Origin of the sequence: Ditibartonella choladocola (assembly GCF_002007565.1) — a bacterium.
GTDB classification, from domain to species: Bacteria; Pseudomonadota; Alphaproteobacteria; order Rhizobiales; family Rhizobiaceae; genus Bartonella; species Bartonella choladocola.
Map to the genome: position 1 here is coordinate 1,384,113 of NZ_CP015625.1, position 115,343 is coordinate 1,499,455.

A 115,343-nucleotide genomic window follows, 5' to 3' on the forward strand; every position below is an offset into this window, starting at 1 on the left:
AGCGTCTTGCTTATGATGAATTTCTTGCCGGCCAATTGGCACTTGGGCTGGTTCGCCATAAAACAAAAAAACTCGCCGGAAAAGCCAATATTCTGAAGGGAACCTATACGCAAAAATTACGCGATGCCCTTCCCTTCACTTTGACCCAAGGCCAGAATCAAGCCTTTGCCGAAATATCGAAAGACCTCGCGTCGAATGAAGCGATGTTGCGGCTTTTACAAGGGGATGTCGGCTCCGGAAAAACCGTTGTTGCCTTTATGGCAATGGCTCAGGTTGCCGAAAACAATGGTCAATCGGCTTTGATGGCCCCTACTGAAGTTCTGGCCCAACAGCATTTTGCGACAATTGCGCCACTCGCAAAAATCATCGGCCTTAAGACGGTTTTACTCACCGGCCGCGAAAAAGGTAAACTGCGCCAGCAAGTTCTGGACGATATAAAAGACGGCAAAACCGACATTATAATCGGTACACATGCGCTTATTCAGGAAAGCGTCGATTATCATCATTTGTCACTCGCCATTATCGACGAACAACACCGTTTCGGCGTACACCAACGTTTAAACCTGCTCGCAAAAGGTGTGCATCCGGATATGCTCGTTATGACTGCGACCCCCATTCCTCGCACTTTGGTAATGACGGCATTCGGTGACATGGACGTTTCGATATTGAAGGAAAAACCGGCGGGACGAAAAAATGTAATCACCGCTATATTACCGGAGGAGCGATTGGGAGAACTTCTCGATCGGGTGAATGTCGCGCTCCAAAGAGGAGACAAGATTTATTGGATCTGTCCCTTGGTAGAAGAATCCGAAAGTCTGGAGCTGACATCGGTAGAAAAACGTTTTGAATTTCTCCACCAACGTTTCGGTGACATTGTCGGCATTGTACATGGGAAAATGACCGGTTCGGAAAAAGATCAGGCCATGCTAAACTTCAAGGAAGGAAAAACCCGTCTGCTTGTTGCCACAACTGTGGTTGAAGTGGGGGTAGACGTGCCGGATGCTTCAATCATTATCATAGAACATGCCGAAAGATTCGGTCTTTCCCAGCTCCATCAATTACGAGGACGCGTAGGCAGAGGAGACAAGCAATCTTCCTGCATTTTGCTATACAAGGCTCCGATTGGAAAAATTGCCGAGGCAAGATTGAATGTTATGCGCGAGACTCAAGACGGTTTCCGCATTGCTGAAGAAGATTTGCGGCTTCGCGGCGAAGGCGAGGTTCTCGGAACCCGCCAATCCGGACTTCCTGAATTTCATATGGCAGACCTTGAAGTTCATAGCGATTTACTGACTATTGCCAGAAAAGATGCGCAGTTGATATTGGAAAAAGACCCGCATTTGATTTCCGAACGCGGTCAAGCGTTACGCCTTTTGCTTTATCTTTTTAGAAAGGATGGAGCAATCAGACTTCTGCGAGCCGGATAAAATATGAAAAAAAACCACATCATTACACCATTGTTGATTGCTTTAACGGGAATATTGGTGACTGTTGGAGGCTTTCTCGTTTTTAGACAACCTCCTTTGGTCGAGAAACCCGCAACGCCCCCTGACAGTTCGAGCAAGTCATCAGTCGGTGGCGAGCAAAGCGAAAACAGAAATAAGACAGATGAAGACCGGCAGAATAGAACCCGACCGAATTTTTGTTTCCATCAAAAATTTGAAAACAAGTCCTATGTCGTATGTGAAGTCGATCCACGCAAAAACAACATTTCACTTTTTCTCAACAATCAGGATGGGCAACCATTCAAATATTTCCGCAACGTCGAAAAATACCTGAATGAACGCGGGCAAAGCATAGCTTTTGCGGTAAATGGCGGTATGTATCACAAAGATTTTTCGGCAGTCGGGTTATATATTGAAAATGGTAAAACACTTCAGTCCGTGTCAACCAGAGACGGGCCGGGAAATTTCCATATGAAGCCGAACGGAATTTTCTTTATTGCAAATAAAACCGCCGGCGTTATGGACACAGACAGTTTTTTGAAGTCAAAAATAAAACCCGATATTGCAACGCAATCGGGGCCTATGCTTGTTATAGAAAACAAAATCCATCCCCGTTTTATCGTAAACTCCCCCTATCTTGAGTATCGTAACGGCGTCGGTGTTAAAAAAGATGGAACTGTGGTCTTTGTCAATTCGGAAGGACGAGTGAATTTTGATGAATTCGCGCGTTTTTTTCGTGACGAAATGAAAACGCCGAACGCGCTTTTTCTCGATGGTTCGATTTCAAGCCTCTATGCACCGGAATTGAAGCGTTATGATTGGTGGTATGGACTGGGGCCGATCATCGCTGTCACGATCCCGCTTGAGCCGGAGAGAACCGTTCCAAAATCCGGTCAATGAGATCATTCCTGCTTTTTGCAGGCCGGAATGATCTCTACCCGTTACATCCTGTTGATTTATTCAACTGTTACCGATTTTGCGAGGTTTCTTGGTTGGTCGACATCTGTGCCCAGCAAGACAGCCGTATGATAGGCAATCAACTGAACCGGAACAGCATATACAATCGGTGCGATAAATTCGGGAACATCCGGCATAACAATTGTTGAGAGACTATTTATTCCGGCCGCGTTCGCTCCCTCTTTATCGGTAATGAGAATAATACGCCCACCACGTGCCGCCACTTCCTGAAGGTTGGAAACGGTCTTGTCAAACCATCTATCATGAGGGGCGACAACGATGACTGGCATGGTTTCATCTATCAGCGCAATCGGGCCGTGTTTCAGTTCTCCCGCCGCATAACCTTCCGCATGGATATAGGAAAGTTCCTTAAGCTTGAGTGCACCTTCCAATGCAATCGGATAAGATGTACCACGACCGATATAAAGAATATTTTTTACAGTCATTAGATCTCTGCAAATTTCTTCAATATCGCTATCGAGCTTCAACACATCGGTTATAATGCGTGGCAATTCGGCAAGTTGGCGAACCAGTTTCGTTTCCATTGCGCGATCGAGTGTCCCGCGATGTTTTGCTGCAGTCAAAACAACCGAAGCCAGTGCAGATAACTGGCAGGTAAAAGCCTTGGTCGAGGCAACGCCGATTTCCGGTCCCGCAAGCGTGGGAAGTACGAAGTCCGCCTCTCTTCCCATAGTCGATTCCAGAACATTGACAACTGTGGCGGTTTTCACCCCTTTTGCACGACAATATCTCAAGGAAGCAAGCGTATCGGCTGTTTCGCCGGATTGCGAAACAAACATTGCCAAAGTTTTGTCTGTCATAGGTGGCTCGCGATAGCGAAATTCCGAAGCAACGTCATTTTCGACGATCAAACCACATAATTTTTCAAACCAGTAACGTGCAACCAAAGTTGAATAATAGGCTGTACCGCAACTTGCAAAGCTTAAACGTTCAACGTTTTTCCAGTCGATAGGGTTTGCATTTTCATTTATTTTGTCATTACCCAAATCAAGATAATGCGCAAGCGTATGCGAAATCACTTCCGGCTGTTCAAACATTTCCTTGTGCATGAAATGGCGATGATTGCTTTTTGAAACGAGAAACTCGTTGCCCGACGAGGTAGAAATATCACGTTCGACGACGAGGTCATCGGAATTATAGATTGTCGCGCTATTATGGGTAAGTACCACCCAGTCGCCATCTTCGAGATAGCTTATTCTGTTGGTAAAAGGTGCAAGTGCTATCGCGTCTGATCCCACGAACATTTCACCTTTGCCATAGCCAATGGCAAGCGGCGGGCCGAAACGTGCGGCAATCATCAAATCTTCTTCACCTTCAAAAATCAGTGCAACAGCATATGCACCGCGCAACCGCTTCAAACTGACGCGCATTGCTTCAACCGGTGTCAACCCGCCCTTGATTTCTCTCGTGACGAGATGGGCAAGAACCTCGGTATCGGTATCCGATTCAAAAACACAACCGTCAGCGATCAATTCGTCACGTAATTCGGCAAAATTTTCAATAATACCATTGTGAACAACCGCGACTTTATCAGTCATCTGGGGATGGGCGTTGCGCTCGATCGGAGCACCATGGGTCGCCCAACGCGTGTGACCAATCCCGACATTGCCTTTTAACGGCGTTTTCGCCAATTTTTCTTCTAAATGGACGAGTTTTCCAGGAGCACGCAACCGGCCAAGATGTTTCTGATAGACTGTTGCAACCCCTGCCGAGTCATAACCGCGATATTCAAGTCTTTTTAATCCGTCAAGCAGAAGAGGTGCAACGTCTTGCTTGCCCAGGATTCCAATTATTCCGCACATATATAACTCCGCTCCGGATCAAAAAATAAACCAGTTTGACAAAAGCCACCCGATTAACTGTTTACCAGCTTCGTTTGTTCCGCGTGGCCTCTTTTAGAACATTTTTAACAAAGATAGAGAACCCCTCGAGGCTTTAAAACCTCAAAAATGGCATTTTTTCGCCATTAACCATCTTTATTCTTGATGGAAGAAAAACGCTCTCTCAATGTCGCGGCGTATCCTTCCTTGTTTGACTGACGTGCTCGGCCAAATGCCACACCATTAGCCGGTACCTTATCGGTTATCACACTGCCCGAAGCAACATAAGCACCGTCACCTATTTCAACCGGCGCAACCAAAGCGGAATTCGATCCTATGAATGCATTTTCGCCAATGATAGTCTTCCACTTGTTGAAACCGTCATAATTGCACGTGATTGTGCCTGCCCCGATATTGGTGTGTCGGCCAATTTCGGCATCACCGATATAGGTAAGGTGGTTGACTTTTGCACCCTCACCGATTTTTGCCTTTTTTATCTCGCAAAAATTGCCGACTTTGGCCGAATTTTCGACAATTGCACCCGGCCGCAAGCGCGCAAAAGGACCGATTTCTGCTTGCGCTTCGACAATTGCACCTTCCAAATGACTAAACGCATGAATGACTGCACCTGTTTCGACTTTTACGTTTTGGCCAAAATAGACATTCGGCTCGATGACAACATCGTTGGCGATTTCGGTATCATATGAAAAATAAACAGTCTCCGGCCGCAACAGTGTTACGCCCGACAACATAAGTTCATCGGCTTTACGTTTTTGCCAGAGGGCTTCTGCTTGTGCCAGTTCAACGCGCGTATTAACACCGATGACATTTTCAAACGGTATAGAAATTGCTGTGACATCAAGCCCTTGAGCAACACCAATCGAAACAATATCGGTGAGATAATATTCTTTCTTGGCATTATCGTTTTTTACTTGTTCAAGCAACGATAGCGCATATTTGCCGTTGATTGCCATAATGCCACCGTTACAGAATTTTATCTTTTTCTGGTCGGCTGTTGCATCTTTTTCTTCAACAATCGCTTTAAGTTTTCCACCTTCCTGGATTAAACGCCCATAGCCGGTAGGATTTTCCGTTTCAAATCCCAGAACAACAATATCGGCACCATCTTCCAGTTCTTGTCTGGCGCGTTTGAGAGAAGCAGTTTGAACAAGCGGCGTATCTCCGAAAACGACAAGCACATCATCATAATCTTTTTTCAATAATTCACGCGCTTCCAAGGCAGCATGCGCAGTACCGAGCCGAAGATTTTGCGTAAAAAATTGCGCCCGCGCCGATACGTTTTTGACAGCGGAGGAAACTTCATCGGCACCGCGTCCGACAACAATTGCGATTTCGTCAACCCCTGCCGACTGCACTTGTCGGACAACATGACAAACAAGGGGTAAACCGGCGATTTTATGCAACACTTTCGGCAATGCCGATTTCATTCGCGTGCCTTCACCGGCTGCTAAAATAATTGCAAGACAGCTTCGGTTCATTATTTTCCTCACGACCAATCAAAAAAGAGTCCGAAAAAATTCGACAATATCTGACCAGCTTAACCCTTCTATAGCGCTCAATGCCGGATATTTCTCAAGCAACCAGAACGATACGTTTTGCATATAACCTGTTAAAAAAAGGATACCAGCGACAATGAGCAATATACCGATAATTTTTTCCACTTTCCCCAAATGCATTTTGAACGAGCTCAAAAACCACATAAAGAAGTTGGAAAATAGTGCCGCGAGAACGAAGGGAATCGCCAATCCCAATGAGTAGATGCCGAGCAAAAATGCGCCTTCACCAACTGATTCTTTAGTACCTGCAAAAGTAAGGATCGGTCCAAGAACCGGCCCCACACAAGGGGTCCAACCGAAAGCAAAGGCAAGGCCTATAATGTAGGCTCCCAAAGGTCCTGCCGGTGTTTTTCTTGTCTGGAAGCGAACTTCACGCGCAAGAATACCAATTCTGAAAACGCCTAAAAAATTAAGCCCGAAGATGATGATAATAACTCCGGCAATCATTGCCAATATATCGCGATATTGACCTATAATATGACCGATTGTACTGGCCGTTGCACCGAGAGCGATAAAAACTGTTGAAAAACCTAACGAAAAGGCAATGGCCGCAATGAATAAAGGTAAACGGACGGGCTGTTTATCCTGCGCGCCACTGTGACGAAAATCTTCAACGCTGACGCCGGCCATATAGCAAAGATAAGGAGGAACGAGCGGCAACACACAAGGTGAGAGAAAAGATAATGCTCCGCCTAAAAACACTCCGAATGTGGATAATTCTGAAAACAAATGTCTCGTTCCATAAAGTTTGCAATAGTTCTATCTTATATTAACCTGTATGAAAACCTTCAACCTTGCGAAAACTCCCGTTTAAAAAAAATGTTCCTTCATATAAGGATGTCAAATAAAATTCATATAATTCTACGATAAGTGCCTGAACAAGTCCGCTATCGCAAACGAGACCACGGTCTAAAAGGAATCACATGACAAGCGAGAATAAACTGGATGAAGACGCCGTTGGCAATGCCGCTTCCAAGCAGCCATCACGCCTTTTACATCTGGCAAAAACATCTATTGTTCCTTTATTGGGCCTGACGATTGCGGCCATTTCCTTTTTCGTACTTTGGGAGCTTTTAAAGACAACCTCAAGACACGACACAATTGAAGCGTTCAAAAGCTATACAACGCCCACTCTGTTATTGGCACTTTTTTTCACAATTTTGAGTTTTTGCGGTATCGCGCTTTATGACGTTGTGGCAGCCCGAACGATTGCGCCCGGAAAAATCACAATGCCTGTAGCGGCATTGGCGGGATCTGCCGGTTATGCGGTATCGAATGCTTTAGGTTTTTCGTTTCTTACAGGCGGCGCACTGCGCTACCGTGTCTATGCGGGCGAAGGTGTCGGTCTTGCCGATATCGGGCGCATTATCAGCATGTCGTGGTTCTCGATGTGGTTTGCGTTGCTCACGGTTATCGGTTTTGCGCTGGCTTTTGAACCTGAAAACCTTCCGCTTCTTGGAACATTCAATCTCGTAGGCGACCGGATAGCCGGCATTGCCATCATCCTTGTTCTTGTTGCTCTTATCTTATGGCTTTATGGCGGAGCAAGGGAGCTTAAAATCGGCCCGTTATCGCTAAAACTTCCAGGCTCTCGCGGCGCATTGATGCAAATATTTGCGGGGCTTGTCGATATTACCTCGGCTTCTGCAACTCTCTATGTGCTTATGCCGTCGGATTTGCAAACCGGCTTTCTGGCTTTCAATCTGGTTTTTGCGGTAGCGATTGTCGTTGGCGTGGTGAGCCATTCACCTGGCGGACTGGGTGCGTTTGAAGCGATTCTTATCGGTGGGCTCGGTCTTGCAGGTAATGCCGAAGGCGTTGCCGCTCTCCTCACCTATCGCCTGATTTACACAATTCTCCCACTTCTTGTGGCAATCGTCGGCATTGCGTTTTGGGAAATGTTCAGGCAACGCAAGCGTGTTTCGGCAAAAGCCGCTCAGGTATCCCGCATTATCGAACCGATGATACCTTCTATTTCAGCCGGACTGACATTTCTTGCCGGTGTTGTGATGTTAATATCGGTTGTCACACCGGGGCGGCGAATACGGCTTGACGTATTGTCGGATATTTTGCCTCTGATTTTTATTGAAACCTCAAATCTTGCAGCAAGTCTTATAGGTGTTACGTTACTCGTTATTTCCTATGGGCTGGCGCGCCGTCTGGTCAATGCCTGGTTTGTCACGATTTTCCTTTTGCTTGCAGGAGCGGTTTTTTGTCTCACCAAAGGACTTGATTGGGAAGAGGCAACCATTCTATGCGTATTTGCTTTGATTTTATGGGGGTTCAAACGCTCCTTTTATCGCCGCCCTTTGAACAATGGTTTAACAATCAGTTGGGGGTGGCTCGCGAGTATTGCAGCCTTCGTTTGTGCTGTTATCTGGCTCGGATTTTTTGTTTACCGGCACGTCGAATATTCCAATGAATTGTGGTGGAGTTTCGCATGGAACGCCAACGCTCCACGTTTTTTAAGAGCAAGCGTTGTAATATTTTCTGTCGTCTTTATTGCTGCACTCTACAATATTATCCATAGACCGTTGCGCAAACGTGCAAAACAAGAGGCAATAATACCCGATTGTATTCCCCGACTTGTTGCCCAATCCCCTTTATCAGACACGGCTTTGGCACTTTTGGGCGACAAACAGTTTCTGATTTCACCGAATGAAGACGGTTTCATCATGTATAGCAAGTCGGGCGGCAGCCTGATAGCGCTGGGTGAACCGGTAAGCAATGACGAGAAAGTCTTTAATGATTTGGCTTGGGAATTCCGTAAACATGCGGATGATGCAGCTTTGCGCACCGTATTTTATGGTGTCGGCCCCCGCCACTTGCCGCTTTATCTCGATATGGGGCTAAGCGCTATCAAACTGGGTGAGGTTGCAAAAGTCTATCTTCCCGATTTTTCGTTGGACGGGCCAAAGCGCCAACCGTTCCGCTATGCCGAGCGTAAGGCGGCTCGTGAGGGGTTGGAATTTTCGATTATACCGGCAAACGAGGTTGAAAATCACCTTCTTGCACTTCGCCATGTTTCGGATACGTGGCTTGCGTCGAAAGCGGGAGCGGAAAAACGTTTTTCGATCGGTTATTTCAACGAGGATTTTCTGAAGCGTTATGACGTCGCTGTCATGACAAAAGACAGCCAGATTGTGGCTTTCGCAAATGTTTGGAAAAGCGGCAATCAAAATGAAATTACTGTCGATATGATGCGCTATCTGCCGAACGTATCCAAAGTCATGATGGATGCTTTGTTCGCCCATTTGCTGCTTTACGGGAAAGAGCAAGGCTTCCAGTGGTTCAATCTCGGAGCTGCGCCCCTCGCCGGTCTTTCAACAAACCGTCTGGCTGCACGTTGGCAACGGATAGGCTCGTTCATTTACCATCGTGGTCGTGATCTCTATCATTTTGACGGCTTGAAAGCATTCAAGGATAAATTTGATCCTGTCTGGTCACCCCACTATCTTATCTGTCCGGGCGGTCTTGAAACTGCCAAAGTTCTTTTTGATGTCACAACACTTATTAACGGCAATCCACTGGAGTTTCTACGTAAATGAAGATCAGACGTATAATTTTATTCGTGGTCGCCGTTCTTGTTATTGTGGCGGTGGTATACGGTGTTCTCCATCGCGGGAAAATCAATCGTTTATGGGCCGGTTTTATTGGCTCCACCTCTCCTGTTGTTTATGCCGAGGGGGAACGTTTCAGCGATATTCCTGTTTATTTGCCTCAAGGGGATATCAGAGGTCTTGTAATTCTTGTTTCAGATGCCGGTGGCCCGAAAACCCGGGAAACAGATATAATGGCGGCATTGTTGAAACGCAACCTTATCGTTGCAACTGTCAATTATGATAACTGGCGGGAAGAACTTGATAAGGAAGATGGTGATTGCGTCTATCTCGATTCCGATTTGGAAGCGCTATCGAAAGATATTCTGCGTCGGCTCGATCTTGACGTTTACTTTCATCCGGTTGTCGTCGGCATTGGAGAAGGTGGAACTATTTCTTATGCAGCCGCAGCCGATTCTCCTGAAAATACTTTGGCTGGTACTGTCGTCATTGACCCTGCCCAATCCTCACACACCAAACTTCCATCCTGCACAGAAGCTGCGGATGCAATAAAAACCCCTGATGGCGGTTATAGTTACGAGATTGGAGCCAAGGTTCCTTCGCCGGTCACAATCATATCGAACAGACTTGAAGGAAATGACGTCAAACAGGCTATGCGAGATAAAACTGCCGCAGTTATCCATGACCCTGCAATTGAATCTAGGTTGAAGACAGCAGTCGATACTGCACTTGATTACGCTATTCGTGATGCCGCCGACGCCGACTTGCCAATCGTTGATATGCCTTCCAAAAATCCAGCAAAAGCTCTTGTTATCTTTTTCTCCGGCGATGGCGGTTGGCGTGACATTGATATGGAAATAGGTGATCTCCTGCAAAGTCAGGATGTTCATGTCATTGGCATTGATTCACTGCGTTATTTCTGGAGCACACGCACGCCGGAAGAAATAGCCAAAGATATTGAACAGCTTGTTCAGGAGGCTGATCCTCAACAACGCCTGCCCGTTGCACTTTTCGGCTATTCATTTGGTGCGGATGTGTTACCTTTTGCCTGGCAGGTTCTTGATGATAGCGTTAAAAATCAAACAGTCATGATAGCCCTTATGGGATTATCCAAAACGGCTGATTTCCAAATCTCGATTGATGGTTGGCTTGGTGGTTCCGGCGACACTCCCGTCCTTGACCAAATGCAATATATGCCGACGGATAAAACTGTTTGCATTTATGGCGAAGATGAGGACGACACTGCCTGTCCGGATCCCGAACTGAATGGAATGCAACGTATCAAGCTTCCAGGCGGGCATCATTTTGATGAAGATTATAAAAGCCTCGCCAAATCGCTTCATGCAATCCTGTTGGAGAAAGCCAAACTTGACAAAAAACAAAATCAGGATTGAAAACCTGTTAAGCTAGACAGTGTTCCACATGCAGGAATAAATAATTGAACTTTCGGGGCACTGTTTATCTTGTTTTCGATTATCAATGTGTCAACAAAATCGAGATGCCCGGTTATGAGCCGCATTTGCGCACATATCGGGCTATATCATTCGCACCAAGCGTTAAATCGCGTTTAAAACTTCCCCGACAGAAGCCATAAAAAAGAAGGTTATATGTCTAACATAGCAGCAGTTCTTCAAAGGCGTGAACGGTACGTGACTTTTGGAACGTAAACGGTATGTGACTTTTGGAACGTGAACGGTCTGTGACCTTTGGAATAGGCTGGCTGGCAGCACACTTATATCAGTTCTCGTGAATATTTTTGAAAAATGCGGCACAATAGGTCAAAGCCCATTTCTAGCGGGTGCAAATATACCGCACTATCCATTTGGTCGAAAAATTTCAAATTCACCAATCCGCTTTTCTTAAATAATTGATTGTACAAAATGGAATAATCAAAAATCCGGAAGGATTTTTCCTGATTGAATAATCGGGTCATTTCTCTTCAAGGGAATTTTTAAAAACAGCGTTTTTCTTGCGCCCCCAAAGCTGTGTTTTTCTTGCGCCCCATGGAACGTAATTGAACACGGCCAATTACAAATCTTCGCATTCTATCTATGGCTTTTAATACAGACCTTCGCCCTAATATCGATCATGCATGTTATTTGATAATTATTTTTCGTTATGTGACATGTAGACCACCCGAACGAACCGGATAATAGATATAAATATCTCGTGTATAAAAAACCGGTTTAAAAATACCGTTCTCTTGTTTTGTCACGTCTCCTGCCACCTATTCGATTGTTGTGCTGTTTGTAGGCAGTTATATCAACGCCTCCATAGAAGAGGACAGACATTTTCTCGACACAAAACAGATTTGGCAGGCCAGCATATTCATGTCGAACGTCCCTTGCGGACGGGAGGCAAACCGGCACTTACTAACTATGACGCGCTAACTATGACGCGAAGCCATCTTCATCGATCTTGTGAAGTCCGATGTCACCTAACGCGTGAAGTTTCTTGTCATCTACCGAGCGAAATCACTTGTCATCCATCGCGCGAAGGTACAAGTCTAACAACATTTGAAGCCGCCTTTACCACCATATCGCGCTTCCTGACGTTCACGGAAAAATTCGTTATAGGACATAGGCTGCTCGTCGGGATGAACACGTTTCATATGAGCAACATAGTTGTCATAATCGGGAACACCGATCATGAGCTTTGCTGTCTGGCCTAAAAACTTCCCCATACCAAGAAAATTCAAGCACATATTTATATCCTCCATCAATGGCATATAGCATTGCTATAAAACAATGCTATATGCTGTTCGGCTATCAGCCTTATACTCCGGTTGAACTATTTGATTTCAATCGGATTGGCGGGAAATGGTTCATAGGGTATTTCTTGAACCGTCGGCTTATCACTCTTCATAGCTTTAATGGCAGACCTGATAGCAAATAACGTCAAAGCCAGAACCACTAACATAAACAATGCCGTCAAAATGCCATTGATGTAATTGCCCAAAGCCAATTGTTTGTTTGTGGCTTTCGCTGCCGCAACAAAGAAACTGAGCTTGGCGTCAAATACCTTTTGCCAACCGGCTGTCATGGTACAAATGAAAAGCCATGTTGCAGGAAGAATTGCAACCCACGCATAGCGCTGCTGCTTCATTTTGAACAGTACAACTGCACACAAGAGCAGTGCTACCGCTGCAAGCATCTGATTGGCTATGCCGAATAATGGCCAAAGAGAATAAATTCCGCCCTTGGGGTCAACCGCTCCCTGATAGACAAAATATCCCCACATAAGTACGACGAGCGCTGTGGCGACCAGATTGGCAAAAAGATTGTCGGTTTTGCGCATATGGGGGAACACAATACCAAGAAGATCCTGTAGCATAAAGCGGGCAGAACGGGTTCCTGCATCAACAGCGGTGAGGATGAAAAGCGCTTCAAACAAAATGGCAAAATGGTACCAGAATGACATGCTCATCCAACCACCGAGAGCATTATGTAAAATATGCGCCATACCGACAGCGAGCGTCGGCGCTCCACCGGTTTTGGCAACGATCGACTTTTCTCCAACTTCATTCGCTATATTTGTCAGCATTTCAGGCGTTACCTGAAATCCCCAACTTGAAACAACGGTTGCAGCCGATTGGACCAAATCACCTGTTCCTTCAGGTAAAAGCACACTTAACGGCGCGTTCATCGAAAAATAAACGCCCGGATTGATAACACTTGCGGCAATCAACGCCATAATGGCAACAAAAGATTCCATCAACATGCCGCCATAGCCGATGAAACAGGCTTGTTCTTCATTTGCCAACATTTTCGGTGTTGTCCCTGAAGAAATAAGCGCATGAAAACCGGACACCGCCCCACAGGCAATTGTAATGAACAGAAATGGAAAAAGATCGCCTCCCCAGACTGGCCCAGTACCGTCTACATATTTTGTAAGAGCCGGCATTTCGAGCATCGGGCGAACAACAATAATGCCGATTGCCAAAGCGATAATTGTTCCAATCTTCAAGAAGGTCGAAAGATAATCGCGCGGGGCGAGCAATAGCCAAACAGGTAAAACAGCAGCAATAAAACCATATATAATAATCATTAAAGTGAGTGTTGTTGCCTCATAGGTGAACCACGATGCAATGCTGCTGTCTTTTATCCAGCCGCCCGACACAATACCGAACAGCAGAAACACAAGGCCGATCACCGAAACCTCACCAATTCTGCCCGGACGGATATATCTCAGATAAATTCCCATAAAAAAGGCGAGAGGAATGGTAAAACCGACTGTATAGGTTCCCCATGGGCTACCGGCCAAAGCTTTCACAACCACCATTGCCAGAACACCGAGAATGATTATCATAATCATGAAACAGGCAATAAGTGCAATGACACCGGCGACATCTCCCATTTCCTCACGAACGAGTTCGCCAAGCGAGCGCCCGTCCCTTCGGGTCGAGATGAAGAGCACCATAAAATCCTGCACGGCACCCGCAAGTACGCATCCTGCCAATATCCATAATAAACCGGGTAAATAGCCCATTTGAGCAGCAAGCACAGGTCCCACAAGCGGTCCTGCACCGGCTATTGCCGCGAAATGGTGACCAAAAAGGATTTTCTCGTCAGTAGGAACATAATCAAGCCCGTCATTTCGACGATAAGCAGGAGTCATTCTCGTTCTGTCTGCCTTCAGAACAACACCGGAAATGAATAATCCATAAATACGGTAAGCAACAAGATAAACGCAAACCGCAGCAACGACAATCCACATCGCATTGATGGCTTCACCACGTTGAAGTGCTATATATCCTAGCGAAAAAGCACCCAATATTGCCAATATAACGAGAATTATTACTTGAGTGGCGGTTAAAGGTTTCCGAGTGGTCTCCATATTTCCCCTCCTCCTGAAATTCTTCGGGAAAAAATACCTGCTTATGTTACTTCGACCTTCCAACAAAAGCAGCCGAATTATTTTTTATTATTATTTATCGACTGTTGTCTATAGTATTAGTTGACGAAACAAATTTAACTGTGAATATCAACAAAGCTTTGCGGATATATAAAAACGCAATTTTGAATGGTGAATTTTCATTTCCATACCGCGTCTATAACAATATAGGTTTGACGTAAGTCCAACTTGCAGAACGTGGCAGCGCCCATCCCCGGCAACGGGTAGTTCGGCAACCTCGAATATTGGCGAATTTCAGATGGTTTTTGTCGGGCAGCAAAAACACTCTCTATCAAGAACGAATGTTTAGAAAGAGTTTTAGATAACTCGTCATTTGGCCAGACAGCCGAATGCTTTCAACAATTGACTATATTTGTGTTTTTGACGAGAGGTTTGCCATAACAAACACGGTCAATGCCGGTATTATAATTTTAATTTCGCACCGATTACAGCAATTGTCTTTGCCTTGCAATTTAGGCTCGCTAACGATCTTCAAGTCACCCCGAAAAATCGTGAAAGATCTGATTGGATATTGAACCGGAAAATGCTTCTCGAAATAAAATAACATCTTAAAAAAACGGGCCTGATATGACAGGCCCGCAAAGATTAGCAAATCACGTTTTCCGTGAATTTTATTTTGTCATATCAAGGACCACACGTCCTTCGATTTTGCCTGCAATCATATTGTCAAAAATATGGTTGATATCGGAGAGCTTATCAGTCGAAATATGGGACTTGACTTTTCCCGCTTCTGCAAAATCCAAAGCTTCCTGCAAATCAAGTCTGGTGCCCACAATCGAACCACGCAGTGTCACGCCATTGAGAACCATATTGAATATCGAAACCGGAAAACTACCGGCCGGTAAGCCGTTCATTGCCAAAGTACCGCCGCGGCGAACCATACCCAAAGCTTGTTCAAAGGCTTTCGGAGATGCGGCTGTGACCAACATACCATGCACGCCACCATCGGTAAGTTTGCGCAATTCGGCGGTTGGATCGCTATGTTTTGTGACATTGATACCAACATCGGCACCCAATTGCCTGGCCAGTTCAATTTTATCGTCTGCGACATCAATTGCTGCAACATTGAACCCCATAGCTTTAGCATATTGCACTGCGAGGTGACCGAGGCCACCAATACCCGAAATACCGACCCAATTGCCCGGTTTTGCATCGGTTACTTTAAGACCTTTATAAACAGTAACACCGGCACATAGAATTGGAGCAATTTCGTTAAAGCCGATATTGCTAGGCAAATGTCCTACATAATTCGGATCGGCAACGACATAATCAGCGAACGCTCCGTTAACAGAATAGCCCGTGTTCAACTGGTGTTCGCAGAGCGTTTCCCAACCGGCGAGACAATGTGAACAACATCCGCATGCAGTGTATAGCCAAGGCACGCCAACCCGGTCACCTTCTTTTACGTGTTTGACACCGCGGCCTACAGCCGATACGTAGCCGACACCCTCATGGCCGGGAATAAAAGGCGGCTTGGGCTTGACCGGCCAATCCCCGTGTGCTGCATGCAAATCTGTGTGGCAAACACCACAAGCTTGCACACTCACCTGAATCATGCCATCTCCCGGCTCCGGAATTGGTACTTCATCAATGGTAAGGGGCTTTCCGAATTCCCGCACAACTGCGGCTTGCATCGTCTTTGCCATGATGGTCTCCTTCATTGGCTAGGAACACGTGAATATTATCCAAAAATCAAACAATCACTTCACGTATTCTGTAGTTGGTTTTGACGAATTTTGAATAGATGCGCTATTTCGCGCACTCATAACGATATGGAAAATTTTTCTTGTCGAGCAAGTTCACTTTTGAAAATTTTTACATTTTATCCCGCAAAAATACCCCTCTCCTCCTTCACTATAAACAAAAAACAGAAAATTACTATATTCTTTATTTATATTTTTTATTTTATTGTTCCGATTATAGACAAAAAGGCATTTTTTAATTTATAATTATTTTATTTTTAACAACAATCAATTTCTTGTAGTAATTCGATCAAAGAGACAAACATATTGTGTTCATTAAACCGGAACGCTTTTTTTCCGGTTTATTTTTTTCTGAAAACGGGTTCGTTATGTTAACGGAAATATCCGTTACCAAGAACAACTTTCCAATCAACGAGAGATATGTTTAAAAGTGATGACAGTGTTCAAAGAACGCGTGAGTTGATTGCCATCGCTTATGAACTCCGGTAATAAACCGGTTCATTATAACCGATACAGAACAAAAAATAACCGATACATAACAAAAAGACCCGCCAATTTGATCGGGCGGTTCATTCGGATTTATTTTTCAAGTGTCCGGGCTTTCCTCTTACTTCCCCGATCTGCGATTATCATTGTTTGGCGACCATACTGCTCAAATTTATCGGATATTCAAACGCCGGATTGAATAAAAAAATGGAAAAATCAAAACGTCGAAATGCTATCGGAACAAATTGTTCGGCCAATCATTGAACAGGCAAGATCTGCATATCTTGCCTTTCCCGTTATCAATGTTTGCCCCTCTTTATCGTTCATTGGCAAAAAACTGGAGGTGAATTTTCTGGACTATTGTTCTTATCCCAACCCGAAATGTGGATTCATTTTCCAATCGAGACTCACGTCTCATAAACGAAACCCGGATGAAATATGAATAAAATATTCAGCTTTTTATTTTTATTCTCCGGCTAATGTAAATTGTTTCAAAATAGGATTGAAAAAAGGCATTTTTACCTGGAATTGATATAAATCAACTAACAACTTGCTGTTTTTAAAGCATAAAATTATTCAAATCGGTTTTTGGGGAAAATGTTCAATCCGTCACGAAATCGTGATATTTAGCTATTATAAGTGTGTCGTCACATTTAGTTTTAACTTGAATATCAGGGCATTCCTGTTGCGGAGGTAGAAACAGGTTTCAAATGTCGAAAGAGAAAATTGAATATAAAATTGCATAGAAGGATGCCAAAAATATGAAACGGCTAACCCGATGGTTTTTGGTTCTTGTTGTTATAGGGATCGTAGGTTTTTTTGTTCTTACCTCCCCGATCACATGGTCACTTACTCATCCCACACGAGACGTAGCTGACAATACTGCGCCGGATCTGGAAAATGGTCGCGTTGTATTTGTAGCCAGCGACTGCTCGACTTGTCATGCTTCCCCTAATCAGGACAATCCGTTGAAGTTAGGTGGCGGGCGTGCCTTGGATACTGAATTCGGGCGTTTTTATATGCCCAATATTTCGTCGGATAAAAAAGACGGTATAGGTAACTGGACACTTGCCGAGTTTACCAAAGCTGTACGTGAAGGTGTTGGTCCTAATGGCATTATGCCTGACGGTCAAAACCTCTATCCGGCATTTCCTTATACATCATATCAACGTTTGACAGCGAACGATGTCCGCGACCTGTTTGCCTACATCAAATCGCTTGAACCTGTTCAAGGTGCTGCACCCGATCATGATTTGAAATTTCCTTTCAATATGCGTCGTGGTGTTGGCGTTTGGCGTTTGGCTTTTCTTGACGGCAAAGCATTGCCACCAATGCAAGTCACTGCGACTACCAACACCAAGGAAACAAAAGACGAGGAAGCCCTGCTTGAACGCGGACGTTATCTCGTTGAAGGTGCGGGTCACTGTGCCGAATGCCATTCAACCCGTAATTTTATGGGTGTAATAAAAAGCAATCTACGTTATGGCGGTGGTGCTACACCTGATGGTAACGGGCATTTCCCGAATATCAGTCAGGACGATACCGGTATCAAATTCTGGGCCGAGAACTCCATCTTCAATTATTTGAAGACCGGCAAGAGCCCGATCAATAAAGTTGCCGGTGGCGATATGGCAGAAGTCATTAAAAACACGAAACAGCTTCCCGATGAAGATCTCCGTGCCATGGCTGCTTATATCAAAACCCTCCCCGGTGTCGATCTGCCTGCTCCCGGACAACCGCAATCAAACCACACATCAAAAATTGTTATGTTGCCACAAACCAACAAGCTTGATGTGACATTGCCGACATCGTCCGATAATGCTGTTAAAAATGCAGATACAGTTTATTCGGTCTACACAAAACCGTTCTATATTGACGAGAATGGTTCCGGAGATGAAGACGGCAAATTATTGGCGGCGGCAAAACTTTCAGTTCTCGAACATAAAGGCGACAAGTTGAAGGTACGTCTGGATGGTTGGCAAATGGATGGAGCACCATCTGTTGTCTATGCCCTGCAAGGTCAGCGAATTATGTATGCGGTTCTGGGCGACAAGGCTATGGCATCCTATAAGCTTGGCAAGGCTGTTGTTGATCCTGAAACCAAGCAAACATGGTATCCTGTAAGCCTTGAATTGTGGACAAGCGATAAAGATGTCAATGTTTCTCTCGGAGATATGTGGGCCTATACGTCTGATCTTTTCAGTTCGACATGTAGCGTCTGCCATTCACTACCCGAAGCAGGACATTTGCTTGCCAATCAATGGATCGGCAATTTGAATGCAATGAAGCGTTATACTTCCTTGACACCGGATCAGTATCGCTTGCTTTTGAGCTATCTCCAGAACCATTCAAAAGATGTTAATGAAGGTGAAGAGGCACATTGATGGCTGTTGTTCAATCAGAAGCGTCATTTAACGCTGAACGTCAAATGACATCCAATGAAGATCAAGCAGAGGCCAGAATAATCGATTGGTTCGCCAGATTGTTCATAGCGCCACCAAGCATCGAACTTCTCGAAGAATGTCAATCGCATTCCGTTATGACTTTTCTGGGTGAATTCGGTAAAGAACTCGGTGCAACCGAATTAACAAAAATGATTGCGGATTTATTCCGCAGTCATTCTCCAGAAGTGCTTAACCACCAGCTTTCGCAACAATATATCAGTTTGTTTGATGGTGCTTCCGGCCCGCTTTCTGTTCCTCCGTATGAAAGTTATTATCGGGATGAAAACGGAAGACTTTTTCAGGCTCCTTATGTTGAAATGCTGGATGTTTTGCAGAAACTTGATGTTTCGGTAAGTGCATCTTGTAAAGAACCGGCCGATCATATTTCATTGGAATTGGCCGCATTGGCTGAAGCTTTCCGCCAACACGAACAGAAAGTCATAGCAGATGTTACTTCACGTCTCTTTCTATGGCTTCCTGAAATGAGTTCAGCGCTGGGTAAGGTGGCTGGTCATAGTCTCTATGCCCGCCTGGTCGACTTGCTTATTATTTATCTTTCGTCTTTCAGTCGCCTTTATGGCAACCAAGACAACATTAAACACTAGGAGAATGCTATGTCATTCGACAAAACAAAAATCACCCTGCCGGAAATGAATCGTCGTTCATTTCTCAAAAGTAGTGCTATGTTGACGATGGTGGGTGCCGCGAGCGGTTCACTTCTCACACGTGGCGCACAGGCACAATCCGGCACGAAACTGACTATGTCGGGCAGCCACTGGGGCGTTTTCCGCGGTCGTGTTGACCAAGGCCGTCTGGTTGAAGTTACGCCTTGGGAACAGGATCCGCATCCCACTCCTATGTTGCAAGGAATGATGGATTCCATCTATTCGCCGTCGCGCATCAAATATCCGATGGTTCGTCGCGCCTGGCTTGAACAAGGTCCCGGTGCAGATCCTGAAGGGCGTGGCACAGGCGACTTTGTTCGCGTGAGCTGGGAAAAGGCTATTGACCTTGTAGCCGGTGAACTCACGCGCGTGCGCAAGAAATACGGATCAAACGGCGTTTTCGGTGGTTCATATGGCTGGAAAAGCGTTGGCAAATTCCATAATTGCCGGACACTTTTGCGCAGAATGCTGAAAACAACCGGTGGTTTTGTCAACTCGCTCGGCGATTATTCGACGGGAGCGGCACAGGTTATTCTGCCTCACGTTGTCGGATCTTTGGAAGTCTATGAACAATGTACATCATGGGATGTTGTTCGCGACAACACAAAAACGCTTGTTTTCTGGGGTTGTAACCCTGTCAATACCGACCAGATCGGCTGGCTGATTGCCGACCATGGCGCGTTTGTCGGCCTTGAGGAAGTCAAGAAAGCCGGTATTCGGGTTATCTGCATTGATCCTATCAAAACAGAAACCTGTCAATATCTGGATGGTGAATGGCTGGCTCCCCGCCCGCAGACCGACGTTGCAATGATGCTCGGTATTGCCCACACACTCTACGCAGAAAAGCTTCATGACGAAGATTTTCTGAAAAAATATACAGTCGGCTTCGACAAGTTCCTTGCCTATCTTATCGGCAAAGAAGATGGCACGCCGAAAACCGCAGAATGGGCGTCAAAGATTTGCGGCATAGATGCGGGCACAATAAAACAGCTTGCTCGTGACTTTGCCAAGAACCGTACAATGATTGCAGCCGGATGGTCTATCCAGCGTCAACACCATGGCGAACAAGCCCACTGGATGTTGGTAACATTGTGTTCGATGCTCGGTCAAATCGGCCTTCCCGGTGGCGGTTTCGGTTTTAGCTACCACTATTGCAGCGGCGGCACACCAACAGCCACAAGTCCGATTCTGGGTGGTATTACAGATGGTCCTGCAGCCGAGGTAACAGATCTGCCTGCCGGTTGCCATCCGGGTTCTACCGAATCTGCTTGCCAACCTAAATCCAATGCCATTCCGGTTTGTCGGCTTGTGGAAGCGCTGCTCCACCCTGGCAGAACCATCAAATATAACGGGTCGGATATTGTTCTGCCTGAAATTCATATGGTTTATTGGGCGGGTGGTAATCCGTTCTCGCATCAGCAGAACCGTAACGAAATGGTCGAAGCTTGGAAAAAACTGGATACATTTGTTGTTCATGATTTCCAATGGACCGCCTCGGCACGTCATGCCGACATCGTTTTGCCGGTCACAACTTCCTATGAACGCAATGACATCGAACAATTGGGTGACTATGCATTAAGCCATATTGTTCCCATGAAGAAACTTGTCGAACCGATGTATGAAGCACGTTCCGACTTCGACATTTTCGCCGATATTTGTGAACGTCTCGGCAAACGGGAAGAATACACCGAAGGCATGAATGAAATGGACTGGATCAAGAGCTTCTATGAAGCAGCCCGTCTTGAATCCCGTGCCAAGGGCATGGAAATGCCGGTCTTCGATACGTTCTGGCAAAGTGAAGAAGCTTTGGGCTTCCCCGTCAAAGATGCACAGAAACAGTTTGTGCGTTATGCCGATTTCCGTGAGGATCCGCTGCTTAACGCTCTCGGAACTCCTTCTGGCAAAATCGAAATCTACTCGCTTAATATCGAGAAGATGCATTATGACGATTGCCCTCCCCATCCAACCTGGATGGAGCCGATCGAACGCCTTGACGGACCCACAACAAAATATCCGCTGCATATTGCTTCAAACCATCCGATTTACCGTCTGCACTCCCAATTGTGCGGCACGAAATTAAGGGAAAAATATGCAATAGGTGGGCGTGAACCTTGCTGGATCAACCCGAAAGATGCGGAAGCACGCGGCTTGAAAGATGGTGACATTGCTCGCGCTTATAACGATCGTGGTCAGATTCTTGTCGGCATCAAGGTAACCGATGTTATCCGGCCTGGCGTTATCCGTATCAATGAAGGCGGTTGGTATGATCCGGTCAATCCGAGAGAAGCAAAAACTCTCTGCCGGTACGGTGATGTGAACAACCTCACGACCAGTGTATCGACCTCTAAATTGGCGCAAGCCAATTGCGGCCAGACCGCCGTTGTCGAAATTGAAAAATTCACAGGATCTCTGCCTCCTGTTGAAGTATTTATCGAACCGCGCAAAGCCGGTTGATTGTTTTCATTTTCAAATATTGCGAAAGGAGGCGGCTTCCGCCTCCTTTTTTATTGGTCGGTTTTGATAAAATTGTTCGATTATTGACCTGAATTCAAAATGGCTCTTGATCTTCAATGCGTTGCACTTTAATACCCCCTAGAGGAAAACAAACCTTGTAGGACGGGGCTATAGCTCAGCTGGGAGAGCGCTTGCATCGCACGCAAGAGGCCAGCGGTTCGATTCCGCTTAGCTCCACCAACCCTTTCTCTTTTTAACCGATTGCTTCACAAAACCGGACTTTGGCTTATCGACCGGATAAATTGTGTGAAATACCGGCTGAACAAAAATTCGTCGTCGATGTTTTGCTATGATGCGGGCTTCAAGCCGTAGCAGAATAGTATGAAAGCAATTAAAATTAAGTGCCGATATTTTTTATAACCGACAGTCGATAATTGCCGACAGTTGAATTTTCATCATCTTATCTTTGCGCAGGCAATCGGAAATTCCTGAAGATAAGTCAACCGCTGTATCAGAAGGTGAGCGAGAAGAGTACATCAGAAATAGTCGGGTAATACGGGATGGCAGCCATTTTTAATTACGATTGAATTCTATTATTGCCAGGAAATCGCGAGCCGGATTATCCAAACTACATTTTTCTATGAAGACCTCGTGCCGGTTGATAACAACAGCGACGATAATTCATGTTGTAAAGCTCAGGATTTGGTCAATTCAAATCAATCAGTCAAAACTGAACACGCGATAAAGAATATCGGATAATGAACAATTGTCCATATCGTCCGAACGGGAAAATACCCGATTATTTATTGGCATAAATTGCAAGATTCAGTTCGCGCACAAGCTCTTTCGGGCTAAGTTTTCCTGAAATTGCCAGCATGATAACCGGCAATCTATCCATCGGCGTAGATGAAACGGTTAGAGAATGTGGAGCGTCCAGATAGGTGGTTATAGCTTTTTGAGCGTCGGCTTCAAAGTTGGTATCTTTTGCAAAAGCCAGCCAACCGGGCAGACTATTCTTCCACTTTGTTTTCAACGCATTTCCGTCGATTCCCATTCGCTTCGCTTCGGTAGCAACGAGTTTCCCTGTAAGAGAATGATCTTCAAAACGTAATTTTCCGCCGTAAAAATTGTAACGTTGCACTTGTGCCAACATACCAAGCCACATCTGTGTCGACTTTATGTGCCCGTGTTCATTTTCGCGTTGCAACGTGACCACTGTGAGCAAGGAATCAAGTGTCATACCATCCATCTTCAAGCTGACATCGAGAACGCCACCTTTATCCAGTACAAGATGGAAATGTTTCAAATCCATCATCGAAAGATAGCCACCATAGGCTCCGGCTATATCAAGCCGTCCGGTTGCATTCTTATAACCCATCGAGATAAAATCCTGACGGGTCGAGCCTTCAGGGAAATTGTCGACGAAGACGGTTATTTTTTTGATGTTTATAACAAAATCAATCGGGTTTGCGCGTATTGACGGGTGAAGAGCAATTGCCCCATTTTCCAGAAGACCTAACCGCTTTTTTTTATTATCAAACAATTCCAAATTCTTGAATTGTCCGGTTTTATACCTGAAACCTGTATCCTGATTGTAAATTCCCTTGTTTGGCGGAAATGTTACATCATTCAAGGTAATGCCGGAAACCCGTATAGTATTTCCTTCATAGATATAGACAATCTGCGGTAACACAATTTTTTTGATGGAATAGGCTCCGTGTTCCTGTTCCTGAATTCCTGAAAATTCGACCCGTCCTAATGAAGTATCCGGCGAGAGTGGCGTTCCGGTTATACGGACATCGTCTAAAGTCAAACGATCTTTATTGCCCGCAATTCCAGTATGGGAAACAGTAACCGATTTCCCGAAGGCTTCTGAGAAACGTTTGACAAAGGCACCGTTATCGAATTCTGCCTGCGCCGACGTGACAATAACTAATATAGCGGCCATCGACGCTAAAATGCATATAAAACGTTTAACTACCCTTGAAAACACTGTGACCAACCTGTTGCATTATCGAGATAAACCGCTCCACGGCTTATCTCTATGCTTAGCGCTCGATTTTTCAATCCGGTTTGTTTCAATTCTGACTAACAGCAGAAATAATTCGAGCAGGCGTATAGAAAATGAGATTTGTCGTACCTCTCAAAATGTTTCCGCTATCATCAATCATCTGTTGTCCTCCGGTTTCACTGGTTTCTTTCATCATTGACGTTGAAAGCGAACCGTCGTGAGCAAGTGCCATTAAAGTCGGAGACGAAGCGAATACATTATGTGCGCCACCATCGACATCGGATAGATCAAGAACGGCAATTCCGTTTTTCTGCAGAAGCGGTATGCTGGAGCCATCCCCTACCCTTGCATGCCCTCCCACCAGTCGGCCGGAAACAGCCAACGCCTTGTCTTTACGCGAAACAAGCACAGCGGTCGGTTGCGGCATTTTTTTCACGTCTTTGAGCTGCCGCTCGAACACATCAACATCAATATCCGGTGCTGCCATAAGGAAACTTGAAATGCGATCAATCGGGTATCGTTTGCCCTGAAGAGCTAGACTTCTCAATGCCTCCATGGTTACGTAATTGCCCATCGAATGGGCAACAACGGTAATCTCGTTGGCATCTGTTTCACTTAATAAAGTTAGCAGATCGGCAAGTCCGTCGCGGGCAAAATCGGCGCTATCCCGATCATAGACGTAAAGCGGGATAGAGCCACCCGAAGGCCAGGAATAATGAACAGTAACAGCGTTTAATGAATAATCATATGCAAATTGTGCTGCTCTGAATGTGCTGTCGGCAAAATTGTTGTTATAGCCATGGATAAATAAAAATATTTCCCGCTTTCCCTTGGGCTTTTTGTCGAGCGCATTATTCAGTTGTTGTTTGAACGCCTCGCGACCGTCATATTTAACAACATTAACCGCAGAGAAATAATTTTCCAGATCCGGTTTGTAACCGTTTGTTTCAACCTCGCCTTTTTTATGTTTTTGGGGAATGCCAACGTCAACGCGCGCGTAATTCAACGTTTTCGATCTTTTTATTCCGAACGGTTCCGAATAATCGTTTTGCGACTGCCTGCTTGTAGCAACATAGACAGGAACCACTGCCTTCGGCTTACCGGGTTTCCGAATAGCCGCATTTTGAGCGGCCACCGTTGCCGGTGTCGCATTTTTTCCATGCCATAAAACGGCTCGTGATCCACCGCAATTTGTTAAAAAAACAAGACAAACAAAGAAACAAATATATCGAGCCAAAATTGTTTTTCTCATTTAAGTGTAGCCCTGAACCGATTGAGAGAGAACGCGAATAGCACAGATCCGATCACGGCTAAAGCCGCAAAGTTTTCCCAGACAACCGTAAAACCGGCACCACGATAAAGAATTGATTGAGCCATCATAATAAAATGCGTGTTCGGCGCGGCAAGCATGATATTCTGGATAATTTCCGGCATGCTTTCACGCGGAGTAATACCACCTGACAGGATTTGCAAAGGCATAAGTACCAGCATGAGCAACAGACCGAATTGCGGCATCGAACCGGCAACGGTCGCAAGGGCAATGCCCATGGATGTCGTTGCAAAAAGATGCAAAACAGTTCCGGCAAGAAATAGCATGACAGAGCCTTCAATCGGCACTTTTAACAAGCCTTCCACAATAACGATCAACGAAAATGTTGCAGCAACGAGAACGATCAATCCCATTGACCACACCTTTGAAATCATAATTTCGGTCGGTGTGACCGGCATAACAAGAAGATGTTCGACAGTTCCATGTTCGCGTTCACGGATAAGCGCAGTTCCTGTCAAAATGATGGATAACATTGTCACATTATCAATCACATTGATAATCGAACCGAACCACGATTTTTCTAATTCCGGATTGAAACGTGCACGTAACGTCAACGAAACCTGCTGCGGCTCTTTCGAGCGATAATGGGAGACAAACTCTTTCACTTCAGCATCAACAATTTGCTGGATATATTGTGAACCGGTGAGAGCTTGCGTCGTACGTGTCGCATCGACATCAAGCTGTATGGCCGGAGAGCGTCCGGCAAGCACATCCCTTTGAAAATTCGGCGGAATATCGACAGCAAATGTATCTATTCCCTGATCCATACGGGAATCGAGTTCGGATTGGTCGATGTCTTCGGGGGTTATGAAATATGGCGGGAGAAATGCAGTGGCAATACGTGTCGACAAAGGTGAACTATCTTCATCGACGATCGCGATAGGAGTTTTGTTCAAAGTTTCAGGCGTTGCGTTAGCCGATATATAAATGGATATTGTGAACGCGTAGACAATCAGAACCAAGAGCATCGGGTCACGGAAAACGCCGAGCAATTCTTTGATTCCCAAATCCAGAATATGATTTAACTTCATGACTTTACTTCGCCTGTTTTTAGTAAGCCACGAGGCTATGATGACCAAAATCGGACCTGCCAGTATGAGTGGAATAAATGAACCGACAAGATCATGGAACTGAAGGGCTTTGGCAAATGTGCCACGCGAAATCAGTATGAAATAGGTTGTCGGATAAATATCGCCGATTAACCGGCCAGCTCCTTGAAGGGAGCTAACCGGATCCATCAAGCCGCAGAATTGTGTTGCTGGTAAAATAGTCAAAACGGCAGCACCGAAAATTGCAGCAATCTGGCTATTCATAAAGGTTGAAATCAAAAGCCCGAATGCCGTTGAAAACGCCACATAAAGCAACCCTGCGAACATGAATGTCAGGATTCCGCCGGTGAAGTGCACTCTGAAAATAAATACCGCAAACAGCCACAGCAAAATACAATTGATAAGACCAAGGCCGATATAAGGAAGTTGTTTTCCAACCAGAAATTCCAACCTTGTTACCGGAGTGACATAGAGATTGATGATCGAGCCCATTTCCTTTTCGCGCACAACCGACAAAGCTGCAAGCATAGCAGGAATAATCAGAAGCAAAATCGGGATAACGGCCGGAACCATGGCCGTAAGACTTTCTATGCCGGGATTATAAAGGTAGCGAACCTCCAGATGATAATCGCCCATAGTTGCAGCTTTGCCTTGCAAAGTTCGCGCCTTGTTCTGCAACCATAACGCATGCATACCCCGCACATAGCCACGCACGGTTTCGGCGCGGAGCGGCATTGCTCCGTCAATCCATGCGCCGACCTCCACATTGCGCCCGCGTTCCATATCCTTGCCGAATTCGGGCGGAATTTCGATAGCGAGACTGATTTCGCCCGATCGCATTCTTGCATCAAGATCATCATAATCAACGATGTCTTTTTTCTGGATAAAGTAACGGGAACCGGAAATCTGTTGCACATAATCGCGACTGATTACCGACTGGTCATGATCGAGCACTGCAAAAGTCAAATTTTCGACTTCCATGTTGATACCATAACCGATAACGAACATCAAAATAACGCTGCCAAGCAACGCCATCGTTGCGCGTATCGGGTCGCGACGCAGTTCGAGCGCCTCGCGATTGGCATAACTCATCATCCGCATAAAATCGAAACGTCGTTTAAAACGGTCTCCGTGTGTTTTTTTGACATCGACCGGATTATCATTATCGGAACTTTTCGCGTTCTCCGCTGTCACCTGCGATTTTTCCGCGCTGTTCTCAGCGGCGGCCTTGGTTTCATCGGCTTTTGCCTTTTTCCCGGCATTCTGCTTATCAATCGCATCCTGCAAATATTCGATAAACGCCTCCTCCAGCGTGTCAGCATTTTTCGATTTAACAATTTCAGAAGGTTTATCCGTAATCAAAACCTTGCCGGCATGCATAAGAGAAATGCGGTCGCATCGCTCGGCTTCATTCATAAAATGGGTTGTGATAAAAATTGTCACATTATCGTTGCGCGATAACTCTCCAAGTTGTTGCCACAACTGATCGCGCGCAATCGGATCAACACCGGAAGTCGGTTCATCAAGGATAAGAATTTCCGGCTCATGCAGCAACGCAACAGCCAGCGACATACGTTGTCTGATACCAAGCGGCAAAGAATCAGGCATGGCGTTGAGCACATCTTTCAGCTCGAACCGGTCAATCATCGCCTGCATGCGTTCCTTGACCTTTTCCGCAGGAATTTCAAAAAGTTTTGCGTGAAGCTGTAAATTTTCGAGAACAGTCAATTCGGCATAAAGCGAAAAAGCCTGACTCATATAGCCAACATGACGCCGCGTTTCCATGTCATTGGCATTTATCTGACGACCGAACAGTTTGGCAGTGCCTTCCGTCGCCGGAAGAAGTCCGGTAAGCATTTTCATGGTTGTGCTTTTTCCGCACCCGTTGGACCCCAGAAAACCGAAAATCTCGCCTTTTTTGATACGAAAACTGACATGATCGACGGCGGTAAAATCTCCAAAACGTTGTGTGAGACCATCAGCTTCAATCGCTATTTCCTCGTTGCCTGTTTCCTTGCGCGGCGGAATAACAACTTCCACATGCCCCTTCTGCTCTTCTTGAGGCATAAGTGCGATAAATGCTTCATCCAGTGTCTTGGTTTTTGTCTGTTCAAGCAGTTCGGCAGGTGTACCTGTTGCCAGAATTTTACCATTATACATGGCAATCAACCAATCGAACCGTGCGGCCTCTTCCATATAGGCAGTGGCCACCATCACGCTCATATCGGAACGTTCTTTGCGAATATCGTCAATCAAATCCCAGAATTGCCGTCTGGATAACGGGTCGACACCCGTTGTAGGCTCATCGAGCACAAGAAGCTTCGGGTCATGAATAAGCGAACAAATAAGACCAAGTTTTTGTTTCATGCCGCCGGATAGTTTGCCGGCCGGACGACCTTCAAAACCGTTAAGACCCGTTCTCTCGCAGAGTTCGGCAATACGTGCATCACGTTCTTCTTTACCCTGCCCGAAAAGCCGCGCGAAGAAATCAGCATTTTCCTGAACAGACAAGGTCGGATAAAGATTTTTTCCCAAGCCTTGAGGCATATAGGCAATATCCGGACAAACATCGAGGCGATGTTGTTTGTCACGCATATCACCGCCCAACACGTAAACGGTTCCTTCCTGAATTTCGCGCGCACCGGTAATCAGCGACAGAAGACTTGATTTACCAACACCGTCAGGACCGATCATACCGATCATTTTGCCGGACGGTACGTCGAGATCAATCCCGTCAAGCGCAATCTTCTCGCCGTAGACCAAACGGACACTTTCCAGTTTTACAACTGGTTCACCTGATTCCGGTTTCGTGATTTTTGAAGGCTCTGTCATTGAACTACTGGTGTACTAACAATCTTTGGCCATTTTGCGTTCGGGTCGGTCTTCACATAGGCCACTCCGGGCAAACCGGTTTTGACCTGTTTTATATATTTTTCCAACAGATTTTGTGGAATTTGGGCGCGGACACGAAACATCAGCTTGGTGCGCTCTTCGGCTGTCTCCACTGTTTTTGGCGTAAATTGCGCCACATCGGATACAAAGGAAATATTAGCGGGAATGACATATTGGGGAGCAGCGTCAAGTACGATTCTCGCTTCCGTACCAATTGCGATTTTGCCAACAACTTTGGTGGGCAAGAAAAATGTCATATAGACATCACCCAGATCGACCAGATTAAGCACTCGCCCACCTGCTGCTACAACCTCGCCGGGTTGAGCTATGCGATATTGTATTCTTCCCGACCGGGTTGCTTTCAACTCACTGTCATTGATGTCAGACTGGATACGTTCGATTGTTGCTTTTGCCGCGTCGACTGCGGCTTCCGCATTCACGACATTGGCTTTTGCGGTAGAAACAGCAACTTTTGCCGCTGCCAATTGTGCTTTCGAGGCTGCAACAGCCGCCAGAGCACCGTCATAGGTTGCCTGATCGTCATCTCTGACCTGTGTCGAAACCGTGCCTTTTTGCTGCAATGTGGCTGAACGTTGATAACGTCGATTGGAATTATCGCGCTGGACTTCATTTTGAGCCACTGTCGCTTCGGCGGCTTCCTGTTCGGCCTGACGTTGTTCCACTTCCATCTTTGCCGTATCAACATTAATGACAGCGCGTTTCAATTGGGCTTGAGCTTCACGCAATTGCGCCTGCAAATTGTCGGTGTCCATATGGGCAACCACATCACCAATATTGACGAAATCGCCCTCTCTTACCGTAATATCCTGAATACGACCGGCAAGTTTGGAGGCGATATCGATTTCGGTTGCCTCTATGCGGCCATTTCCCATGGCAATACCTTCGGGCAGTCCGGGGTGAAGATAGGTTTTCAAGCCGCTATAGACTGCAACTATAGCAATCACACCGATCGCTATCCAACCCCATTTTGTTTTACCTTTTGCAGCCATCAAACAGTCTCCATTTCCATTCCGACAAACAGGAATACGCTTTTAACCAAGTTTGGCGCGTCACATTATCATTCATCTTTGTATTTGAAAAGTTGCCTTTTTGGTAAATATTTTCCAATAAAAACAATTTTCTTGTTAACATAAAAATATGAAATATAGACGTTCTAAACGTTTTCATTTTTTACAACAGACAAGAACGCATCTCTATAAAACACATAGATAGTATAGTCACAAACAACTAAAAATAATTCTTTCAAATGTATAAACAATATTTTATAAAATTATTTTGTAAAATTAGAATATTAGTTTCAGTTTGATTATATCTTGTCCTAATCGGGTTTTAAAAAATCCACATTTTCCGTTCGAGAAACCTATCCGCTAGTTCCGACAGCCAAAACAATTAAAAATTCGATTTATCCGGTTATTCGACTGTTTGCCTTGCATTTGTAGCTGATAGTTCCAAAAAACTGCGAGGAGAAAAAATGTTTGCATTAGATCTCACAACAGTAAAATTGTTCAAAAATAAAAGAAAAAATGGTGCGGTCGAGAAGACTCGAACTTCCACGGGTTTCCCCACAGCGACCTCAACGCTGCGCGTCTACCAATTCCGCCACGACCGCACGTGGTAGAAGCCGATAATTAACCGGCTGGCGGCATTTAACAAATCGACAGAAGCAAAACAAGACCTTTTTTTAAAAAACCGCATATTTATTGAACATTTTGGTTGAAATAATTTTTTCGGCTCATGAGAGCGACTTTCGATACACGTCGCTTTTCAGGCTTTATAAACCTCGTCCGGATTGAAAAGACGCTTCTTATCATCTTCTTCAAGTGTAGCTTTTCCGTTGACCAATTCCAGACGGCGATAAAAACAGCTTCTGCGACCGGTATGACAGGTTGCACCCGCACCTTTTACATGGACTTTCAACCAGATTGCATCCTGATCGCAATCGACCCGAATCTCCTCGATGATCTGGAAATTTCCCGAACTTTCGCCTTTTTTCCATATTTTTTGGCGTGATCGTGACCAATAATGCGCAATACCCGTTTCAAGTGTCAATGCCAGTGCTTCTTTGTTCATAAAAGCGACCATCAACAGGGTTCCGTCATCGGCATCACTCACAACTGCGGTAAGTAACCCTTGTGAATCAAATTTCGGTAAAAACTGCGAACCTTCTTCCAAGCTATTTTTTTCTTCAGACAATTTCTTTTCCCTAAAATCAAAGATTGCGTATCATCTTGACAAAATTGACCTGCGCCTCGACGTTATCCTTGTAGGCTCCCCGATATGTGGCGGTAATAGTGGTTGACCCTTGTTTTTTGACGCCGCGCATGGCCATACACATATGTTCGGCCTCTATGAGCACAGCCACACCGCGAGGTTTTAAATATTGATAAAGGGCGTCGGCAACTTCTGCGGTGATACTTTCCTGCGTTTGCAAGCGTTTTGCAAAAACGTCTACAACACGCGGTATTTTCGACAGCCCCACGACTTGACCATCAGGCATATAGGCGACATGCGCTTTCCCTATTATCGGCACCATATGATGTTCACAATGCGAATAGAAAGGAATGTCCTTGATAAGAACGGGATCGTTATATCCGGACACCTCATCAAAGACTGTTCCTAAAATTTCTTTTGCGGATTGTTTATAGCCTGAAAACATCTCTTCATAAGCTTTAACGACCCGCTTTGGCGTGTTGACAAGCCCTTCCCTGTCGGGATTTTCGCCCGCCCAGAGGAGCAAAGTACGCACTGCTGCTTCAGCCTCTTCACGGCTTGGACGCTTATTCGCAATTTGATGAGTTTCAACGCTCGGACTTTTTTGAAGGGATTGCATAAATGAACTCCGATTTACCGCCAAAGAAAACTTGGTAGTTATAATGACTACACCTATATAGACACATATATCCAGAATCAAAGTAAGTTCATAAAAAACAGGTTGTTTTTCGAGCAACAAAATATGATTGACGAAATTTATAACGATAAAATTCTAGGGTTTGCGGCGCATATCGATAAAATTGGCCGTCTTGACGCTCCCGATGCGACGGCACAAAAACATTCCCGAATCTGTGGATCGACCGTAACAGTTGATTTAAAAATGAAAAACGGCATTGTAACAGATTTTGCGCATATCGTGCGCGCTTGCGCATTGGGGCAGGCTTCCTCTTCACTTATGGCAAGCCATATAATCGGCTCGACGAGTGAAGAACTGCGTTCTTTACGCAATACTGTCTGGCTCATGCTTACAGAAAATGGTCCTGCACCAACCGGAAAATTTGCCGAATTTGCCTGCCTTGAACCGATAAAAAACTATAAAGCCCGCCAGCCGTCCACTATGCTGACTTTCGATGCCGTTGTTGATTGCATTGACCAGATCGAAGCCCGCAACAAAGAGTGACAGAATGACGAAGTCGGAAAGCCGCAATTTTTCAGGAGTCTGGCGCAAAACACCGGGAAGACTTTTGGGAACCGGACTGGTTCGCCTTTACCAGCTCACGCTTTCAGGATTCATCGGCAACCAATGTCGGCATTTGCCCACCTGTTCCGAATATACATTTGAAGCAATTGCAAGATATGGCTTGTGGGCAGGCTCGTGGATGGGTTTATTTCGCATTATGCGTTGCGGACCGTTCGGAACCCACGGCTTTGATCCTGTTCCGACATATCTCGATGAAACCTATCACTGGTATACACCATGGCGTTATTGGAAAATTGCGCAAAAGAAACATGAATAGGACTTTCTTTTTTTCAAAAGAAAACATAAAAGACCAGACATTAAACCGCTTTGTTGTCATCAACCGGAGCAATCAACACCCCCACCCGCATTCGTTGGCGGGACTGGATTAGGAGTAATTTTATGTCTTCCACCGTTTCCATTTCTTTCCCTGACGGTTCAAAACGCGATTATCCCGCCGATATGACCGGATTGGAACTCGCACAATCCATTTCAAAATCACTGGCAAAAAATGCTGTTGCATACAGCTTTGATGGCGTTTTACGTGACATGTCGGATCCACTCGGACAATCCGGCTCGATCGAGATTATTACACGTGACGACCCGCGCGCACTTGCTCTTATTCGTCACGACTGTGCACACGTTCTAGCCGAAGCAGTACAGGAACTCTTTCCCGGAACACAGGTCACAATCGGTCCGGTTATCGAAAATGGTTTTTACTATGATTTTGCCCGTAACCAGCCATTTACGCCTGAAGATCTGCCGGTTATCGAAAAGAAAATGCACGAAATCATCAAGCGCAATGCAAAATTTACCAAGGAAGTTTTGCCGCGCAAAAAAGCCAAAAAGATTTTCGCGGATAAAGGCGAACTCTATAAGGTCGAACTGGTTGACGCAATTCCGGAAAACGAAGACGTTAAGATATATCATCAAGGGGATTGGTTCGATCTTTGTCGCGGGCCTCATATGCAATCGACAGGCCAGATCGGCAATGCATTCAAATTGATGAAGGTCGCCGGAGCCTATTGGCGGGGTGATTCCAACAATCCGATGTTGACCCGTATTTACGGAACCGCGTTCGCCAACGAAAAGGATCTTGCAGCCTATCTCCACATGCTCGAAGAAGCCGAAAAACGCGACCATCGTCGCTTGGGTCGAGAAATGGATCTGTTCCATTTTCAGGAAGAAGGTCCGGGTGTTGTCTTCTGGCACGCAAAAGGCTGGAGGATGTTCCAGAATCTTGTAAGCTATATGCGCCGCCGCCTTGACGATCAGGGATATTCGGAAGTCAATGCTCCTCAGGTTCTCGACAAGTCTTTATGGGAAATATCAGGGCATTGGGGTTGGTATAAAGAAAATATGTTCAAGGTAACGCCTGCAGGTGACGATGCCGACGACGACCGCGTTTATGCCTTGAAGCCGATGAATTGCCCCGGCCATGTGCAAATATTCAAGCACGGTCTGAAGTCTTACCGCGAACTACCTATCCGCCTTGCAGAATTCGGTGTTGTTCACCGTTATGAACCCTCCGGTTCACTGCATGGTTTGATGCGCGTGCGCGGCTTTACGCAGGACGACGCCCATATTTTCTGTACCGACGAACAGCTCGCCGATGAATGCTTGAAAATTAATGATCTGATTTTAAGCACTTATGCTGATTTCGGTTTCAATGAAATTACCGTAAAATTGTCGACACGACCGGAAAAACGCGTTGGTTCGGACGAATTATGGGATCACGCAGAAAGCGTAATGGCGGAGGTTTTGCGCACAATCGAGGAAAAATCGAACGGGCGTATCAAAACCGGAATCCTGCCGGGTGAAGGTGCTTTTTACGGGCCGAAGTTTGAATATACATTGAAAGATGCGATCGGCCGTGAATGGCAATGCGGAACGACACAGGTAGACTTTAATCTTCCGGAGCGTTTTGGTGCATTCTACATCGATAAAGATTCAGAAAAACGTCAGCCGGTTATGATCCACCGTGCAATCTGCGGATCAATGGAACGCTTTCTTGGTATTCTTCTTGAAAACTATGCAGGTCATTTGCCTTTGTGGTTTGCTCCCCTTCAGGTTGTTGTCGCCACGATTACATCGGAAGCCGATGACTATGCCAAAAAAGTCGTCAAAAAGCTCAAAGCCGCCGGTTTGTTGGCAACATCCGATCTCAGAAACGAGAAGATCAACTATAAGGTACGCGAACATTCGCTACAAAAAGTACCGGTCATTCTGGTCTGCGGGAAACGCGAAGCCGAAGACGGTTCGGTAAATATGCGCCGTCTGGGGAGTCAGGAACAAGTGTCTCTACCTCTTGAAAAGGTGATCGCCGACCTTAAAGAGGAAGCAACGCCTCCCGATATTCGCCGCAATGCGATAGAAGATTAATTGTCTCAATGAATTTCTGGCAGGCAAAACATGACCTGCCAGATTTTTTTTACAGCTTGATAGGTTGCCATAACTATTCCCGCCGAAAAAAACTCGACTGCACCCGATTGTCTGACAGCGTCAGGTATCAGGTTAACCGGTGTGACATTGGTTTCAACGTTTCTGTGAAGAAAAATTGCAAGAATTAATTCAAAACTTGGCAGAGACCAAACGTGGCGCCGGACTGTTCAATTGAGCGGCTGTTTTTCAAATTATTTAATGATAATAATCGTTTTTATTGCCAAATCGGGCTATCGCCTGCTGACAGCGTTCCGTCAATCCATCGAATCATCAATTGGCGGCTGAGGCGGCGCAGTTGTAACGAGATCGACATCCTGGTCATGGCCGGAAGAAACCGAAAACTCTTTTTGATAAATTTGGTCTTTGTTTTTTGCAATTGCGACATAATCACCCTCGGCCAATACAAGAGTTGCATATGCACCCACCGTTTCGCGGATAATATCGCCAGAGTCATTGGTAATTGACCAACTCGTATCGGCCAATGCCTCTCCACCCTCTTGGCGAACAAGTTTCAAAGTAACAAGTGCCGCGTGATGTTGCATTGTGGCTTCGGTTATCTTGCCGGCGTCAACTTTAATATCGGATCTGGAAATGGCGTTAGCCGTTCCGTAATTCGATACAATATGATAGCTACCCGCTTTCAACCTTATGACTTTTCCCGGTTTAATATCTGCAAGAATAAGTGATGTATCGTCATTTTCACTGTCGTCCGAATAAACCGAGAACCGTAAATATTGCGGGTTGATTTTACCTTCCGGCATGGTCGCATTAAGCTTCAAGCCTCCGGCATCCAGAACCAGAGTTTCCGACAGTTGTTGCGCCGCACTCACCGTTACGCGTCGCATAGCACTCGCATTCCCGAATGAAACATGGACAATATAGCTTCCGGGGTCGAGAGCAAAATGTGCACTTCCCCCTTGGGAAGAAGCGACAAGTGGTAATTTATTATCCACTCCATAAATAGGTTCAAAAATACGCCAAACGAGCCCGCGTGAAATGTCCATCCCCTTATCTGTCAATCTCGCATTGAGTTCGAGTTTGGCCTTTTGTTGCTCAGTCTCGCTCAAAGATTGGCTTTGAGATGGCGCGCCGGTTGCGGGTTGGGGAACATTGGTCGGCGGGTTTTCTCCTTTAGGCGCGGCCTGTGGTTTGAATTTATTCTCATGATGTTGCGGTTCAGGTGCCGTCAAATTCAATTCGTGCTGTTTTTCTTCGGCACAGGCATGAGACATGCCAAAAGCTTCTGTCAAAGCAACAAGACTTGCCAAAATGGTGATCGTAGTTTTTTGCTTTGAGCGGAGTAGAAACGTCATCTGGTTTTAACTGTCAGCAGCTTCAAGTCGTTGGTGTTATGAATTAGGTAAAAGCAATCGAGTGTCACTTTTATCCGCTTGTCCGGCTATATTGAAAAGCTGGCACCGCAACCACATGAGGACACAGCATTGGGATTATTGATTTTGAATGCTTGTCCCAAAAGGTTATCGACAAAATCGATTTCCGAACCATCCATGAGAGGTAGAGACATCGAATCTATCAATATTGTGGCACCGTCTTTTTTAATTACCAAATCATCCTCTGCGGGCGGTTCGTTGACAAGGTCATATTTATAAGAAAAGCCGGAACAACCGCCTCCCTCGACGGAAATCCGCAAAGCCGTCTTGTCAGGTTCACCGGCCAGAATACGAGCTATGCGTTTGACCGCTGATTCTGTAACTACAACACCCATTATCAACACTTCCTTGCTATAGACTGTTTTCGTAAACCTGAATATCAGATAAAAGATATTTACATCTGAATCTAGGTCTCGATTGGACAAGTTACAATGGATATAGAAGATATAGGCTTTGGTTACCACTCTCGTGCGCCTTATGCCAGTGACCCGGCAAAAAGTCGTGGACGTCTGGTTTATGAGCCGGAAAGTCCGACGAGAACACCTTTCCAACGCGATCGCGACCGTATCATCCATTCAAATGCATTTCGTCGATTGAAGCATAAAACCCAGGTATTCATCGCCGATGAAGGCGATCTCTACCGCACACGTCTAACACATACAATCGAAGTATCACAAATTGCCCGCGCCTTGGCTCGTGCATTGCGCCTTGATGAAGATTTGGCAGAAGCCATTGCACTCGTTCACGATTTTGGTCATACACCATTCGGTCACGCAGGTGAAGATGCTTTAAACAGCAGGATGCAACCGTTTGGCGGGTTCGACCATAATGCGCAGGGCTTGCGCATCGTCACCAGACTTGAACATCGTTATCCGAAGTTTAATGGCTTGAACCTTACCTGGGAGACGCTGGAAGGACTTGCCAAACATAACGGCCCACTTTCCGGACCTTACGCAAAAAATTCTGCTATCCCTGTTACTTTGGCCGAATATAACAAGATTCAAAATCTGGAACTTGATAAATTTGCCAGTCTTGAAGCCCAATGTGCGGCTATAGCTGATGATATTGCCTACAATGCCCATGATATTGACGATGGCTTGCGATCCGGACTTCTAAGCCTTACGCAACTTGAAAATGTCGAATTGTCGGGTGACATCCTGCGTCTTATCAAAGATGAATTTCCGAATCTGGACCGAACCCGCACCGGTTATGAACTTGTAAGACGCCAAATAACCGCAATGGTGGAAGACGTTATAAAACATTCTCTGGACCTCATCCATCAGCTCTCACCTCACACTATTGACGACGTCCATGGCGCAGATCACCAACTTGTCGCATTCTCTCCGCTTATGACCAAATCCGAAAAAAAACTGAAACAATTTCTTTATGATAACCTCTATCATCACGAATATGTCTGGAAACGACGCAACGAAGCCGAAAAAATTGTTTCAAGCCTGTTCGATTTTTATTACGAACATCCGAATGCAATGCCGGAAGAGTGGTTTAAAACGACAATTGATCTAAGTGACAACGGTCGCGCAAGAGTGATCTCCGACTTCCTTTCAGGAATGACCGATAATTATGCACTGCGCGAATATCGACGATTGTTTGACCGCGCAACTTATTTGTCCTAAACGAAGGTGACAACAACACGGATTTCGATGATGAATATTTTTAATGAGTTCGAGCAAAAAATTAAACAATTGCTTCAGCAGTCTGATATTAAAGCAAAAGATGGTCAGCCACTTGATTTAAGCAGGGTCAGCATCGAGGCTCCGCGTGATCCTTCACATGGTGATCTGGCGACGAATGCGGCAATGGTTCTATCGAAATCTGTCGGTTGCAATCCGCGAGCGCTGGCAGAAAGAATTGTATCTCTTCTGGAAGCGGACGATGATATTGAATCTGTTAATGTTGCGGGTCCCGGCTTTATCAACCTCCGGCTGACTGACGATTTTTGGCGTAATGTATTAAAAACCATCGTTAAATCGGGTAGCAATTTCGGCCGCACAAAGCTTGGATTGGGGAAAAAAGTCAACATTGAATACGTTTCGGCCAATCCCACCGGCCCCATGCATGTCGGACATTGTCGCGGGGCAGTTGTTGGTGATGTGCTTGCAAACCTTCTCTCTTTTACAGGACATGACGTTGTAAAGGAATATTACATCAACGACGCGGGCGGGCAGATTGATGTATTGGCGAATTCTGTTTTCCTGCGCTATCGGGAAGCACTTGGTGAAACGATAGGCAAAATTCCCGAAGGGCTTTATCCCGGCGATTATCTTGTCCCTGTCGGCGAGGCACTGAAAAAAGAATTCGGCAACAAGCTTCTGGAAATGCCGGAAGAGGAGCGATTGCCACTCATAAAAGAACGGTCGGTTGATGCAATGATGCAGATGATCCGCGATGATCTTGCGGCACTCAATATTCATCATGATGTGTTTTTCTCGGAAAAAACTTTGCATGCCGATAATGCAAAAGCGATACGCAGTACGATCAATGATCTGACATTGAAAGGATATGTCTATAAGGGAACATTGCCGCCGCCGAAGGGACAGGTTTCGGAAGATTGGGAAGATCGTGAACAGACACTGTTTCGCTCGACGGAAGTTGGTGACGATCAGGACAGACCATTAATCAAATCGGATGGCTCGTATACATATTTCGCTGCCGATGTAGCCTATTTCCGCAATAAATTTGAACGTCAGTTCAATGAAATGATTTATGTATTGGGTGCAGATCATGGTGGATATGTAAAAAGGCTACAAGCGGTTGCCAAAGCTATTTCAGGTGGAAAAGCCAAATTGACAGCGCTTCTTTGCCAATTGGTAAAGCTCTTCCGCGACGGCGAGCCGGTGGTTATGTCGAAAAGAGCCGGATCTTTTGTCACTCTCCGTGAAGTTGTCGACGAAGTCGGCAGGGATCCTGTGCGCTTTATGATGATTTATCGGAAAAGCGATGCTCCGCTTGATTTTGATTTTGCCAAAGTTACAGAACAGTCCAAAGACAATCCGGTCTTTTATGTCCAATACGCGTGTGCACGATGCCATTCCACTTTCCGGAAAGCTGAAGAACTCCTTAATCTGTCGAATTTCCAACGGGAGGAACTGGTTTCGCATCTCGAAAAATTGACAGATGCCGGAGAGATTGCTTTAATCAAGAAATTGGCGGAATATCCACGTATCGTCGAACAGGCTACATTGAATTACGAGCCGCACAGATTGGCGTTTTATCTTTACGATCTTGCCTCTTTTTTCCATGGACATTGGAACAAAGGTACAGAAAATGAGGATTTACGTTTTATCAAGCTTGACGATAGAGAATTGTCTTTAGCAAGACTCGGCCTCATTCAGGCTGTGTCTGATGTTCTGTCATCCGGCTTGGGCATTATTGGTGTTGATGCTCCGGTGGAAATGCGTTGATTCCGGTGGAAATGCGTTGATAAAGAGACTTTCCAGACGGGCTTTGTAACTATGTCTTGTGTTAAGGTTATCTAACGTATATTTATGATATTAAAGCAGAATTTCAGATTTTTAAGATGAATGAGCTTAATGTCTGGCGGAATGCAATAAATACCAGATTGCGTAACCGACTATGTGGGAAAAACTATGACCGACAATGATCGCAATGCCCCCCGTCCGGAACGACCGGCTTCAGAAGAGAAAGACCCGCTTCTCGAACTTACGCGCCTGTTCAATCTGGACTTTAATGCGAATGGTGATAGTCCGACTCGCAAACCGGTAACATCCACTGTGCAGACAGGCCCATCTCAACAACCACAGAACAGCGGTGCGGATGATGCCGATTTGTCTTTTCTTGACGCTCAACCTCCAGTTACCAGCTCACGGCCGGCAAGTGGACTGACAAATGACAGGAACACTGCCGCTCGAAATAATGATGATCTTGATTTTCTGCCACAGGCTGAAGATTCCGCGCCTGCACCTCGCCAACAGGAACCTGATCTTCCTTTTAACGAACTTTATGACATGCCATCGTTTACCCCGCAGGCTCGTGCTACCGGTGCGCCGATAGAGCCGCCTGCAGGCTTTCCCGATATTGACTTGGACACTTTACCGGATATTCCGATTGGAAACGAGCCGTCGCAGCCGGCTAATTCCGTAAATCCGGCTTTTGATAAGCAAGCCCAATATGGAAGAGTTGCGAATAGCCCGGATTTTGTTCCCGAACAAACTACATCAGGTTTCCAGAATACGAGTTTTGGACAACCACTAAATTCGCCGAACGAACTTTCTCAACCGGTACCTGTGCATAATTTTTCACAAGAACTGCCTGAGCAGAATACCAACGACCAGACAACAGTTCAACAAACGGCTCGTCGGGATCCTATTTTTGATGAAATGGGTTTTGACAAAGAACTCGAAAACCTTCTCGTTAATGACCCGCTTCCTGCATCCGGAGAGCATTTCGGCTCGCAAAATGCGGCTGAAAATCTTGCACCGTCTAATTCACATTATAACGATCCGGTCAGACAGGCTGTAAACCCGCCGGTCGAAAATCACCAATATTCGGGTAATTTGAATTCACTCTCGAATGTAGAAACCAGCGGCAATGATCCGCAGTTTCAAACACATAGAAATCAATTCGAGCAAAATAAGCCCTATTCTACTAACACTTATAGTGAGAGCCGTGCAACCAATGCTGCGCCTTTACCTTACGAACCTCCGCAGCAAAACCAAGCTGGCTCCGAAACCGATTTTTTAAATTCGGATGATCCGTTCGGATTTGATGATGTGTTTGCGAACGACGGTCACCCTTTGAGCGAAAATGTACCACCGGATAGCGGTTTACACCATGCTGAACCGGCTGCCGCTCCAGTTGCTAGACCGCAAAGCGCTGATCCCTTCGGCCTTGAGGACTTGTCGGCAGACGAAAATGCCATTGTCAATCCCCCGTTCCATGAAAACCCATCTCCTGTTGCTTCACCAGAATCAAGAGATGTTCAACCGGAAATGGTGAATGACGTAGCAGATATTCCACATTTACCGTTAGAAGCTCAGGAAACCGAACAACAGTTTATGCAAAGCGTAAATTCGGAAACCCGCTATACTCAAACCGGTGAACAGGCTACGGAAAATACGCAAGCATTAAATCCAAATCCGGATTATCCTCAACCGGCTGAAGAAAATGGTGGCGTTAACACCTCCTACGCTGCTTCCGAAGAGGCGTTTGCGCAAAATTCGGGCGAAAATGATGCCAACCAGCCACCCGACGTCAATACTTATAAATTTGCAGATGAAATAGTGGAAACAACAGAGCCGGTCGATGTGCCGGAGATTCCCTACCCTGCTGAAGAACCGGCACAATCGGCTGATGCGTTAGAGAGTGAATTTGCCGATGTATTCAGCGTAGGCAACAAACAGGAAGCCACGAATACCCCCCAGGAACAGGATGATTTTTTCGCAGAAGCTTATGCTCAATCCGGTTATGGACAGGATAAAACCCGTGAACCTGAAAACACCAGCGAAACTCTTCAGGGGCAATACCCGTTACCCCAGCCGAACGTTCCCTATGATGGAAGCGAACAAGCTTTGCTCGCAGGAAATGCGGCGTTGGAAGGATTGCAAAACCAAAACAGACCAAAATCCTTTGCACGAAAATTAACGATCGGCGGTGTTGCTTTATTTATTTTACTTGGCGGCGGCTATGCGGCAATGAAGTATTTTATGCCATCGCAAGGCGGTGGCGCTTCAACCGTCATACATGCGGATGATTCGCCTTATAAAGTACAGGCAGAACAAACCGGCACGACTAACGAAACACAAAACAATCAGGACGTTTATAATCAAGCGAACGGTCAAAATGGCTCTGAAGGCAATCAGGATAAACTGGTCGACCACTCCGAAACGCCGGAAGATTTGACTGCATTAAATGATGTACCGGACGGCGTCGATACATATGCCGACCCGTCAAACGTGGAAGATGCAATTACTGCGGCTTCAAATCAGAGCGTCCCGACCAGAGAAGTTCAATCCGTTGTAGTCAATCCTGACGGTACAATCACTCCGAGTCCGCGTTCAAATACAGCCGAAAAACAGGATAGTTCTTCCGCAACAATAAACGATAAAGAAGCAAATGCCCAAAACGGGACGGAGCAAGCCTCTTCCGATGGTACGGCTTCTTCCGAATCCGGCATGTCGGCAGCTGATTCCGAACTGACCAAGATTATCAATGAAGATGCACAGTCCAATCACGGAACGCCTGATGATAATGGTGACAATTCACAAACCGGTTCACTAACCAGTGAAAGCGTTTTAAACGGTATCAACACAGTACACAGTCCCAAGCGTCAACAACAGGCGCAACCTATCATCACCGCAGAAACGCCCCGACAATCTCCGCCAGCTCTTCCAAAAACACCCACTCGCCCGTTAGAAACGTCAGAGCCGAAAACTACTGCTCCCGTGACAGCTAGCGTTGGCTCAGGCGGCTATTACGTCCAGATTGCCTCACAACCCACTCAGGAAGCGGCTACAACGTCAATGAATAAAGCCAAGAGCTTATTCGGCTCGCTCATCGGTTCATTACCTTTAAGTATTCAACCGGCTTCCATTCCCGGTAAAGGCACTTATTATCGCGTCAGAATACAAGTAGGCCCGCGTGATGATGCAGTAAGTCTTTGTGATAAGATAAAGAGCCAAAACGGAAGCTGTTTTGTCGGAAAATAATAGCGGGTCTATTGTTACCGCAAATATTTTCCGTCGCCGGCAGACGTTTTCTAAGTTTTCGTTTTTTTCAACGGACGGTTTGGTTTTTATACTGGGCGCTCCGTAATCCGGACTGCTGTCTTTTATCGGTTACTCATAAAATTCATGGAATAAATACAGATAAATGATAGGTATTCATCACGTAAGATAATCATTTAATAATTCACAATTGTAATATATGAGAATTATTTATATTAAAATAAATAATAAATCTGATATAAAACTAAATTTCTATATTTTTCTATCAAATTGAGAACGCTATTTTAAGTAATTAAATAAAATTTCATATAAATAATTCAGTATCAATTTTACGTGTATTTTTTATGAATAAATTAATATATTTATATTGGTTCCATCCGTAATATTCTTGTATGCTATTTTCTTGATTGTAAAATTATAAAAATTAAATCTTATAAAAATTTATTCTGATTATCAGCCGAAAAATATCGTACCGAATTGACGTGGATAGCGTCCCGATTTCTGTGTAAAACATGTTCGAGCGCATAACAGACAAGCCGTCCAAGGAAGCGTCGTGACAATGGAGCAAACATGTTTGATACAATCATCAATGTGTTCATCAGTTGACGAGAACGGTCGCAGTAAATATTGCCCACGTAAACAATGTTGTAACCGCAAAAACTGCAAAAGCTTCTATCAGGATACGGTTCGTTATAAACGTTAACAGGCGCGTAATTATACTGTTGGTCTTGTTGTCTGACATTGAAAGAGGCTTTCATTCATGAGAACTAAAAGTTCAATTTAGAGATAAGAACTATAGTCCTCACGGGCTATGATGATTTCTGTATCCCTTAAACGCATGGAATATTGTTGTGTTCCCTTGCTGTTTTTAATCATTATTTAATGTGCACTTATAAAAACGTTTCACAATGTTGTTCTCGGATGTGACAACCGTTCTAAAATCGTTGACACCTGTGCCGAATAAACTCTAATGTTCAAACCTTATTGCTTTACAGAAATCACCAATTGTTAAAAGAGCAATAAGATGAACATACATTTCAAAAGGTTATTGTCATGACAGGTTCCAGTACTGTTCTTCCATTTAAAATTGAAAAAAATCCCAATCCGCTCAGTGCAGAAAAGCGTGCGGACCTATTGAAGAATCCTGGATTTGGTCGGGTGTTCACCGATCACATGGCAGTGGTGCAATGGTCAGCCGGAAAAGGCTGGCATGATGCGGTCATCACCGCTCGCAAGCCTTTCGAGATTGATCCGGCAAGTGCTGTTCTTCACTATGGGCAGGAAATTTTCGAGGGCCTCAAGGCTTATCGTGCACATGATGGCCGCATTCTTCTTTTCCGCCCTGAGGCAAACGCTGAACGTTTTCATAATTCCGCTATAAGGCTTGCAATGCCTCCTCTTGATAAGGATGTATTTCTTGCCGCCATCAACGAGCTTGTCAAGATCGACCGGAACTGGATTCCCGAAACACCTGATTCCAGTCTCTATTTACGGCCGTTCATGTTCGCAAATGAAGCATTTTTGGGCGTCCATCCGGCTAACGAGTATATTTTCAGTGTTATTGCTTCTCCGGTCGGTTCCTATTTCAAAAGCGGTTCCACAAAACCGGTCAGCGTTTGGCTTGATACCGAATTCAGCCGCGCCGGCCCTGGCGGAACGGGTGAAGCAAAATGCGGTGGCAATTACGCTTCAAGCTTGCTCGCCCAGATTAATGCCGAGAAAAACGGCTGCGATCAGGTTCTTTTTCTCGACGTGGTCGAGCGTAAATGGATCGAAGAGCTTGGCGGCATGAATGTATGCTTTGTCATGGACGACAATCGGCTCGTTACACCGAAACTTGACGGAACGATTCTTCACGGTGTTACGAGAAAGTCGATTTTGCAACTTGCAAAAGACAACGGAATGAAGGTGGAAGAACGCAGTTATTCCTTTGACGATTTGAAAAAGGATGCAAAAAGTGGCCACCTCAAGGAAGTTTTTGCATGCGGTACCGCTGCCGTGATAACGCCGATCGGAGTATTCAAATATGAAGGCGGTGAAACTGTCATTGGTAATGGAAATGGCGGCGAAATTACCCAGAATCTACGTGAACAGCTCATCCATATCCAAAAAGGTGAAGCCAAAGATCCTTACGGCTGGGTAAAGACTGTTAAAATTGATTGATTATACATTTAATTGAAAGTGCAGCCTTATCAGGCTGCACTTTTTTTGTTTCTCTTTACTAAACTTGCGGTATTTCCGTTAGCTCATATGCTTTAAGCGGCTTCGATCGTTCGACAATGTAACGTTGGGGTCATGTATTTTTCATAACTTTTATTCCCGATCATGAATGAACACGTTTCACGCGGTTCCCCCTTCTGATATTTCCCGTTAACCGTTAGCTGATCGCGAGAGATACGGAATTTAAGGTAAAACGAAGCCCGTATGTTATATCGTCTGTTGTTTACGAGCGTTAAAACTCTCCCGATAAACGTGAATAACACTTTTTCTGATGGATACTATTCGTGTTTTCTTTAAACCGCGCGGTTTTGTTTGTCTGCTGGAGTGGGTATAATAGATCTGAAAAACTTTTTAAGTGAACTCTTTTCAGGCCTCTTCTTTTTGCAAGAATAATAGAGAGAAATATAAAGCTCATTCGGAATATATTATCTGACCGGTAGAAAACGCGCTTCGTTTTTAATCATCAAACGATAGTCCACTTATAGTCTATCCCTATCGTATAACGCTCTACTTCAACCGGATTCCTGACTATCCAGAAAAAAAGCGCGTTCTATTTTGAAAACGCGCTTTAAAAATAATCATAATTTCGCAACTACCGGCAAAACCGGTTTAGAAAATCACGAAAATCAATCAAACTTCGTCATATCCTGATGGCGAGCAATGATATTGCGAATTGTCCCACTGTGTGAGCGCATAACAATTGTATCCGTCTGGATATAATTTTTTGCAAATTTCACACCTGAAAGCAGGTTACCATCTGTTACGCCGGTCGCGGCAAAAAGAACATCGCCTTTTGCCATTTCTTCCATCGCATAAACCTTGTGCGGGTCGGTAACACCCATCTTGGCCGCACGGTCAATTTTTTCCTGGGTATTCAACTGCAAGCGCCCTTGCATTTGTCCGCCAATACAACGAAGTGCCGCCGCAGCCAAAACACCCTCCGGTGCGCCGCCAATGCCCATATAAATATCGATGCCTGTCTCATCCGGATCTGTCGTGTGGATGATACCTGCAACATCACCGTCGCCAATCAAACGGATCGAGGCACCGGTTGTGCGCACGGCCTCTATAAGCTTGGCGTGGCGTGGTCTATCCATAATACAAGCGGTAATCATATTAGGCTTCACGCCTTTCGCTTTGGCGAGAGCATTGATATTGTCAACCGGACTTGCATCAAGATCGACGATCCCTTTGGGATAGCCCGGTCCAATAGCAATTTTTTCCATGTAGACATCCGGCGCATAAAGCAAATTGCCCTTTTCCGCCATTGCAATAACGGCAAGCGAATTCGGCAAGTTCTTGGCGCAGATTGTTGTACCTTCCAAGGGATCCAATGCTATATCAACAGCCGGTCCTTCCTTGGTTCCAACCTTTTCACCGATATAAAGCATGGGTGCTTCATCACGTTCGCCCTCGCCGATAACAACAGTTCCGTCGATCGGCAAACGGTTCAATTCTTTACGCATTGCGTCAACGGCGGCTTGATCGGCTGCCTTTTCGTCTCCGCATCCCCGAATGCGTGCTGCGGCAACCGCTGCACGCTCGGTTACGCGAACCAGCTCAAGTGTTAAAATACGATTGAGTCCATGTAATGTATGGTCAGCCGAGTTCGACATATGATTAATCCCACCGGATAATTGTTAAAGAAAAACCAACGTTGTTTTTCAACGTTATAGTATAGCCTTTTCGCAAAGACTCCGCTTTACCGCAAGAGGGCATACGATCAATTCATAAATTATTATTGAAACATAAGTGATAATAAACAAAATAAACGCAAAAAACGGCCTTTAATTCGGGCGTTCAATGCGGATCATCTGCGGCTTATCTATAAGATGTCCATCTTCCATGATCGACATCAACGCTTTACGTACCGACGACTCGGTCGTTTCATGAGTGACGAGGACAATGTTTTTAGTATTGGGCTGCACATTTTCGGCAAGCGGCCGCTGAACAATCGATTCCAGTGAAATCGAATTCTCGGCCATCCGTTTTGCAACACTTGCAAAAACACCGATTTTATCCGTTACCGTCAAACGTATGAAATAGCCTCCCGCGTGAGCACGCATGCGAGCACGTTTATAAGGCGCAAGTGCTTGGGCAGGTGTTCCAAAAACCGGACCGTGCTGAAAACCGGGATGGGATTTCGCTATATCTGCAATATCACCAATAACGGCTGATGCAGTTGCATTTCCACCGGCCCCCGGCCCCGACAACAGCAATTCCCCCAACAGATCGGTCTGGATGGAAACAGCATTCGTAACGCCCTGAACCTGGGCAATAACGGTTGAAGTTGGTACCATTGTCGGGTGAACACGCTGTTCGATACCGGTGTCGGTTTTCACAGCCACGCCCAACAGTTTAATACGATAACCGAGTTCATCGGCTGCATGAATATCGGCAAGCGAAATATTACTGATTCCTTCGACATAAATGTCGTCGACCGATATGACACAACCGAATGCCAGACTGGTCAACAATGCAAGCTTGTGTGCCGTGTCATACCCTTCAATGTCGAAAGTCGGATCTGCCTCTGCATAGCCCAGTATCTGCGCCTCTTTAAGACATTCCTCGAAAGAAATCCCTTCGGCAAGCATACGGGTCAGGATATAGTTACATGTTCCATTCAATATCCCGTAAACCCGCGAAACGCTATTGCCGGATAACGACTCGCGCATTGCTTTGATGACCGGAATTCCACCCGCCACGGCGGCTTCAAAATTCAGCAAAACACCCTTTTTTTCAGCAATTTTCGCAAGCGCCACACCATGGCGCGCAAGCAAAGCCTTATTGGCGGTAACGACGTGATGACCGCGTTTGAGCGCTTCTTCAACGCAAAAACGTGCGATCCCCTCTTCACCGCCAATCAATTCGACAAAAACATCAATATCTTTACTTCCAGCGAGAACCAACGGGTCATCAACCCACTCTATGTTTTGAAGATCAATCCCGCGTTCGCGTGTTCTGTCACGCGCGCTTACAGCAACAACCTCGATAGGTCTGCCGCATTGTTTGGTCAGCAAGTCCTGTTTTTCTTTCAATATCCGGACAACAGAACTTCCAACGGTTCCAAGCCCGACAATGCCGATCTTCAACGCATTTACCATTCGTCAGGCTGCCTTGTTTTTCTCGTCGGAAAAGAAGCGCTTGATGTTACGCGCAGCTTGCCGCAACCGGTGTTCGTTTTCGACAAGCGCAATACGTACATAATCATCGCCCTGTTCGCCAAATCCGATACCGGGAGAAACGGCAACGTCGGCTTTCTCGATGAGAAGTTTGGAAAAAGCCAGCGACCCAAGATGTTTATATTGCTCAGGAATTGGCGCCCATGCAAACATTGTTGCTTCCGGCGAAGGTACATCCCAACCGGCACGATGGAAACTCTCGACCATAACGTCACGACGTTTTTTATAGACAGAACGGACATAAGCAATATCCGAGCCGTCACCATTCAAAGCATAGGCAGCAGCAACCTGTATAGGCGTAAAAGCGCCATAATCGAGATATGATTTGACGCGCGTCAAGGCGGCAATCAATCTCTCATTGCCGACAGCAAAACCCATGCGCCAACCAGGCATTGAAAAGGTTTTCGACATGGATGTAAATTCCACGGCTACATCAATAGCACCCGGTACCTGCAAAACTGACGGCGGTTCTTTGTCGCCAAAATAGATTTCGGCGTAAGCAAGATCGGAAAGCAGGATAATGTCATTCTTTTTAGCAAAATCGACAACTTCCTTATAAAAATCGAGATCGGCAACATAAGCCGTCGGATTGGAAGGATAATTCAGAATAACGGCAATCGGTTTCGGAATCGAATGTTTGACAGCACGATCAAGAGCACGCAACAATTCTTCACCCGGAAATGCAGGCATGGAACGAATGACACCGCCATACATAATAAAACCGAATGAATGAATCGGATAGGTCGGGTTCGGGCATAAAACAACGTCACCTGGCGCGGTTATAGCCTGAGCCATATTGGCAAAGCCTTCCTTGGAACCCAGTGTCGCAATGACCTGCGTATTCGGGTCGAGCTTTACACCGAAACGGCGTTCATAATATTTGGCCTGCGCTTTTCTTAATCCGGGAATGCCACGTGAAGCCGAATAGCGATGTGTTCGTGGATCCTGAACAACCTCGCAAAGCTTATCAACAATGTTTTGCGGCGTCGGCAAATCGGGGTTTCCCATTCCCAAATCGATAATGTCGGCTCCCTTCGCTCGCGCCGCGGCTTTCAGGCGGTTAACCTGTTCAAATACGTAAGGCGGCAAACGACGAATTTTATGGAATTCTTCCGACATTTTCTAATCCGGTTCAAAAATTGAAGTTAATGTTGTTGATAAATCAGTGGCATATACATGACTAATCCTGTTTGCCACTTTGTTCGATTTGACGAACTGTTTCTTCGGCCTCGCGGCGGGCATCATCTTTGGCTTTTGCAAGTTTGGATGCGCTGTTTGCAGTGGGACCGGGGACTTTTTTCAGAGCGGTTGCCTCGGAATCGAGTTTTTCGGTTAGAGACTGTTTTTCAGCTTCCGAAAACTGTTTTGTGGCAGCTCTGGGTTTATTGGAAAAACGCGGATATATATCCGAGTGGGATGCCCCAGCTTGTTCCGGTGCTGTAAATTCGGCACTGCGAGCACAGCCCATAGCTGCAATCGCGACCAAAGTCAGAACAACACTTTGCATTTTGTTGAAGGGCATCTTCATCTTTCTTCTATATTCCCGTCGCTATGATAAAAGTCTTACCTATCATGAGATTATCATGAAGCCAACGTCAAGAGATGTTGAACGATATTCGTCAGGTTTTGTTGTTTTCGGTGAATTGTGTGGTTAAAGTAACATATATTTCAAAAGTGAATCGTCATGTGATGACCATTTTTAATTTTTAGCATAAAATAAACGCAAATTGGTCGCCAAATAATTCACTTGTGTCTATCCACGCGTTAGGCTGGGAACATAAGCCTTAAGGCCCCCACAAGAGGTTGTTGATTGTTAGCTAGTAACGACATTTTTCCGAAAACGAACAAACAACCCTTTGTCTTATGCCAACATTTATTGCGTTCAGGCCTCGTGATCTCGTTGGTGTTGGCGTTGACTTCCTGCACGGCAAATAATAACGGGCTCGGCGTATTTGATAAATCGTCAAAAACTCCCCAAACGCAAACGCCTGACAATAATTCGATCGAGGCAAATTCGGCTGAAAATACTCAAGACTCTATCAATTCGACAGAACACAATGTCAATCCGGATGCTAACGGCCACGGCAAGGATCAACCTAAAAATGTGCCTGTTCCAACCCCTTTGCCACTGTCGGGACAAAAATTGAACGAAAAGCAGCAAACGGCGATGACACAGTCACCACTGCCCGATCAGTCGGCTGCAAAGATTGGCAATCAGGTTCCGGCAGAAGTAACAGCGGCAGCACCTGCTACCGCTGAAGAACAAAAGCCGAAAAAAACGGCATTTTTTTCTTTTGGACGGTCGAAAGAAAAAACAGAACAGACACAAGATCCACCTGATTCCGGTCAAAGTCCGTCCTCCGGAACGTTACCGACTGCCAACAATTCGGCGTCCAACCCGTCCGTTGGCACGCCTGCAACCAATACTATAACGCCCACGGAAAAGGCGAATGCCGGTGCGACCGGCAGTGATTCTTCACAATCGACGGCTCAATCGCCCGAAAACCGGAACCTGCCGCCTGAACATGATGCAACAAGTCAAAAAAAAGGCAGTTTGATGCGTCTTTTCGGACGCTCCGATAATAATAAAGAAAACAAGCCCGTCGATAGCGAGACGAAAACCGCCCTTGTGCCACTGCCGAAAAAAGATCCTCACGAATATAACGATGTGTTACCGGGGGTACGTCCCAATGGCGGAATTGTTATCAAACATCGCACAAGTCTTTATGACGATACCGATATTGATGCGAATGAAATTGATTCGCCGTCGCTTTATACACTTGCCTCGGTGAGCATGTACGGCCGTTCGCTGCCAAACGGACTTAAAGTCGCGCGTAAAGATGTCGAAGTTTCCTGTTTAAGGCCCCAACTGGTTGCGATTTTAAAAACCATTGAACGTCGCTTCAATAAGCCGGTTATTATAACGTCGGGTTATCGTAGCCCCTCCTATAACCAGAAAGTCAACGGTGCAAAGCGTTCCATGCATATGTCTTGTGCCGCAGCAGACATACAAGTGCCGGACACAAACAAGTGGGAAGTCGCAAAATTTGTTCGTGCTTTGCCCAATAGAGGCGGAGTGGGAACATATTGTCACCAGTCAATTCACGTCGATGTTGGTCCAAAACGCGATTGGAATTGGACTTGTTCAGCAAAAAATTAAAAAAAATTGCAAACAGGGCTTGCGATTAAATAATATCCTCTCTATAAGCCGTTTCACTGCCAAGCGCCCATCGTCTAGTGGTTAGGACGCCGCCCTTTCACGGCGGAAACAGGGGTTCAAATCCCCTTGGGCGTACCAACAGTTTTCCTCCCTTTCAGTGACAATAGAAAATAGCCGTGCAGCGGATTGTTCGGTCTGTTCCCTGCCCGATAAACAGCTTGAATATCGGCTATTATCCTGTGTTCTACGAGTATTAGCGGTACTTTCGCGTTCAAAAGAAATCCGCACTCACCAAAAGGGGAATTGCCCCTTATCCACTTGTAGCGCTCTGGACGCATATTTCAGATATTGAAGATAATTTTCCCGATGCAATCGAGACATTGCATTGCCTGCCCATTCTTGTTCTAACGAATATAAAAGAATGCAGGACTCTTATTGATTTGAATTACCGGATGTTGATTCCCGTTGCCCGACTGATTCGTAAAAATCGCAATTCACTTCCGACGAGTTTCTATCGTCTCTTAATTTTTGCGCTCAACGCATGTGAAAAACAAACTCGCACTCATGGATAATTTAACACGCTTTTCAGATAAGTTATCACTTTCGTGAAAAACGATTTTGAAAAGAAAAATTACTTAAAAAAAGATGCGGAGCAATGAAGAAGAAGAACAGCCGTAATATCCGCTTTCTTCCGCACTCAAGCCGTAAAACCGGAAAAGAACGGGAATAGAAAACTAAATGATTCTATTTTGAAACTTTGCAGACAAAGTCGACAAGAAGCGACTCGAAATGAATGATTTATGTTATTGTGAACTGTAATGTCGAACTCAAGAATATGGATTTCGTCCCGATCGACAACATCGTAAAGGTCCTTGAAAATCGGAAAAAATTTGTTTTCAAGGTGAAATGGCGATCCCGACAGGATTCGAACCTGTGACCCACGGCTTAGAAGGCCGTTGCTCTATCCAGCTGAGCTACGGGACCGAAATTGTTCAGAACGATAGTTTGATTAGTGTGTCCAAGGAACCTGACGATCAGTCCGGAAGTTATCCGAATAGGAAACCTTTTTACGTGTCATCGCGTGCGGTTCCTCAAGTTGGTAGGCTATTCCGTTCTTTGTCGCGTAGACAATAGCTTCCTCTTGTGTCTCGAACGTCAATTTGATTTGGCTACGCATATCGGCAGAAGATGTATATCCCATCAACGGATCTATCATCTTGGCTTCATTAGGTTCAAACTCAAGAACCCAAAAACCGGTATTGCGTTTTCCAGATTGCATCGCCGTTTTAGCCGGGCTGAAAATTCGAGCTACCATGATTTATTCCCTTCGGATCATGCCGTGGTCATATTATAAACTTTTACGACCACTTTGTCGCATCATCTTTTTGTCAAATCAAGTCATGGTCGGAGCGATAGGATTCGAACCTACGACCCCCTGATCCCAAATCAGGTGCGCTACCAAGCTGCGCTACGCTCCGACATTAATTAAGTTCGACGCACATTCCCTAAATTTTTCCGCTGTGAAGTGCAAGCGCAAATCTCGCTTTTTTCCGATTATTCCGTAATTTTTTTGGGGCGATAACTTTTCTAAAATAATTTGATGTCAAAATCGCCTTAGAGAAAGGATTTGCTATGGCGGTACATCGGACAAGAGCAAAAAAAATCCGGCAAACTTCAAACCGAAAAAAATATTCCTCCACATTAAGTTATTTTCTGCTTGGCGGCTTAACTCTTTTGGGTGGTGCCGGTTGGTACCATAATACATACGAGACAAACGCCAACCAGAAACAATCCGGAACCCTTGCGAATTTCTCTGCCGCACCTCTTCGCAAAACCGAACTTTCATCAATCAAGCTTCCGGAAATTGCTGTAAAGCCCGTTTCAAAAGTACCGGATCCGGTCACATTCCAGCCGGTCGCACCCAAGGCTCCGATCGAAAAACCTGACCTCACTTCACCTTCTATCCCCTATCGGCCGGATACAAACTTACCGCCCCAAGCGAGATTTGCCGTTAACAATGCCGCCAATGTTATTTTTGCAAGAGTGCCGACTGCGATCTATACAAAGGCTGATTCGCATTCGAAAATTGTTGCTAACGTCAAAGCAGGGCAGGAAATGCGTTCCTATGAACGTCAGGGCAATTGGCACCGCGTGGTTGTTCCCTCCACCAATATCATCGGCTGGGCAAAAGGAACAAGTTTAAGCACCAGAGCACCGGATATTTCCAGTTTGATTGATGGTGCTTTAACCGGTTCGATAACCCCGTGACCGGTTTTCCCTCGTTTAATCCTGTTCCGATACGCTATTCATAACGTCAGAAACGAGTGCTTTGGTAATTTTGCTTTTTCTTTGCAATGCGAGCCTGTCGATTGCATCGACAGTTTTCCCTAACGCAAAAAGCGATCGTTCCGAACGACTTACCAGATATTCTACCACCGAAGGATCTACCGTTATCTGCCGGTCGGAAAAAAGCTTGGAAGCAACAGAAACAAGCAATTCGTCGTCCGGCTGCCCGATGACTGCCAGTGTAACCGACCTTAAACGGCTTGTGAGATCATCAAGTTTTACCTTCCAGCTTAAAGGAGCCGATGTTGATGTGATTAACAATGTCGCCACCCGATTGACCAAACGGGCTTGTTTGACCGAATTGATAAGATGGAAAAAAGTCACTTCGTCGAGTTCGACACTATCAATATCTTCTATCAGAACCGGATTACCCTTATCAATCTCGACGATAGCCTCGCCAAGCCGATCCGGAGAAACCTGACGCGCATTGCTGATATTTTTCCAAACACTGGAAAAATGTGTTTTTCCCGAACCGTTCGGGCCGACAAGAACTGCGATTGGCATAGGCCAATCCGGCCAGTGTTCAATGAGCTCGTATGCAGCAATATTGCTTTTTGTGACAACCAGATCATCTGAATAGAAATCTGTTGGATGCGAAAGTGAGAGCGGTAATTGCTCTAACCTTTTATTCATTCCTTTCCTCCGACTTGATCGGCTGCGGAATTGCTGCTCGGTGAATAGAGTGGTGATTCAAGATAGGTATGAAGTGCAAACCTTACAAGAACCCCGACAGCCGCAGCAGCAGGAACAGCGATCAACATACCGGTAAAGCCGAAAAGCGAACCAAAAGCAAAGAGCGCAAACATAAGCCAGACAGGATGAAGCCCTACCGATTGACCAACCAATTTCGGTTGCAAAACATATCCTTCAAGAAACTGTCCGACAAAAAACACTCCCATGACAACTATAATTCTTTCCCAATGTTCGGGATAGAATTGTACCCACGCAACACCAACCGAAAGAACAAATCCGGTCATAGAACCGACATAGGGAATAAAGCTGATTAAGCCTACGAACAATCCGATCAGGAGACCGAAATTCAAACCTGATATGGTGAGACCTGCTGCATAATAAACGCCAAGCGCGAGACAGACCGATGTTTGCCCACGAATAAACCCTGCAACAGCCCGATCCATTTCATGAAAAATGCCCCTTACCGTCTCCAGATGGTCGCGCGGAATCCATGAATCGATTGTATTGACCATTCGCTCCCAATCAAGGAGCATATAAAATGCAACGACCGGTGCAACAACAAACAGGCTCACAAGATTAACCAGTGATTTTCCCGAATCAAGAACAGAATTGAGCACCGATTTTATAAGATCCGAACTTTGCCCCAGCAGGCCTTGAATATTTGCCTGTATTTCCGATGCATCGCTGCCGATATATCGCTTTATCCATTCAAAACTATGATTGGCGAAAAATGCTTGAATACGATTTACGTAAACCGGCAATCCGTCGCGGATAAATTGCTGTAACTGTGAAGTAATAACCGGAATAAGAATTGTAAGTGCTATAACCAGTATAAGCACGATTGCAATTGTAATAAGAACCGTTCCCCACATTCTCGAAATTCCGATTCTTTCGAGTATTTCAACAATCGGATTAAGAAAATAGGCAAGCACAATTCCAGCGACAAATGGCAAAAGAATGGAACTGAAGACGAACATGAAAATAATGAAAAAAAGCAATGTCAAGAGCCAGAATATGGCTTGCTTTTTTACGTTACCACGGAATGCAACATTGGCATAAGCCGGAATATAGACCGTCTTTTTAGGCCTTCCCAGTCTCAAACCTTTTTTGCCCTCTGACATTGCCTGTTGTTTGGAGGCGGTATCAAAATCCGTATTGCTCATAAACGTCCACTGAATTTGTTGTTTTTAAAGGATATGCAGCTTCCTGTCGCATCGTCAAGAAACAATCGTTTATATCTTTTTTTTAAGCTTGATAAAACTTGCGGGTGACGCTTGAACGTGGCATTGCTCTGACGTGTTCAAGAGCATAGTTAAGGATAAATCCGATGAGCGACACACATCCTGTTCAAAACAATCTGACTTATGCTGATGCCGGTGTCGATATTGATGCCGGAAATCTTATGGTCGAGAAGATAAAACCTGTCGTACGGACGACCCGACGTTCCGGCTCCGATACGGAACTTGGCGGTTTTGGCGGATTGTTCGATTTGAAAGCTGCGGGCTTTAAAGACCCTGTTCTTGTTGCCGCCAATGACGGCGTTGGAACAAAGCTGAAAATTGCCATTGATACTGGCATTCATGACACCGTCGGAATTGATCTTGTCGCTATGTGTGTCAACGATCTTGTCGTTCAAGGTGCAGAGCCGCTTTTCTTTCTTGACTATTTTGCAACCGGCAAGCTTGATCCTGATGAGGGAGCAGCCATTGTTTCCGGAATTGCCGAAGGATGCAGACAGGCGGGTGCAGCGCTTATCGGCGGTGAAACAGCCGAAATGCCGGGTATGTATAAAAAAGGCGACTATGATCTCGCCGGTTTTGCTGTTGGCGCGGCTGAACGTGGTACACTTTTGCCATCCAAAGAATTGGAAAACGGTGATATTGTATTGGGGTTGTCTTCCACCGGTCTACATTCGAACGGCTTTTCCCTTGTGCGTAGAATTGTAGAAAAAAGTGGTCTTGATTTTAACGCCCCTGCTCCGTTCGACAAAACTCTTTCACTCGGCAAGGCTTTACTGACACCTACAAGGATTTATGTCCGGTCTCTCCTTCACGTTTTAAAAAGCCATCGCGGCATAAAAGCACTTGCCCACATTACCGGCGGCGGTTTTCCTGAAAATATTCCAAGAGTTTTACCGAAAAATCTGGCCGTCGAGCTTGATCTTTCTGCTATCGAAGTCCCTCCGGTTTTTGCCTGGCTCGCAAAACAGGGAAATATTGCAGAACATGAAATGTTACGCACATATAATTGCGGCATCGGTATGATTGTCATAGTCGAAGCAAAAGATGCTGCCGATATTACTTCACTCCTTGAGCAACAGGGTGAAAAAGTTATCGCGCTTGGAACAGTTATTCCCCGGCAAGATAAGGGCGTTGTCTATAAAGGACACCTCGGATTATGAAAAAAAAGTTGTAATTCTCATTTCCGGAAGCGGATCCAACATGGTGGCGCTTGTAGAAGCAACCAGAAAGGAGAACTATCCGGCCGAAATTGTAGCCGTATTGAGTGATAACAAAAATGCGAAAGGCATTGAAAAAGCTCAAGCTTTCAATATTCCGACTCATGTTGTCGAACGTAAAGACTTCGCCGACAAGGAAGCTTTTGAAATCGCACTGCTTAATCGAATTGACGAATACCGGCCGGATATTCTGTGCCTTGCAGGTTTCATGCGCTTGATCTCGAAACGTATTATTTCTCCTTATGAGGGAAAAATATTGAACATTCATCCGGCTCTCCTACCTCTTTTTAGAGGATTACATACCCACCAACGTGCCATTGATGCAGGCGTAAAAATAAGCGGTTGCACTGTACATCTCGTCACTGAAGGGATGGATGAAGGGGAAATATTAGGTCAGGCAGCAGTACCGGTCTTGAAAAATGACACAGCCGACAGTCTGGCTGCACGGGTACTCAAAGTCGAACACCAGCTTTATCCGGCAACTTTGCGCGCATTTATCGAACATCGGCACGATGGCGTAAATGACGAACAGCAGATCATTTCGTTCTGACTTCATTTGAAGATTGTCTGCTCGTTGTAAAGCTTTTCTACTTTGTAGGAATGTTCCGAACAATGATTTGAAGAGACAGCGATTACCCCTGCCTTTAAAAGCCATGACAAGCGGTGGAAAATACCGAATTAACAAATCCTGAGTATTGCCTGTTGCGCGTATTGTCTTTTAGTGACCGAATAATTCTTTACCCTTATCGCGATGGTCTTGCTGCGATTTTTATACCTCGAATAATAACGTCGCAGAATTTTTAAATTCTCCGGATCGGCCGTCCTGCGAAGAACAAGTTACCGTCTTTACAACTTGTCAACCAATTAACCACATAATGGCTAGTGAAGTTTTCACAGGATCGTGCTGTTGTGTTAAAAACGAAAACTATATTATTCATCGGTTGCAGTTTGTTTGTTGGCGGTTGCATGTCGGACTCGCTCCAATCTCTGCAATTATCATCATCACGTCCGTCAAGTGAAACAACATCCAGTATCCGGCCTTCCAGCCCCTTAAAAACCGCCAATAATGGTGATTATGAAGCGTGGCGGGCGGCTTATAGCGCCTATAATCAAAAAGCTTCTGCATATTGGGACGAGATTAGCGCCAAGCGCAAGTTGCGGAATCAAAAACGCGCACGCGGACAAACTGTGGAACTTACCGATTATGTACTTACCCAGCCGCCGCTCTACACCGGACCTTCAAAACCACAGACAGGCGGTTCTTCCGCCCCATCCCGAACAATACCGGGAGTTAACGATTTTATTGCAGCATCGAAACGCGTTTATGGCTTCCAACCGGAACCTCCCGCAAGCGAGGAAGAATTTATGCGCACTTATGTCGATGCAGCGCGTGAAATCGGCCTTAACCGTGACCAGCTTGTGTCTATCTATGCATTTGAAACCGGTGGGGATGGCAGCCACGATCTTCAATCGGGTATGATTAAGGGCAAAGCAAACGCCCGACCGGCATCGACCGCTATCGGCTATAACCAACTTGTTGCAACCGCAAGTGTGAGCCTGATGTGGGAATATGGCAACGACATTGTCAAGGAATTGCGACAAAAAGCGCAAATGGCATCGGGGGCACAAAGAATGAGATTACTCGAAAAAGCCAATGTCGTCGAACGGATGACAGCAAGGGCAAGGACAGTGCCTCACAATTGGACGGCACAGAGCGAACTTGCAAAAACCGATGCCGGCCTTGGAATGCATGCAATGACGATGGATAAAGATGTAGGTCCGCTGTTGCAAATCCATAAATTGAAGACCTCTTTAACATTTTTACGTCGAAAGGGTGTGACCCGTCCACTTTCCGGTGCAGAACTCGAAATGCTGAACCTGACCGGAGACGGCAATGGTTACGATATGGTGACAATGCCGGCACAATACCGGAACAAAGTCCCCACAGCGAATTTCTTCCTGCGCTCCGGTTACGAACGCAACCCTGTTGCAATTCGCAATAATACCGTTGCCGCTCTCATTGATGCGACGGAAAATAAAATGCAAACCAACATGCAAAAAGACGGTTCCCGAATGCTTGCCCGCATTTACCAATCAACCGCTGTTGCAAGCAATTGAAAGACGCTCCGATTTTCGTGATTGAAAACATAAGCAAATATAGCTCGAACAAAAAGGCGGCTTTACGCCGCCTTTCCGATATAGTCTGTTATTTCGTTCTACGCTCGTTTACTCGGCTGAAATAATCTCGCCATTATGCCATTTATACATACCGAAAACCTTTGATGTTATATCACCGCGATCACCATAAGTGATCTCGCCAAGCGTTGTCTTGATCGGCTCGCCGGATTTGACAGCTTTTGCGACTGCTTCCGGGTCGTCTGCCGAACCCGCTTTTTCAATACCATAGGCAAGAACCTCGACTGCAGCATAACCATTGATGGCAAAGGTTTCCGGCGGAATATTCTGGGCTTTCAACGCCTTGATCGCATCTTGCGCGGACGGATTGCCTTTAACATCTATAGCATTGGTAAACAGAGATCCTTCGGCTGCATTTCCAGCGATCGACCACAATTCGGACGTGTTGAATCCGTCACCTCCGATAAGTGGCGCGTCAACGCCCTGTTCGCGCAACTGCTTGAGAAGAAGTCCTGCCTCAGGGTGATAACCCCCAAAATAGACGTAATCGACTTTTTCCTGCTTGAGCCGACTGACCATGACCGAATAGTCTTTTTCGCCCGGTGTGATGTTACCGTAAAAAACTTCGGTTACGCCGCCTTTGTTCAAAGCCGATTTGAATGCATCGGCAAGTCCTTTGCCATAAGTGGCACGGTCATGGACGATGGCAATACGTTTATCTTTCAAATGTTGGATGAAATAGTTTGCTGCATAATCACCTTGCTGGTCGTCACGTCCGGTTGTACGCAAGACATTCCAAAGCCCGCGGCTTGAAAGTTCGGGTGTTGTCGAGGAAGGTGTTATCATCAAAACATCATTTTCCTCCAGAATATTTGAAACAGGTAATGCTATATTCGAGGTGACCGGCCCAACCACATATTGAATACCTTCTCCAACAAGCTGATTGGCTGCAGACACGCCTTGCTTCGGCTCGGCACCGTCGTCAAAAACTTTCAACACCAGTTTTTCGCCGTTAATGCCACCTTTTTTATTGAATTCGTCAATGGCAACTTTTACGCCGTTATTTGCCTGAATACCATAGGCTGCGACCGAACCGGTAATCGGACCGATAAAGCCGATAATAATATCGGCATATGCCGACATTGTGAAAAGACTGCCAGTTAATGCCAAGGCGGAAACTGTAGAAATCAGAATTTTGCGCATGGTTCACCCTCTTTACCGAATTTAGTGGTGTTTATCTTGCATTAGATGACGAGGATTTCAATCACCTAAACGCAATGTTTCGAGGAAAAATAAAACAGGTTTTAATTTGATGCACTATTATTGGAATTATCGGACAACATTTCTTTCACTTTCATTGCCAATTGTTTCAAAGTGAACGGTTTTGACAGAAAACCGAAGACCGCATCCGAAGGTAGATTTTTAGCAAAAGCATCCTTCGCATATCCCGATACAAATACAAACTTTATTTCGGGATATCTCTTACGCATTTCGCCCAATAAAGTCGGACCATCCATTTCCGGCATAACGACGTCCGATACAACGAGATCGACTGCTCCGTTATGCTCTGCAATAATGTCGAGTGCTTCCAGCCCGTTTTCGGCTTCCAGAACAGTATATCCACGTGATTGCAATGCACGCACACCCCCCATTCGCACGGCTGCCTCATCTTCTACCAAGAGCACAGTTGCTGTTCCCGAAAGATCTGCGTTTTTTTCGATTGGCGATTTGGCCGGCTCTGTCGGCTTTTGAGTGTTTTGAGTGTTTTCAGCGACAAAACGCGGCAAAAAGATACGGAACCTTGTACCCTTCCCTTCTTCACTTTCACAATAAATATAACCACCGGTCTGCTTGACAATGCCGTAAACCATAGAAAGGCCGAGGCCTGTCCCTTTGCCGACCTCTTTTGTCGTAAAGAATGGCTCGAACATTTTATCCTGAACAGCTTTGGGAATACCGGTTCCCGTATCTTCCACGTCGAGTTCGACATAATCACCGGCGTTAAGGCCGTTAAAGGCAAGATTGGCTATTTTTTGTCGTGGCATATTTGTTGTTGTAATCGTAATCGTTCCGCCTTTAGGCATTGCATCTCTGGCATTGATGACAAGGTTCATCAGAACACGTTGAAATGATGCCTGATCGACTTTTACATTCCAAAGATCGCGCCCGTGATTGAATTTCAAATGTATGTTGCTTCCAAGAAGAGGCATTAAAAGATTTCTTACATCCGATAATAGTTCGGTAAAATCGACAACTTCGGGACGGAGTGTTTGTCGGCGTGAAAATGCCAACAATTGTTGGACAAGCGAAGCCGCCCGATTGGCATTGTTCTTGATATTGATGAGATCCGCATGAGCCGGATCGGAACTCCTGTGACTTGCCAATAGAAGATCGCAAGACATAATGATCGCGGTCAAAACATTGTTAAAATCGTGGGCTATGCCACCAGCAAGTTGACCGACTGCCTGTAACTTTTGCCCTTGCGCCATCTTGTCTTCCAGCGTTTTTTGAGCTGTCGTCTCAATCACTGATAAAATGGCTACTTCGTCGTCAGACTGGTTGAGTTCTTTCGATAAACCTAAAAAATACAGCCGGAAATGCCGGTTTTCATTCGTTGCAAGGCTAACCTCTGTGGTCAGACTGCCATGCCCGTCTTGCGATATTTTCCGAATGATTTCGCCAATGTCACGTTTTCCGGACTCGCTGAAAAACCCGATAAGTGATTTTTTGCCGCTATCATCGTTTTTTATATCGAATAGTTCATGAAAAGGCTTGTTGATTGCAAACAAAGTTCCATCGCGACCAATTGTGGCAAGTGCCAGAGGCGAATAGTTGAAATAATAACGGAAAATGTCCGACGTTGCTGGCAATACATTTATTGAATCTGCTTGGCCTTCAGCAGGAATAAACACAAGACGACAAAATGTTTCATCCTCGCCTTCGCTTGTTTGGCTTGCAGCGAGAGCCAGGAAAATCTTGTGCCTATCTTCACGATTACGCCATTCAATGCGGAAACGATGATTATTCCCACCTTCTTTCATATGTTGCTTTAATTGTGACCACGTTTCTCCATATTCACCCGATTTGAAGAGGCTGTCGAAAGTCAATTCGCCCCTCTTGAATTTTGACAAGTCAATATTCAACGCATTCGCTAATGTGGCGTTGATGTAGAGAACGGAGCCATTTTGGTCGACTGATAAAAAACCGGCAGGTGACTGGTCCAGATAATTGATCGCTTCCTGAAGATTCCGGAAAAGCGGCGCGTACATATCACGGGCAAAACCAATATCTTGAAGCCTCCATAAGAGACATAAAACACCTTCCCGTTTTATCGGTCTAACTGTCAAATTGTACCAGCTTTGAGTTTCTCCATTTGTTTCAGACCATAAGGGACGGGTTCCCTGCGCTTGCTCGCGCACCACTTCACCTGAAAGTGCTTTTGCAGTAAGCCGATAGATAATTTGTTCGGCATTTTGCAGCGAAGAAAAAAGCGAAAAGACTGTTTTCGACTTGTCAAATTCTGTGAGGTTCCGGCATGCCACGTTGGCGTTAATGATGTGGCCGGATGCGTCGGTGAGGAGCAGTGCATCTTCCACCATATCGCCGGAAAGCCCGTCTCCCCCCCTGTCTTTTCTGTAAAACCGCTCGAATGTTCCAGATAAAAAGACAATAAGCACAGAAAATCCGATCAGTGCCAAAAACAGAAACATAATTTTGGCGGCAAAATCGAATTGACGATTCCGGACAAACACACCCGCAAACGCCATAGCAATTGAAACGAGTACAATAGCACCGGCAATAAGCTTTACAAATCGCTTATATTTTTCCGAAAAAACCAGTTTGTTATCCATTTCTTCCGGCTTCTTCATAATTCAGGACTGCCTCTGACATTTATTTTGATTCTTCGAGCTATTTTGCCCGAAAACACCCTATCCATGAAGCAATAATGATACGGTACGCAATTTTTCACAACAGTCCCGGCTCTGGCGACAACTCCAAATATTGGTGCATATTCTAAAAAACTACTTTCCATTCCTTTATGCGGCCTTCTTTGGTCTATAAATCTTCTGGCATAACTGTGAAAGAATGGATATGGTCACGTTCTTCCAATAGGAGATAGAGAAAGTATGCACGCTTGGTTAGAAAACCAGATCGGACAATCGGCTGCGAACATCATTACCAGCCTTGTGGTGCTCATCGTTGTTATCGCTGCAATCGCAATCACCATTTCGCTGTTACGCAAATTCAACAATGGTACATTTGTTGTTGGCGGAAAATCACGAACACCACGTCTATCGGTGCGTGACGCTGCCGCCGTTGATCGCACACGCCGACTTGTTCTGGTACGACGTGACAATGTCGAACATTTGTTGATGATTGGCGGACCTACCGATATCGTCATTGAAACCAATATCAAAATTGGCGAAATGGCGGGAAAAGAACCCGGCTTGTTCACGACTTCCGACAAATTGGCCGAAAATCCGCAGCCTGCACAGAGTTTTCGTGAAACAAGATTTACCAATCCGACGCGCGCCGAAAACATCCCTGTCTCACCTTTGCAACATCGTGCCAATGATCGGTCCGGCATAAAACCAAATCCCGCGCCCGGCTCTCTTAACGCGACCCAATCTACCGGAAATTTTACAAATATTTCTCCCGAATTGAATATACGCCCTGCCGACGAAAACAAAGTGGACAATCGCAGTGTAGAACCGCCCGTTTTCTCGCCACGTGACCGTTCTGAACCGGATTTTTCTCCCCTCCCGACGGGAAGAGTATCACCTCGTTTGCACGAAAAGCCGCCCGTTACGCCCGATTTTGCTCCGACTGTTAGAGATAGTACGATTGGGGCTGAAATAGAAGGTCGGCGCGATCCATCTCTTGGAACTGTGCAAAAAACGATTGATCCTGCGATCAATCTTGACGACGATTTCGACCACATGTTTGAAGATGAGTTGAAAGACGCAATAAAAAACGAAAAACACTAAACTTGCGAAATATTTGCTTATTCGGGCGCTGAAAATGTTTGCTTGTTCAAGTGATTAAGCGAAACCAAAACCGTTTCGCGATATAGCTACATTGTCATTCCTGTTTCGGGAAGAATGGTAACACCCATTTCCGTAAAAATGGCGAACACCTGCACTTGAACTTTTACGTCAAAAAGCTGCATGAGCGGCATTTTCATTAACCAAAATGGGGCTTCCGATTTTATCTGTATTTCATTGAACTTTGGAGTTCTACGCCATTTCATTTTAGGCAAATGTGTTCCGGTTATTTTCAAGTAAGCCATTTTTGAACAAAAATTTTAGCTGGCTCATTTCCGAAATCCAATATGACCGCACAAGAGCCTTGCAAACGCGATTTTTAATAAATGCGGTTACACAACCATTTCAATTAATTTGATTTTTGTCATAACAAATTTCATGCAGCAAATTATCCATAAAAACCGGTTTTTGCCATCATCAGCCAATTTTGCTACCACTCGCCTGTCTAATCGAATTCCCGCGGCTTTCGTGATATATCAAAGTGCCCGAATTTTTGCCGTAAACATCCCCCCATCACTTTGATTAAAACAAACAAGCCTGTGTCATACTTTGTCATGACACAGGCTTGGCTTAATTTTTCTCTTCAGACGTTTTACTCGTCTTTATAAACTTTTTCACGTTTTTCATGGCGTTCTTGCGCTTCTATAGAAAGTGTCGCAATAGGACGCGCATCAAGACGCTTGATACTGATCGGCTCTCCGGTCTCCTCGCAATAACCATAAGTGCCATCATTCAACCGTTCCAACGCTGCATCAATTTTTGCGATCAACTTTCTTTGCCGATCGCGAGCACGCAATTCTATTGCTCTATCCGTTTCGGATGACGCACGATCAGCCAAATCCGGTTGATTGGCGTTTTCTTCCTGTAAATTTTCGAGCGTTTCTCTCGCTTCGCGTAAAATGTCATTCTTCCAAGCTATAAGTTTAGCACGAAAATAGACTTTTTGCCTTTCACTCATGAAAGGCTCATCTTCGGTAGGATGATACTCAGCGTTCTGTGTTTCGCTCATATTCAAAGCCTCCACATGTTGTATGTGCGGCTCTATATATTGTGCAAAAAATTCTAACACAAGACAAAAAATAATTTTTCGTTCAAATTTTTAACATATTGATACTATAACAATTTATAAGACAGTATAAACGATTATAAATTCATTTTGTTCAATTTTAAATTACAGGTTACTTTTTTTGTGATTAATAAATGGCTGGTTGTCTAAAAATGTTCATTGCTCTTATGCGCCACGGTGAAGCCGTAGGCACTGCGAAAACAGGAAAAGACATTGACCGTCCATTATCCGGAAAAGGCATTGCAAGCGCCAGAAAAATCGGAAAATTACTTGGAGAACACCATTTCCACCCACGCACAATCCTATGTTCTCCTGCCCTACGTACGCAACAAACACTGGATGCTCTGGAGCTTGATACAAGTATAAAAGCCGATTTTATTCAAAAACTATATTATGGAAGTATCAACGACTATCTATCTCTTATTGAATCGACAACTGTAACGGGCTTTCCGCTATTATTGATCGGGCATAATCCTGTATTGAGCAGCCTTGCTACAGAATTATGCAATCCGGCAAACGTCAAGCTATCTTTACCGTTGTTTCTTGATACCGCCCATACGGCTTTGTTCGAGTTTTCCGATATTCCGGTAAAACAGCTTGCCGGACGGGGAAATCTCCTCACCATATTGAAACCGTAACACTTCCGATTATCTTGCACATCTCAACGTGATGCACCATATGCTTTAATTGTCCGGTTATTTGGTAAACAGATTTTCAACAATTGCAGGAATTTCGTTATTTGCCTTCATTAACATCATTAACTGACAAAGCTGCTATTGCGTTCGACACATTGAGCGATCGCGCCAGAAGCGTTTTCAACCCTACGCTCAGGCTTGGTGTTACCGGTCTATCAAGAGCAGGAAAGACTGTCTTTATCACATCGCTCATCGAGAATCTGCTTCATGCCGGACGTTTGCCGGTTTTTGGCGTTACGCGTGAAGGTCGGCTCACAAGCGCCAAGCTCACTGAACAACCCGACAGCAAAATTGCCCGATTTGAATTTGAAAAACACATTGATTGTTTGGTCAATGACAAAAACTGGCCGCAATCGACACGTTCTCTTTCGCAACTCAGGTTGAAACTGCAATTTGTGCCCCGTTTGCAGACATTTTCAAGCTTCAGACAAACCAAACTCAATATTGATATTATTGATTATCCGGGCGAATGGCTTCTCGACTTGCCGCTGCTTGGCAAAAGCTACCGCACGTTCAGTGCCCAATCCATTGCAAGGGCTAACTCGCCCGCCCACAAACAACATGCGAAAGCCTGGTTGGGAGCAATCCAGAGCATCAATTTTTTGAACGAAGCCAATGAAAAAGACATTGAAACTTTGTCCGATAGTTTCAAAGCTTATCTACAAGCAGCGAAAAATTCCGGAAATATGATTTCTGCTCTTCCTCCGGGGCGGTTTTTAATACCGGGAGGTTTTGAAGGCGCACCGGTTCTCACATTTTCTCCCCTTCCCGATTTGGGCATTGCCGAATTTCCCGAAAATTCAATCGCCAAAGTCATGGAACAACGATATGAAGCTTATAAAAATCTTGTTATAAAACCGTTTTTTCGCGATTATATCGCAAGGCTCGATCGTCAGGTCATTCTCGTTGACTCACTCAACGCTATTAATGGCGGAAGAGAGTCAATTCTTGAAATGCAAAACGCATTAAGTGAAATTCTTGTGTGTTTTCGCGCCGGCAGAAAGCATCTCATTAGTAATCTTGTACAACATAAAATCGACCGTATTCTGATAGCCGCAACAAAAGTTGATTATCTCCATCACGTCAATCATCAGAATCTCGAACAAATTACCGGTGAAATCGTCGATGCCGCGTTAGCCCAAGCCAAAATCAACGGTGTTTTGACGGATACAGTTGCACTCGCTTCATTGCGTTCCACAAAAGAAGGTACAAGTGAAAAAAATGGCGAAAGCTTGCCGGTGGTCATTGGTACGCCAATGAAAGGCGAAAAAATTGGCGATACCGTCTTTGATGGAAAAACCGAAACAGCCATCTTCCCTGGCGATCTTCCCCGATCCTTATCAGAACTGTTGAGTGAAGGGTGGCAAGACCGCCTCCAATTCGTTCGTTTTTTACCACCGGAACTTCGAGCGAATGAGCCATTTCCTCATATCCGTCTTGATCGGGCGATGGAATTTCTGTTTGGAGATTATCTCTTATGATTAACCGCAAACCACAGGCAATCAACGATCTCGAATCGGTTTCGGAAGACCGGAATGACCCGTTTATTGAAGAGGCGTTGGATGAACTCGATCATCTCGATAATCCCGATTTCAAAAACAACGATTCTTCGGGACGTGGCATATCAAGCGGCAAAATATTTTTATTGTCGGTTCTATTGTTACTGATCTTAAGCCTCGGTCTATGGGCCAACAACCTGATACGTTCGCTGTTTGAACAATACGAATATTTGGGTTTTATCGCACTAGCCATTACAATTGTCGGAACAATTGCGCTTTGCTTTTTTATCATCGGAGAAATACGCGCGATAATGCGGTTGGCTTCAGTCGATAAAATCAGGCAGAATGCCGAACAAGCTTCAAAAACCGATGATGTTAATCTCGCACGCCAATCAGTTGATGAATTGATAGGTTATACAATTCATAGCCCTTATAACGTCGCGGGACGAAAAGCGATGCAATTGCATCGTCAGGATATTATCGACGGCAAAGAGCTTATTCATCTCGCCGAATATGAAATCCTGCGACCACTCGACATAGAAGCACGCAAAATGATTCTCAATTCGGCCAAACGTGTTTCCGTTGTAACTGCCGTAAGCCCGCGTGCAATCATCGACCTTGGATATGTTCTTTATGAGGTCGTTGGCCTCATCCGGCGGCTTGCATGTCTTTACGGCGCACGGCCTGAGCGTTTCGGGCTGATTTCTCTGATAAAGCGTGTGATTTCTCATCTTGCAGTAACAGGAACACTGGCGGTGGGTGACGGTTTGGTGGAACAGTTTATCGGACAAGGTCTGGCAACCCGCTTATCGGCCAGATTGGGAGAAGGTGTGGTAAACGGCTTGCTCACGACCCGTATTGGAATCGCGACAATGGATGCGCTCCGCCCATTCCCGTTCGATGGAGAAAAACGCCCCGGAATTAGCGATTTTACCGGTGATCTTATCGGGCTAGGCCGACATAACGCAAAAGAAAAGCCGAAAAAACTGTCAGACGACGAAGATAAAAAATAAAGAATTAACCATTTTTTCCCATAATGGCACGCAACGATAGCCTGCTTGGCAGGAATTTATCTTTTTCTATCAGCGTTTGAGTAAAAGGCAGAGTAACGCCATTATGAAAAAAATTGTATCGGCTTTTGTTGGATTGACTGTCGCCACATATTCTATGGTTGCGACAAGTCGTGCCGCCGACAGTGATGTCGACTTCTTCCGTTCGATCGAAGGAAGCTGGGCCGGACCGGGTGAAGTAATTGCGGGAAAATATAAAGGAACAAAATTTACCTGCACTTTCGCCGGCACTTCGGAGGTTACCCAAGTAGGTATGACACTTGATGGCAATTGCCGTGTCGGCGTTTTTTCCCAGCCGATGAAGGCAACCGTTTTGCGGGGGCCATCCGGCTTTTCAGGCGAGTTCAATGACGGTTCAAAGGGAGATGGTCTGGATGTCATTTCCGGCAAAGTCGGTGCCGACAGGATGGTTTTCGGGCTTAACCGGAAACAATTGAACGGCGCCATGATGGCTCGTCTTGAAGACAAAAACTCGATGAATATTACCGTTTCCGTCAAAATCGAGGACGACCTTATTCCGGTAGTCGGAATGAAACTCAAACGGACAGGTGATGTAACGCGTAATTTTGCCAAAAAATAACAATGAATAGCTATGGCCTTGAACGATCATGGCAGCAGATTATTTCAGTCGTCGCTCTTAGAGTAATGGCAAAGTACGGTAAGAACGATCAAGATACATTAAAGCATCAATGCCCGGATGTTTTTTTACTGCTACAACTTCTCCAATCAGAACGTAATGGGTGGCGTGGACGTGCCATCCTACCAACTGGCAATCCAATGCGACAAGTGCATCTGTCAAAACGGGTGAACCGGTTTTTAATGTCTGCCAGTTGGCATGTGCAAAGCGTTGTTGCTGGGTTAATCCGCCGCGACCGGCGAAAATATCGGATAACGCCTTGTGTTGCCCGCCCAGTGTATTGACACAAAACTTTTCGTTTTCAATGAAAAACCTGTTGTCTTCGTGCTGGCGCATGAGGCAGACTAAAACAGTCGGGGGATTATCCGAAAGCGAACAACAGGCCGAAATGGTAACCCCGCGCTTTTTATTTGTACCATTTGTCGTTACAATATGAACGGCACCGGCAAAATGGCTCATAGCATCCCGATATTCAACGGGAGAAACTGTGACAATCGGCTTTTCTGACGATATTAAATGTGTCGAATGTTCTGTCATAATTCAAATTTCACATTTGCCGGATCGGCATATTTGGTGTTTTTTGTTAATATTTACGGTGCATTAGTATGCAAAATTTTCGCAAAATGCTAGCAATCTCGGTTAAAATAACCCGATAATAAAAGTGTTCACCTGTGGATCGGCTGCTAAAAGCGGGTTTTAACCTTTGAAACACCGTGATAGGAAGCATCAGCCGAGGAGATTGATATGGCTTGCCAACAAATAATTGCCCCCTCTATTCTTGCTTCGGACTTTTCGCGTCTTGGTGAGGAGATTACCGATGTGATGGATGCCGGAGCGGATTGGGTTCATGTCGATGTGATGGATGGGCATTTTGTTCCCAATATAACATTCGGGCCTGACGTCGTGAAAGCAATCCGGCCGGTTACAGATGCGGTTTTTGATGTTCACCTGATGATTTCACCGGTTGACGCCTATCTTGAAAGCTTCGCCAAAGCCGGCGCGGATATTATAACAGTTCACGCAGAATCCACTCCCCATCCACACCGTTCCCTACAGGCAATCAGAGCATTGGGGAAAAAAGCCGGAATTTCTTTAAACCCTGGCACACCGGAAAATTCCATCGAATATCTGTTGGATCAAATTGATCTTGTTCTTGTTATGACGGTCAATCCGGGGTTTGGCGGGCAAAGTTTCATCCCTGCAATGGTTGAAAAAATTAAAAAAATCAAAGCTATGATAGGCGAACGCCCGATAACACTGGAAGTTGATGGTGGAATTACAACCGATACGATTCAAAGCACTGCAAAAGCCGGCGCTAATGCTTTTGTTGCCGGTTCTGCCATATTCAAAAATGGCAATAAGGAAATTTATAAATCACGCATAGAAGCCTTGCGAAAAGCGGCTGGAAACTGAAATATAAGGAACTCGATCATGATACCGCGTTATTCCCGTCCTGAAATGGTCACCATCTGGTCGCCAGAAACAAAATACCGCATCTGGTTCGAGATTGAAGCACATGCTTGCACTGCTCTTGCCAAACTCGGCGTTATCCCTGAAGAGGCTGCCAAAAATATATGGGAAAAGGGGAGCAAAGCAAAATTCGATGTATCAAGAATTCAGGAAATCGAAGCTGTTACCAAGCATGATGTGATTGCCTTTTTAACCCATCTTGCCGAGTTTATCGGTCCGGATTCGCGTTTTGTCCACCAAGGCATGACCTCTTCGGATGTCCTTGATACGACACTCAATGTTCAACTGATGCGCGCTTCCGATATTCTTATCAAGGATATGGATGGCCTGCTTGCCGCGTTAAAAAAACGTGCTTTTGAATATAAAGATACGGTTACGATTGGCCGCAGTCACGGAATTCACGCAGAACCGACAACATTCGGATTGAAACTTGCCTATGCTTATGCGGAATTTTCACGTTGTCGGGCACGACTCGTTGCGGCAAAAGAAGAAATTTCCACTTGCGCAATATCCGGAGCAGTCGGGACATTCGCCAATATTGATCCCCGTGTTGAAGACTATGTAGCCAAGCAGTTGGGAATGCGTCCGGAACCGATTTCGACACAAATTATTCCACGTGACCGGCACGCTATGTTTTTTGCAACGCTCGGAGTGATCGCCTCTTCGGTGGAACGCCTTGCAATAGAAATTCGTCACTTGCAGAGAACAGAAGTCCTTGAGGCGGAAGAATTCTTCTCTCCCGGTCAAAAGGGTTCTTCTGCAATGCCACATAAACGCAACCCTGTTCTCACGGAAAATTTGACCGGTCTTGCACGTATGATTCGTTCATTCTCGCTCCCCGCCATGGAAGATGTGGCGTTATGGCACGAACGTGACATTTCCCACTCGTCGGTTGAACGTTTTATTGGTCCTGATGCAACAATCACTCTTGATTTTGCGTTGGCACGACTTACTTCGGTCATTGATAAACTGCTCGTTTATCCTGAAAATATGATGAAAAACTTGAACAAATTTCATGGGTTGGTAAATTCGCAACGCGTACTTCTGGCTTTGACACAAAAAGGCGTAAGCCGCGAAGACGCTTATCGGATGGTACAGCGCAACGCTATGCAGGTCTGGGAACACGGTAAGGATTTTCTTCAGGAACTGCTTGCAGATCCGGATGTCCGCCGTGTTTTGAGTGAAGAAGAGATTCGAGAAAAATTCGATCTCGGTTATCACACAAAACATGTTGATACAATTTTCCATCGTGTTTTCGGATAATGCAATTCGGCTTGATTTCAGCCAATTCGGCTGTCGATCAGTATTTTTGTGACGATTTTGCATTGATACCGGGACCGGTTTGAATGAATCAGTCTTCCGGATTTCGTAGCGTTTCCGGATAATCCGGTTAAACTGGCCAAGAGGTTTTTGATGAAAGCAAATGAGCTAGATATCCTCATCGTTCCCGGCTATCAGGGATCGGGTCCCGATCATTGGCAAACGCGTTGGGAACAAAAGCTTTCAACAGCCCATCGTGTCGAACAGGCTGAATGGTCGAAGCCTGTTCGCGAAGATTGGACACGGGAATTGATAAAAGAAGTCGGAGCGGCTCAAAAACCCGTTGTTATCGTCGCCCATTCTCTCGGCGTACCAACGTTCATTCTATCAGTCCCCTTTCTTGGTAAGAAAGTTCGCGGGGCTTTTCTTGTTGCACCTCCGGATGTGGCAAATCCGGATATTCGCCCGAAGCACCTCATGACGTTCGGGCCTTATCCGAGAGAACGTTTACCATTTCCTTCGATTGTTATCGCCAGTCGCAACGACGAATATTGCGACTTTGCTGTTGCCGAAGACATTGCAAAAGATTGGGGATCATTGTTTATTGACGCAGGCGACGCCGGACATATCAATTCTGCTTCCGGATACGGACCATGGCCGGAAGGACTGATGGTGTTTTCCCAATTTCTTGCAAAACTCTGATTTGGAAAAATAGCAAATTTAAAGAATGTCTTTAACTAATACTAAAACAACAGACGCAAAATCATTTTTATATTGATAAATATTGTCAACTATTATGCACGCGTTCGATGGATTCTTTTAAAAGTTGAGCCATTTTTTTGCGCAAGTCGGCTTCATTGATTGAAACATTTGTTGCGTGAAAATCCTGCATAATTTTTTGAATAACGTGTTGTTCTTTATCAGGATGGAATGCCGCTTTGACGACTTCCTTGGCATATTGATCGGCCGCATCACCTGTTTTACCGAGAAGGTCGGCTGCCCACAAACCGATCATGCGGTTGCGCTGGGCATTGGCTTTAAAACGAAGTTCCTCATCGATCATAAATTTGTGCTCAAAAGCGTCCGCACGCTCTTTCATCCCGTCCATGAGACTCTCTCCTAATTTTTGCCATGATCCGGCTCACGGGCATGTTTTTGCAACATTTAAATCCTGTTAGCAATAGTATAGTGGAAATTAACTTGTATCAAAACCGGAATTTTCAGTGTCTATTAACAAGAGATCATTGTGAAAGTCTCTGAATTGAGCTAGTGAAACAGCGAGCTAATTTATCCGGTTAATTTAAGGAAAAAGCCATGAACCGTCGTCACCGCATTTATGAAGGCAAAGCCAAGATTCTATATGAAGGGCCAGAGCCAGGTACATATATCCAGTTCTTTAAGGATGACGCTACTGCATTCAATGCGAAAAAACATGAGGTCATTGATGGTAAAGGAGTGTTAAATAACCGTATATCCGAATATATCTTTACCCAACTCGCACGCATTGGAATTCCAACCCACTTCATAAAACGCGTCAACATGCGCGAGCAGCTTATCAAGGCTGTTGATATGGTTCCGCTGGAAGTCGTGGTGAGAAATATTGCCGCAGGGTCTTTATCGAAACGTTTGGGTATCGAGGAAGGCACTCCCCTTCCCCAGTCGATTATCGAGTTCTATTATAAAAAAGACAAGCTTGATGACCCGATGGTTTCCGAGGAACATATTACGGCATTTGGCTGGGCCACTCCTGCCGAACTCGAAGATATTATGCAGCTATCAATCCGGATCAACGACTTTTTGACAGGGTTGTTTGTGGGCGTCGGTATCGAACTCGTCGACTTTAAAATGGAATTCGGTCGTTTGTGGGAAGGCGACGTGATGCATATTGTGCTGGCAGATGAAATTTCGCCCGATTCATCACGGCTTTGGGACATCAACACCAAAGAAAAAATGGATAAAGACCGATTCCGCCGCGATATGGGTGGTTTGATTGAAGCCTATCAGGAAGTTGCAAAAAGGCTTGGAATCATGAATGAGAATGAACAGCCTCGGCCGAACGGCCCCGTTCTGGTAAAATAATTCGTCGGGCGGCTTAAAAAAGCCGCCTTAGCTTTTGGCAAAAGATACGCAGGAATAAAAGATGAAAGCGCGCGTAACCGTCACTTTAAAGGCAGGCGTTCTCGACCCTCAGGGAAAAGCTATTGTCGGTGCGCTGGATAGCCTTGATTTTAAAGGTGTCCAGTCGGTAAGACAGGGCAAAGTCTTCGATATAGTACTTGATGACCTGCCACAGGATAAGGCAAAAAAGCAACTAACCGAGATGTGCGAACAATTACTCGCCAACACAGTCATCGAGAATTATCAGATAGAACTTTTATAATCGGAAACGGATATTGGAATGAAAACTGCTGTTATCCAGTTACCCGGACTAAATCGCGACCGTGATATGATTGACGCTCTACGACTGATTACGGGCGTAGAACCATTGAAAATCTGGCAGACGGAAACCACTATTCCGGATGTCGACCTTATCGTCATTCCGGGCGGGTTTTCTTACGGCGACTATTTGCGTTGCGGTGCTATTGCGGCGAGAATGCCGGTTATGGGCGCCATTTTCAAACATGCCGAACGCGGTACGAAAATCATCGGCGTATGCAACGGTTTCCAGATATTGGTCGAAGCAGGACTTCTTCCGGGCGTATTGATGCGCAACGCGTCTTTGCGTTTTGCCTGTCGCGAAATAAAGCTCCAAATCATTAATGAAAATACTGCTTTCTCGAAGGCCTATCGCAAAAACGAGATCATTCGTTGTCCCATTGCCCATCACGACGGCAATTATTATGCCGACAAAGATACCATAGATCGGTTAGAGGGAAACGGACAGGTTGTATTCCGTTACGCGGAAGGAACCAATCCGAACGGGTCTATCAATGATATTGCCGGCATCATTAATGAAAAAGGCAATATACTCGGCATGATGCCCCATCCGGAAGATCTGATCGAACCCGCCCATGGCGGAACAGATGGAAAAAGGCTTTTTACCAGTGCATTAGGAATTGCAGCATGAAAATCCGTATATTGACGACCTGTTCGTTTCTGACACTTGTTTTGGGTATGAATGCCTGTACACAAAAAGCCGGTCCCGGCAACATTGAATTGGCAAGCGGACAGCCTGCCCTTAAAACAATGGAACATGTTGCACAAACAGCAAACCGTTGTTGGTTCAAATCTGATAAAGCAGAATTCAAACGCTATGGTTTTGAACCGGAGCTACAGTCCTATTCCGGACGCCCGCGTATGTTGATTGTTCCGAAGAGCACACCTGGCGGAAAACCGGTATTGGTTGTTGAAGCAGAAGGCAATCCTGCGAGAGTTTCAGTCTATGGCCCGCTGATGGCAGCTCCCCAAGGCAACGCAATCGGTGAAGATATTGACCGCTGGGTCAAAGGCGATAACCAGTGTTGATGAAACGATTATCGACATTGAAACGAAATATGTTTGATGGAGCCGTTCAATGAGCGTGAAAAACGACATTGCCATTACACCCGAAATTATTGCAGCGCACGGGCTGAAACCCGACGAATACGGGCGCATCCTCGAACTTGTCGGGCGTGAACCGTCATTCACGGAACTTGGAATTTTTTCAGCAATGTGGAACGAACATTGCTCTTATAAATCTTCCAAAAAATGGCTCCGTACCCTACCCACTGAAGGCGATTGTGTGATTCAAGGCCCTGGTGAAAATGCCGGCGTTGTCGATATAGGTGACGGCGAGTGCGTTGTTTTCAAAATGGAGAGCCATAATCACCCCTCCTATATAGAACCATATCAGGGCGCTGCAACCGGCGTTGGCGGCATTTTGCGTGACGTATTCACCATGGGAGCCCGTCCGGTTGCCGCAATGAATGCACTTCGCTTCGGTGCTCCCGATCATCCGCGCACAAGACATCTCGTTTCCGGCGTTGTTTCCGGTGTTGGCGGTTACGGCAACGCATTCGGCGTGCCGACCGTTGGCGGAGAGGTCAATTTTGATAAAAGCTATAATGGCAATATTCTGGTTAATGCATTCGCTGCCGGAATTGCAAAAACCAATGCGCTTTTCTACTCGAAAGCCGAAGGTGTCGGGCTTCCTGTTGTTTATCTCGGTGCCAAGACCGGTCGTGATGGCGTCGGCGGAGCCACTATGGCATCGGCCGAATTTGATGATACAATAGGTGAAAAACGCCCAACGGTTCAGGTCGGTGATCCGTTCACCGAAAAATGCTTGTTGGAAGCATGTTTGGAACTGATGGCTTCCGGTGCAGTCATTGCTATTCAGGATATGGGTGCAGCAGGACTTACCTGTTCTGCCGTCGAAATGGGCGCAAAAGGCGATCTTGGTATCGAACTTGATCTTGACCGCGTACCGGTTCGCGAAACCAATATGTCAGCTTATGAAATGATGCTTTCCGAAAGTCAGGAAAGAATGCTGATGATTTTGAAACCGGAGCTTGAAAAAGAAGCCTCCGCTATTTTCAAAAAATGGGGTCTCGATTTTGCTATAGTCGGGAAAACAACAGACGACTTACGTTTTCGTGTTCTCCAGCATGGAAAAGAGGTTGCCAACCTACCGATCAAGGAATTGGGTGACGAAGCTCCGGAATATGATCGTCCATGGGTTAAGCCGCATGAAGCTTCGCCAGTCTCGCTCGCACAAATCAAACAGGTTGATCTTCAGGAAGCATTATTGAAACTTGTCGGCTCCGCCGATCAAAGTTCACGGCGCTGGGTATATGAACAATATGATACCCTTATTCAGGGGAACAGTCTTGTGCGTCCGGGAGCCGATGCAGGGGTTATCCGTGTCGAGGGCAATCTTCGCAAAGCACTTGCCTTTACCTCGGATGTCACACCGAGATATTGTCAGGCAGATCCATTTGAAGGTGGCAAACAGGCTGTAGCCGAATGTTGGCGCAATCTTTGTGCAACCGGTGCCAAGCCGCTTGCTTGTAGCGACAATCTGAATTTCGGTAATCCGGAAAAGCCCGAAATTATGGGACAGCTTGTTTATGCTATCAAAGGCATTGGCGAGGCTTGTAAAGCACTGCAATTCCCGATCGTTTCGGGAAATGTCTCGCTTTATAACGAAACCAATGGCGAAGGAATTTTACCGACGCCAACGATGGCCGGTGTCGGACTTATTGCTGACTGGCATAAAATGGCAAGAATCGACGGAATGAAGGATGATGATATTATCCTGCTCGTCGGGCGTTGCGGCTCCCACCTCGGCCAGTCAACTTATTTGCGTGACATTCTGGGGAAGGCAGAAGGAACCCCTCCTCCGGTTGATCTTGCAGAAGAAAAAAAGAATGGCAACTTTGTACGGAAATTGATTGAAAATAATGAAGTCGCTGCCTGTCATGATCTTTCCGACGGGGGCTTGGCAATTGCTCTGGCGGAAATGGTCATCAAATCCGGTCGCGGAGTAAAAATAAAACTGACTGGCAAAACGCCCGCACATGCCGAACTTTTCGGTGAAGATCAGGCACGTTATCTGATTGCTGTTAACAGTGAGAAACTCGACCAATTAAAACAGCAGGCAAAAGATTCGGGCGTGGAATTGACCGAATTGGGAACAGTGGTTGGCGACAAACTTGTTGTCCAAGAGCATATCGAATTATCTGCAAAAGACCTTGAAAACGCTTATGAAAGCTGGTTTCCGGATTTTATGGAAAATAAATAACAAAACGTCGATTAGTAACCCGGCTTGTTCTATTCTGGCCGCCTGAAAACAGAGGAGACGCATTATGGCAATGGACGCACACGAGATTGAAAAACTCATTCGTGATGGCATTCCCGATGCCAAAGTGACAATCCGCGATCTCGCCGGTGATGGCGAACATTATGCAGCCGAAGTTGTCGCTGAAAGCTTTCGTGGCAAAAACCGTGTAGAACAACACCAGATGGTCTATAACGCTTTGAAAGGCAATATGGGCGGGGTTCTTCATGCGCTGGCGTTGCAAACCAGTGTGCCGACCGATGGGCGCGATTAAAAGCATCCCGATATGGGGGCTTGTGTCGCCTTGTCTTTGACCATACATATAACTGGATTTATCGATAGCCTTTCAAGGCTTAGACGGAAGGAATTGAAATGACAGCTGCCCGCGATTTTATTGATAACGAAGTCAAATCCAACGATATTGTGCTTTTTATGAAAGGTACACCCGGTTTCCCACAGTGTGGTTTTTCCGGACAAGTTGTACAGATTCTGGATTACCTTGGTCTTGATTACAAGGGAGTCAACGTTCTGACATCGGACGAATTGCGTCAGGCAATTAAAGAATATTCCAATTGGCCGACTATACCGCAACTTTATGTCAAGGGTGAATTTGTCGGTGGTTGCGACATTGTCCGCGAGATGTTCCAGAATGGTGAATTGCAAAATTTGCTTGAAGAGAAAGGCATTGCTGTTAAAACTGCATGAAATCACATTTGGACTATTGCATTTTTATCATTGTGCCGGTCTTATGATCGGCACTTTTGTTATGGGGAACTTATGTCACACCAGTCGAGCGAACAACAGCACATAGATGCAATAAAAGCCAGCCTTGGCTATAAAGAATTCATTGTCATGATTGCGACACTCATGGCAACGAATGCAATCGCCATTGACATCATGTTGCCCGCCATGAGCGATATGTCCCATAGTCTTCGTATGTCGGGTCAAAACGACCAACATTATATTATCTTTTCATATCTTGTCGGCTTCGGATTATCACAATTGGCGTTCGGTCCAATCAGTGACCGTTTTGGCCGCCGCAAGCCTATCATGGCCGGTTTGATATTTTATTCGCTTTCATCTGCGGCATGTGCTTTTGCTCCAAGTTTCGCGTGGCTATTGATTTTGCGTGCCATTCAAGGAATTGGTGCGGCTGCGACGCGTGTCCTGACAGTTTCAATCGTGCGCGATGTTTATGGCGGGCGTCAAATGGCCGAAGTCATGTCAATCGTGATGATGGTGTTCATGGTTGTGCCGGTTTTGGCTCCTGCCGTTGGGCAAGCCATTATGGTTCTTGGCCATTGGCAATTCATCTTTCTATTTATGGCAATCGCCGGATTGGCTATCGTTCTGTGGGTCTATTTCCGTTTACCCGAAACACTATTTGAACAGCGGCCTTTGACTTTCTCCTCTGTCGGGCAAAGCCTTTGGATGGTCTTGTCCAACCGTATATCGCTCTGCTACACATTGGCGTTTTCGCTGGTTCTTGGTGGCCTTTTCTGCACGCTCAATACGTCGCAACAGATTTATGACGGCATATATCATTTAGGCGTCTGGTTTCCGGCTGCGTTTGCACTTGTCGCAGCATTTCAGGCACTATCGTCATTTTTGAACTCGTTATTCGTGGGACGGTTCGGAATGCGCAAAATTTCGCATACTCTGTTGCTCATGTTCTGCATAACGTCTTTTGTGTGGTTTATCGGTTCGGTTTATTCCGGCGGCTCGACACCGTTCATTTATTTCATGCTGTTGCTCATTATTATTATGTTTTCTTTCGGCGGGCTTGGTGCCAATTTCAATTCGCTTGCTATGGAGCCGCTCGGTAAAGTAGCCGGAACTGCTTCTTCGGTGTTCGGTTTTTTACAGACGATCATCGGCGCGGGATTGGGCTTTATCATTGCACAAAGATTCAACGGAACAACCGTGCCGGTAGCAGGAGGATATTTTGTGCTTTCATGCGGAGCGATTGTGCTCATTCTCATTGCGGAAAAGGGAAAGCTGTTTTCGAGACACCCCCATGCTTCCCATGTGAGCGTTATAAACACGGAAAAAGATTAACCCCGCATATTCTTGGGTTGAAACGCGTGATATTGATGGATTGAACGCGATTTCCGACATCAGGCACAATCTATGACTGCAAGCGCGACAAAGCCTATAGTTCAAGCGGGCTTAAAAGATTTTCACGCACCAGACGACACGGAGTCAACCTATCGATCTTCGGCGAGTTCGATAAAGTTCAATGAAATTGTCTTATGCTTCAATGAATTCTTTTCAAATCGAACCAAAATCGAAAAGCTTGTTATCCAACAAATGGCTTGGACGTACATTGGTCAACGCACGTATCATCGTATCTTTACGACCCGGCATTTTTTTCTCGATGTCATTCAGCATATTCTTCATTGCATTCCGCTGGAGGCCGTCCTGACTGCCACACAAGTTACACGGAATAATCGGGAACTTCATAGCTTCAGCGAATTTGGCAAGATCTTCTTCTGCTGCATAGACAAGTGGCCGCAAAACCAACATATCGCCCTCGTCATTAACAAGCTTGCCCGGCATGGCAGCCAAACGCCCGCCATGGAAAAAATTCATGAAAAATGTTTCCAATACATCGTCACGATGATGTCCGAGGACGAGAGCCGAACACCCCTCTTCCCGTGCAATCCGGTAGAGATTACCCCGCCGCAATCTGGAACAGAGAGAGCAATAGGTTTGCGTATTATCGAGTTTTTCCGTAACGATCGAATAAGTGTCCTGATATTCAATCCGGAAAGGAATTTCATAATGTTTCAGAAAATCCGGCAAAATATTCTTCGGAAATCCGGGCTGGCCCTGATCGAGATTGCACGCCAAAAGATCCACCGGCAATAAACCACGCCACTTCAAATCCAGAAGAAGAGCAAGTAAACCATAGGAATCCTTACCACCCGACAAGGCTACAAGCCATTTTTGCCCCGGTTTAACCATTGAAAAATCGTCCAATGCTTGACGCATATGGCGTAATAGACGTTTTCTCAATTTATTGAATTCCACTGTCGAAGGCGCATCGCGAAATAAGGGATGGCAACCATCAGCCGCTTCATCAATATCAGTCTGCCCGATCATTTCACCTTCCTTCAACAATATGCCTTAAAACGAAAACAGGGAGCCAGAAGGCTCCCTGCTTGAACAGAATAAATAATCTCACGATTAACGTGAATAAAATTCGACAACCAGATTCGGTTCCATCTGAACAGCATAAGGAACGTCGGCAAAGGCCGGAATACGTGTGTAAGTTGCCTTCATCTTGGTGTGATCTGCTTCGATGTAATCGGGAACATCACGTTCCGGCAACTGGGTTGCTTCAAGAACAAGTGCCAATTGCTTCGACTTTTCGCGAACTTCAATCACATCACCGGGTTTGCAACGGTAGGATTGAATGTTTGTACGACGACCATTTACATTCACATGACCATGGTTGATGAATTGACGTGCTGCAAAAATCGTAGGAACGAATTTTGCGCGATAAACAATAGCGTCAAGACGTGATTCGAGAAGACCGATCAGATTTTCGCCGGTATCACCACGACGACGGCCGGCTTCTTCATAAATACGGTGGAATTGTTTTTCCGAAATATCGCCATAGAAACCTTTAAGTTTCTGCTTGGCACGCAATTGGGTACCAAAATCCGAAAGTTTGCCTTTGCGGCGTTGACCATGCTGGCCAGGACCGTATTCACGACGGTTGACCGGTGATTTCGGGCGGCCCCAAATGTTTTCGCCCATACGGCGGTCGATTTTATATTTCGTAGTTTCGCGCTTGCTCATCGCATTTCCTTAAAACTGGATAACAAGGCAATAAAATTGCCTCAGGGAAACGCGCCCTCCTCTGCCCATAAAATTTATGGACTGACAGGACAGATCGCGCACGCTTTGCGCAAATGTCCACGGGACACGTCAGTGATCGCTTTTTCATTACTGAAAAAACTTGTGTGGTTCTTTAGTGAAATTGACCGCAGGAGTCAAGTGAACACGTTCTTTTTCGTGTCAAGGAAAGCCTGTCTCTTCAAGATTTTCCAAACATGCCGAAACGCTTCACGCAGGCACTGTTCCGGTGACTTCAATTGAAGCACCTTTTGCCTTGACGGAATGCGTTCTCATTCATGTTTTATAATCATCATAGGATGTTTATAAATTAGGAACGACATGAAGGTGGGGAAAAAAGCATTGACAAGCCACCATCACAGTGCTTCACCGGCTTCATATAAAAATCGGACGGGAAAACGACTATAACAGATAAATCACAACCGTTTTTTCTTCTATGACGCTTCTTTTCAATCTGCTTTAGAGCTTGAATTTTATTTACATATTTAACGGCGTCAAACGCAAACCGAAGCCATGAAGCAATCTGTTTGTCGCGTAATCGGTTCTGCCGGAAGTAAAATGGGCAAGATCCAGATGTTCGGTGAGTGGCTGGACTTCTTCGGCGTTCGGTAGCAGAGATAAAGCACGCTTGGCTACTGCTTCTGCCGGATCAATCCAATCGACCGGCCATGCGGCGGTTTTCCGGAACAAATTGACGAGGAAGGGATAGTGCGTACAGGCGAGCACAACAATATCTGTATGATGTCCGTCTTTTTCTACAAAACAGGGGGCTATCTCGGCTTTTAAAGAAGCACGATCAACCGGTTTTCTTCTAAGGTAATCCTCTGCAAAACCTGCAAGTTTCGCACTCCCTACCAGTCTGACATGACATTTTGACGCAAAAGAGGAAACAAGCTCATGTGTATAAGCGCGCTTGACTGTTCCAGGCGTTGCCAAAACCGAAATCAGACCCGAACGTGTCTGCTCCGCCGCCGGTTTAATTGCCGGCACTGTGCCAATAAAGGGAACATCGGGATGAGCGCGACGCAAATCTTTCAACACCAATGTCGAAGCTGTATTGCACGCGACAATACAAAGAACCGGATTATAGGCATTCAGCAGTTTTTGAAAAAGTTCGATAATATGCGATTTGAGTGCGTTTTCTTCCCAGCCACCATAGGGAAATGCCGCATCATCTGCGATATAAATGAATTTGCGATCGGGAATAAAAATACGTGTTTCGCGCAATACGGTAAGCCCGCCGATACCACTGTCAAAAAACAGTATAGGCCGTTCACTCATTTTGATTACTATTGTCCTTTGAACGTTTGCGATGATCCGGAGCACCTGCCCCACGTGGCATTTTGGGCGAAAAATGGTCGAGAGATGCCACAACGCCACGCAACAGGCGAATTTCGGGTTCGCTGAAAGCTGCCCGTGTCAGAACAGACCGTAAATTTTCTACCATGATTTCCTTCCGTTCCTTAGGACGGAAATACCCGCGAATATCCAAAGCTTCTTCCAACTGGTCGAACAAACCATAAAGCGTTGCCTTATGTGCCGGCTCCATTTCCTCGTTACGAAACGCAGTATCGGTTTGTTTTTCCAAACCCGATTTCATCCATTCGTAAGACATCAACAAAACAGCCTGTGCGATATTAAGAGAGGCAAATGCCGGATTGACGGGAAATGTCACAATTTCGTCAGACAAACTGATTTCCTCATTATTCAAACCCCATCTTTCACGACCGAAAAGTATGGCTGTCCGTTCACCCGTTGTTTCTTTCATCCTCAAAACATTTGCTGCTTCAACCGGACTTTTTACCGGTTTGAAGCCGCCCCGTTCACGGGCAGTGGTCGCAAACACATAATTTATATCCGAAATCGCTTCCCGCAAAGTATCAAAGACGCGCGCTCCGTTAATTATGTGATCGGCCTTACTTGCAGTTGCTATGGCTTTATCGTTCGGAAATTCTTCACGCGGATGAACGAGCCGCAATTCGGAAAGACCGAAATTTGCCATTGCACGCGCCACCATACCGATGTTTTCAGGCAATTGTGGTTCAACCAACACAATAACGGGTCCCCCCGTCATATTTTCTCTTTTTCTATCAGTTCCGGCCATTTCATTCACTTCTTCGGTTTTGATGCCTTTTAATGCAGCTTTCAAGGAACCTCAACCAATCATTAACTGTAATCTTGAAAAGAACCATAAAATGCCTTTTTCATGCCTAAATGCGGTCATCTTTGCCATTGATATAGATTGCGTAATATCTGTTGCAGAGGGGTTCACCAAATGAATATAGAGTTCAAAACCACGCTTACTCTTATGGCAATGGCAATCATAACGACGGTCATGGTTTTTTGTGCAAATATGACAATTAGTGATGTTCTGGCAGCACTTTAACTCTTTTCTTTACTTCCAAGTTACATTTTCCGCTGTTTCGATTTTATCCACTGCCTTGAACTGCAAAGTGTCAATATCTTCAGTATAAAAACTTTTTATGTCATGAACATTAAATACTATTTTAACTGTTTAGCCAATTTTGATTGAACCTGAAACCTGTTTTTCATAGAAAAACTTATTCGTAATAAAACGTTATATTATATCTATAGCTACATTTACCAATTTATTTATGGGTAATGTGTTACACGTTCGGAAACATAGCCAGAAATATTATTACAAAAATTCAGTCACCCGCATTCCATTTTGCTACTAGACATTGATGATGCTGCCTTCCTTGTTTATTTCCTTGGTTAAATTTTCAAAAATTTTTTTATCAAATTCTATTTTTTACCCAAGCTATAGCACATGATTTCACTGTGCGTTTCGTTGTGACCTTTAAACGGAAAAATGCCGACTGTTCAGGTCAAAAACGCGTTATCTGTTCAAAAGGGCACAATTCCTTCGGATAAATAACGTGCAATCGCTGCAATCAACAGCTATGCTTATTACGATTCAGTGTTAAGATCATGAGTTGCTTTCATCTTGTGCGGGAACCGGAATGGTTGTTTCCGTTGCATGCGAAAGATGGAGTTGAACACGCAGACATCGTTCAGGATGCACTTGGCACTTCAAGTTGCTTGAAGTGCGGCCAATATAAAAAGATAGAAATAGTTAGGCAAATGGTTAGTTACGTCAATTATAAAAATTCACCTATAAAATATACCGGACAAATTCGCATTTATGATGAAGAAGCTTTTGTCGGAATGCGCAAAATCGGTCGTATTGCTGCCGAATGTCTTGATGCACTCGTCGATATAATCAAGCCTGGCATAACGACTCAGGAAATTGACGATTTTGTTTTTGCCTTCGGTGCCGACCGCGACGCATTACCGGCAGACTTGAACTATCGCGGCTACAGCAAATCCTGCTGCACGTCGATCAATCATGTCGTTTGCCATGGTATTCCGGACAATAAACAGCTTCATGAAGGTGATATTGTCAATGTCGATGTTACATTTATCAAAGACGGTTGGCACGGCGACACCAGCCGGATGTATCCTGTCGGGGCATTGAAAAGAGCATCCGAACGCTTGCTTGAGGTTACACACGAATCACTCATGCGCGGTATTGCTGCGGTTAAACCCGGAGCAACGGTTGGTGATATTGGCGCTGCCATCCAACGCTATGCTGAATCCGAACGTTGTTCTGTTGTCCGCGATTTTTGCGGTCATGGTGTAGGGCTTATATTTCATGACGCGCCGAATATTCTTCACTACGGAAATCCCGGTGAAGGACCGGAACTACGTGAAGGAATGATGTTCACAATCGAACCGATGATAAACTTGGGAAAATCGGGTGTAAAAATCCTCAATGACGGTTGGACTGCCGTGACGCGTGACCGGTCTCTGTCGGCTCAATACGAACACACAATGGCCGTTACAAAAGATGGTTGCGAAATTTTTACTCTTTCGCGGAATAATACTTTTTACGTACCCGTAACCAAGGCATAAACCGGTGTTCCTGTTATGGCTAAAACTCCCGACAAAAATATATTTGCCGAAAACATGATAGATATGTTGCTATCAGGAGTTACGCCAGACAAAGAAAAATCGCCAAAGGAAAACGCCAATAACGAAAATAAAGGCCATCGGGAAAGACTTCGGGAACGTTATTTTGAAACAAACGGCGTGGGATTTCCCGATTACGAATATCTTGAATTATTATTGTTCCGGTCAATTCCGAGGGCTGATACAAAGCCCTTGGCAAAGGCCTTGCTTAACCGTTTTGGCAGTCTTGCCGATGTACTTGGTGCCGACATCAATCTTCTGCAAGAAGTTCCCGGATGTGGTCGGGCTGTTGCGCGTGATCTTAAAATTCTTTCAGGCATAAGTGAGCGGGTAAACCGCGCGGAATTGAGAAAACGCGATATATTTTCGTCCTGGGACAAAGTGCTTGCTTATTGCAAGGCAGCTTTGGCACATGAGACACGCGAACAGTTCAGGGTTCTATTCCTCGATAAGAAAAATGGATTGATAGCTGATGAAATCCAGCAGATAGGTACGGTCGATCATACACCTGTTTATCCGCGCGAGGTTGTCAAGCGGGCTTTGCAACTATCAGCGTCTGCGCTTATTCTTGTTCACAACCATCCCTCTGGTGATCCTTCCCCTTCACGCGAGGATATTTCAATGACGCATATGGTTAAGGATGTAGCGAATGCTTTGGGCATAACCGTCCACGATCATATTATTATCGCCCGCAATGGTTATACGAGCTTTCGGGCACAAAAATTGCTCTGAAAAATCAGAAAAACAAGAACTCCGATAAAACGGAAAAAGCCGCAATCATCGGCGGCCTTTCAAACTCAAAAACAAAGTTCCGATTTCAATGGTTGCGACTATTCGTCGAGGTCAATATCAAGAATAGCCATCGAGAAATTATACGACAATTCCCCTTCGTCTTCATCGCGATAAATGACACCGAGAAATTCATCATCAAGATAAACTTCGCATGAATCATCCTTGCGCGGTCTCGGCTTCACTTGCAGTGATGGATTTTGAAATTTGCGCTTAAAGTAGCCATCAAGTTTCTTGATTTCGTCAGGCTTCACAGCGTTCTCCTAAAATTGCTCCGGTTAAACAAAAATGCCAGATAAGGCACAGCCAAACGTCTGTAAAGATATTGGCCTTCAATTTTATTCATTAATTGCTTTCAATTTTAATCGTTAATCAATTGATCCATGCTTAATGCCGGCTCACGATCCTCTATCTTTCCAACAACTTTTGCAGGGACACCGGCAACAGTACTATAGGCCTCGACCGGCTTAAGAACAACAGAACATGACGCGATCTTTGCACAATCGCCTATTGTGATATTGCCAAGCACTTTCGCACCCGCCCCGATCAGTACGCCGTGACCGACTTTCGGATGGCGATCACCCGATTCTTTACCGGTTCCACCCAAGGTAACATCCTGTAATATCGAAACATTATCGCCGACCACTGCTGTTTCTCCAACGACGAGACCCGTTGCGTGGTCAAGAAAAATACCGCGCCCGATACGTGCTGCAGGGTGAATATCTGTCTGGAATACGCATGATGAGCGCCCCTGCAGGAATAATGCGAGGTCTTTTCTGCCTGTTTCCCATAAAGTATGGGCAAAACGATGTGCTTCGATTGACAGAAAACCTTTGAGATAAAGTACCGGTTCCATAAACCGGTTACATGCAGGATCACGGTGGAATACTGCTGAAATATCGGATGAAATAATCTCTTCCAGATGGTCTATTTTGTCGATTTGTTCGACAAATATCTCGTAAAGATTTTCTTCATTCAACTCACGTGTCCATAGCCGCGCCGCAATGCGCCCTGCTATCATTTCCGACAGGTTTTTATGGTCTAGAATTGCGCTTTGAAACAATTGCACAAGCGCCGGATCCTGCTCGATAGCAGCCCTTGCTTCCTGTTTGATGGTCTCGAATAGCACGAGCGGGTCGATAGCTTCACCCTTTTGCTTACAACAAGGCAATATAGTCCCTCTTTTCTATTTCAGGCAATGCTGTTTGCCTTCCTGTCTTTCTTCATCAGGCAATCGGATGTTTTGCCAGAAAGTTGATAACACCTTTTTTATACACCGGATCACCGACCGCCAGCATATGATCGCGATTGGGGATATTGAGTGCCTCTCCGTGCGGCAATAGTGCAACGAGCGGCTCGGCTTCACCGGATATTTCGTCAAGCGTACCCACTGCTACCAAAACCGGTTGTTTTATCGAATGGACTTCGGCTGCTGTCAATTCCTGTTTTGACGTAATGACGCATGCTGCAAGTGCCTTGCGGTCGCTTTTTGTTCGGTCGGCAAATGTCCGGAACATCAAACCGCGCTTATTGGTAATTTTTGCGACATCTTCTGCAAGCAGTGCTTCAGCGACAGGTTCCCAGTTTCCGGCGCCCGTTACCATACCGATACCAAGCCCGCCAAATATGCCACTATTAACATAATCCGGATAGAGCATTGCCATGTAGGCTGTGATTCTCGCCCCCATGGAATAGCCCATCACCTGCGCTTTTTTAATCCCCAGATGGTCGAGAAGCGCAGCCGCATCGCCAGCCATTGCCTGAGGCGTATAGACTGCCGGATCATGACTTTTATCCGAAAAACCATGGCCGCGATTATCAATGGCAATCACCCGGTAACCGGCATCATTCAAGACACGAAACCAGCCTGGTGCATACCAATTCACATAGGAAGAAGATGCAAAACCGTGGATCAGCAAGATCGGGTCACCCGTACCTTCTTCCCGATAGGCCAGTTTGAACCCGTCATGATTGAAATATTGAACGTCCTCTGCACTCATTTCTAATTCACTTTGCATCCACCACGTTAATCTACTTTACATGCACCGCATATTGCAGGATGAAATACCCTATCGCCAATTTTGATCCTGTTTTTTTGAACTTCACCTGCATTCACTTCGATTGTAAACTTGGCAAACACATGTGACGACACAATTTTTGTTGAGTAAGGTATCGTATTTTCGGTAATGGATACGATCACACCTCTATCGTCAAGAAATATCATGTCGAGTGGCAACGGCGTGTTAGCCATCCACATTGTCACAATTTGTTTCTCCGGAAAAACAAACAACATGGCGCGATCGGACGGTAAATCCGTTCTGTACATCAAGCCTGCTTCATTTTGTTCGGGCGTTTCGGCAACCTCGACATCATAAGATACTTTTCCGGTTGCTGTGATGATAACCAATTGCGCAGCATCGACCGGTAGTCGCATCGGTTCTTCACAATAAGCACGGCCCACCATGGCAAACTGCAGCAATAACAGTCCGGCAAACAAAGCTTTCATGACAAAGTTTTCCTTAACAAAGGCCGGGATTTCCTTAACAAAGCCGGTAATTTCCCTAATGAAGCCGGAGCCGATAAAAACCGGACGTGTCCGGCAATTATTCATCAATATCGGAAACAAAGATTTTAATGGGTGGGAAAAGGTACTGCAATATCAGGGTGGATTTCCGCTGCCATCAAGCCCTTTTCACCCCGCCCGTAGCGAACAAGCACAACCTGCCCCGGACGCAATTCTGCCAGACCGAAACGACGCAGAGTTTCCATATGGATAAAAATGTCTTCTGTTCCTTCACCGCGGGTGAGGAAGCCGAACCCTTTTTCACGGTTGAACCATTTGACAATTGCCCGTTCCAAGCCGCTTTCCGGTGTTACAACAACATGTGTACGAGCCGGCAGTTCCGAAGGATGGACGGCGGTCGAAAGGTCGATCGACTTCACTTGAATGCATTGTAATCCACGTTCACCTTTTTTGACCATGCAAACAATCCGCGCTCCTTCGAGTGCGGTGTGAAAGCCGTCGCGCCTCATCACTGTCACATGGAGAAGGATATCCGGAACACCGGCAATATCCGGCACGATGAAACCATATCCCTTGCTTACATCGAACCATTTGATGGTGCCGCTAATCTCGACAACATCTGTTGCTGCTGTTTCAGAACTATCTTGAGACGGAAGGAATCCTTCCAATATTTCATCGCTCGCCATAATTCCTACAGTCCTGTCAATACCAATTAATCACGAATGATTCTCTTGAACCCCAGTAAATATTGCTCACTCATTGTGACGCAAGCCCCGACAACAAGATTTCCCCAAATTGTGGACGTTCAACGACGATAAATCATTTTTTTGTTTTTTCACCGACAATTTTAAAGCCGATCGCCATATTCACATCCCGTACAAAAGACGTTAGATTTTTAAAAACCTGATAAAACAAGAAAGCGAGAAAAAATGCGATATTTGCACACTATGGTTCGTGTTAAAGACCTTGAACAGTCACTCAACTTCTATTGTAGCGTATTCGGCCTCAAGGAAACCCGCCGCATAGAGAATGAAAACGGCCGTTTTACCCTCATTTATCTCGCAGCTCCTGAAGATATTAAAGCGGCACATTCCGTCCATTCGCCGGAACTCGAATTGACATATAATTGGGACAAAGAAGATTACACCGGCGGGCGCAATTTCGGTCACTTGGCCTATGAGGTTGATAATATTTATGAAACTTGCAAAAATTTGGCCGCAAAAGGCATCGTTATCAATCGTCCACCGCGTGACGGTCATATGGCCTTTATAAAATCGCCTGACGGTATTTCTATCGAACTCTTGCAAAAAGGTGAAAAACTAAGCCCCGAAGAGCCTTGGGTTTCAATGGAAAATACTGGAACATGGTGACAAATGACTTTGAACCATGAACAATAAATCTAATTTCGGGTATGGAACTTGTGCTGTCAGCCGGTTCATATTATGAAGTTTTATTACAATATTTTATTAAAACAAAAAAGAGGGATCGATTACTATGGCTTTCAAGCAATTGATTGCAGCAGCAATTGCTGCCACAGCACTGAATTTCAGTGCATTCGCAGAAGACCCCATTAAAATCGGGGTATTCCTTCCGCTAACCGGTCAAAACGCTTTCGGTGGGCAATTGGAGCTTGAAGGCGTTCAACTTGCCAACAAAATCAAACCCGAAGTTCTCGGACACAAAGTCGAGCTGGTCGTCGTCGATAACAAATCGGATAAAGTCGAAGCTGCAAATGCTGTCATGCGACTCACTGCTTCCGACAAAGTCAACGGAATTATCGGTACTTACGGTTCATCGCTGGCACTCGCCGGCGGCGAAGTTTCGGAACCGGCAAAAACACCTGCAATCGCAACTTCGGCAACCAATCCTTTGGTGACCCAAGGCAAAAAATACTATTTTCGCGCATGTTTTATCGACCCCTATCAGGGAGCCGGAGCTGCAACATATGCATTCAACACGCTTCACGCAAAAAAAGCAGCGATTTTGAAAGATGTTTCTAACGACTATGCAATCGGCCTTGCCAATTTTTTCGATAGCTCATTCAAAAAACTTGGTGGTGAAGTCGTAGCAAACCTCAATTATAATTCGGGAGATCAGGATTTTTCCGCCGCACTCACCCAGATTATCGCTGAACAACCGGACGTTCTTTTCATTCCTGCCTATTTTGCAGAAGGTGCCATCATTCTGAAGCAGGCACGTGAACTTGGTGCAACATTCCGTATTATGGGCGGCGACGCAATGGATAATCCGGAAACCGTTACAATCGGTGGAAGTGCTTCCGAAGGTTTTCTGCATACCACTTTTCCCTATGACGCAAGTATGCCGAATATGCCGAAAGCTGCGGCCCAATTTACACAAGAATGGAAAGCAACTTATCCTAACAAAGAACCGAACGTGAATGCGGTTCTCGGCTACACTGCTTATATGATGTTTATGCAAGCAATTGAAAAAGCCGGAAGCGGTGACCGTGAGGCAATTACAGCAGAACTTGCAAAACTGAAAGATTTCGAGACGCCATTCGGTGCGATGACTATGGACAATAATCATAATCCTGAAATTCCGATCGGTGTTATCGAGATCAAGAATGGAAAGCGTGAATATCTCGGTGAAGTTAAACCCGCTTTATAAGGGGATAAACACAATTAAATGATTGATCCGGTCGAATAAAACTCGACCGGATGAATTTACGTTGTATATGTGCTTCTCGACGAAACCGGTTGCAATATCAGGAAGGCTAAAACATGACTACAGAAATGTTCATTCAACATTTCTTTAATGCTTTGGCGCTAGGGGCACTTTATGGATTGATAGCCATTGGGTACACAATGGTTTACGGCATCTTGCGGCTTATCAATTTCGCCCATGGCGATATTTTTATGTTGGGTGCGTATTTTGTTTTTTTCTCGACAATCAGTTTCATGCCTGCATGGGCGGCTGTGTTGCTCGTTATTCTGGCAATTCTGGTTTATTATTCGGTCTTCATCGGCTTTAAAACACGCATAAAACCCTATTGGGCAGCGCTCTTTATCATTCTTGTTCTGGCTCTTGCCTATTATGCTTTTGTAAGTCCGCGCGATTTTACGCCGGTCTGGTTACTTGCCGTTTGTTTTGCGGTATTCGTTACCAGTGCCGGCGGCATTGCAGTTGACCGTATAGCCTATCGGCCGTTGCGGGATGCACCACGTATTTCCGCGCTTATAAGTGCAATCGGTATGTCATTTCTTATAGAAAATCTCGCAACTGTATTGTTCACAGGCGTGCCAAAAAGCGTCAAACAGCCCGAATTGCTTGTCACGCCTATTCAATGGCATTTTGGTGAAGGTGCTCAAGGGATAATCCGTATTGTGCCAATGGCGCTCATCGTGCCCATTGTTTCACTATTGCTCGTTGTTCTTCTGTTATGGATTATCAACAAAACAAAACCCGGTCTTGCCATGCGCGCAATTTCACGCGACATCGAAACCACGCGCTTAATGGGCGTTTCTGTGGACAAGATCATTGCTTTCACATTCGGTTTGGGATCGGCTCTGGCTGCAATCGCCGGTATAATGTGGGCGTTACGTTACCCGCAGATTAACCCTTATATGGGAGTAATACCGGGACTTAAGGCGTTTATTGCAGCCGTCATCGGAGGTATCGGTTCGGTTGAAGGGGCAATGCTTGGCGGCCTACTTCTGGGCTTCATAGAAATCATGATTATTGCATTTTTCCCGTCGCTGTCAGGGTATCGTGATGCATTTGCTTTTATCATGCTCATCATGATTCTGCTTGTTATGCCAACGGGACTCATGGGCAAGAAAAGTGAGGAAAAAATCTGATGTCGAAATCCTCGCAAATCATTCTATCCCTGATTTCTATTCTATGCCTCGTAGCGTTTCTGTTTTATGCCCAGAACCACTTTGATGCTTATACTGTGCGCATTCTAAATCTTATCGCAATCAATGCCATTCTGGCGGTGTCGCTCAATCTTATTTATGGCTTTACAGGAATGTTTTCTTTGGGCCATGCCGGTTTCATGGCCATAGGAGCCTATGTTTGCGCCATATTACTGCTTTCACCCGAACAAAAGCAGATGATGTGGATTTTACAGCCGATGTTTGAACCCTTGCAACATTTGCAGGTTCCATTTTTCTTTGCGGTCGTTTTGGGGGGTGTTTGCGCGGCACTCCTCGGCCTTGTCATTGCGCTTCCTGTTTTGCGGCTTGGCGGAGATTATCTCGGCATTGCAACGCTTGGATTTGCCGAGATCATACGCGTCGTCATTACCAATGCCACACCTATTACAAATGGTTCGCTCGGCATTAAAGGAATACCGCAATACGCCAATTTGTGGTGGAACTATGGTTGGCTTGCCTTTACTGTCGTCTTTATTGTGCTGCTTCTAAAAAGCAATACAGGAAATGCACTTTGCGCCATTCGCGATGACGAGATTGCAGCTAAAACTATGGGCGTTAACACCTTTTTCTACCGTACATTGTCATTCACAATCGGCGCTTTTTTTGCCGGTGTCGGCGGCGCACTGACGGCAGCACTCATTTCGACAATCGATCCTAAAATGTTCAACTTCCTTTTAACGTTCAATATTTTGATGATTGTCGTTGCCGGTGGTCTTGGTTCGATTACCGGAAGTATTATTGGTAGTGTTATCATCACTGTTATGTTGGAATGGTTACGTATCGTCGAGCAGCCAATCGATTTCGGTTTCATTCATATTCCGGGAATTCCGGGACTGAGAATGGTTATTTTTTCGATATTGCTGATGGGGATAATCCTGTTTTGGAGAAGCGGTTTGCTTGGAACACGTGAATTTTCCTGGAACGGTATTTACCATTTTTTCAAGAAAGGTTCTGAAGCCAAGAGCGGAGACCGGTCATGAGCGACACAATATTGAAACTCGACCATGTCACAATGCGCTTTGGCGGATTGACTGCTGTCAATGACATCAATATCGCTATTGAACGGGGCACGATCGCCGGTCTCATTGGTCCCAACGGTGCCGGTAAAACAACTGTTTTCAACATGATTTCCGGATTTTATACCCCGACAAGCGGTACAATATCTTTTGACGGCAAAAAAGTATCGGGTCTACACCCCAATATTGTTTGCAAACGCCACATCGCCCGTACTTTTCAAAACATTCGCTTGTTTACAGGATTGAGCGTTTTACAAAATGTCATGGTTGGCGCACATGTGCGTCAAAAAAGTCCGTGGTTTGCGAGTGCCCTTTTCATCCCCTCAGCGGTAAGGGAAGAAAAGAAAATTCGTGAACAAGCTCTTGAACTTCTGGATCGTGTGCACCTTGCAGATCTCGCAGATCAGCCGGCAACGGCACTCCCCTACGGCGCTCAACGCCGCCTTGAAATTGCCCGCGCTTTGGCAACCGAACCGGAATTACTGCTTCTTGATGAACCGGCCGCCGGCATGAACCCTCAGGAAAGTGAGGAACTGCGCCTATTCATTTCACGGATACGGGAAGAATTCGGACTGACTATTCTGCTTATCGAACATGATATGCGGGTCGTTATGGGATTATGTAACCATATCTGGGTACTGGAATATGGTGCACTGATTGCAAACGGCACACCTGAAGACATTCGTAACAATCCAAAAGTCATCGAAGCCTATCTTGGCGGAGAAATTCATGAACATTCTTGAGATTAATGACCTTCGTGTCAATTATGGTGCAATCAAAGCCGTGCAAGGCTTGTCCATGTCGATCAAAGAAGGCTCGATTGTTACACTTATCGGCGCAAATGGTGCAGGAAAAAGCAGTACGGTTCGCTCTATCGCGGGTTTGAATAAATCGGTAACCGGCGAGATTCTTTATAAAAGTGAAAATATCCTCGGAAAGCAGCCTGAAGAAATCCTGAAAAAAGGAATTGCGTTAAGCCCTGAGGGGCGTCGTATCATGCCGCATCTGACCGTTTTGGAGAACCTCGAACTCGGTGCTTATATTCGCAACGATAAAGAGGGGATCAAGCGGGATATTGAATGGATTTTCGATCTTTTTCCAAGGCTTAGAGAACGGTCGAAACAATTGGGTGGCACGATGTCGGGTGGCGAGCAGCAAATGCTCGCAGTCGGACGGGCGCTTATGAGTAATCCCGAACTCGTTATGCTTGATGAACCATCTCTGGGATTGGCTCCAATTCTTGTTCAGGAGATTTTTTCAATTATCCGGAAAATAAACGAAATGGGCAAAACGGTTCTGCTTATCGAACAAAATGCGTTCGCAGCGTTATCAATTGCCAATTATGCCTATATTCTGGAAGTCGGTAAGATTATTCTCGAAGGAGAAGGCAAGACAATGCTCAAAGACCCGCGTGTCAAAGCAGCATATCTCGGCGGATAATAAACCTTTCCATTCATCGGGTGAATTTCGCAATCATTCAATAGACGGACTAATTTTCGGGGTTTTCTAAGACATTCCAATCGGCTTTTTATCCTTACCCATTTGCATTATCCTGTCGGGAAAAAATATTGAATTTCGTATATTTTTACTGTGTATGGATAGCTGAATTTAAAGCTCGGCACGTTTGGAGCGGTTAAAAAACATTGAGAAAACTTCAAAGTTCAACGAAAGCGATGAGTCTACATTACTTCCTTTTTAACCCGCTTCCTTGATAACCTCAAAATTGTTCACAGTTCCCGATAAGAGCAAGCGCAAAACATTTATGTAATAATTTAACTTTTTATCGTATTTTATTGTAATTATTGAATATTATATAAATTTCTAATTCTTTATCGCCACACCCCCCGCCGCCATTTGCAATGTCGAATACCATTCAAACTTCAAATGCCTAATTGACGATTTCATCTTGTTATTGCGTTTTTCTTAAATAAAAAACACGGCAAAAATTTTGCCGTGTTGAATAGATTTTAGAGTTTGGCCGTTGCCAAAAAATGGCGTTAAACCCTTACCACCATTTTTGCGGAGAAAACTTGCCTGCCGCCTGCTCGATAATATTGGCGGTCTGGAACAATTGTTCCTCGCCGAATGGCTTGCCAATGAGCTGCAAGCCTAGCGGTAAACCATTCTTTGATAAACCGGCAGGTAATGAAATTCCGGGGAGACCCGCCATATTCACTGTAACGGTGAAAATATCATTGAGATACATGGCTACAGGATCGTTTTTCAATTTTTTGTCGGCAATTCCGAACGCGGCAGTTGGTGTCGCCGGAGTTAAAATGGCGTCAATACCTGCTTCAAAGCACTTGTCAAAATCCTGTTTGATAAGTGTGCGAACCTTTTGAGCCTTAAGATAATAGGCATCGTAATAACCGGCCGACAACACATAAGTGCCAATGAGAATACGCCGTTTGACTTCGTGCCCGAAACCTTCCGAACGTGTATTCTCATACATTTCGATAATGTCTTTGCCTGGAACTCTAAGGCCGTAACGCACACCGTCATAACGCGCAAGGTTCGACGAAGCTTCGGCAGGCGCAACAATATAATAGGCAGGCAATGCATATTTCGTATGAGGGAGAGAAATATTGACGATTTCAGCTCCAGCTTCTTTCAACCAATCAATGCCTTTTTGCCAAAGCGCCATTATTTCTTCCGACATACCATCAACACGATATTCCTTTGGAATACCGATTTTCATGCCCTTAACCGATTTGCCGATAGATGCTTCATAGTCGGGAACAGGCATGTCGGCGGAAGTTGAATCTTTCTCATCGAAGGAAGCCATGGATTTCAATAAAATAGCGCAATCACGTACGTCGCGGCCAATGGGACCGGCCTGATCGAGCGAAGAGGCAAAAGCGATGATTCCCCAGCGCGAACAACGTCCATAGGTGGGCTTAATTCCGACAGTGCCGGTAAATGCAGCGGGTTGACGGATTGAACCGCCTGTATCGGTGGCGGTTGCACCAGCGCACAAATGGGCAGCAACAGCAGCAGCCGACCCGCCCGAAGAGCCACCGGGCACCAATTTTTCATCCGAACCTTCAGCACGCCACGGATTGATGACGGGACCATAGTAGGAAGTCTCGTTAGACGAACCCATGGCAAATTCGTCCATATTCAGTTTTCCGAGCATAACTGCACCGTCAGCCCAGAGATTGCTTGTTACAGTCGACTCGTATTTCGGTTTGAAGTTATCAAGGATGTGAGAACACGCCTGGGTGTGAATGTCATAAGTTGCATAAAGGTCTTTTACACCGAGTGGAATACCTTCAAGCGCCCCCGCTTTCTTTTGCGAAATTCGTTCATCAGACGCTTTTGCCATTTTTCGCGCATGGTCTGCCGTCACGGCAACATAGGCGTTAATAGCAGGGTTGGCTGCTTCAATGGCATGAATATATGCGTCAGTTAGTTCTGTTGCCTTGAAGTCACCCTTTTTGAGCGCGTCACGAGCCTCGGCAATTGTCAGCTTCGTCAAATCGGTCATATCATGCCTCAAAATAAATATTCAAATTGCTATTCGATCACTTTTGGAACGAGGAAGAAATTGTCTTCACTCAAAGGGGCGTTGGCCACAATGTCGGCCGCTTTGTTACCATCATTGACAACATCTTCACGTGTACGCAAAGACATCGGAATAACAGATGTGAGCGGCTCTATATTGTCTACATTGACTTCATCGAGCTGTTCGACAAATCCTAAAATAGCGTTCAGCTCGTTTGCCATACGCTCCGCCTCGTCATCTTTCACAGCAATGCGCGAAAGACGGGCAACACGTTTGACCGTTTTGATATCTACAGACATTAAACAAATCCCGTATGAAAGATATTTTCCTTGATGAAGCTATACAGGCCGAAGCACACAAGAGCAAGAAAAGACGTTCAGAAATTGAGCGTTTCACCGACTTTTGGCAATGCAACGGTCGTTTTTGTTCCGGTCATACCTTTTACAAAACGCTCCGGCGTTTGGTCGAGAACAGGGAAAGTACCCCAGTGACAAGGTATCACTGTTTTGAAATGGAAATAGCGTTGACATGCAAGAGCTGCAACTGCACCACCCATCGTAAAAAAGTCACCAATAGGTACAATGCCGATTTCCGGTTCATGTAACTCGTTAATGAGCTGCATATCTGAAAAAATATCTGTGTCGCCCATATGATAGAGCGTCGGCGCATTGTTGAAATGGAAGACCAACCCGTTCGGATTGCCAAGACATTGCGACATGCCGTTATCGGTGAGCATGGCAGATGAATGGATGGCGTTGACAAAGGTGATGCTATAGCCGTCATGCGTCTGTGTACCACCGGCATTACCGGGCACAACATCTTTCACACCTTGTGACTGAAGCCAGGCGGCAAGATCGGCATTTGCAGTCACCGGAACAATTTTTTCTTTCGCGATAGCAATCGTATCTCCGACATGATCGCTATGACCATGAGTAAGTGCAATATGCGTAACACCTTCGACTGCTTTTTTGATATCGAGGTCTTTTGCTGCAGGATTGCCGGTCAAAAAAGGATCTATCAGAATAACCGCTTTTCCGACTTCAATGCGAAAGGCTGCATGACCGAGCCATATTATTTTCATGCCACTATCCTTGTTTTTCATTGGAAGTTCGACGTTTTACCTTATATTGAACGCAAAATTCAAAAATGCCAAGTACCTGCTTGGTCAAACGGGATATTCGATAAAGGCCTCTATCAATGCCGGTTATAGATATTACTGAAATTCCTGCTCTCGGTTTGACAGATAAAAATATTATTGGTCTTGATTTGGGAACAAAAACAATAGGTATTGCAATTTCCGACCTTGGGTGGCGTTTTGCCACCCCTCGCCCTGTATTGAAGAGAAAAAAGTTCTCTATTGATGCCGAACAGCTCGTAAAAATATTTTCAGAAGAAAATATCGGCGTTGCAATTATTGGCCTGCCCAAAAATATGGACGGCACAAGCGGCCCGCGCGTTCAGGCCACACGCGCGTTTGTCCATAATATGAACAGTTTTACGGAAATCCCTTTTGTATTCTGGGACGAACGGTTGTCGACAGTGGCCGCAGAACGAGGACTTCTCGAAATGGATGTCTCGCGCGCAAAACGTGCCGACAGGATTGATTCTGCGGCGGCCGCTTTTATTCTGCAAGGTGCGCTCGACCGGCTGAACCGACTGGCTCAAACGGCCGGATAAAGTGTATCCAATATATGTCCCGCATGATGACGTGCGCTCAACATACCGTAAGAAGAACGCCACTGCCCGCCGAGCCGGCTTTCAATATAAGCAGCAGTTATATGGGGCATATCGGCTTGCTGGAGGGCTGCGGCAGCTCCCGCATAAGCCATTTGTTCAATAAAAAGTCGACCGGCACCGATGTCATTAGCAGCGACCCTTGCCGCCGCATTGAGTATTTCAACCGTCTTCGGACCGGCCGGGCCAATGTCTCGACCAATCTGGTCAAGTAACCCCTGAAAAAGACCGGGCGCCCTTTCGCCTAAACGAATCGTGTCGACGACAATATCATTGCCGCCATTGCCCTTCATGGTACGCATCGGGGCGTCGACAAGCATTCTACCCATGCGGCTATCGAACATATATGCCTGAGCACCCATTTGAGAAATAATTTCCCCGATAACCGGAGCCACCAGCTCGTTAATATGGATTGCTATAATCGGCGTCATAATACGGGCAAATGCCGCCTCCCCGCGATTGGTTGCGGCACTATCGAATGCACGTGCAAGCCGCATAACGAGACATTGGGAAGCCACAACATCAAGTGCAAGATCAGCAAAAATACGCTCGGTCAAAGGTGACAAAACCTGACGCGGATTGAAGCGTCTGAAGAAATTCACACCCGTTTGAAGTGCTGCGCGCAAGACACCCGCAGAAATCACCGCCTGATCGAAACGCGTCATCGTTTCAACATCTCTGATGACTTTATCACCTTCGCCGATTTTGCCGATCAACCAGCCGAGACTGTCGCGAAAAGAAACCTGCCCTTCTGCTGACGAACATTCGCCAGCGCGATGGACGAGAAAATCCACCGAAATATTTCCGTTCAATGCGCCATTGTCGAGAAAGCGGGAAACGAAGAAGCAACATTTTTGCCCGCCTACCTCGGCGGTTACAAAATAACCGTCAGCCATCGGGTTGAGTACCGACTGTTTAACGGCATCAATCCGGTAGAGATCTCTTCCGTTTGCGGAATCAAATGAAATGCGCGTTGCTGCCGAAACCTGCGTTGCATTTTGCAGACTATTTCTTACCTCGTCGCAGGCAAATGTAAGGCTTGCCGATTTTTTTGTAGAGATCGGACGAGAAGAATAATCGTGCTGGCGTGACAATAGAACATTTTGCCATTTGCCGAACAGATCGGCTTCGCCAATAAGAGCCGAAATGCCGGCACTCGTAGACGTAATCTCGTTCAAATGACCGGTTTCAAGACCCGACATGAGAAAAAGCCGGATGGCGCGCGATTGATAACGGACGCCATTTTCGGCCGGCCCCTTTTCCCACAATGAAGAACAAAGACCAGCCTGACGGGAACGCCGCAACAATGCATGATAGGCCGGATGGGTTTCCAATTGTTGCAGACCATCGCCCCATTCGTTCTCACGTCTGAGAATTGGCCGGTGAATATTGGCAAGTCTAGCAAGATCCTGCGCTTCCCTGCTTGCCACAAATGCACCTATTTCCTCGAAACCGGCAAGGAGAGGCGTTGGCAAAAGAGACGAAAAACGGAACAGAACCGCATCATCTAAAAAAGCATTTTTTCGCATGATATTCCGATTGGCTACAGTGTTCACAATTTATTCCCGATTCCGTCAAAAATTCTTTGTTGCGGTGAAATTAAGTTATTGGTGCGGTTAAAACAGACATTGCATAAAAAGCAACCCTTGTTGTAGTGTCACTCAGTTTCTTTAGGAAATTTCTGTGATGATTCAAACAACTTCTTTCCCTATCTTCCCACACCGCCATCTCTTGGGCATTAAAGGCCTGAGTGCACATGATCTGACAACATTAATCGACCGCGCAGATGCGAATGTCGCAATATCGCGCCAGATTGACAAGAAAAAAACGTCTATGCGCGGACGAACACAAATAAATTTATTTTTTGAAAATTCCACCCGCACGCAATCATCATTTGAACTTGCCGGAAAACGGCTTGGTGCAGATGTCATGAATATGGCGGTAAGCCATTCATCTGTCAAAAAAGGCGAAACTCTTATAGATACGGCGATGACATTGAATGCAATGCATCCCGATATTCTGGTCGTTCGTCACAAATCTGGCGGTGCAGCCGCACTTCTTGCCCAAAAAGTTAGCTGTGCCGTCGTCAATGCGGGTGATGGTGCACACGAACACCCCACACAAGCCCTTCTTGATGCGCTGACTATCCGGCGTGCGAAAGGCAGAATTGACGGTCTAACGGTGGCTATTTGTGGCGACATATTGCATTCACGCGTTGCACGTTCCAACATTTTAAGCCTGAATGCCTTGGGCGCGCGGGTACGGGCGGTCGCACCAACGACACTTCTTCCCTTTGATATTGGCAATATGAGTGTTGAAGTTTTCACAACGATGCAAGAAGGTTTGAAAGATGCAGACGTTATTATGATGCTCCGTCTGCAACGCGAACGCATGTCAGGCGCGTTTATTCCTTCCGTAAGGGAGTATTTCCATTTCTTCGGACTGGATAAACAGAAACTCGCACTTGCAAATAAAGATTGCATTGTTATGCACCCCGGACCGATCAATCGTGGTGTCGAAATTGCTTCCGATATTGCGGATGGCCCGCAGAGTGTAATCCATACACAGGTCGAAATGGGGGTGGCCGTCAGAATGGCCGTTATTGAAGCATTACTGGATCCACGTCGCAGCGAAGGAGAAATCCAATGAAGAGATCTCTGGTTTATAAAAACGCCCGCATCGTCGATCCTTCATGCAACAAGGATGAAATAGGCACGCTTATTGTCGTCGATGGCGTCATCAAGGCATGTGGTGAAAATGCACAAAATCAGGGAGCGCCGGACGGCGCCGAGGTTTTTGATGCGCAAGGAAAAGCAATTCTTCCCGGACTTGTCGATGCGCGCGTTTATGTCGGTGAACCCGGCAATGAACACCGCGAGACCATTCGTTCGGCGAGTCGGTCTGCCGCTGCTGGCGGTGTCACCTCTTTTGTGATGATGCCGGATACCCATCCGGTTATTGATGATGTTGCATTGGTCGAATTTGTCAAACAGACCGCACGTGAAAATGCATCGGTTCATGTCTATCCTTCAGCGGCGATTACCAAACAACTTGAAGGACAGGAAATGACCGAATTCGGTCTATTGAAAGAATCTGGCGCGATAGCTTTCACCGACGGTCATAAAACAGTTGAAAATTCTCTGGTTCTCCGGCGTGCTATGACTTATGCGCATGACTTTGACGCGCTGATTATCCACGAAACCCAGGATAAATGGCTAACCGGTGCCGGAGTGATGAATGAGGGATTACTGTCAAGCTGGCTAGGCCTTGCGGGTATTCCCAAAGAGGCGGAAGTCATCCCTCTCGAACGCGATTTGCGTTTGGCCGCCTTGACGGGTTGCCGTTATCATGCTGCCGAACTTTCCACCGGAATGTCTGCTGAAGCTATCCGCCGTGCCAAACAAAATCTGGATAATGTAACGGCAGGTGTTTCAATTAATAATCTCACTTTGAATGAAAACGATATTGGCGAATACCGTACGTTCTTCCGGCTCTCGCCTCCGCTCAGATCGGAAGAGGATCGCCTCGCCATGATTGAAGCGGTTCGCGATGGAACAATCGACATCATTGTATCCAGTCACGATCCGCAAGGCGCGGATACAAAACGTTTGCCTTTTGAAGATGCAGAAGCCGGTGCCGTCGGTATGGAAACATTGCTGGCAGCAGCCTTACGCCTTTATCACGACCAATCGCTCCCTCTCGGCAAAATTGCGGCTCTCCTTTCCACCAATCCGGCAAAAGTCCTCCAAATTGACGCGGGAACCTTGCAGTTAGGAAAAATGGCCGATTTTATTCTGGTCGATCTCGATGAACCATGGGTTTTAACCCTTGATATGCTCCATTCGCGATCCAAGAATACGCCTTTCGAGAATGCACGTTTTCAGGGACATGTATTAAAAACCTATGTCGCCGGTAAATGCGTATATGACTATCAGAACTGACAGGTCGAACGGCAAATCTTGAAAAGGGTAACTCTATGGCCGATATTGCTTTATCTCCGAAAATGGTTTCCTGGCTGACGCTGTTGATTTGTTATCTTATCGGCTCGATACCTTTCGGACTATTATTTACCCGGCTTGCCGGCCTTGGGGATGTGCGCAAAATAGGATCGGGTAATATCGGTGCAACAAATGTTTTGCGAACCGGCAATAAAAAGATCGCACTTTTAACATTGCTATGCGACATGTTTAAAGGAACATTGGCGGTTTATATTGCTTTTCTGCTGTCGGCTTTGGACTATAACAATATTGTCATTGTCACTCTGGGCGGATTTGCGGCATTCATCGGCCATCTCTATCCGGTTTGGCTGAAATTCAAAGGTGGCAAAGGCGTTGCTACCTATCTCGGCGTTTGTCTCGGATTTTATCCGCCTGCCGCATTGGTATTCATATGTGTCTGGCTATTGACAGCGTTCGTCACGCGTTATTCTTCACTATCGGCACTTTTTGCAGTTATTCTGGTGCCAATTTTCATTTGGCTTTTCATGGACAGGCCTTCGCAAAATCTTTTTGCAATTGTACTTTCCTTCATGAGTGTCATTGTCATTTTAAAACATCACGCCAATATAAGACGTTTATTGACAGGAAACGAAAGTAAAATCGGCTCAAAAAAATAAATAGCGGGAACTTGCAATCCAATGGAAAAACGTAAAGGGATTACTCTGAACGATGCCCAGCGTCTTAGCTGGTTGCAATTGATACGAAGTGAAAATGTCGGAGCAGTCACCTTTATCAATCTGATCGAACATTTCGGTTCTGCGTCAAATGCTCTCGCTGCACTTCCTGAATTGAGTATAAAGGGGGGCAAAGGCAAACCTATCCGGATTGCAAGCAGAAAGGATGCCGAACAGGAACTCGAACGAGCCGAAAAAATAGGTGTACGCTTTGTTGGTGTAGGCGAGCCGGATTACCCGCCTTATTTGCGTGCAGCCGAAACGCCGCCACCACTCGTTGCGATAAAGGGAAATTGCGATTGCTTTTTTTCTCCTTCTGTCGGCGTAGTGGGGTCGCGCAATGCATCGGCGACAGGAAAAAAGCTGACAACGCTCTTTTGCCAGAAATTGGGAGAAACGGGATTTAAAATCATTTCCGGATTGGCGCGCGGAGTAGATACAGCAGCCCATATTTCAAGTCTTGAAACCGGTACAATCGCCGTTATGGCCGGCGGTATCGATCATATATATCCACCCGAAAATAACACCCTTTACGAAAAAATATTGGAAAAAGGTGGCGCCATTATCAGTGAAATGCCAATCGGTGCCCTACCGCGTGCACAGGATTTTCCTCGCCGTAACCGAATCATTGCAGGGTTATCATTGGGAGTTCTGGTTTGTGAAGCAGCGATTCGCTCCGGTTCGCTCATAACGGCGCGAATGGCTGCGGAAATGGGGCGTATCGTGTTTGCAATACCCGGCTCCCCTCTTGATCCCAGAGCGCAAGGCACCAATAATATTATCAAGGAGGGCGCACTTCTCGTTACCCGCCCTGAAGACATTGCCGAAACGCTTCTGCCACTTACAACGTCGAACGAAAACCAAACTTCGCTTTTTGCCCCCGTAGACAGTATTGAGGAAACCGATCAAACAAAAATTGATAACACCGAAGCTCGCGATATTGACGCAAATGACAGAGAACGCGACGCAATAATAGACGCACTTTCAACAACCCCCATAGACATAGAAACTCTGAGCAATTCCTCAGGTGTGCCGATTGATAAAATCTATCTGATACTCGTCGAACTGGATCTGGCAGGAAAGCTCGTCCGCCATAGCGGTGGACTTGTTTCTCTCGCTTTTAACGATTTTCCTCGTTAGAATCATTGTTCAAGATGTTTTGCCCCTCTTTGGCGGCCAATTCCAGAAGATAAGCCAGAAAGGGCGAATTGGCTTTCATCGCCATTATTGTCATTTGTCTGGACATATCGGTAATATATCCGATAATTTTCGTGCTGTCTGACGGCATCCCTCTCTCCTTATATAAATCCTCCCGTTTCTTATATAAATGGAGTAGACAATAAACGTTCAGGATCAAACAGGATTTAGCAACAATGGTTAGTTAGCTTAGCGATAATAACGTGTATTTTTATTGTGTGCAATCATTAGTTGCATACAGGTTTTTTTTTCATTTAGCCTTGACCAATGGTGTTCAGCCGTTCAATTGAGGAACAGGAAAAATCATCGGTTGAGGGAAACGGATATTATTATGGATGTTGTCGTCGTAGAATCACCGGCAAAAGCTAAAACGATCAATAAATATCTAGGGCCCGATTACAAAGTTCTGGCATCATTCGGGCATGTACGCGATCTTCCTGCAAAAGACGGATCGGTATTGCCGGACGAAGATTTTGCAATGAAATGGGATACCAGCCCGACCGGTGCCAAAAGACTTGCCGAAATATCCAAGGCACTAAAGGATGCCGACGGTCTTATTCTCGCAACCGACCCTGACCGTGAAGGTGAAGCCATCTCGTGGCATGTACTTGACGTTTTGCAGCATAAAAAACTGTTAAAAGGTAAACCTGTCAAACGGGTGGTTTTTAATGCGATTACCAAACACGCGGTGCTGGAAGCAATGGCTCATCCGCGTTCGATTGATATTCCGCTCGTTGATGCTTATTTGGCGCGACGGGCTCTCGACTATCTTGTAGGATTTACTCTTTCTCCGGTACTCTGGCGTAAACTACCCGGTGCCCGTTCTGCCGGTCGTGTCCAATCGGTGGCTTTGCGTCTTGTTTGTGACCGCGAGTCGGAAATTGAACGTTTCCAACGTGAAGATTATTGGTCGATAGAAGCAAAGCTTGCTACCAAAGCTGACGACAGCTTTCTGGCAAAACTCGTTGCATTCAATCAGAAAAAACTTGGTAAACTTGATATAAAAAGTTTTGAACAGGCAGAAAACATCCGTAAAATGTTGGACGGTGCCGATTTCAGAACAATAAGTGTCGAAGCAAAACCGACAAAACGCAATCCTGTCCCGCCATTTACCACATCGACGCTACAACAGGCAGCATCCTCCAAACTCGGTTTTTCTGCCTCACGTACAATGCAAGTTGCCCAAAAGCTCTATGAAGGTATTGATATAGGAGGCGAGACAACCGGTCTCATTACTTATATGCGTACCGATGGCGTTCAAATTGCGCCTGAAGCAATCGAAGCTGCAAGAAAAGCAATTCACGGGATGTTCGGCGCAAATTATGTGCCTGACAAACCACGTTTCTATTCAACAAAAGCTAAAAATGCCCAGGAAGCCCACGAAGCCATTCGCCCCACCGACTTCATGCGCAAACCCGATGACGTAAAAAAATATCTCGATAGCGACCAGTTCAAACTTTACGAACTCGTTTGGAAACGGGCTATTTCCAGTCAAATGAAGCCGGCCGATATTGAACGCACAACTGTAGAAATTGAAGCGATAAAAGGTTCCGATCATGCAAATCTGAGAGCCGTCGGTTCGGTAATCACATTTGACGGTTTTATTGCTGCCTATTCCGATCAAAAAGATGACGACACGACGGAGAGTGAAGATTCCATAAGGCTGCCAAAGATGGAAGCCGATGAGAAATTGAAAAAGCTTGGTATTGAGGCTCTCAAACACACGACCGAGCCACCTGCCCGCTATTCGGAAGCAACACTCATCAAAAAGCTTGAAGAACTCGGAATTGGTCGCCCATCCACTTATGCATCAACACTCGCTACACTTCGCGACCGCGATTATGTAACGATTGAAAAACGCAAGCTCGTACCGCAGGCAAAAGGGCGTATTGTCACCGCTTTTCTTGAAAATTTCTTCAACCGTTATGTAGAATACGACTTTACCGCCGATCTCGAAGAAAAGCTTGATCTTATTTCGGATGGAAAACTGTCCTGGAAACAGGTATTGCGGGAATTCTGGGATGCCTTCAACGCTTCGGTAGCCGACATCAAGGAATTGCGCGTGAGCAATGTTCTTGATGTGTTGAATGACGCGCTGGCTCCGCTTGCATTTCCACCTCGCGAAGACGGTAGCGATCCACGTTCCTGCCCGCTTTGTCATGAAGGCCGGCTATCCCTCAAACTTGGTCGTTATGGTGCATTCGTCGGCTGTTCCAACTATCCCGAATGTAAATATACAAGACAATTGGGAAGCGAAGACGTGGGCGATGGCGAAGCACAGCAGGCGGACGGGCCGACAATACTCGGAAAAAATCCTGAAAATGGTGAAGATGTCGTTCTTAAAATCGGGCGTTTCGGTCCTTATGTGGAATGTAAACATGGTGAAGAACTGAAGCGTGCAGGCCTTCCTAAAAGTTGGTCGCCAAACGAGATGAACCTTGAAAAGGCACTGGCACTTTTGTCCTTGCCGCGTGAAGTCGGGTTACATCCGGAAACCGGCAAACCGATCATGGCTTCCATCGGTAGATATGGGCCTTATGTCTCGCACGATGGTCAATATGCCAATCTCGAAACACCTGAAGAGGTGTTCGACATCGGCATCAATAGAGCCGTAACCGTTCTTGCAGAAAAACAGGCACGTGGCAGCTCACGCCGCAGTGCAACACCGAAAGCTATTGCAACTCTCGGACAGCATCCGGAAGGGGGCGATGTGACGGTGCGTGACGGCCGTTATGGGCCTTATGTCAACTGGGGCAAGATCAACGCAACTTTGCCCAAGGGGCAGGATCCCGCGTCCGTCACGCTGGAAGAAGCTTTGGAGCTGATTTCAAAAAAAGCCGACGCTCCCAAAAAAGGCCGCAAAGCAGCGGTAAAGAAAACCGCAACAAAAACCGCGACAGCCAAAAAAACTGTTGCAAAAAAAACGGCAACAAAAAAAGCCGCAACCAAAAAGACAACTTCCAAAAAAGCCGATTAACCCGTTAAACGGGATGGAAAATGAATGATGAAGAAACATCCCGATAACAGGAAAATTTCGCATTTACCGACAAAGAATGACATTCTCGCTTTTATCGAAGAAAATCCGAATTTGTCGGGAAAACGCGAATTGGCCAAAGCGTTCAACCTTAAAGGCGACGCACGAATTTGGCTGAAAGATCTGTTGCGCGAACTCAAGAGCGAAGGCGTAGTTTCAAAACAAAGAAAGAAAATTGTTCCAAAACACGCCCTTCCGCCAGTGGCCGTACTCGACATCAAAGGTCGCGACCGTGATGGCGGTTTTATTGCAGAACCCGCGGAATGGGAGGGCGAAGATGCCCCGCTTGTCGCTCTTCATCCGGCTCGACACACAAAAGGACCGGCAATCGGTGTTGGCGACAGAATTCTCGCCAAAATATTCCGTAACAAAAGACCGGAAGGTCCCGCTTATACCGGCCGTGCGATCAAGCGAATCGAGCGGCAGGAACTGACCACCATGGGAGTGCTTCGCAATATCGGAAACGGCAAATGGCGTCTCGAACCGATTGATCGTAAAGCACATGAAGTTGCTATCGATTTACCCCCCGATAGCGAAGCGAAAGCCGGTGACCTCGTAGAGGTCGAGATTGGTCGCGACAAGCATTACGGTTTGAAACGCGGTGTCGTCAAAAATATTCTTGGCAGTGTCGAAAGCGAAAAAGCTTTGTCCATGATTGCGATTATATCGCATGACATACCCTATGTTTTTCCCGAACGTGTTCTCGAAGAAGCCGATGAAGCCAAACCCGCAACAATGGATAATCGTGAAGATTGGCGCGATCTTCCTTTTGTTACGATCGATCCGGAAGATGCAAAAGATCATGATGATGCTGTTTGCGCTGGAATGGACACTTCGGAAGATAACAAAGGCGGTGCAATTGTAACTGTTGCTATTGCCGATGTCGGCTATTATGTGCGTCCTGACAGTGCATTGGACAAAGAAGCTTTAAAACGCGGAAATTCCGTTTATTTCCCCGACCGGGTCGTTCCGATGTTACCGGAACATATCTCCAACAATCTCTGTTCTTTACGTGAAGGAGAAGATCGTCCGGCCATGGCTGTCCGTATGATTTTTGACGATCAGGGGAAAAAGCGAAGCCATAGTTTTCACCGTATTATGATGCGCTCTAGCGCCAAACTTTCCTATCAACAAACGCAAAGAGCCATTGATGGAAAGCCGGATGAAAAGACGGCTCCGATACTCGAAAATATATTGAGGCCATTGTGGGCGGCTTATGAATTATTGAAAAAAGCCCGTGACGAACGCCAACCGCTCGAACTTGACCTACCCGAACGGAAAATTATTCTTGATGAAACCGGACGCATTCGCGACGTTATTATACCGCCGCGACTTGATGCCCATAAGCTCATTGAAGAATTTATGATTCTGGCAAATGTATCGGCTGCCGAAACGCTCAAATCGAAACATCAGCCACTTATTTATCGTATTCATGACCAACCTTCACTGGCAAAACAGGAAGGATTAAGAGAATTTTTGCACTCGCTCGGACTGTCACTGTCCCGTAGCGCGGAGCTGACGCCGGAACGCTTCAACAAAATACTTGAACGTGTAAAAGACACAGATCAGCAGGAACTCGTTAATCAGGTCATATTGCGTACGCAATCGCAAGCCGAATATGCACCTGAAAACATCGGTCATTTTGGCCTTAATTTGCGTAACTACGCTCATTTCACCTCGCCTATCCGCCGTTATGCAGATTTGATCGTTCATCGCGCATTGATTAAATCGCTCAAGCTCGGCAATGACGGCTTAACGGATGAAGAAGAAAAAAATCTTGATGAAATCGCAGTAGCAATTTCTCTGACAGAGCGGCGTGCAATGGCGGCAGAACGTGAAACAATCGACCGGCTGGTCGCCCATTTTCTGGCTGATAAAATTGGTGCCGAATTCAGCGGGCGTGTTGCCGGTGTCACAAAATCCGGTTTGTTCATTTCGCTTGACCGTTTGGGAGCCGACGGCTTCACGCCTATTTCGTCTCTTTCTACAGACTATTATATTTATGACGAAGCACGCCACGCGCTGATCGGCGAAAGAAGCCACAAAGGCTATCAATTGGGAGATAGTGTCAATGTGAGGTTGATCGAAGCCCAGCCGATTGCAGGTGCTTTGCGCTTTGAAATGTTAAGTCCGGCGCGACCGCTACCATTTTCACCGGTTTCCCATCATAAAAGCAAAACAGGGATGCGTCGTTTCAATCGTTCGGCTCGAAAAGGGCGTGGTTCTGCCTAATCTGTTATCTATACGATTAAACAAATTTGGTAATCGGGAACGGAACATTAACGATCGTTTTTCCCGCATGAATCGGGTTCAAGTTTGTTGACTGTTTAAACGGATACCAGAATTGAAGTCGGCAATTTGACTTGCAGGGATAGAGCAGGTAAATAATTGAACTTTAGAACGATGATAATAAATTGATTAAAGTAACAAGGGTTTTATTGTCTTTATTTAATATTAAATTCCGTTCAGCCGTTTTTTAGCCTGAAGCAAGTTTATTACCGGAATTTTTTCCAGGAGATAACAAGTTAGTTTAATATGCAACCTAGTGTATCCCCAAGAAATAAAAAGCCCTGGCGCGCGATTATTGCTGCCACGGCAACGATTGGAGCAGTCGGCGTTGCTTTAGGCTTGGGGACACAGCTTATTTCCATCCTTATGGCTGCACGGGGTTTTTCCAGTAGTGTTATTGGCTATAGCGGTACCGTTGGCGGTGTCGCTACAATTATCGCGGCTGTTTTTACGGCTCCTATTGCAAAGAAAATCGGCGTTGCGCGTTCAATTCTGACTATGATGGCTGTCGGATGCGCAAGCTTTTTAGGATTTTATTATTTTGATTCTATTGTTATCTGGTTTGTGTTGCGCTTCACTTTGCACTTTGCCATCACAGTGATGTTTGTACTGTCCGAATTTTGGGTCAACAGCTCGGCTCCACCGGCAAAACGTGGCACTATTCTGGCAATTTACGCAATTACACTTGGTCTTGGCTTTACCATTGGCCCCACCCTTCTCGCTTATGTCGGAAGTCAGGGATTTGCACCGTTCGGTACGGCTTGTTTTCTGATTGCCATTGCTGCACTCCCGATCATTGTTGCATGGAATTTAAGTCCACAATTCAAAGACAGCGACCATGTCGCATTTTTCCATTATATCTTTGCTGTCCCCAGTTCTACCATGGCTGTTCTCGTTTACGGCGCCATACAGATGGGTGCTTTAACACTCATTACGCCATTCAGTCTGAATTTGGGTTATAGCGAAAGCGAAGCCGCCAAGTTTATGTCGGTTTTAGCGTTGGGAAATGTACTGCTTCTGATACCGATCGGCATGATTAGCGACTTCGTTACAGACAGACGTTATCCTTTAACAGGATGTGCAATTATCGGCTTGTCGGGAACCTTGTTGATTCCGTTGATCGCTCAAACCAAATGGCTGTTGACACTTGATCTTTTTGTTCTTGGCGGTGTCTCTGCCGGACTTTATACAATCGGGCTTGCACAATTGGGATCACGCCTCAAAGGATTCGAGCTTGCTGCCGCCAATTCGGCGTTTATTTTCTGCTATGGCATCGGAATGCTGGTAGGGCCAACAGCAATCGGTAAAGCCATGGATATTTTCCCGCCCTTCGGCTTTTCAGACACAATGGCTACATTTTTCGGACTTTATATCATTTTAGTCGTCACTAGAGTGGTGTTAAAGCTAATCCGCTCTTGACTTTTTGTAGAACATCCTTAGTGTCGCGGCAAAATCCACTTCTATCGGAATACTGCTTCCGGTATGAAGGTGGTGAATTTATGTTCAGGAACAGGATCCTTAATTATGGCTAAAGCAGCATCCATTAAAATCAAGCTTTTGTCGACTGCAGATACCGGTTTTTTCTATGTTACAAAGAAAAATAGCCGCACAATGACAGAGAAAATGACAAAACGTAAATACGACCCGATTGCAAAAAAGCATGTCGAGTTCAAGGAAACAAAAATCAAGTAATTCGTTTTCAAGAAAAAGGCCGTTTCTGTTATTGGAAACGGCCTTTTTCTTGACCCTTTCAGAGAGCCAAAATATTATTGGCGTCGGCCGCTTACCCTGCCGGATTTTTTTGAAATCCGTTTTTTCAAACCGGATAGTGGGTCTTTTGCATTGAGCAACAAGACTCATGTAAAATTTTCGTTTACATTCGCCTATAAATTCCACAGATGAGAAGGTCGGAATTTCTCGTGCCGAAAACTCACTCCGCCAGTTATGTGTAATTTTTTCTAACACCGGTATTTCAGATTAAAAGCACTTTTGGCCAAAAGGATTGATTTCTGGAACGCTAATAGTGCCGGAACCTGTCGGATAAAAACGCAGTATTACCGGTATTACCTGTCACCAATTGCAATACGCGGCTTTCACAAGTGGATTAGAGCGCCGGAAAAAGCGAAAAAACGCGTAAAATCAGACAAACCCTTTATTTTTTAAATATCGGATTGTCGCATTGAATCTGTTTTTTGGACAGCATTGGTCATCAATTCATCGCGTCCATAAATATCGTCATAATAATTGATCTTGCCGGTTTTCAAATCAGGCCATGCAGTAAAATAGGTGAGATAGACAGGAACCGGCTCGCTTAGTGACAGGCTCCGCTCGCCTTTTGCAAAATAAGGCTTCAAATCGTCTACATTCTTGCCAAGTACGGCGGCTGCCATTTCACGCGGATATTCAAGACGCACGCAACCATGGCTAAGTGCCCGCATATCGCGCGAAAAAGCGGTTTTATTAGGCGTATCATGGAGATAAATATCATGCTTGTTCGGGAAAAGTATCTTGAGTTCACCCAGAGCATTATTTCTGCCCGGTGTCTGGCGAATACTGATTCCGCGTGCCTTAGAGCCCACTTGTTGCCAATTGACAGACGAAGCGGAAATCGGCCGACCGGAACTGTCATAAAGCTGGTAATTGTTACGTTGAAGATACCCCGAATCCTGCATGATGCGAGGCAGCATTTCGTTGACCACGATCGAATGTGGAACGCCCCAGGAAGGGTTGAATGTAACAAGTCTTATTCTGTCATAGAAAAAATAGGTTTGTCTTTGAGGGCTACCAACCACGACTTTCATATCGAGTTTAACGGCGTTATTTTCGATATATTGCCCCTTAAAAGCTGCCTGATTGATAAAAACGTAACGTGAACCGAAACTGTGCGGCAGCCAGCGTAAACGTTCCATCGAATCCATAATTTTTTGTCTTTTGGCTGCGACAGTATTGTTTTCCAGTGATGCGATCGTCGAGGGGCCAATAATACCATCTGCCGTCTTGCCAATAAATTTTTGGTAGTCTTTTACGCTTTCTACCAATTGTGCGTTATAGGAGGTTTCGTGTTGAAACTTTTCCAATATCGTTTTGTGATCGGAAAGATAGCCGGATGGAGCCCGTTTCAAAAGAAGATTGGTAAATTGAGGTAAATCTTCATTCGTTTGACCGGGTTTGATGAGGGTTGTGAGCGATATTCTGATATTGTCTCCATGGTCACTCTTTGGCATTCCTGCCAAGGCGTGTTTCAGTGCCTTATAATAATCGGACTGTGGGAGATATGACTTTAACTCGGCAACCGGATCATCGCTTTTTGTAAATCTATCCAATTCCTTTTCAAAGTCGATTTGGTTGCGTGGCAAATCATGAAAAGGCGAAAGACGGTCGGCAATAATCCGGCCGTTAGCCGCATCCTGAATGTAACGAAAAATCCGGCTTGTCAAAGCGACATCGAAATTGGTGAATGCGAGGCTACGTTCTTCGCCATCAAGCGTTTCATCCGGCAGCTTTACAAAATAATCTTGCGGCTCCAAACCATCTTCGTCGACATTGGACAAAAAGGCCATAATGTTTCTGGTCGTATCGGTGATTTCGCCATTCTTCGACCATAAAAGGTCAGGATGATTCACGTAATGTTTGGTGACAGATTCGGCAATCGCGTTTTCCACCTTCACGTCAATGCGGGAAAAATCCGATTTCACCATTCGGGCAGTAGAGTTATTCCTACCCTCATCGCTCCCCTCAAGAATAACATTGTAAGGCTCCGAGAGCGGCAAACTGCCTGAACCGGAAGACTTCATTACCGAATTTGTTTCGATGAAGTCGACATTTGAAAATTCGACGGGCACTAGCCGTTCCGGCTTATAATCGGTAACTTTCGGCCTTGCGCTGTCGGCCTGTCTCGTCTTTTCGACATCGGGTCTCTTTGTCGACTTGTCATGTATTTTATCGGATAACGCATTTTGCGGCTTGGCCGGAAAATTGTCTTGCCTGTTGGTTTGACTGCCCGAATCTGTTGGCATTTCAACAACTGTTGCCGGCTTTGTTTTTTTACTGAACAATTCCATCAAATTATTGATAGCAGATGCTTGCTCCACACCGAAATAAGGTGAGACATAAAGCACCGAACTGGCAAGAAAGGTAAAAACAAGGCGATTGATTGGTTTTTGAAACATTGTCTGGCTGATCCGGAAAGTTACAAAAATCTTTTACGGGATTTTGGTAACCAAGCTCTTAAACGGGAAACGACGATCACAAAAATTTCATAATTTCACCTCTCGCAAACTGTGTTTTTCCCCGTAGCTTTCAACCTTCCCGCTGATTTTACCGGCAACAACGCCCGACAACATGTTTGATGTCGCAAAAACACTTGCTCAAGGCATTTCTAAAATACCTGAAAAGGCTTCAACCTTGCATATAAACCTTTAAAAAGATTGCATTATTTTTGCCGGTCATTATCGTTATTCATCCCTCACCTCTTTCCTCAGAATCAAAAAACAATCTGATCCGGCAAGCCAAGCTGTCATGGTATTTTTATCGACTTTGCCCGCTTCATCCGTTAAAATTATTGTTTAAATCCGTGACGGTTCATTCGGAGGCAACTTCTTGAGGCTGGATGCATTCAATACCTGCATGATAAAATTTCACATTCCGGTTTTGCCCGATATGATCTGGCATGAACGAGATGATATGTCGGAGTTGAATTGATGGAAATTCTGGGGTTGATTTTGGCCGGTGGACATTCCTCACGCATGGGGCGAGATAAAGCAGGCCTCATATTTGGCGGTAAAAGCCTCGTTCAAAACCA

The 115,343-nt window shown here is 45.6% G+C and carries 95 protein-coding genes, 5 tRNA genes and 1 pseudogene (2 of these 101 cut by a window edge); 55 read left to right on the plus strand and 46 right to left on the minus strand.

Annotation, left to right across the window (positions count from 1 at the left end; translation table 11 throughout):
- Positions 1-1,427, plus strand: partial view of an ATP-dependent DNA helicase RecG gene (gene recG / locus BBC0122_RS06160; RefSeq protein ID WP_077992224.1) — the 3' portion only. It extends 682 nt beyond the left edge of the window; the window shows 1,427 of its 2,109 coding nt (coding positions 683-2,109); its start codon lies off the left edge, out of view; the stop codon is at positions 1,425-1,427.
- Positions 1,428-1,430: 3 nt separating this feature from the next.
- Complete coding sequence (locus BBC0122_RS06165; protein ID WP_077992226.1) at positions 1,431-2,345, plus strand: phosphodiester glycosidase family protein; 915 nt, start codon at positions 1,431-1,433, stop codon at positions 2,343-2,345.
- Positions 2,346-2,401: 56 nt separating this feature from the next.
- Here BBC0122_RS06165 and glmS read toward each other — a convergent pair whose 3' ends face one another.
- The 3 genes from glmS to BBC0122_RS06180 form a co-directional block, all read right to left on the minus strand.
- Positions 2,402-4,225: a glutamine--fructose-6-phosphate transaminase (isomerizing) gene (glmS, locus tag BBC0122_RS06170; RefSeq protein ID WP_077992228.1), complete on the minus strand. Its 1,824-nt coding sequence runs from the start codon at positions 4,223-4,225 to the stop codon at positions 2,402-2,404.
- A gap of 164 nt (positions 4,226-4,389) precedes the next feature.
- A complete protein-coding gene (gene glmU / locus BBC0122_RS06175; protein WP_077992229.1) occupies positions 4,390-5,742 on the minus strand; it encodes a bifunctional UDP-N-acetylglucosamine diphosphorylase/glucosamine-1-phosphate N-acetyltransferase GlmU in 1,353 nt (450 codons plus the stop codon).
- Positions 5,743-5,760: 18 nt separating this feature from the next.
- Positions 5,761-6,549 (minus strand): cytochrome c biogenesis CcdA family protein, encoded by a 789-nt coding sequence (locus BBC0122_RS06180; protein ID WP_077992231.1) that lies wholly within the window; start codon positions 6,547-6,549, stop codon positions 5,761-5,763.
- Positions 6,550-6,743: 194 nt separating this feature from the next.
- Here BBC0122_RS06180 and mprF point away from each other — a divergent pair, with 194 nt between their 5' ends.
- Positions 6,744-9,368 carry a bifunctional lysylphosphatidylglycerol flippase/synthetase MprF gene (gene mprF, locus BBC0122_RS06185; RefSeq protein WP_077992232.1) on the plus strand — a complete coding sequence of 875 codons (2,625 nt, stop codon included), beginning with the start codon at positions 6,744-6,746 and terminating at the stop codon, positions 9,366-9,368.
- Positions 9,365-10,774, plus strand: a complete 1,410-nt coding sequence (locus BBC0122_RS06190) for an AcvB/VirJ family lysyl-phosphatidylglycerol hydrolase (RefSeq protein ID WP_077992234.1) — start codon at positions 9,365-9,367, stop codon at positions 10,772-10,774. The genes mprF and BBC0122_RS06190 overlap by 4 nt, the downstream gene beginning before the upstream one ends.
- 1,112 nt (positions 10,775-11,886) lie before the next feature.
- Here the strand turns inward: BBC0122_RS06190 and BBC0122_RS06195 are convergent.
- From BBC0122_RS06195 to adhP, 3 genes are all read right to left on the minus strand, one after another.
- Positions 11,887-12,084, minus strand: coding sequence for a YbdD/YjiX family protein (locus BBC0122_RS06195; protein ID WP_077992235.1), 198 nt, complete (start codon positions 12,082-12,084; stop codon positions 11,887-11,889).
- A gap of 86 nt (positions 12,085-12,170) precedes the next feature.
- Positions 12,171-14,216 carry a carbon starvation CstA family protein gene (locus tag BBC0122_RS06200; protein ID WP_077992237.1) on the minus strand — a complete coding sequence of 682 codons (2,046 nt, stop codon included), beginning with the start codon at positions 14,214-14,216 and terminating at the stop codon, positions 12,171-12,173.
- Positions 14,217-14,905: 689 nt separating this feature from the next.
- The gene (adhP, locus tag BBC0122_RS06210) at positions 14,906-15,940 is read right to left on the minus strand and encodes an alcohol dehydrogenase AdhP (RefSeq protein WP_077992240.1); all 1,035 of its coding nucleotides are present in this window, start codon (positions 15,938-15,940) and stop codon (positions 14,906-14,908) included.
- A gap of 1,304 nt (positions 15,941-17,244) precedes the next feature.
- Between adhP and BBC0122_RS13360 the strand changes: the two genes are divergently transcribed.
- The 4 genes from BBC0122_RS13360 (at position 17,245) to BBC0122_RS06230 (ending at position 22,286) form a co-directional block, all read left to right on the plus strand.
- The gene (locus BBC0122_RS13360) at positions 17,245-18,867 is read left to right on the plus strand and encodes a c-type cytochrome (protein WP_077992242.1); all 1,623 of its coding nucleotides are present in this window, start codon (positions 17,245-17,247) and stop codon (positions 18,865-18,867) included.
- Positions 18,867-19,532 carry a TorD/DmsD family molecular chaperone gene (locus BBC0122_RS06220; protein WP_077992243.1) on the plus strand — a complete coding sequence of 222 codons (666 nt, stop codon included), beginning with the start codon at positions 18,867-18,869 and terminating at the stop codon, positions 19,530-19,532. Before BBC0122_RS13360 ends, BBC0122_RS06220 begins: the two co-directional genes overlap by 1 nt.
- A 9-nt stretch (positions 19,533-19,541) precedes the next feature.
- Entirely contained in the window at positions 19,542-22,046 is a 2,505-nt protein-coding gene (torA, locus tag BBC0122_RS06225) for a trimethylamine-N-oxide reductase TorA (RefSeq protein ID WP_077992245.1), read from the plus strand.
- A gap of 164 nt (positions 22,047-22,210) precedes the next feature.
- Positions 22,211-22,286 (plus strand) — tRNA-Ala (locus BBC0122_RS06230).
- 559 nt (positions 22,287-22,845) lie between these two features.
- On the opposite strand, the gene BBC0122_RS06235 is transcribed toward BBC0122_RS06230, so the two are convergent.
- From BBC0122_RS06235 to folE, 8 genes and pseudogenes are all read right to left on the minus strand, one after another.
- Positions 22,846-23,994: a hypothetical protein gene (locus BBC0122_RS06235; RefSeq protein WP_077992246.1), complete on the minus strand. Its 1,149-nt coding sequence runs from the start codon at positions 23,992-23,994 to the stop codon at positions 22,846-22,848.
- 130 nt (positions 23,995-24,124) lie between these two features.
- Positions 24,125-25,309 (minus strand): alpha/beta hydrolase, encoded by a 1,185-nt coding sequence (locus BBC0122_RS06240; RefSeq protein WP_077992247.1) that lies wholly within the window; start codon positions 25,307-25,309, stop codon positions 24,125-24,127.
- Positions 25,306-26,418, minus strand: a complete 1,113-nt coding sequence (locus tag BBC0122_RS13150) for an ABC transporter permease (RefSeq protein ID WP_198231135.1) — start codon at positions 26,416-26,418, stop codon at positions 25,306-25,308. The genes BBC0122_RS06240 and BBC0122_RS13150 overlap by 4 nt, the downstream gene beginning before the upstream one ends.
- Positions 26,419-26,436: 18 nt before the next feature.
- Positions 26,437-29,268 (minus strand): annotated as a pseudogene (gene rbbA / locus BBC0122_RS06245) (ribosome-associated ATPase/putative transporter RbbA); the annotation flags it as partial.
- The gene (locus tag BBC0122_RS06250) at positions 29,265-30,338 is read right to left on the minus strand and encodes an HlyD family secretion protein (protein WP_077992250.1); all 1,074 of its coding nucleotides are present in this window, start codon (positions 30,336-30,338) and stop codon (positions 29,265-29,267) included. The pseudogene rbbA and the gene BBC0122_RS06250, both read right to left, overlap by 4 nt.
- 535 nt (positions 30,339-30,873) lie before the next feature.
- Positions 30,874-30,958, minus strand: a tRNA-Leu gene (locus tag BBC0122_RS06255).
- 155 nt (positions 30,959-31,113) lie between these two features.
- Positions 31,114-31,542 (minus strand): phosphoribosyl-AMP cyclohydrolase, encoded by a 429-nt coding sequence (gene hisI / locus BBC0122_RS06260; RefSeq protein ID WP_210329445.1) that lies wholly within the window; start codon positions 31,540-31,542, stop codon positions 31,114-31,116.
- A 16-nt stretch (positions 31,543-31,558) separates the two neighbouring features.
- Positions 31,559-32,179 carry a GTP cyclohydrolase I FolE gene (gene folE / locus BBC0122_RS06265; protein WP_077992254.1) on the minus strand — a complete coding sequence of 207 codons (621 nt, stop codon included), beginning with the start codon at positions 32,177-32,179 and terminating at the stop codon, positions 31,559-31,561.
- A gap of 123 nt (positions 32,180-32,302) precedes the next feature.
- Here folE and BBC0122_RS06270 point away from each other — a divergent pair, with 123 nt between their 5' ends.
- The 3 genes from BBC0122_RS06270 to thrS all read left to right on the plus strand — a co-directional run bounded on the left by BBC0122_RS06270 (position 32,303) and on the right by thrS (position 35,179).
- A complete protein-coding gene (locus BBC0122_RS06270; protein WP_077992255.1) occupies positions 32,303-32,740 on the plus strand; it encodes an iron-sulfur cluster assembly scaffold protein in 438 nt (145 codons plus the stop codon).
- Positions 32,741-32,744: 4 nt separating this feature from the next.
- Complete coding sequence (yidD, locus tag BBC0122_RS06275; RefSeq protein WP_225868161.1) at positions 32,745-33,077, plus strand: membrane protein insertion efficiency factor YidD; 333 nt, start codon at positions 32,745-32,747, stop codon at positions 33,075-33,077.
- Between the two features lie 122 nt (positions 33,078-33,199).
- Positions 33,200-35,179 carry a threonine--tRNA ligase gene (gene thrS / locus BBC0122_RS06280; RefSeq protein ID WP_077992258.1) on the plus strand — a complete coding sequence of 660 codons (1,980 nt, stop codon included), beginning with the start codon at positions 33,200-33,202 and terminating at the stop codon, positions 35,177-35,179.
- 314 nt (positions 35,180-35,493) lie between these two features.
- Here the strand turns inward: thrS and BBC0122_RS06285 are convergent, their stop codons facing one another.
- Positions 35,494-36,552 (minus strand): hypothetical protein, encoded by a 1,059-nt coding sequence (locus tag BBC0122_RS06285; RefSeq protein ID WP_077992260.1) that lies wholly within the window; start codon positions 36,550-36,552, stop codon positions 35,494-35,496.
- 86 nt (positions 36,553-36,638) lie between these two features.
- The gene (locus tag BBC0122_RS06290) at positions 36,639-36,965 is read right to left on the minus strand and encodes a HesB/IscA family protein (protein WP_077992261.1); all 327 of its coding nucleotides are present in this window, start codon (positions 36,963-36,965) and stop codon (positions 36,639-36,641) included.
- Between the two features lie 96 nt (positions 36,966-37,061).
- On the opposite strand from BBC0122_RS06290, the gene BBC0122_RS06295 reads away from it, so the two are divergent.
- The 4 genes from BBC0122_RS06295 (at position 37,062) to BBC0122_RS06310 (ending at position 45,497) form a co-directional block, all read left to right on the plus strand.
- Positions 37,062-38,264 carry a deoxyguanosinetriphosphate triphosphohydrolase gene (locus tag BBC0122_RS06295; protein WP_077992263.1) on the plus strand — a complete coding sequence of 401 codons (1,203 nt, stop codon included), beginning with the start codon at positions 37,062-37,064 and terminating at the stop codon, positions 38,262-38,264.
- Between the two features lie 30 nt (positions 38,265-38,294).
- On the plus strand, positions 38,295-40,052 hold the full coding sequence (gene argS, locus BBC0122_RS06300; protein ID WP_077992265.1) for an arginine--tRNA ligase: 1,758 nt from the start codon (positions 38,295-38,297) through the stop codon (positions 40,050-40,052).
- A gap of 186 nt (positions 40,053-40,238) precedes the next feature.
- Positions 40,239-43,316 carry an SPOR domain-containing protein gene (locus BBC0122_RS06305; RefSeq protein ID WP_077992266.1) on the plus strand — a complete coding sequence of 1,026 codons (3,078 nt, stop codon included), beginning with the start codon at positions 40,239-40,241 and terminating at the stop codon, positions 43,314-43,316.
- A gap of 1,071 nt (positions 43,317-44,387) precedes the next feature.
- Positions 44,388-45,497: a branched-chain amino acid aminotransferase gene (locus tag BBC0122_RS06310; protein ID WP_077992268.1), complete on the plus strand. Its 1,110-nt coding sequence runs from the start codon at positions 44,388-44,390 to the stop codon at positions 45,495-45,497.
- 683 nt (positions 45,498-46,180) lie between these two features.
- Here BBC0122_RS06310 and glpX read toward each other — a convergent pair.
- The 4 genes from glpX to BBC0122_RS06330 form a co-directional block, all read right to left on the minus strand.
- Positions 46,181-47,170, minus strand: coding sequence for a class II fructose-bisphosphatase (gene glpX, locus BBC0122_RS06315; RefSeq protein ID WP_077992269.1), 990 nt, complete (start codon positions 47,168-47,170; stop codon positions 46,181-46,183).
- Between the two features lie 171 nt (positions 47,171-47,341).
- On the minus strand, positions 47,342-48,658 hold the full coding sequence (locus tag BBC0122_RS06320) for a homoserine dehydrogenase (RefSeq protein WP_077992271.1): 1,317 nt from the start codon (positions 48,656-48,658) through the stop codon (positions 47,342-47,344).
- 3 nt (positions 48,659-48,661) lie between these two features.
- The gene (locus tag BBC0122_RS06325) at positions 48,662-49,855 is read right to left on the minus strand and encodes an LL-diaminopimelate aminotransferase (protein ID WP_077992272.1); all 1,194 of its coding nucleotides are present in this window, start codon (positions 49,853-49,855) and stop codon (positions 48,662-48,664) included.
- Positions 49,856-49,916: 61 nt separating this feature from the next.
- Positions 49,917-50,258, minus strand: a complete 342-nt coding sequence (locus BBC0122_RS06330) for a hypothetical protein (RefSeq protein WP_225868162.1) — start codon at positions 50,256-50,258, stop codon at positions 49,917-49,919.
- Positions 50,259-50,648: 390 nt separating this feature from the next.
- Between BBC0122_RS06330 and BBC0122_RS06335 the strand changes: the two genes are divergently transcribed.
- Together BBC0122_RS06335 and BBC0122_RS06340 are read left to right on the plus strand one after the other, a co-directional pair.
- Positions 50,649-51,896 carry a YcbK family protein gene (locus BBC0122_RS06335; protein ID WP_225868163.1) on the plus strand — a complete coding sequence of 416 codons (1,248 nt, stop codon included), beginning with the start codon at positions 50,649-50,651 and terminating at the stop codon, positions 51,894-51,896.
- Positions 51,897-51,959: 63 nt separating this feature from the next.
- Positions 51,960-52,034, plus strand: a tRNA-Glu gene (locus tag BBC0122_RS06340).
- A 769-nt stretch (positions 52,035-52,803) separates the two neighbouring features.
- Here the strand turns inward: BBC0122_RS06340 and BBC0122_RS06350 are convergent.
- The 3 genes from BBC0122_RS06350 to BBC0122_RS06360 all read right to left on the minus strand — a co-directional run bounded on the left by BBC0122_RS06350 (position 52,804) and on the right by BBC0122_RS06360 (position 53,374).
- Positions 52,804-52,880 (minus strand) — tRNA-Arg (locus BBC0122_RS06350).
- 25 nt (positions 52,881-52,905) lie between these two features.
- Positions 52,906-53,211 carry an ETC complex I subunit gene (locus tag BBC0122_RS06355; RefSeq protein ID WP_077992277.1) on the minus strand — a complete coding sequence of 102 codons (306 nt, stop codon included), beginning with the start codon at positions 53,209-53,211 and terminating at the stop codon, positions 52,906-52,908.
- An 86-nt stretch (positions 53,212-53,297) separates the two neighbouring features.
- Positions 53,298-53,374 (minus strand) — tRNA-Pro (locus BBC0122_RS06360).
- Between the two features lie 154 nt (positions 53,375-53,528).
- On the opposite strand from BBC0122_RS06360, the gene BBC0122_RS06365 reads away from it, so the two are divergent.
- A complete protein-coding gene (locus BBC0122_RS06365) occupies positions 53,529-54,164 on the plus strand; it encodes a hypothetical protein (protein WP_077992278.1) in 636 nt (211 codons plus the stop codon).
- A gap of 15 nt (positions 54,165-54,179) precedes the next feature.
- On the opposite strand, the gene hdaA is transcribed toward BBC0122_RS06365, so the two are convergent.
- Entirely contained in the window at positions 54,180-54,875 is a 696-nt protein-coding gene (gene hdaA / locus BBC0122_RS06370; RefSeq protein ID WP_077992280.1) for a DnaA regulatory inactivator HdaA, read from the minus strand.
- Entirely contained in the window at positions 54,872-56,056 is a 1,185-nt protein-coding gene (locus tag BBC0122_RS06375) for an AI-2E family transporter (RefSeq protein WP_225868184.1), read from the minus strand. Before BBC0122_RS06375 ends, hdaA begins: the two co-directional genes overlap by 4 nt.
- A 206-nt stretch (positions 56,057-56,262) precedes the next feature.
- On the opposite strand from BBC0122_RS06375, the gene purM reads away from it, so the two are divergent.
- The 3 genes from purM (at position 56,263) to BBC0122_RS06390 (ending at position 59,511) form a co-directional block, all read left to right on the plus strand.
- On the plus strand, positions 56,263-57,336 hold the full coding sequence (purM, locus tag BBC0122_RS06380; protein WP_077992287.1) for a phosphoribosylformylglycinamidine cyclo-ligase: 1,074 nt from the start codon (positions 56,263-56,265) through the stop codon (positions 57,334-57,336).
- 13 nt (positions 57,337-57,349) lie between these two features.
- The gene (gene purN, locus BBC0122_RS06385; protein ID WP_257788086.1) at positions 57,350-57,943 is read left to right on the plus strand and encodes a phosphoribosylglycinamide formyltransferase; all 594 of its coding nucleotides are present in this window, start codon (positions 57,350-57,352) and stop codon (positions 57,941-57,943) included.
- Positions 57,944-58,359: 416 nt separating this feature from the next.
- Entirely contained in the window at positions 58,360-59,511 is a 1,152-nt protein-coding gene (locus BBC0122_RS06390; protein ID WP_225868165.1) for a hypothetical protein, read from the plus strand.
- A gap of 108 nt (positions 59,512-59,619) precedes the next feature.
- Here the strand turns inward: BBC0122_RS06390 and BBC0122_RS06395 are convergent, their stop codons facing one another.
- Positions 59,620-60,723: a branched-chain amino acid ABC transporter substrate-binding protein gene (locus BBC0122_RS06395; protein WP_369805249.1), complete on the minus strand. Its 1,104-nt coding sequence runs from the start codon at positions 60,721-60,723 to the stop codon at positions 59,620-59,622.
- A 110-nt stretch (positions 60,724-60,833) separates the two neighbouring features.
- On the minus strand, positions 60,834-63,398 hold the full coding sequence (locus BBC0122_RS06400; protein WP_149866647.1) for a hybrid sensor histidine kinase/response regulator: 2,565 nt from the start codon (positions 63,396-63,398) through the stop codon (positions 60,834-60,836).
- A 258-nt stretch (positions 63,399-63,656) separates the two neighbouring features.
- On the opposite strand from BBC0122_RS06400, the gene BBC0122_RS13155 reads away from it, so the two are divergent.
- A complete protein-coding gene (locus tag BBC0122_RS13155; RefSeq protein ID WP_077992293.1) occupies positions 63,657-64,517 on the plus strand; it encodes a flagellar biosynthetic protein FliO in 861 nt (286 codons plus the stop codon).
- A gap of 86 nt (positions 64,518-64,603) precedes the next feature.
- Here BBC0122_RS13155 and BBC0122_RS12990 read toward each other — a convergent pair whose 3' ends face one another.
- Together BBC0122_RS12990 and dksA are read right to left on the minus strand one after the other, a co-directional pair.
- Entirely contained in the window at positions 64,604-64,780 is a 177-nt protein-coding gene (locus BBC0122_RS12990) for a hypothetical protein (RefSeq protein ID WP_188318092.1), read from the minus strand.
- A gap of 386 nt (positions 64,781-65,166) precedes the next feature.
- Positions 65,167-65,583 carry an RNA polymerase-binding protein DksA gene (gene dksA, locus BBC0122_RS06415; protein ID WP_075870874.1) on the minus strand — a complete coding sequence of 139 codons (417 nt, stop codon included), beginning with the start codon at positions 65,581-65,583 and terminating at the stop codon, positions 65,167-65,169.
- 209 nt (positions 65,584-65,792) lie between these two features.
- Between dksA and BBC0122_RS06420 the strand changes: the two genes are divergently transcribed.
- The 4 genes from BBC0122_RS06420 to BBC0122_RS06435 all read left to right on the plus strand — a co-directional run bounded on the left by BBC0122_RS06420 (position 65,793) and on the right by BBC0122_RS06435 (position 69,484).
- The gene (locus BBC0122_RS06420) at positions 65,793-66,278 is read left to right on the plus strand and encodes a SixA phosphatase family protein (protein WP_188318093.1); all 486 of its coding nucleotides are present in this window, start codon (positions 65,793-65,795) and stop codon (positions 66,276-66,278) included.
- A 101-nt stretch (positions 66,279-66,379) separates the two neighbouring features.
- Positions 66,380-67,816, plus strand: a complete 1,437-nt coding sequence (locus BBC0122_RS06425; RefSeq protein WP_077992298.1) for a YcjX family GTP-binding protein — start codon at positions 66,380-66,382, stop codon at positions 67,814-67,816.
- A complete protein-coding gene (locus tag BBC0122_RS06430) occupies positions 67,813-68,847 on the plus strand; it encodes a YcjF family protein (RefSeq protein WP_077992300.1) in 1,035 nt (344 codons plus the stop codon). Before BBC0122_RS06425 ends, BBC0122_RS06430 begins: the two co-directional genes overlap by 4 nt.
- Before the next feature lie 103 nt (positions 68,848-68,950).
- On the plus strand, positions 68,951-69,484 hold the full coding sequence (locus BBC0122_RS06435) for a hypothetical protein (RefSeq protein ID WP_077992302.1): 534 nt from the start codon (positions 68,951-68,953) through the stop codon (positions 69,482-69,484).
- A gap of 57 nt (positions 69,485-69,541) precedes the next feature.
- Here BBC0122_RS06435 and BBC0122_RS06440 read toward each other — a convergent pair whose 3' ends face one another.
- Entirely contained in the window at positions 69,542-70,078 is a 537-nt protein-coding gene (locus tag BBC0122_RS06440; RefSeq protein WP_077992303.1) for a flavin reductase, read from the minus strand.
- Between the two features lie 207 nt (positions 70,079-70,285).
- On the opposite strand from BBC0122_RS06440, the gene rpe reads away from it, so the two are divergent.
- From rpe to BBC0122_RS06455, 3 genes are all read left to right on the plus strand, one after another.
- Complete coding sequence (rpe, locus tag BBC0122_RS06445) at positions 70,286-70,954, plus strand: ribulose-phosphate 3-epimerase (RefSeq protein WP_077992305.1); 669 nt, start codon at positions 70,286-70,288, stop codon at positions 70,952-70,954.
- An 18-nt stretch (positions 70,955-70,972) separates the two neighbouring features.
- A complete protein-coding gene (gene purB, locus BBC0122_RS06450) occupies positions 70,973-72,274 on the plus strand; it encodes an adenylosuccinate lyase (RefSeq protein ID WP_077992306.1) in 1,302 nt (433 codons plus the stop codon).
- A gap of 150 nt (positions 72,275-72,424) precedes the next feature.
- A complete protein-coding gene (locus BBC0122_RS06455) occupies positions 72,425-72,973 on the plus strand; it encodes an RBBP9/YdeN family alpha/beta hydrolase (RefSeq protein ID WP_077992308.1) in 549 nt (182 codons plus the stop codon).
- 85 nt (positions 72,974-73,058) lie between these two features.
- Here the strand turns inward: BBC0122_RS06455 and BBC0122_RS06460 are convergent, their stop codons facing one another.
- Positions 73,059-73,379 carry a DUF1476 domain-containing protein gene (locus BBC0122_RS06460; RefSeq protein WP_077992310.1) on the minus strand — a complete coding sequence of 107 codons (321 nt, stop codon included), beginning with the start codon at positions 73,377-73,379 and terminating at the stop codon, positions 73,059-73,061.
- 206 nt (positions 73,380-73,585) lie between these two features.
- Here BBC0122_RS06460 and purC point away from each other — a divergent pair, with 206 nt between their 5' ends.
- The 8 genes from purC to BBC0122_RS06500 all read left to right on the plus strand — a co-directional run bounded on the left by purC (position 73,586) and on the right by BBC0122_RS06500 (position 80,087).
- On the plus strand, positions 73,586-74,350 hold the full coding sequence (purC, locus tag BBC0122_RS06465; protein ID WP_077992311.1) for a phosphoribosylaminoimidazolesuccinocarboxamide synthase: 765 nt from the start codon (positions 73,586-73,588) through the stop codon (positions 74,348-74,350).
- Positions 74,351-74,411: 61 nt separating this feature from the next.
- Entirely contained in the window at positions 74,412-74,651 is a 240-nt protein-coding gene (gene purS / locus BBC0122_RS06470) for a phosphoribosylformylglycinamidine synthase subunit PurS (protein ID WP_077992313.1), read from the plus strand.
- An 18-nt stretch (positions 74,652-74,669) separates the two neighbouring features.
- Positions 74,670-75,338: a phosphoribosylformylglycinamidine synthase subunit PurQ gene (gene purQ, locus BBC0122_RS06475; protein WP_077992315.1), complete on the plus strand. Its 669-nt coding sequence runs from the start codon at positions 74,670-74,672 to the stop codon at positions 75,336-75,338.
- Positions 75,335-75,736 carry a hypothetical protein gene (locus BBC0122_RS06480; RefSeq protein WP_077992317.1) on the plus strand — a complete coding sequence of 134 codons (402 nt, stop codon included), beginning with the start codon at positions 75,335-75,337 and terminating at the stop codon, positions 75,734-75,736. The genes purQ and BBC0122_RS06480 overlap by 4 nt, the downstream gene beginning before the upstream one ends.
- A 49-nt stretch (positions 75,737-75,785) precedes the next feature.
- On the plus strand, positions 75,786-77,993 hold the full coding sequence (purL, locus tag BBC0122_RS06485) for a phosphoribosylformylglycinamidine synthase subunit PurL (RefSeq protein ID WP_077992319.1): 2,208 nt from the start codon (positions 75,786-75,788) through the stop codon (positions 77,991-77,993).
- Positions 77,994-78,057: 64 nt separating this feature from the next.
- The gene (locus BBC0122_RS06490; RefSeq protein WP_077992321.1) at positions 78,058-78,303 is read left to right on the plus strand and encodes a BolA/IbaG family iron-sulfur metabolism protein; all 246 of its coding nucleotides are present in this window, start codon (positions 78,058-78,060) and stop codon (positions 78,301-78,303) included.
- Positions 78,304-78,401: 98 nt separating this feature from the next.
- Positions 78,402-78,734, plus strand: coding sequence for a Grx4 family monothiol glutaredoxin (grxD, locus tag BBC0122_RS06495; RefSeq protein WP_077992322.1), 333 nt, complete (start codon positions 78,402-78,404; stop codon positions 78,732-78,734).
- Between the two features lie 72 nt (positions 78,735-78,806).
- Positions 78,807-80,087 carry a multidrug effflux MFS transporter gene (locus tag BBC0122_RS06500; RefSeq protein WP_077992324.1) on the plus strand — a complete coding sequence of 427 codons (1,281 nt, stop codon included), beginning with the start codon at positions 78,807-78,809 and terminating at the stop codon, positions 80,085-80,087.
- A 213-nt stretch (positions 80,088-80,300) separates the two neighbouring features.
- On the opposite strand, the gene ttcA is transcribed toward BBC0122_RS06500, so the two are convergent.
- The 4 genes from ttcA to BBC0122_RS06520 form a co-directional block, all read right to left on the minus strand.
- On the minus strand, positions 80,301-81,134 hold the full coding sequence (gene ttcA, locus BBC0122_RS06505) for a tRNA 2-thiocytidine(32) synthetase TtcA (protein WP_077992326.1): 834 nt from the start codon (positions 81,132-81,134) through the stop codon (positions 80,301-80,303).
- 84 nt (positions 81,135-81,218) lie between these two features.
- Positions 81,219-81,836 carry a 30S ribosomal protein S4 gene (gene rpsD / locus BBC0122_RS06510; protein WP_077992327.1) on the minus strand — a complete coding sequence of 206 codons (618 nt, stop codon included), beginning with the start codon at positions 81,834-81,836 and terminating at the stop codon, positions 81,219-81,221.
- Between the two features lie 534 nt (positions 81,837-82,370).
- Positions 82,371-83,174 (minus strand): glutamate racemase, encoded by an 804-nt coding sequence (gene murI, locus BBC0122_RS06515; RefSeq protein ID WP_077992329.1) that lies wholly within the window; start codon positions 83,172-83,174, stop codon positions 82,371-82,373.
- Complete coding sequence (locus BBC0122_RS06520) at positions 83,167-83,997, minus strand: RNA methyltransferase (RefSeq protein ID WP_077994546.1); 831 nt, start codon at positions 83,995-83,997, stop codon at positions 83,167-83,169. The genes murI and BBC0122_RS06520 overlap by 8 nt, the downstream gene beginning before the upstream one ends.
- 1,001 nt (positions 83,998-84,998) lie before the next feature.
- On the opposite strand from BBC0122_RS06520, the gene map reads away from it, so the two are divergent.
- On the plus strand, positions 84,999-85,829 hold the full coding sequence (gene map / locus BBC0122_RS06525; RefSeq protein ID WP_077994547.1) for a type I methionyl aminopeptidase: 831 nt from the start codon (positions 84,999-85,001) through the stop codon (positions 85,827-85,829).
- 15 nt (positions 85,830-85,844) lie between these two features.
- A complete protein-coding gene (gene radC / locus BBC0122_RS06530) occupies positions 85,845-86,618 on the plus strand; it encodes a RadC family protein (protein ID WP_077992330.1) in 774 nt (257 codons plus the stop codon).
- 98 nt (positions 86,619-86,716) lie between these two features.
- On the opposite strand, the gene BBC0122_RS06535 is transcribed toward radC, so the two are convergent.
- From BBC0122_RS06535 to BBC0122_RS06555, 5 genes are all read right to left on the minus strand, one after another.
- A complete protein-coding gene (locus BBC0122_RS06535; protein ID WP_077992331.1) occupies positions 86,717-86,929 on the minus strand; it encodes a DUF3126 family protein in 213 nt (70 codons plus the stop codon).
- A gap of 107 nt (positions 86,930-87,036) precedes the next feature.
- Positions 87,037-87,846, minus strand: coding sequence for a serine O-acetyltransferase (cysE, locus tag BBC0122_RS06540; protein ID WP_077992332.1), 810 nt, complete (start codon positions 87,844-87,846; stop codon positions 87,037-87,039).
- A 55-nt stretch (positions 87,847-87,901) separates the two neighbouring features.
- Entirely contained in the window at positions 87,902-88,675 is a 774-nt protein-coding gene (locus tag BBC0122_RS06545) for an alpha/beta fold hydrolase (RefSeq protein ID WP_077994553.1), read from the minus strand.
- A 26-nt stretch (positions 88,676-88,701) separates the two neighbouring features.
- Positions 88,702-89,181, minus strand: coding sequence for a DUF192 domain-containing protein (locus BBC0122_RS06550; RefSeq protein WP_077994555.1), 480 nt, complete (start codon positions 89,179-89,181; stop codon positions 88,702-88,704).
- A 125-nt stretch (positions 89,182-89,306) separates the two neighbouring features.
- Positions 89,307-89,885, minus strand: coding sequence for a cold-shock protein (locus tag BBC0122_RS06555; RefSeq protein ID WP_077992333.1), 579 nt, complete (start codon positions 89,883-89,885; stop codon positions 89,307-89,309).
- 243 nt (positions 89,886-90,128) lie between these two features.
- Here BBC0122_RS06555 and BBC0122_RS06560 point away from each other — a divergent pair, with 243 nt between their 5' ends.
- From BBC0122_RS06560 to BBC0122_RS06585, 6 genes are all read left to right on the plus strand, one after another.
- Complete coding sequence (locus BBC0122_RS06560) at positions 90,129-90,569, plus strand: VOC family protein (RefSeq protein WP_077992335.1); 441 nt, start codon at positions 90,129-90,131, stop codon at positions 90,567-90,569.
- A 124-nt stretch (positions 90,570-90,693) separates the two neighbouring features.
- Positions 90,694-91,827: an ABC transporter substrate-binding protein gene (locus tag BBC0122_RS06565; RefSeq protein WP_077992337.1), complete on the plus strand. Its 1,134-nt coding sequence runs from the start codon at positions 90,694-90,696 to the stop codon at positions 91,825-91,827.
- A 113-nt stretch (positions 91,828-91,940) separates the two neighbouring features.
- A complete protein-coding gene (locus tag BBC0122_RS06570) occupies positions 91,941-93,017 on the plus strand; it encodes a branched-chain amino acid ABC transporter permease (RefSeq protein WP_077992338.1) in 1,077 nt (358 codons plus the stop codon).
- Positions 93,017-94,075 (plus strand): branched-chain amino acid ABC transporter permease, encoded by a 1,059-nt coding sequence (locus tag BBC0122_RS06575; protein WP_077992340.1) that lies wholly within the window; start codon positions 93,017-93,019, stop codon positions 94,073-94,075. Before BBC0122_RS06570 ends, BBC0122_RS06575 begins: the two co-directional genes overlap by 1 nt.
- The gene (locus BBC0122_RS06580; protein ID WP_077992342.1) at positions 94,072-94,854 is read left to right on the plus strand and encodes an ABC transporter ATP-binding protein; all 783 of its coding nucleotides are present in this window, start codon (positions 94,072-94,074) and stop codon (positions 94,852-94,854) included. Before BBC0122_RS06575 ends, BBC0122_RS06580 begins: the two co-directional genes overlap by 4 nt.
- Positions 94,841-95,551, plus strand: coding sequence for an ABC transporter ATP-binding protein (locus BBC0122_RS06585; RefSeq protein WP_077992343.1), 711 nt, complete (start codon positions 94,841-94,843; stop codon positions 95,549-95,551). The genes BBC0122_RS06580 and BBC0122_RS06585 overlap by 14 nt, the downstream gene beginning before the upstream one ends.
- A gap of 565 nt (positions 95,552-96,116) precedes the next feature.
- Here the strand turns inward: BBC0122_RS06585 and gatA are convergent.
- From gatA to BBC0122_RS06600, 3 genes are all read right to left on the minus strand, one after another.
- On the minus strand, positions 96,117-97,598 hold the full coding sequence (gatA, locus tag BBC0122_RS06590; protein ID WP_077992345.1) for an Asp-tRNA(Asn)/Glu-tRNA(Gln) amidotransferase subunit GatA: 1,482 nt from the start codon (positions 97,596-97,598) through the stop codon (positions 96,117-96,119).
- A gap of 29 nt (positions 97,599-97,627) precedes the next feature.
- Complete coding sequence (gene gatC / locus BBC0122_RS06595) at positions 97,628-97,915, minus strand: Asp-tRNA(Asn)/Glu-tRNA(Gln) amidotransferase subunit GatC (protein WP_077992347.1); 288 nt, start codon at positions 97,913-97,915, stop codon at positions 97,628-97,630.
- Between the two features lie 77 nt (positions 97,916-97,992).
- Entirely contained in the window at positions 97,993-98,697 is a 705-nt protein-coding gene (locus BBC0122_RS06600) for a metal-dependent hydrolase (RefSeq protein WP_077992348.1), read from the minus strand.
- A gap of 116 nt (positions 98,698-98,813) precedes the next feature.
- Between BBC0122_RS06600 and ruvX the strand changes: the two genes are divergently transcribed.
- The gene (gene ruvX / locus BBC0122_RS06605; protein ID WP_077992350.1) at positions 98,814-99,293 is read left to right on the plus strand and encodes a Holliday junction resolvase RuvX; all 480 of its coding nucleotides are present in this window, start codon (positions 98,814-98,816) and stop codon (positions 99,291-99,293) included.
- Here the strand turns inward: ruvX and BBC0122_RS06610 are convergent.
- Positions 99,278-100,906 carry an acyl-CoA dehydrogenase family protein gene (locus tag BBC0122_RS06610; protein ID WP_077992351.1) on the minus strand — a complete coding sequence of 543 codons (1,629 nt, stop codon included), beginning with the start codon at positions 100,904-100,906 and terminating at the stop codon, positions 99,278-99,280. The two genes, ruvX and BBC0122_RS06610, sit on opposite strands and share 16 nt — an antisense overlap.
- 130 nt (positions 100,907-101,036) lie before the next feature.
- Between BBC0122_RS06610 and BBC0122_RS06615 the strand changes: the two genes are divergently transcribed.
- The 4 genes from BBC0122_RS06615 to dprA are packed head-to-tail and all read left to right on the plus strand — an operon-like array spanning position 101,037 to position 105,162.
- Positions 101,037-101,999 carry an aspartate carbamoyltransferase catalytic subunit gene (locus tag BBC0122_RS06615; protein ID WP_077992352.1) on the plus strand — a complete coding sequence of 321 codons (963 nt, stop codon included), beginning with the start codon at positions 101,037-101,039 and terminating at the stop codon, positions 101,997-101,999.
- Positions 101,996-103,291 carry a dihydroorotase gene (locus tag BBC0122_RS06620; RefSeq protein WP_077992354.1) on the plus strand — a complete coding sequence of 432 codons (1,296 nt, stop codon included), beginning with the start codon at positions 101,996-101,998 and terminating at the stop codon, positions 103,289-103,291. Before BBC0122_RS06615 ends, BBC0122_RS06620 begins: the two co-directional genes overlap by 4 nt.
- Positions 103,292-103,326: 35 nt before the next feature.
- Positions 103,327-103,965: a glycerol-3-phosphate 1-O-acyltransferase PlsY gene (gene plsY / locus BBC0122_RS06625; RefSeq protein ID WP_077992356.1), complete on the plus strand. Its 639-nt coding sequence runs from the start codon at positions 103,327-103,329 to the stop codon at positions 103,963-103,965.
- 21 nt (positions 103,966-103,986) lie between these two features.
- Positions 103,987-105,162, plus strand: coding sequence for a DNA-processing protein DprA (dprA, locus tag BBC0122_RS06630; RefSeq protein ID WP_077992358.1), 1,176 nt, complete (start codon positions 103,987-103,989; stop codon positions 105,160-105,162).
- On the opposite strand, the gene BBC0122_RS12995 is transcribed toward dprA, so the two are convergent.
- Entirely contained in the window at positions 105,143-105,310 is a 168-nt protein-coding gene (locus tag BBC0122_RS12995) for a hypothetical protein (protein WP_188318004.1), read from the minus strand. The two genes, dprA and BBC0122_RS12995, sit on opposite strands and share 20 nt — an antisense overlap.
- 240 nt (positions 105,311-105,550) lie before the next feature.
- Between BBC0122_RS12995 and topA the strand changes: the two genes are divergently transcribed.
- From topA to rpmG, 4 genes are all read left to right on the plus strand, one after another.
- Positions 105,551-108,196, plus strand: coding sequence for a type I DNA topoisomerase (gene topA, locus BBC0122_RS06635; protein WP_077992360.1), 2,646 nt, complete (start codon positions 105,551-105,553; stop codon positions 108,194-108,196).
- 24 nt (positions 108,197-108,220) lie between these two features.
- A complete protein-coding gene (gene rnr / locus BBC0122_RS06640; protein WP_077992361.1) occupies positions 108,221-110,485 on the plus strand; it encodes a ribonuclease R in 2,265 nt (754 codons plus the stop codon).
- A 303-nt stretch (positions 110,486-110,788) separates the two neighbouring features.
- Positions 110,789-111,961: an MFS transporter gene (locus BBC0122_RS06645; protein ID WP_077992363.1), complete on the plus strand. Its 1,173-nt coding sequence runs from the start codon at positions 110,789-110,791 to the stop codon at positions 111,959-111,961.
- Positions 111,962-112,066: 105 nt separating this feature from the next.
- Entirely contained in the window at positions 112,067-112,234 is a 168-nt protein-coding gene (gene rpmG / locus BBC0122_RS06650; protein WP_075870557.1) for a 50S ribosomal protein L33, read from the plus strand.
- Between the two features lie 467 nt (positions 112,235-112,701).
- Here rpmG and BBC0122_RS06655 read toward each other — a convergent pair whose 3' ends face one another.
- Complete coding sequence (locus BBC0122_RS06655; protein WP_077992364.1) at positions 112,702-114,711, minus strand: L,D-transpeptidase family protein; 2,010 nt, start codon at positions 114,709-114,711, stop codon at positions 112,702-112,704.
- Between the two features lie 531 nt (positions 114,712-115,242).
- On the opposite strand from BBC0122_RS06655, the gene mobA reads away from it, so the two are divergent.
- Positions 115,243-115,343 carry the beginning of a molybdenum cofactor guanylyltransferase gene (mobA, locus tag BBC0122_RS06660; protein ID WP_077992365.1) on the plus strand. 514 nt of this gene lie beyond the right edge of the window, so the window shows 101 of its 615 coding nt (coding positions 1-101); the start codon lies at positions 115,243-115,245; the stop codon falls past the right edge of the window.

What these genes read in the sequence shown, in the direction of transcription:
- BBC0122_RS06165 (WP_077992226.1), top strand. Translation starts at nt 1,431, where the DNA reads ATGAAAAAAAACCACATCATTACACCATTGTTGATTGCTTTAACGGGA.
- glmS (WP_077992228.1), bottom strand. Translation starts at nt 4,225, where the DNA reads ATGTGCGGAATAATTGGAATCCTGGGCAAGCAAGACGTTGCACCTCTT.
- glmU (WP_077992229.1), bottom strand. Translation starts at nt 5,742, where the DNA reads ATGAACCGAAGCTGTCTTGCAATTATTTTAGCAGCCGGTGAAGGCACG.
- mprF (WP_077992232.1), top strand. Translation starts at nt 6,744, where the DNA reads ATGACAAGCGAGAATAAACTGGATGAAGACGCCGTTGGCAATGCCGCT.
- BBC0122_RS06190 (WP_077992234.1), top strand. Translation starts at nt 9,365, where the DNA reads ATGAAGATCAGACGTATAATTTTATTCGTGGTCGCCGTTCTTGTTATT.
- BBC0122_RS06195 (WP_077992235.1), bottom strand. Translation starts at nt 12,084, where the DNA reads ATGTGCTTGAATTTTCTTGGTATGGGGAAGTTTTTAGGCCAGACAGCA.
- BBC0122_RS06200 (WP_077992237.1), bottom strand. Translation starts at nt 14,216, where the DNA reads ATGGAGACCACTCGGAAACCTTTAACCGCCACTCAAGTAATAATTCTC.
- adhP (WP_077992240.1), bottom strand. Translation starts at nt 15,940, where the DNA reads ATGGCAAAGACGATGCAAGCCGCAGTTGTGCGGGAATTCGGAAAGCCC.
- BBC0122_RS13360 (WP_077992242.1), top strand. Translation starts at nt 17,245, where the DNA reads ATGAAACGGCTAACCCGATGGTTTTTGGTTCTTGTTGTTATAGGGATC.
- BBC0122_RS06220 (WP_077992243.1), top strand. Translation starts at nt 18,867, where the DNA reads ATGGCTGTTGTTCAATCAGAAGCGTCATTTAACGCTGAACGTCAAATG.
- torA (WP_077992245.1), top strand. Translation starts at nt 19,542, where the DNA reads ATGTCATTCGACAAAACAAAAATCACCCTGCCGGAAATGAATCGTCGT.
- BBC0122_RS06235 (WP_077992246.1), bottom strand. Translation starts at nt 23,994, where the DNA reads ATGGCCGCTATATTAGTTATTGTCACGTCGGCGCAGGCAGAATTCGAT.
- BBC0122_RS06240 (WP_077992247.1), bottom strand. Translation starts at nt 25,309, where the DNA reads ATGAGAAAAACAATTTTGGCTCGATATATTTGTTTCTTTGTTTGTCTT.
- BBC0122_RS13150 (WP_198231135.1), bottom strand. Translation starts at nt 26,418, where the DNA reads ATGAAGTTAAATCATATTCTGGATTTGGGAATCAAAGAATTGCTCGGC.
- BBC0122_RS06250 (WP_077992250.1), bottom strand. Translation starts at nt 30,338, where the DNA reads ATGGCTGCAAAAGGTAAAACAAAATGGGGTTGGATAGCGATCGGTGTG.
- folE (WP_077992254.1), bottom strand. Translation starts at nt 32,179, where the DNA reads ATGCAATCCCTTCAAAAAAGTCCGAGCGTTGAAACTCATCAAATTGCG.
- BBC0122_RS06270 (WP_077992255.1), top strand. Translation starts at nt 32,303, where the DNA reads ATGATTGACGAAATTTATAACGATAAAATTCTAGGGTTTGCGGCGCAT.
- yidD (WP_225868161.1), top strand. Translation starts at nt 32,745, where the DNA reads ATGACGAAGTCGGAAAGCCGCAATTTTTCAGGAGTCTGGCGCAAAACA.
- thrS (WP_077992258.1), top strand. Translation starts at nt 33,200, where the DNA reads ATGTCTTCCACCGTTTCCATTTCTTTCCCTGACGGTTCAAAACGCGAT.
- BBC0122_RS06285 (WP_077992260.1), bottom strand. Translation starts at nt 36,552, where the DNA reads ATGACGTTTCTACTCCGCTCAAAGCAAAAAACTACGATCACCATTTTG.
- BBC0122_RS06290 (WP_077992261.1), bottom strand. Translation starts at nt 36,965, where the DNA reads ATGGGTGTTGTAGTTACAGAATCAGCGGTCAAACGCATAGCTCGTATT.
- BBC0122_RS06295 (WP_077992263.1), top strand. Translation starts at nt 37,062, where the DNA reads ATGGATATAGAAGATATAGGCTTTGGTTACCACTCTCGTGCGCCTTAT.
- argS (WP_077992265.1), top strand. Translation starts at nt 38,295, where the DNA reads ATGAATATTTTTAATGAGTTCGAGCAAAAAATTAAACAATTGCTTCAG.
- BBC0122_RS06305 (WP_077992266.1), top strand. Translation starts at nt 40,239, where the DNA reads ATGACCGACAATGATCGCAATGCCCCCCGTCCGGAACGACCGGCTTCA.
- BBC0122_RS06310 (WP_077992268.1), top strand. Translation starts at nt 44,388, where the DNA reads ATGACAGGTTCCAGTACTGTTCTTCCATTTAAAATTGAAAAAAATCCC.
- glpX (WP_077992269.1), bottom strand. Translation starts at nt 47,170, where the DNA reads ATGTCGAACTCGGCTGACCATACATTACATGGACTCAATCGTATTTTA.
- BBC0122_RS06320 (WP_077992271.1), bottom strand. Translation starts at nt 48,658, where the DNA reads ATGGTAAATGCGTTGAAGATCGGCATTGTCGGGCTTGGAACCGTTGGA.
- BBC0122_RS06325 (WP_077992272.1), bottom strand. Translation starts at nt 49,855, where the DNA reads ATGTCGGAAGAATTCCATAAAATTCGTCGTTTGCCGCCTTACGTATTT.
- BBC0122_RS06330 (WP_225868162.1), bottom strand. Translation starts at nt 50,258, where the DNA reads ATGCCCTTCAACAAAATGCAAAGTGTTGTTCTGACTTTGGTCGCGATT.
- BBC0122_RS06355 (WP_077992277.1), bottom strand. Translation starts at nt 53,211, where the DNA reads ATGGTAGCTCGAATTTTCAGCCCGGCTAAAACGGCGATGCAATCTGGA.
- BBC0122_RS06365 (WP_077992278.1), top strand. Translation starts at nt 53,529, where the DNA reads ATGGCGGTACATCGGACAAGAGCAAAAAAAATCCGGCAAACTTCAAAC.
- hdaA (WP_077992280.1), bottom strand. Translation starts at nt 54,875, where the DNA reads ATGAATAAAAGGTTAGAGCAATTACCGCTCTCACTTTCGCATCCAACA.
- BBC0122_RS06375 (WP_225868184.1), bottom strand. Translation starts at nt 56,056, where the DNA reads ATGTCAGAGGGCAAAAAAGGTTTGAGACTGGGAAGGCCTAAAAAGACG.
- purM (WP_077992287.1), top strand. Translation starts at nt 56,263, where the DNA reads ATGAGCGACACACATCCTGTTCAAAACAATCTGACTTATGCTGATGCC.
- BBC0122_RS06390 (WP_225868165.1), top strand. Translation starts at nt 58,360, where the DNA reads ATGTCGGACTCGCTCCAATCTCTGCAATTATCATCATCACGTCCGTCA.
- BBC0122_RS06400 (WP_149866647.1), bottom strand. Translation starts at nt 63,398, where the DNA reads ATGAAGAAGCCGGAAGAAATGGATAACAAACTGGTTTTTTCGGAAAAA.
- BBC0122_RS13155 (WP_077992293.1), top strand. Translation starts at nt 63,657, where the DNA reads ATGCACGCTTGGTTAGAAAACCAGATCGGACAATCGGCTGCGAACATC.
- BBC0122_RS12990 (WP_188318092.1), bottom strand. Translation starts at nt 64,780, where the DNA reads ATGAAATGGCGTAGAACTCCAAAGTTCAATGAAATACAGATAAAATCG.
- dksA (WP_075870874.1), bottom strand. Translation starts at nt 65,583, where the DNA reads ATGAGCGAAACACAGAACGCTGAGTATCATCCTACCGAAGATGAGCCT.
- BBC0122_RS06420 (WP_188318093.1), top strand. Translation starts at nt 65,793, where the DNA reads ATGTTCATTGCTCTTATGCGCCACGGTGAAGCCGTAGGCACTGCGAAA.
- BBC0122_RS06430 (WP_077992300.1), top strand. Translation starts at nt 67,813, where the DNA reads ATGATTAACCGCAAACCACAGGCAATCAACGATCTCGAATCGGTTTCG.
- BBC0122_RS06435 (WP_077992302.1), top strand. Translation starts at nt 68,951, where the DNA reads ATGAAAAAAATTGTATCGGCTTTTGTTGGATTGACTGTCGCCACATAT.
- BBC0122_RS06440 (WP_077992303.1), bottom strand. Translation starts at nt 70,078, where the DNA reads ATGACAGAACATTCGACACATTTAATATCGTCAGAAAAGCCGATTGTC.
- rpe (WP_077992305.1), top strand. Translation starts at nt 70,286, where the DNA reads ATGGCTTGCCAACAAATAATTGCCCCCTCTATTCTTGCTTCGGACTTT.
- purB (WP_077992306.1), top strand. Translation starts at nt 70,973, where the DNA reads ATGATACCGCGTTATTCCCGTCCTGAAATGGTCACCATCTGGTCGCCA.
- BBC0122_RS06455 (WP_077992308.1), top strand. Translation starts at nt 72,425, where the DNA reads ATGAAAGCAAATGAGCTAGATATCCTCATCGTTCCCGGCTATCAGGGA.
- BBC0122_RS06460 (WP_077992310.1), bottom strand. Translation starts at nt 73,379, where the DNA reads ATGGACGGGATGAAAGAGCGTGCGGACGCTTTTGAGCACAAATTTATG.
- purC (WP_077992311.1), top strand. Translation starts at nt 73,586, where the DNA reads ATGAACCGTCGTCACCGCATTTATGAAGGCAAAGCCAAGATTCTATAT.
- purS (WP_077992313.1), top strand. Translation starts at nt 74,412, where the DNA reads ATGAAAGCGCGCGTAACCGTCACTTTAAAGGCAGGCGTTCTCGACCCT.
- purQ (WP_077992315.1), top strand. Translation starts at nt 74,670, where the DNA reads ATGAAAACTGCTGTTATCCAGTTACCCGGACTAAATCGCGACCGTGAT.
- BBC0122_RS06480 (WP_077992317.1), top strand. Translation starts at nt 75,335, where the DNA reads ATGAAAATCCGTATATTGACGACCTGTTCGTTTCTGACACTTGTTTTG.
- purL (WP_077992319.1), top strand. Translation starts at nt 75,786, where the DNA reads ATGAGCGTGAAAAACGACATTGCCATTACACCCGAAATTATTGCAGCG.
- BBC0122_RS06490 (WP_077992321.1), top strand. Translation starts at nt 78,058, where the DNA reads ATGGCAATGGACGCACACGAGATTGAAAAACTCATTCGTGATGGCATT.
- grxD (WP_077992322.1), top strand. Translation starts at nt 78,402, where the DNA reads ATGACAGCTGCCCGCGATTTTATTGATAACGAAGTCAAATCCAACGAT.
- BBC0122_RS06500 (WP_077992324.1), top strand. Translation starts at nt 78,807, where the DNA reads ATGTCACACCAGTCGAGCGAACAACAGCACATAGATGCAATAAAAGCC.
- ttcA (WP_077992326.1), bottom strand. Translation starts at nt 81,134, where the DNA reads ATGATCGGGCAGACTGATATTGATGAAGCGGCTGATGGTTGCCATCCC.
- rpsD (WP_077992327.1), bottom strand. Translation starts at nt 81,836, where the DNA reads ATGAGCAAGCGCGAAACTACGAAATATAAAATCGACCGCCGTATGGGC.
- murI (WP_077992329.1), bottom strand. Translation starts at nt 83,174, where the DNA reads ATGAGTGAACGGCCTATACTGTTTTTTGACAGTGGTATCGGCGGGCTT.
- BBC0122_RS06520 (WP_077994546.1), bottom strand. Translation starts at nt 83,997, where the DNA reads ATGGCCGGAACTGATAGAAAAAGAGAAAATATGACGGGGGGACCCGTT.
- map (WP_077994547.1), top strand. Translation starts at nt 84,999, where the DNA reads ATGGTTAGTTACGTCAATTATAAAAATTCACCTATAAAATATACCGGA.
- radC (WP_077992330.1), top strand. Translation starts at nt 85,845, where the DNA reads ATGGCTAAAACTCCCGACAAAAATATATTTGCCGAAAACATGATAGAT.
- BBC0122_RS06545 (WP_077994553.1), bottom strand. Translation starts at nt 88,675, where the DNA reads ATGAGTGCAGAGGACGTTCAATATTTCAATCATGACGGGTTCAAACTG.
- BBC0122_RS06550 (WP_077994555.1), bottom strand. Translation starts at nt 89,181, where the DNA reads ATGAAAGCTTTGTTTGCCGGACTGTTATTGCTGCAGTTTGCCATGGTG.
- BBC0122_RS06555 (WP_077992333.1), bottom strand. Translation starts at nt 89,885, where the DNA reads ATGGCGAGCGATGAAATATTGGAAGGATTCCTTCCGTCTCAAGATAGT.
- BBC0122_RS06560 (WP_077992335.1), top strand. Translation starts at nt 90,129, where the DNA reads ATGCGATATTTGCACACTATGGTTCGTGTTAAAGACCTTGAACAGTCA.
- BBC0122_RS06565 (WP_077992337.1), top strand. Translation starts at nt 90,694, where the DNA reads ATGGCTTTCAAGCAATTGATTGCAGCAGCAATTGCTGCCACAGCACTG.
- BBC0122_RS06570 (WP_077992338.1), top strand. Translation starts at nt 91,941, where the DNA reads ATGACTACAGAAATGTTCATTCAACATTTCTTTAATGCTTTGGCGCTA.
- BBC0122_RS06575 (WP_077992340.1), top strand. Translation starts at nt 93,017, where the DNA reads ATGTCGAAATCCTCGCAAATCATTCTATCCCTGATTTCTATTCTATGC.
- BBC0122_RS06580 (WP_077992342.1), top strand. Translation starts at nt 94,072, where the DNA reads ATGAGCGACACAATATTGAAACTCGACCATGTCACAATGCGCTTTGGC.
- BBC0122_RS06585 (WP_077992343.1), top strand. Translation starts at nt 94,841, where the DNA reads ATGAACATTCTTGAGATTAATGACCTTCGTGTCAATTATGGTGCAATC.
- gatA (WP_077992345.1), bottom strand. Translation starts at nt 97,598, where the DNA reads ATGACCGATTTGACGAAGCTGACAATTGCCGAGGCTCGTGACGCGCTC.
- gatC (WP_077992347.1), bottom strand. Translation starts at nt 97,915, where the DNA reads ATGTCTGTAGATATCAAAACGGTCAAACGTGTTGCCCGTCTTTCGCGC.
- BBC0122_RS06600 (WP_077992348.1), bottom strand. Translation starts at nt 98,697, where the DNA reads ATGAAAATAATATGGCTCGGTCATGCAGCCTTTCGCATTGAAGTCGGA.
- ruvX (WP_077992350.1), top strand. Translation starts at nt 98,814, where the DNA reads ATGCCGGTTATAGATATTACTGAAATTCCTGCTCTCGGTTTGACAGAT.
- BBC0122_RS06615 (WP_077992352.1), top strand. Translation starts at nt 101,037, where the DNA reads ATGATTCAAACAACTTCTTTCCCTATCTTCCCACACCGCCATCTCTTG.
- BBC0122_RS06620 (WP_077992354.1), top strand. Translation starts at nt 101,996, where the DNA reads ATGAAGAGATCTCTGGTTTATAAAAACGCCCGCATCGTCGATCCTTCA.
- plsY (WP_077992356.1), top strand. Translation starts at nt 103,327, where the DNA reads ATGGCCGATATTGCTTTATCTCCGAAAATGGTTTCCTGGCTGACGCTG.
- dprA (WP_077992358.1), top strand. Translation starts at nt 103,987, where the DNA reads ATGGAAAAACGTAAAGGGATTACTCTGAACGATGCCCAGCGTCTTAGC.
- BBC0122_RS12995 (WP_188318004.1), bottom strand. Translation starts at nt 105,310, where the DNA reads ATGCCGTCAGACAGCACGAAAATTATCGGATATATTACCGATATGTCC.
- topA (WP_077992360.1), top strand. Translation starts at nt 105,551, where the DNA reads ATGGATGTTGTCGTCGTAGAATCACCGGCAAAAGCTAAAACGATCAAT.
- rnr (WP_077992361.1), top strand. Translation starts at nt 108,221, where the DNA reads ATGATGAAGAAACATCCCGATAACAGGAAAATTTCGCATTTACCGACA.
- BBC0122_RS06645 (WP_077992363.1), top strand. Translation starts at nt 110,789, where the DNA reads ATGCAACCTAGTGTATCCCCAAGAAATAAAAAGCCCTGGCGCGCGATT.
- rpmG (WP_075870557.1), top strand. Translation starts at nt 112,067, where the DNA reads ATGGCTAAAGCAGCATCCATTAAAATCAAGCTTTTGTCGACTGCAGAT.
- BBC0122_RS06655 (WP_077992364.1), bottom strand. Translation starts at nt 114,711, where the DNA reads ATGTTTCAAAAACCAATCAATCGCCTTGTTTTTACCTTTCTTGCCAGT.